Origin of the sequence: Leuconostoc kimchii IMSNU 11154 (assembly GCF_000092505.1) — a bacterium.
In the GTDB taxonomy this organism is placed as follows: domain Bacteria; phylum Bacillota; class Bacilli; order Lactobacillales; family Lactobacillaceae; genus Leuconostoc; species Leuconostoc kimchii.
Genome location: NC_014136.1, coordinates 1723871 through 1839213 on the forward strand (window position 1 = coordinate 1723871; position 115343 = coordinate 1839213).

General features: G+C 38.6%; 106 protein-coding genes, 1 tRNA gene and 3 riboswitches (1 of these 110 cut by a window edge). Of the genes, 87 read left to right on the plus strand and 20 right to left on the minus strand.

Annotation, left to right across the window (positions count from 1 at the left end; genetic code table 11):
* Positions 1–326, plus strand: partial view of an adenine phosphoribosyltransferase gene (locus tag LKI_RS09180; protein ID WP_013103871.1) — the 3' portion only. It extends 205 nt beyond the left edge of the window; 326 of the gene's 531 nt are visible here — the last part of the coding sequence; its start codon lies beyond the left edge, outside the window; its stop codon occupies positions 324–326.
* 41 nt (positions 327–367) lie between these two features.
* Here the strand turns inward: LKI_RS09180 and LKI_RS09185 are convergent, their stop codons facing one another.
* Genes LKI_RS09185 through LKI_RS09195 form a run of 3 tightly spaced genes read right to left on the minus strand, consistent with a single transcriptional unit; the run spans position 368 to position 2005 of the window.
* Entirely contained in the window at positions 368–1069 is a 702-nt protein-coding gene (locus LKI_RS09185) for a class I SAM-dependent methyltransferase (protein ID WP_013103872.1), read from the minus strand.
* Complete coding sequence (locus tag LKI_RS09190) at positions 1056–1373, minus strand: hypothetical protein (protein WP_013103873.1); 318 nt, start codon at positions 1371–1373, stop codon at positions 1056–1058. The genes LKI_RS09185 and LKI_RS09190 overlap by 14 nt, the downstream gene beginning before the upstream one ends.
* A gap of 35 nt (positions 1374–1408) precedes the next feature.
* The gene (locus tag LKI_RS09195) at positions 1409–2005 is read right to left on the minus strand and encodes a DsbA family protein (protein ID WP_013103874.1); all 597 of its coding nucleotides are present in this window, start codon (positions 2003–2005) and stop codon (positions 1409–1411) included.
* Positions 2006–2262: 257 nt separating this feature from the next.
* Between LKI_RS09195 and LKI_RS09200 the strand changes: the two genes are divergently transcribed.
* The 8 genes from LKI_RS09200 to argF all read left to right on the plus strand — a co-directional run bounded on the left by LKI_RS09200 (position 2263) and on the right by argF (position 10918).
* A complete protein-coding gene (locus tag LKI_RS09200; protein ID WP_013103875.1) occupies positions 2263–2841 on the plus strand; it encodes a GTP pyrophosphokinase in 579 nt (192 codons plus the stop codon).
* Positions 2838–3629: an NAD kinase gene (locus tag LKI_RS09205; protein ID WP_013103876.1), complete on the plus strand. Its 792-nt coding sequence runs from the start codon at positions 2838–2840 to the stop codon at positions 3627–3629. The genes LKI_RS09200 and LKI_RS09205 overlap by 4 nt, the downstream gene beginning before the upstream one ends.
* A gap of 75 nt (positions 3630–3704) precedes the next feature.
* Positions 3705–4607 carry an RluA family pseudouridine synthase gene (locus LKI_RS09210; protein WP_013103877.1) on the plus strand — a complete coding sequence of 301 codons (903 nt, stop codon included), beginning with the start codon at positions 3705–3707 and terminating at the stop codon, positions 4605–4607.
* 66 nt (positions 4608–4673) lie between these two features.
* Positions 4674–6038, plus strand: a complete 1365-nt coding sequence (gene mgtE / locus LKI_RS09215; protein WP_013103878.1) for a magnesium transporter — start codon at positions 4674–4676, stop codon at positions 6036–6038.
* 69 nt (positions 6039–6107) lie between these two features.
* Positions 6108–7097, plus strand: coding sequence for an LCP family protein (locus LKI_RS09220; RefSeq protein ID WP_013103879.1), 990 nt, complete (start codon positions 6108–6110; stop codon positions 7095–7097).
* Positions 7098–7253: 156 nt separating this feature from the next.
* A complete protein-coding gene (locus LKI_RS09225) occupies positions 7254–8480 on the plus strand; it encodes an argininosuccinate synthase (RefSeq protein WP_013103880.1) in 1227 nt (408 codons plus the stop codon).
* Positions 8481–8519: 39 nt separating this feature from the next.
* The gene (gene argH, locus LKI_RS09230) at positions 8520–9908 is read left to right on the plus strand and encodes an argininosuccinate lyase (protein ID WP_013103881.1); all 1389 of its coding nucleotides are present in this window, start codon (positions 8520–8522) and stop codon (positions 9906–9908) included.
* Positions 9905–10918, plus strand: coding sequence for an ornithine carbamoyltransferase (argF, locus tag LKI_RS09235; RefSeq protein ID WP_013103882.1), 1014 nt, complete (start codon positions 9905–9907; stop codon positions 10916–10918). The genes argH and argF overlap by 4 nt, the downstream gene beginning before the upstream one ends.
* Before the next feature lie 17 nt (positions 10919–10935).
* Here the strand turns inward: argF and LKI_RS09240 are convergent, their stop codons facing one another.
* Both LKI_RS09240 and LKI_RS09245 read right to left on the minus strand, forming a co-directional pair.
* Positions 10936–12282 (minus strand): DHA2 family efflux MFS transporter permease subunit, encoded by a 1347-nt coding sequence (locus tag LKI_RS09240; RefSeq protein WP_013103883.1) that lies wholly within the window; start codon positions 12280–12282, stop codon positions 10936–10938.
* Positions 12283–12450: 168 nt separating this feature from the next.
* Positions 12451–14817, minus strand: coding sequence for a phosphoketolase family protein (locus LKI_RS09245; protein ID WP_013103884.1), 2367 nt, complete (start codon positions 14815–14817; stop codon positions 12451–12453).
* A gap of 350 nt (positions 14818–15167) precedes the next feature.
* A riboswitch (TPP riboswitch) is annotated at positions 15168–15275 on the plus strand.
* Between the two features lie 110 nt (positions 15276–15385).
* Here LKI_RS09245 and LKI_RS09250 point away from each other — a divergent pair.
* Genes LKI_RS09250 through LKI_RS09260 form a run of 3 tightly spaced genes read left to right on the plus strand, consistent with a single transcriptional unit; the run spans position 15386 to position 17607 of the window.
* Entirely contained in the window at positions 15386–15829 is a 444-nt protein-coding gene (locus tag LKI_RS09250; protein ID WP_013103885.1) for a nucleoside 2-deoxyribosyltransferase, read from the plus strand.
* A gap of 34 nt (positions 15830–15863) precedes the next feature.
* A complete protein-coding gene (locus LKI_RS09255; protein WP_013103886.1) occupies positions 15864–16862 on the plus strand; it encodes a thymidylate synthase in 999 nt (332 codons plus the stop codon).
* The gene (locus LKI_RS09260; RefSeq protein WP_013103887.1) at positions 16855–17607 is read left to right on the plus strand and encodes a class I SAM-dependent methyltransferase; all 753 of its coding nucleotides are present in this window, start codon (positions 16855–16857) and stop codon (positions 17605–17607) included. The genes LKI_RS09255 and LKI_RS09260 overlap by 8 nt, the downstream gene beginning before the upstream one ends.
* 47 nt (positions 17608–17654) lie before the next feature.
* On the opposite strand, the gene LKI_RS09265 is transcribed toward LKI_RS09260, so the two are convergent.
* The 5 genes from LKI_RS09265 to LKI_RS09285 form a co-directional block, all read right to left on the minus strand.
* The gene (locus LKI_RS09265) at positions 17655–19352 is read right to left on the minus strand and encodes an NFACT RNA binding domain-containing protein (protein ID WP_013103888.1); all 1698 of its coding nucleotides are present in this window, start codon (positions 19350–19352) and stop codon (positions 17655–17657) included.
* A gap of 183 nt (positions 19353–19535) precedes the next feature.
* Positions 19536–20171 carry a copper homeostasis protein CutC gene (locus tag LKI_RS09270; RefSeq protein WP_013103889.1) on the minus strand — a complete coding sequence of 212 codons (636 nt, stop codon included), beginning with the start codon at positions 20169–20171 and terminating at the stop codon, positions 19536–19538.
* Between the two features lie 67 nt (positions 20172–20238).
* The gene (gene rpmF, locus LKI_RS09275; protein WP_013103890.1) at positions 20239–20412 is read right to left on the minus strand and encodes a 50S ribosomal protein L32; all 174 of its coding nucleotides are present in this window, start codon (positions 20410–20412) and stop codon (positions 20239–20241) included.
* Between the two features lie 98 nt (positions 20413–20510).
* Positions 20511–21326, minus strand: coding sequence for a nicotinamide riboside transporter PnuC (pnuC, locus tag LKI_RS09280; protein ID WP_013103891.1), 816 nt, complete (start codon positions 21324–21326; stop codon positions 20511–20513).
* A 97-nt stretch (positions 21327–21423) separates the two neighbouring features.
* Positions 21424–21960: a nucleoside 2-deoxyribosyltransferase gene (locus LKI_RS09285; RefSeq protein ID WP_013103892.1), complete on the minus strand. Its 537-nt coding sequence runs from the start codon at positions 21958–21960 to the stop codon at positions 21424–21426.
* Positions 21961–22195: 235 nt separating this feature from the next.
* Between LKI_RS09285 and LKI_RS09290 the strand changes: the two genes are divergently transcribed.
* From LKI_RS09290 to LKI_RS09480, 39 genes are all read left to right on the plus strand, one after another.
* The gene (locus tag LKI_RS09290; protein ID WP_013103893.1) at positions 22196–22867 is read left to right on the plus strand and encodes a VTT domain-containing protein; all 672 of its coding nucleotides are present in this window, start codon (positions 22196–22198) and stop codon (positions 22865–22867) included.
* Between the two features lie 42 nt (positions 22868–22909).
* Positions 22910–23458, plus strand: coding sequence for a helix-turn-helix domain-containing protein (locus tag LKI_RS09295; RefSeq protein WP_013103894.1), 549 nt, complete (start codon positions 22910–22912; stop codon positions 23456–23458).
* Positions 23455–24858 (plus strand): nicotinate phosphoribosyltransferase, encoded by a 1404-nt coding sequence (locus tag LKI_RS09300; protein WP_013103895.1) that lies wholly within the window; start codon positions 23455–23457, stop codon positions 24856–24858. Before LKI_RS09295 ends, LKI_RS09300 begins: the two co-directional genes overlap by 4 nt.
* The gene (locus tag LKI_RS09305; RefSeq protein WP_013103896.1) at positions 24842–25177 is read left to right on the plus strand and encodes a hypothetical protein; all 336 of its coding nucleotides are present in this window, start codon (positions 24842–24844) and stop codon (positions 25175–25177) included. Before LKI_RS09300 ends, LKI_RS09305 begins: the two co-directional genes overlap by 17 nt.
* Positions 25178–25227: 50 nt before the next feature.
* A riboswitch (Lysine riboswitch) is annotated at positions 25228–25405 on the plus strand.
* Positions 25406–25489: 84 nt separating this feature from the next.
* Positions 25490–26791, plus strand: a complete 1302-nt coding sequence (gene lysA / locus LKI_RS09310) for a diaminopimelate decarboxylase (RefSeq protein ID WP_013103897.1) — start codon at positions 25490–25492, stop codon at positions 26789–26791.
* Positions 26792–26865: 74 nt separating this feature from the next.
* Positions 26866–27573, plus strand: a complete 708-nt coding sequence (gene dapD, locus LKI_RS09315; RefSeq protein WP_013103898.1) for a 2,3,4,5-tetrahydropyridine-2,6-dicarboxylate N-acetyltransferase — start codon at positions 26866–26868, stop codon at positions 27571–27573.
* Positions 27573–28724: an N-acetyldiaminopimelate deacetylase gene (locus LKI_RS09320; protein ID WP_013103899.1), complete on the plus strand. Its 1152-nt coding sequence runs from the start codon at positions 27573–27575 to the stop codon at positions 28722–28724. The genes dapD and LKI_RS09320 overlap by 1 nt, the downstream gene beginning before the upstream one ends.
* Positions 28725–28757: 33 nt before the next feature.
* Positions 28758–29630, plus strand: a complete 873-nt coding sequence (dapA, locus tag LKI_RS09325; RefSeq protein ID WP_013103900.1) for a 4-hydroxy-tetrahydrodipicolinate synthase — start codon at positions 28758–28760, stop codon at positions 29628–29630.
* 3 nt (positions 29631–29633) lie between these two features.
* Positions 29634–30359, plus strand: a complete 726-nt coding sequence (gene dapB, locus LKI_RS09330) for a 4-hydroxy-tetrahydrodipicolinate reductase (RefSeq protein WP_013103901.1) — start codon at positions 29634–29636, stop codon at positions 30357–30359.
* Between the two features lie 255 nt (positions 30360–30614).
* Positions 30615–37274: a MucBP domain-containing protein gene (locus LKI_RS10910; protein ID WP_013103902.1), complete on the plus strand. Its 6660-nt coding sequence runs from the start codon at positions 30615–30617 to the stop codon at positions 37272–37274.
* A 249-nt stretch (positions 37275–37523) separates the two neighbouring features.
* Positions 37524–38321, plus strand: coding sequence for a recombination regulator RecX (gene recX / locus LKI_RS09340; protein ID WP_013103903.1), 798 nt, complete (start codon positions 37524–37526; stop codon positions 38319–38321).
* Positions 38322–38323: 2 nt separating this feature from the next.
* Entirely contained in the window at positions 38324–38596 is a 273-nt protein-coding gene (locus tag LKI_RS09345; protein WP_013103904.1) for a hypothetical protein, read from the plus strand.
* A 68-nt stretch (positions 38597–38664) separates the two neighbouring features.
* On the plus strand, positions 38665–39234 hold the full coding sequence (gene ntdP, locus LKI_RS09350) for a nucleoside tri-diphosphate phosphatase (protein WP_013103905.1): 570 nt from the start codon (positions 38665–38667) through the stop codon (positions 39232–39234).
* A 118-nt stretch (positions 39235–39352) separates the two neighbouring features.
* Complete coding sequence (locus LKI_RS09355) at positions 39353–42889, plus strand: PD-(D/E)XK nuclease family protein (RefSeq protein ID WP_013103906.1); 3537 nt, start codon at positions 39353–39355, stop codon at positions 42887–42889.
* Positions 42867–46592, plus strand: coding sequence for a helicase-exonuclease AddAB subunit AddA (gene addA / locus LKI_RS09360; protein ID WP_013103907.1), 3726 nt, complete (start codon positions 42867–42869; stop codon positions 46590–46592). The genes LKI_RS09355 and addA overlap by 23 nt, the downstream gene beginning before the upstream one ends.
* A 79-nt stretch (positions 46593–46671) precedes the next feature.
* Positions 46672–47361, plus strand: a complete 690-nt coding sequence (locus LKI_RS09365; protein WP_013103908.1) for a rhomboid family intramembrane serine protease — start codon at positions 46672–46674, stop codon at positions 47359–47361.
* Positions 47358–47564 carry a YqgQ family protein gene (locus LKI_RS09370; protein WP_013103909.1) on the plus strand — a complete coding sequence of 69 codons (207 nt, stop codon included), beginning with the start codon at positions 47358–47360 and terminating at the stop codon, positions 47562–47564. The genes LKI_RS09365 and LKI_RS09370 overlap by 4 nt, the downstream gene beginning before the upstream one ends.
* A gap of 134 nt (positions 47565–47698) precedes the next feature.
* Positions 47699–48658: an ROK family glucokinase gene (locus LKI_RS09375; RefSeq protein WP_041762754.1), complete on the plus strand. Its 960-nt coding sequence runs from the start codon at positions 47699–47701 to the stop codon at positions 48656–48658.
* A gap of 153 nt (positions 48659–48811) precedes the next feature.
* Positions 48812–49600: a type I methionyl aminopeptidase gene (map, locus tag LKI_RS09380; RefSeq protein WP_013103911.1), complete on the plus strand. Its 789-nt coding sequence runs from the start codon at positions 48812–48814 to the stop codon at positions 49598–49600.
* Positions 49601–49615: 15 nt separating this feature from the next.
* A complete protein-coding gene (locus LKI_RS09385) occupies positions 49616–50251 on the plus strand; it encodes a sugar transferase (RefSeq protein WP_013103912.1) in 636 nt (211 codons plus the stop codon).
* A gap of 15 nt (positions 50252–50266) precedes the next feature.
* Positions 50267–51040 (plus strand): DUF4422 domain-containing protein, encoded by a 774-nt coding sequence (locus tag LKI_RS09390; protein ID WP_013103913.1) that lies wholly within the window; start codon positions 50267–50269, stop codon positions 51038–51040.
* Positions 51041–51150: 110 nt separating this feature from the next.
* Complete coding sequence (glf, locus tag LKI_RS09395) at positions 51151–52344, plus strand: UDP-galactopyranose mutase (protein WP_013103914.1); 1194 nt, start codon at positions 51151–51153, stop codon at positions 52342–52344.
* A 36-nt stretch (positions 52345–52380) separates the two neighbouring features.
* Positions 52381–53340 carry a glycosyltransferase family 2 protein gene (locus LKI_RS09400; protein WP_013103915.1) on the plus strand — a complete coding sequence of 320 codons (960 nt, stop codon included), beginning with the start codon at positions 52381–52383 and terminating at the stop codon, positions 53338–53340.
* Positions 53341–53359: 19 nt separating this feature from the next.
* Entirely contained in the window at positions 53360–53791 is a 432-nt protein-coding gene (tagD, locus tag LKI_RS09405) for a glycerol-3-phosphate cytidylyltransferase (RefSeq protein ID WP_013103916.1), read from the plus strand.
* Between the two features lie 97 nt (positions 53792–53888).
* Entirely contained in the window at positions 53889–54800 is a 912-nt protein-coding gene (locus LKI_RS09410; protein WP_013103917.1) for a glycosyltransferase family 2 protein, read from the plus strand.
* 59 nt (positions 54801–54859) lie between these two features.
* Positions 54860–54954: riboswitch (purine riboswitch) on the plus strand.
* A gap of 54 nt (positions 54955–55008) precedes the next feature.
* The gene (locus LKI_RS09415; RefSeq protein WP_013103918.1) at positions 55009–56457 is read left to right on the plus strand and encodes an NCS2 family permease; all 1449 of its coding nucleotides are present in this window, start codon (positions 55009–55011) and stop codon (positions 56455–56457) included.
* Between the two features lie 75 nt (positions 56458–56532).
* Positions 56533–56757 carry a cold-shock protein gene (locus tag LKI_RS09420; protein WP_013103919.1) on the plus strand — a complete coding sequence of 75 codons (225 nt, stop codon included), beginning with the start codon at positions 56533–56535 and terminating at the stop codon, positions 56755–56757.
* The gene (locus LKI_RS09425; RefSeq protein ID WP_013103920.1) at positions 56757–57308 is read left to right on the plus strand and encodes an NUDIX hydrolase; all 552 of its coding nucleotides are present in this window, start codon (positions 56757–56759) and stop codon (positions 57306–57308) included. Before LKI_RS09420 ends, LKI_RS09425 begins: the two co-directional genes overlap by 1 nt.
* A gap of 1 nt (position 57309) precedes the next feature.
* Positions 57310–57606 carry a hypothetical protein gene (locus LKI_RS09430; RefSeq protein WP_013103921.1) on the plus strand — a complete coding sequence of 99 codons (297 nt, stop codon included), beginning with the start codon at positions 57310–57312 and terminating at the stop codon, positions 57604–57606.
* A 112-nt stretch (positions 57607–57718) separates the two neighbouring features.
* Entirely contained in the window at positions 57719–58393 is a 675-nt protein-coding gene (locus LKI_RS09435) for a 5'-methylthioadenosine/adenosylhomocysteine nucleosidase (RefSeq protein ID WP_013103922.1), read from the plus strand.
* A gap of 85 nt (positions 58394–58478) precedes the next feature.
* Positions 58479–59135, plus strand: a complete 657-nt coding sequence (gene ytpR, locus LKI_RS09440; RefSeq protein ID WP_013103923.1) for a YtpR family tRNA-binding protein — start codon at positions 58479–58481, stop codon at positions 59133–59135.
* 1 nt (position 59136) lies between these two features.
* The gene (locus LKI_RS09445) at positions 59137–59286 is read left to right on the plus strand and encodes a hypothetical protein (RefSeq protein WP_013103924.1); all 150 of its coding nucleotides are present in this window, start codon (positions 59137–59139) and stop codon (positions 59284–59286) included.
* The gene (gene murC / locus LKI_RS09450) at positions 59279–60613 is read left to right on the plus strand and encodes a UDP-N-acetylmuramate--L-alanine ligase (protein WP_013103925.1); all 1335 of its coding nucleotides are present in this window, start codon (positions 59279–59281) and stop codon (positions 60611–60613) included. The genes LKI_RS09445 and murC overlap by 8 nt, the downstream gene beginning before the upstream one ends.
* Positions 60614–60792: 179 nt before the next feature.
* Entirely contained in the window at positions 60793–61512 is a 720-nt protein-coding gene (locus LKI_RS09455) for a Bax inhibitor-1/YccA family protein (RefSeq protein ID WP_013103926.1), read from the plus strand.
* A 73-nt stretch (positions 61513–61585) separates the two neighbouring features.
* The gene (gene polA / locus LKI_RS09460; protein WP_013103927.1) at positions 61586–64273 is read left to right on the plus strand and encodes a DNA polymerase I; all 2688 of its coding nucleotides are present in this window, start codon (positions 61586–61588) and stop codon (positions 64271–64273) included.
* Positions 64274–64384: 111 nt separating this feature from the next.
* Positions 64385–64720, plus strand: a complete 336-nt coding sequence (locus LKI_RS09465; RefSeq protein ID WP_013103928.1) for a MerR family transcriptional regulator — start codon at positions 64385–64387, stop codon at positions 64718–64720.
* A gap of 49 nt (positions 64721–64769) precedes the next feature.
* A complete protein-coding gene (glnA, locus tag LKI_RS09470; protein WP_013103929.1) occupies positions 64770–66116 on the plus strand; it encodes a type I glutamate--ammonia ligase in 1347 nt (448 codons plus the stop codon).
* Between the two features lie 109 nt (positions 66117–66225).
* Positions 66226–67203: a YitT family protein gene (locus LKI_RS09475; RefSeq protein WP_013103930.1), complete on the plus strand. Its 978-nt coding sequence runs from the start codon at positions 66226–66228 to the stop codon at positions 67201–67203.
* 20 nt (positions 67204–67223) lie between these two features.
* Positions 67224–67409: a 2-hydroxymuconate tautomerase gene (locus tag LKI_RS09480; RefSeq protein WP_013103931.1), complete on the plus strand. Its 186-nt coding sequence runs from the start codon at positions 67224–67226 to the stop codon at positions 67407–67409.
* A 57-nt stretch (positions 67410–67466) separates the two neighbouring features.
* On the opposite strand, the gene LKI_RS09485 is transcribed toward LKI_RS09480, so the two are convergent.
* On the minus strand, positions 67467–68432 hold the full coding sequence (locus LKI_RS09485; protein ID WP_013103932.1) for a LacI family DNA-binding transcriptional regulator: 966 nt from the start codon (positions 68430–68432) through the stop codon (positions 67467–67469).
* A gap of 175 nt (positions 68433–68607) precedes the next feature.
* Between LKI_RS09485 and LKI_RS09490 the strand changes: the two genes are divergently transcribed.
* The 3 genes from LKI_RS09490 (at position 68608) to LKI_RS09500 (ending at position 72820) form a co-directional block, all read left to right on the plus strand.
* Complete coding sequence (locus tag LKI_RS09490) at positions 68608–70584, plus strand: sucrose-specific PTS transporter subunit IIBC (protein ID WP_013103933.1); 1977 nt, start codon at positions 68608–68610, stop codon at positions 70582–70584.
* Positions 70585–70595: 11 nt separating this feature from the next.
* Positions 70596–71861, plus strand: a complete 1266-nt coding sequence (locus tag LKI_RS09495; protein WP_013103934.1) for a glycoside hydrolase family 32 protein — start codon at positions 70596–70598, stop codon at positions 71859–71861.
* An 86-nt stretch (positions 71862–71947) separates the two neighbouring features.
* Positions 71948–72820, plus strand: a complete 873-nt coding sequence (locus LKI_RS09500; protein ID WP_013103935.1) for an ROK family protein — start codon at positions 71948–71950, stop codon at positions 72818–72820.
* Positions 72821–72861: 41 nt separating this feature from the next.
* On the opposite strand, the gene LKI_RS09505 is transcribed toward LKI_RS09500, so the two are convergent.
* A complete protein-coding gene (locus LKI_RS09505) occupies positions 72862–73251 on the minus strand; it encodes a ribonuclease HI family protein (protein WP_013103936.1) in 390 nt (129 codons plus the stop codon).
* Between the two features lie 186 nt (positions 73252–73437).
* Between LKI_RS09505 and LKI_RS09510 the strand changes: the two genes are divergently transcribed.
* The 6 genes from LKI_RS09510 (at position 73438) to LKI_RS09535 (ending at position 79238) form a co-directional block, all read left to right on the plus strand.
* Entirely contained in the window at positions 73438–73839 is a 402-nt protein-coding gene (locus tag LKI_RS09510) for an EbsA family protein (RefSeq protein ID WP_013103937.1), read from the plus strand.
* Entirely contained in the window at positions 73817–74743 is a 927-nt protein-coding gene (locus LKI_RS09515; protein ID WP_013103938.1) for an RluA family pseudouridine synthase, read from the plus strand. The genes LKI_RS09510 and LKI_RS09515 overlap by 23 nt, the downstream gene beginning before the upstream one ends.
* A gap of 45 nt (positions 74744–74788) precedes the next feature.
* Positions 74789–75316, plus strand: coding sequence for a bifunctional pyr operon transcriptional regulator/uracil phosphoribosyltransferase PyrR (gene pyrR / locus LKI_RS09520; RefSeq protein WP_013103939.1), 528 nt, complete (start codon positions 74789–74791; stop codon positions 75314–75316).
* Between the two features lie 62 nt (positions 75317–75378).
* Positions 75379–76458 carry a carbamoyl phosphate synthase small subunit gene (locus tag LKI_RS09525; protein WP_187286380.1) on the plus strand — a complete coding sequence of 360 codons (1080 nt, stop codon included), beginning with the start codon at positions 75379–75381 and terminating at the stop codon, positions 76456–76458.
* A complete protein-coding gene (locus LKI_RS09530) occupies positions 76439–78952 on the plus strand; it encodes a carbamoyl phosphate synthase preATP-grasp domain-containing protein (RefSeq protein ID WP_013103941.1) in 2514 nt (837 codons plus the stop codon). The genes LKI_RS09525 and LKI_RS09530 overlap by 20 nt, the downstream gene beginning before the upstream one ends.
* Positions 78945–79238, plus strand: a complete 294-nt coding sequence (locus tag LKI_RS09535; protein WP_013103942.1) for a DUF7671 family protein — start codon at positions 78945–78947, stop codon at positions 79236–79238. Before LKI_RS09530 ends, LKI_RS09535 begins: the two co-directional genes overlap by 8 nt.
* 112 nt (positions 79239–79350) lie before the next feature.
* Here the strand turns inward: LKI_RS09535 and LKI_RS09540 are convergent, their stop codons facing one another.
* Positions 79351–80583, minus strand: coding sequence for an MFS transporter (locus LKI_RS09540; protein WP_013103943.1), 1233 nt, complete (start codon positions 80581–80583; stop codon positions 79351–79353).
* 236 nt (positions 80584–80819) lie between these two features.
* On the opposite strand from LKI_RS09540, the gene LKI_RS09545 reads away from it, so the two are divergent.
* Entirely contained in the window at positions 80820–83057 is a 2238-nt protein-coding gene (locus tag LKI_RS09545; protein ID WP_041773611.1) for a RelA/SpoT family protein, read from the plus strand.
* 36 nt (positions 83058–83093) lie between these two features.
* Positions 83094–83540, plus strand: a complete 447-nt coding sequence (dtd, locus tag LKI_RS09550; protein ID WP_013103945.1) for a D-aminoacyl-tRNA deacylase — start codon at positions 83094–83096, stop codon at positions 83538–83540.
* 24 nt (positions 83541–83564) lie between these two features.
* On the opposite strand, the gene plsY is transcribed toward dtd, so the two are convergent.
* Positions 83565–84185, minus strand: coding sequence for a glycerol-3-phosphate 1-O-acyltransferase PlsY (gene plsY, locus LKI_RS09555; RefSeq protein WP_013103946.1), 621 nt, complete (start codon positions 84183–84185; stop codon positions 83565–83567).
* A gap of 203 nt (positions 84186–84388) precedes the next feature.
* On the opposite strand from plsY, the gene parE reads away from it, so the two are divergent.
* The 20 genes from parE (at position 84389) to LKI_RS09655 (ending at position 105132) form a co-directional block, all read left to right on the plus strand.
* A complete protein-coding gene (gene parE, locus LKI_RS09560; RefSeq protein WP_013103947.1) occupies positions 84389–86446 on the plus strand; it encodes a DNA topoisomerase IV subunit B in 2058 nt (685 codons plus the stop codon).
* A 126-nt stretch (positions 86447–86572) separates the two neighbouring features.
* Complete coding sequence (parC, locus tag LKI_RS09565; RefSeq protein ID WP_013103948.1) at positions 86573–89011, plus strand: DNA topoisomerase IV subunit A; 2439 nt, start codon at positions 86573–86575, stop codon at positions 89009–89011.
* A 48-nt stretch (positions 89012–89059) separates the two neighbouring features.
* The gene (locus tag LKI_RS09570) at positions 89060–89965 is read left to right on the plus strand and encodes a manganese-dependent inorganic pyrophosphatase (protein WP_013103949.1); all 906 of its coding nucleotides are present in this window, start codon (positions 89060–89062) and stop codon (positions 89963–89965) included.
* 168 nt (positions 89966–90133) lie between these two features.
* Positions 90134–90283, plus strand: a complete 150-nt coding sequence (rpmG, locus tag LKI_RS09575; protein ID WP_002815032.1) for a 50S ribosomal protein L33 — start codon at positions 90134–90136, stop codon at positions 90281–90283.
* A 1-nt stretch (position 90284) separates the two neighbouring features.
* Complete coding sequence (rpsN, locus tag LKI_RS09580) at positions 90285–90554, plus strand: 30S ribosomal protein S14 (RefSeq protein ID WP_013103950.1); 270 nt, start codon at positions 90285–90287, stop codon at positions 90552–90554.
* 327 nt (positions 90555–90881) lie between these two features.
* Entirely contained in the window at positions 90882–91358 is a 477-nt protein-coding gene (locus LKI_RS09585) for a ribosome maturation factor RimP (RefSeq protein WP_013103951.1), read from the plus strand.
* Positions 91359–91462: 104 nt separating this feature from the next.
* On the plus strand, positions 91463–92554 hold the full coding sequence (nusA, locus tag LKI_RS09590; RefSeq protein ID WP_013103952.1) for a transcription termination factor NusA: 1092 nt from the start codon (positions 91463–91465) through the stop codon (positions 92552–92554).
* Between the two features lie 66 nt (positions 92555–92620).
* On the plus strand, positions 92621–92917 hold the full coding sequence (gene rnpM, locus LKI_RS09595; protein ID WP_013975027.1) for an RNase P modulator RnpM: 297 nt from the start codon (positions 92621–92623) through the stop codon (positions 92915–92917).
* A complete protein-coding gene (locus LKI_RS09600; RefSeq protein ID WP_013103954.1) occupies positions 92907–93227 on the plus strand; it encodes a L7Ae/L30e/S12e/Gadd45 family ribosomal protein in 321 nt (106 codons plus the stop codon). Before rnpM ends, LKI_RS09600 begins: the two co-directional genes overlap by 11 nt.
* On the plus strand, positions 93228–95729 hold the full coding sequence (gene infB / locus LKI_RS09605) for a translation initiation factor IF-2 (RefSeq protein ID WP_013103955.1): 2502 nt from the start codon (positions 93228–93230) through the stop codon (positions 95727–95729). It abuts the gene before it with no gap.
* Between the two features lie 55 nt (positions 95730–95784).
* Complete coding sequence (rbfA, locus tag LKI_RS09610; RefSeq protein WP_013103956.1) at positions 95785–96138, plus strand: 30S ribosome-binding factor RbfA; 354 nt, start codon at positions 95785–95787, stop codon at positions 96136–96138.
* A gap of 96 nt (positions 96139–96234) precedes the next feature.
* On the plus strand, positions 96235–97416 hold the full coding sequence (locus tag LKI_RS09615) for an aminotransferase class I/II-fold pyridoxal phosphate-dependent enzyme (protein ID WP_013103957.1): 1182 nt from the start codon (positions 96235–96237) through the stop codon (positions 97414–97416).
* A gap of 13 nt (positions 97417–97429) precedes the next feature.
* Complete coding sequence (locus LKI_RS09620) at positions 97430–97948, plus strand: PTS sugar transporter subunit IIA (protein WP_013103958.1); 519 nt, start codon at positions 97430–97432, stop codon at positions 97946–97948.
* Entirely contained in the window at positions 97935–98852 is a 918-nt protein-coding gene (gene truB / locus LKI_RS09625; RefSeq protein ID WP_013103959.1) for a tRNA pseudouridine(55) synthase TruB, read from the plus strand. Before LKI_RS09620 ends, truB begins: the two co-directional genes overlap by 14 nt.
* Positions 98852–99796, plus strand: coding sequence for a riboflavin biosynthesis protein RibF (gene ribF, locus LKI_RS09630; protein WP_013103960.1), 945 nt, complete (start codon positions 98852–98854; stop codon positions 99794–99796). The genes truB and ribF overlap by 1 nt, the downstream gene beginning before the upstream one ends.
* 114 nt (positions 99797–99910) lie before the next feature.
* Positions 99911–100939 (plus strand): heat-inducible transcriptional repressor HrcA, encoded by a 1029-nt coding sequence (hrcA, locus tag LKI_RS09635; RefSeq protein WP_013103961.1) that lies wholly within the window; start codon positions 99911–99913, stop codon positions 100937–100939.
* Between the two features lie 17 nt (positions 100940–100956).
* On the plus strand, positions 100957–101535 hold the full coding sequence (gene grpE, locus LKI_RS09640; protein WP_013103962.1) for a nucleotide exchange factor GrpE: 579 nt from the start codon (positions 100957–100959) through the stop codon (positions 101533–101535).
* A gap of 96 nt (positions 101536–101631) precedes the next feature.
* On the plus strand, positions 101632–103476 hold the full coding sequence (gene dnaK / locus LKI_RS09645; RefSeq protein ID WP_013103963.1) for a molecular chaperone DnaK: 1845 nt from the start codon (positions 101632–101634) through the stop codon (positions 103474–103476).
* Between the two features lie 92 nt (positions 103477–103568).
* Entirely contained in the window at positions 103569–104486 is a 918-nt protein-coding gene (locus LKI_RS09650; RefSeq protein ID WP_013103964.1) for a DnaJ C-terminal domain-containing protein, read from the plus strand.
* Positions 104487–104571: 85 nt separating this feature from the next.
* The gene (locus LKI_RS09655; protein WP_013103965.1) at positions 104572–105132 is read left to right on the plus strand and encodes a GNAT family N-acetyltransferase; all 561 of its coding nucleotides are present in this window, start codon (positions 104572–104574) and stop codon (positions 105130–105132) included.
* 13 nt (positions 105133–105145) lie between these two features.
* On the opposite strand, the gene def is transcribed toward LKI_RS09655, so the two are convergent.
* Positions 105146–105724, minus strand: coding sequence for a peptide deformylase (def, locus tag LKI_RS09660; RefSeq protein WP_013103966.1), 579 nt, complete (start codon positions 105722–105724; stop codon positions 105146–105148).
* Positions 105725–105779: 55 nt separating this feature from the next.
* Between def and LKI_RS09665 the strand changes: the two genes are divergently transcribed.
* The 4 genes from LKI_RS09665 to LKI_RS09680 all read left to right on the plus strand — a co-directional run bounded on the left by LKI_RS09665 (position 105780) and on the right by LKI_RS09680 (position 108866).
* Positions 105780–106052, plus strand: a complete 273-nt coding sequence (locus LKI_RS09665; RefSeq protein ID WP_013103967.1) for a UPF0223 family protein — start codon at positions 105780–105782, stop codon at positions 106050–106052.
* Entirely contained in the window at positions 106049–106834 is a 786-nt protein-coding gene (locus tag LKI_RS09670; protein WP_013103968.1) for an inositol monophosphatase family protein, read from the plus strand. Before LKI_RS09665 ends, LKI_RS09670 begins: the two co-directional genes overlap by 4 nt.
* 64 nt (positions 106835–106898) lie before the next feature.
* Positions 106899–108740 carry a translational GTPase TypA gene (gene typA, locus LKI_RS09675; protein ID WP_013103969.1) on the plus strand — a complete coding sequence of 614 codons (1842 nt, stop codon included), beginning with the start codon at positions 106899–106901 and terminating at the stop codon, positions 108738–108740.
* Positions 108741–108777: 37 nt separating this feature from the next.
* A tRNA-Ser gene (locus tag LKI_RS09680) sits at positions 108778–108866 on the plus strand.
* A gap of 1585 nt (positions 108867–110451) precedes the next feature.
* Here the strand turns inward: LKI_RS09680 and LKI_RS09690 are convergent.
* From LKI_RS09690 to LKI_RS09705, 4 genes are all read right to left on the minus strand, one after another.
* Complete coding sequence (locus tag LKI_RS09690; RefSeq protein WP_013103971.1) at positions 110452–111042, minus strand: hypothetical protein; 591 nt, start codon at positions 111040–111042, stop codon at positions 110452–110454.
* 168 nt (positions 111043–111210) lie between these two features.
* On the minus strand, positions 111211–111498 hold the full coding sequence (locus LKI_RS09695; RefSeq protein ID WP_013103972.1) for a YciI family protein: 288 nt from the start codon (positions 111496–111498) through the stop codon (positions 111211–111213).
* Between the two features lie 98 nt (positions 111499–111596).
* The gene (locus LKI_RS09700; protein WP_013103973.1) at positions 111597–112211 is read right to left on the minus strand and encodes a Type 1 glutamine amidotransferase-like domain-containing protein; all 615 of its coding nucleotides are present in this window, start codon (positions 112209–112211) and stop codon (positions 111597–111599) included.
* A 72-nt stretch (positions 112212–112283) separates the two neighbouring features.
* Positions 112284–112883, minus strand: a complete 600-nt coding sequence (locus tag LKI_RS09705; protein WP_013103974.1) for a DNA/RNA non-specific endonuclease — start codon at positions 112881–112883, stop codon at positions 112284–112286.
* Positions 112884–113431: 548 nt separating this feature from the next.
* Between LKI_RS09705 and LKI_RS09710 the strand changes: the two genes are divergently transcribed.
* Positions 113432–114205 carry an SGNH/GDSL hydrolase family protein gene (locus LKI_RS09710; RefSeq protein WP_013103975.1) on the plus strand — a complete coding sequence of 258 codons (774 nt, stop codon included), beginning with the start codon at positions 113432–113434 and terminating at the stop codon, positions 114203–114205.
* 62 nt (positions 114206–114267) lie between these two features.
* Here LKI_RS09710 and LKI_RS09715 read toward each other — a convergent pair whose 3' ends face one another.
* Positions 114268–115299 (minus strand): lactonase family protein, encoded by a 1032-nt coding sequence (locus LKI_RS09715; protein WP_013103976.1) that lies wholly within the window; start codon positions 115297–115299, stop codon positions 114268–114270.
* Positions 115300–115343 lie beyond the last annotated feature (44 nt).

The window sequence follows — 115343 nt, forward strand, 5'->3', positions numbered from 1 at the left end:
CCTATGCACTTAATGTTGGCTTCGTTCCTGCGCGTAAGGGCGGAAAATTACCACGTGAGGCAGTTAGCGCCTCATATACATTGGAGTATGGTGGTGAGAATGTTCTTGAAATTCATAAAGATGCAATAAAACCAGGACAGCGTGTTTTAATTGTTGATGATTTACTAGCCACTGGCGGTACAATTAATGCTACACGTGAAATTATTGAAAAGCTCGGTGGCGTCGTTGCTGGTGTGGCTTTCATCATTGAATTAAAAGCATTGCATGGGCGTGAAAAGATTATGGAGGCTGGGGATGTACCAGCCATGGCTTTAATGACTTATTAATGTGTATAAGAAAAAATGAGACCAGAACTTGAGTTCTGGTCTCATTTTACGATGAATACTTGATCATGAATAAAATCAAATGGTTGGTGATGTTTGTTCAGTGATAAGGGGGCAGAAAGATCTGCCATTTGCCAAAACTGTGTTGAATTAGTCGCACGGTTTTTTTCGCCGATCACAATAAAATCACCAGTGAAGTGTTGCTGACGGAGGGCAGCGAGTATATCAACATCACTGATATTAGTATCGGGCGCCCAACTCATTATCACAACCTCAAATGAAAGTGTCTCAACAGCCTGTAATCCACTCATTTGTGTGACCTGTGTCCAAGGATCAGGCGTTTGAATATCTTGATTTTCCCAAGCAAAGGTATCAGTAGCGACTACGTCATCACCAAGATCACGTAAGCCAGAGGCTAATATACCATTACCAGCCATGACTTCTAAAACGCGACGGCCCGCAATAAATTGATGAAGATCATTGAGCCAAAGTTTATTGGGTAAATGCCAGATGCCAAAAGTAGTAATTAATTCTTGTCTAAAACCAGATAACAAGTCATCAACTGGCATGAGACGTGGGGTGTGTCGTATTTGTGATTCACTAAAGCTCAAGCGTGGTAAGGGTTTAACTGGCAATTCATGTCTTTTTAGTGCTTGTAAGGTATCACTTGCAATAATGAGTTTCTGTTGTATCCAAAGTTGCTCAGGAAATTGTTCAGCGTACGCGCGTAAATTATTGCGCATCATCTGTGACATCCCGACGATGATGTGTTTCGCCTGCTCGAGACATATAGATATTATAGTTTTTACCTTGATGAACAAATTCAGCATTGTGTCCTTTTTTAATACGGTGTTTTAATCGCCAAATGGCAACCAATGTGATGACACCACCAACGGCTAAGCAAACCAGTATCACTAAGAACAGGATAGCGATGATTGAAAATATCAGGGGAACGGCCACACCAATGATTGTTAAGAGTATAGGAATAAAAATGAATAAACCAATGAGTGCTGTGACAAGTACACCAATAAATTGAAACATCTTTTTCATATTAATAAGCCTCCAAAATAAGTTTTGAATCTCGTTTAATGCGCATACACACTGAGATTTTGTAGTAATATGTCAGGCGTTACACGTTGTGTCAAGTGTGGTGTAAAAGCAGAGACTAATTTGTTAGCTGAACAATCAGTTAACACGGTTGTTTGTGATGGCGTTGAAACATCAATTGCCACACCGGCTTGAATTTTTGGCATGAGCTGTTGTGCTAATTGTTGTTCTTTGATAACAGCACGAATCGTTTCCTTGGTTTGCCGATTACTGATAAAATCGGGCACATTGAGCTGTGTTGTCTTTGCGATAGCAATCACCAACTCATGACTATAAGACTGGTTATTTGTAACTAAGGCTTGTTGCAATGCCATCAAAAAAGAACGTGCTTTTTTGTTACCTTCAAGTTGTGCCGCTTTAAAATCAAGCGCAACGCGACAAACAGTTGGTAGTGTTTCCGGTCGGGAACCTGCTGGCGTAAATGATTCTAACTGTTGCCTAGCATCTGTAGTCATAATTGGAATAAAGTGAATGCTTGTTTTTTGTTTTAGGCTTTCTGCTACGGTTAACAGGCATTTTTCGGTGCGAAAGCAGTTTTCTGAAAGTGGTTTTAAAAACTGATAAATATCAATCATTGGTGTGATCTCCGTGAAGTGCATTTTATTTAATATCCAAAAATTTATTTTACCCGCAAAATAGTGACTTGTCGACTGTTTTGCTCAAAACGAGCAGTAAAATGTGTTAAAATGAAGAGTAACAGATTAAGGGATTGTGCGCATTTTCCCAAAGTGGGTGAGTTGATTAACAGTTGCTTTTGGGTGGTACGGACTTTTTTAATGCTGTAGTGTCGGTTTTTTCCGAACTACTATGACGTGTAGAAAGAGGTGTCGGCATGGATTGGGATCGGTTTTTCGTTCCGTACAAGCAGACGGTAACAGAGTTAAAAATTAAATTACGCGGTTTACGCGATCAATATGAAAAAGATGGTAAAAATTCACCTATCGAATTTGTAACAGGGCGTGTTAAAACACAAGCATCTATTGAAGAAAAAATACTGAGACGACATTTGGATGAAAAACGATTGTCTCTTGATTTACAAGATATTGCCGGTGTGCGTATCATGACAAAATATATAGAAGATGTCTATACGGTTGTCGAGTTATTACGTGACCGAACAGATTTTCAAATTTTAGAAGAACGTGATTACGTGATGAACGCTAAGCCTTCTGGTTATCGTTCATACCACATTGTGGTTGAGTACCCTGTACAAATGTACGGTGGCGAACGCAAAGTACTTGCCGAAATTCAAGTGCGAACGATTGCCATGAACGTGTGGGCAACGATTGAACATGATTTACGTTATAAGCACGGTGATGAGTTGCCTGCTGAGGTTGCAGATCAGCTGACAGTTTTAGCTGACAAAAACTTCGAATGGGATCAAAGGGTCAGTGAGATTCGGGCGACAGAATGAAGATAGCAATTTTTAATAACAATGTCACAAGCTCACAAAAGATTACGCAAGCGCTTATTTTAGGATTACGCAAGCGTCATGTGGTCATTGACAATGAGAACCCTGACATTGTGGTTTCAGTTGGTGGTGATGGGACACTTTTGGGTGCTTTTCAGCATTATGTTGATCAAATTGAACATATACGCTTTGTTGGTTTGCACACAGGACACTTGGGATTTTATACGGATTGGCTGACTAGTGGGCTTGATGAGCTGATTGATAGTTTAGCAAAAGATAATGGGCAAAAAGTCACTTATCCGCTCCTTGAAATGACTGTTGTATATGACAGTGGTGAGCATTACAAGTTTTTAGCATTAAATGAGGCAGCAATCAAGCAACCTATTGGCACATTAGTAGCTGATATCTATTTAGGAGATCAGTTGTTTGAACGTTTTCGTGGTGATGGCATTGCCGTAGCGACACCGACTGGATCAACGGCTTATAATAAAGCCAATGGCGGTGCCGTTTTACATCCAAATATTCCTGCCATTCAAATGTCTGAAATTGCATCGATTAATAATCGTGTTTTTCGAACTTTGGGATCGCCGTTAGTTGTTCCTGAAGGGCAGGAAATTATTATGAAACCAAAAAGCGACCATTTTTTGGTGATGTATGATCAGTCGGATATCAAGGTGAAAAATATTACTGAATTACGATTTCGTGTTGCTGATAAAAAAGTGCATTTTGCGGCCTATCGTCATGTCGATTTTTGGCAACGTGTTCATCGTGCGTTCATTAGTGATATTTAATAATCAATGCAAATAATTTAAATTAACGAAGGGAGCATTTAACCAACAGCTATTGGTTGAATGCGATACATAGCAATGCAATTTACATGGACATATTCTGGTACTGAACAACGAAAAGTGAGAACATTTTTACAGGCACATGGTGTTTCGCATCGTATGTTTAGTCAAATGAAACACAATGGCGGTGCTATTTTAAAAAATGATAAGCAGGTTTATACGTCAGATTATTTAGATGATGGCGATCAAGTCACCATCATTATGCCGACAGAAGCAAGTAATGATTTAGTTGTTCCAGACTATAAGCCATTGGATATTATTTTTGAAAATGAACATTGGCTCGTTGTTGATAAACCGTATGGTATTACGACAGTACCAGGACACGCAGATCGGTTACACACATTAGTTAATCAAGTCAAAGGTCATTTGGAAGAAACGCATGCCGAAGACTTGGTACCTCATGTTGTGACGCGTTTAGATCGTGATACATCAGGTATTGTTTTGCTTGCTAAACATCGTTTTGCGCATGCAGTGATGGATCAGCAATTACAAGAACATACGGTTGAAAAGTTTTATTTAGCCTATACGAGTGGTATTCTTCCCGATGATCATGGTGATATTCAAGCACCGATTGGTCGTGTAGATGGGGATTTCATCAAACGTGAGGTGCGCGATGATGGTAAACCTTCGCGTACTGAATATTGGGTTGAACGTCGCTATGATGAAAATGGTCAACAGCCAATGACACGTGTTAAGGTACAGTTGCATACTGGTCGGACGCATCAAATTCGTGTTCATTTTCAAAACATTGGGCATCCATTAGTTGGGGATGATTTATATGGTGGACCACTTTGGTATGGTTTAAAAAGACAAGCCTTGCATGCGTATCACATGCGTTTCTATGATCCTTTTATTGAGTCATACCGTGAATTTAATACGAAACTACCAGAAGATTTAAAAGGGTTAAGAGATTTGAAATAAAAGACCAATTCATTAATAATCAAACGATGACAACTGTCATTGTGGTGAGAAAGGCGTGAGGGAAGCATGGCTGATCAACTTGAACAATTGAACGAAACGATTGAACTTTTGTCTGATCTTCTGCATTCTGGACAAGACACTGAATTTATAGAAAGTTTTGAGTCGCTGCATGATTTTGAAATGGCACAGGTCTATGCAGAGTTACCCGCACAATTTCGATCAGTGGCTTGGCGTTTACTTTCGGATGATGTATTAGCTCGTGTTTTTGATAATTTAGATGTTGACGAAGTCGATATTGTGACGTTGTTGCAAGAAATGCCGCCACAACGTGGTGCACGCATATTACAAGAAATGTACGCGGATAACGCAGCAGATTTGTTACAGGAGATGCCTGCGAGGCTAGTCGCAACCTATCTAAGTTTGATACCAAAAGATGAAGCAAATGTGATTCGTAAATTAATTAATTATGATGATCAAACTGCCGGATCATTGATGTCAACCGAATACTTGGCAGTCGAAGAGGATTTGCATGTCGATGAAGTCATGCGTTTGGTCAAGAAACAAGCATTAGAGGCTGAATCGATTAGCTATGTCTATGTTTTAGATTCTCAAGATCAGCTGACAGGTGTGATTTCGTTACGTGACTTATTAACGCATTCGGACGATCTGGCTGTCTCAGAAATAACAAAAGATCGTATTGTGAGTGTTAAAGCTGGTGATGACCAAGAAGATGTTGCTCAGATTGTGGCTGATTATAACTTCCTATCCATCCCAGTTACTGATGATAACAACCGGTTATTAGGTGTTATTACAGTTGATGATATTGTCGATGTTATTGATGAAGAGGCCGTAGAGGATTATTCTGGTTTGGCTGCCGTTAACGTTAGCCAAATTAATGATACACCTTGGCATTCTGCCGTTAAACGTATCCCGTGGTTAATTGCACTTTTGTTACTTGGTATGACTACGGCAACGCTAATTAGTTCATATGATGATTTAGTACGGCGCGCATCAATATTGGCAGCATTTATCTCACTCATCACGGGAACTGCTGGAAATGCGGGGACACAGGCGCTAGCCCTAGCGGTTCGTCGCATTGCAGTTGGAAGTGAGCAAACTGGATGGAAAGACTTTCTAAGTGAGATTGTAGCTGGTATTATTGTTGGTATAGCTACTGGTGTGTCGGTTTTTACCATTGTTGCGGTGTGGAAACAAAATACCATGTTAGGTGTTGCCGTTGGTTTGGCGATGACGATGGCAATTATTGTTGCTAATTTAGCCGGATACTTGATTCCAGTGGTCATTGATAAAATTGGGTTTGATCCAGCTGTAGCTAGTGGCCCATTTATTACCACATTGTCAGATTTAACATCGGTGCTCATCTATTTTAGTGTCGCACAATTGTTTATCGCTCATTTTGTGGGAGGTTAAGTTCTCAATGAGAATTTAATACTTGTCGTGTTACAATGTATGATGAAAATACTGTAGGAGTAAAGAAATATGCCAACGCGTGAAGAAATTAGATTAGGTCAAAAAGGAAAGCCAAGAACACCTAAAAAAAAGCACCGCATTCGTAATACAATTTTAATCATTATTGGTTTAATTGTGTTAGCCGGTGTGGGTACTGGTGGTTATGCTTATTACAAAATGAATCGCACGATTACCAAGATTCAAAATCCGTCCAAGACAACCAAAAAGGCAGATCAAGTGACATCTGCTAAAAAGCCGGTTTCGTATTTATTATTGGGAACAGATACTGGTGAATTAGGACGTGATTATAAAGGTCGCACAGATACTATGATTGTGATGACTGTTAATCCAAAAACAAATGTGACCACTATGACTTCCATTGCACGTGATACATTGGTAGATGTTAATGGTCAACAAATGAAAATTAACGCGGCTTTTGCATATGGTACAGCGGATTCAGCGTTAGAAGCCGTAGAAAATTTATTAGATATTAAAATTAATGGCGGCTATATTTTGATTAACATGGGTGGCCTAGTTAAAATGGTCGATGCTGTTGGTGGTGTTGACGTGACTTCACCATTAACGTTTACAACAGAAGGGGATGATACACAAGCAGATTCTAAGAGTCAATACTCATTTACTGCTGGACAAAGTTATCATATGGATGGTAATGAAGCCCTAGCCTTCTCGCGTATGAGACATTCGGATCCAAATGGTGATTATGGTCGTCAAATGCGTCAGCAACTGATTATTCGTGCTGTTTTGAAAAATTCGGCAAATGTGGGTAGTTTGTTTAATGATTCACTGTTGACAACACTTTCGAATAATGTACAAACAGATGTCTCAACAACGTCTATGAAGAATTTGGCTATGAGCTATCGTTCAGCATTAGGAAATATTAAACAAGACCAAATGCGTGGGACAACACAAAGTATGGGTGCTCTGGGATCAGTGGAAGTCATGAGTCAAACAGAAATTGATCGTGTACACACGGCTATTACAGAACAAATGTCAGAGTAATAAAAAAACAAGTAGTGATACTTGTTTTTTTATTGCAAAAATATTCATAAAAAATCATAATATACAGTATTATGTTGTATATAGTCACGAAAATGTTGAATAAATAAACAAAAGGCGTTAATATTAATACATAGCATAAATACGGAGGAAATCAAAATGACAGAAAAATTAGTATTGGCCTATTCAGGTGGTTTAGATACATCAGTTGCAATTCCTTGGTTAAAGGATAAAGGGTATGACATTATTGCCGTTGTTTTAAATGTTGGACAACATGGTAAAGATATGGAAATGATTCAAGCAAAGGCACTTCAAGTTGGCGCAAGCCAGTCGATTGTGATTGATGCGCAAGCAGAGTTTGCTGATCAATATGTTGCACCTGTCATCAAGGCTAACATGCTGTATGAAGGTGAATATCCAATGGTTTCTGCCTTATCACGACCTTTGATTATTAAAAAATTAGTTGACATTGCCCATGAGAATGATGCTGTTGCGATTGCGCACGGCTCAACTGGTCATGGTAACGATCAAGTTCGTTTTGAAGCAGCTATTCATGCGTTAGACCCTGATATGAAAATTGAAGCACCAATTCGTGAATTTCAGTGGTCGCGTGAAGAAGAAATTGCCTATGCTGCTGAACATAATGTTCCCGTACCAGTTGGTTTGGAATCACCTTATTCAATTGATGAAAATCTTTGGGGTCGTGCTAACGAAGCTGGTATCTTGGAAAATCCTTGGAACCAAGCACCAGAAGGTGCCTATGCTCTGACAGCACCAATTGAAAAGACACCAGATACACCAGAATTTATCGATGTGACATTTGCTGCTGGTGTGCCAGTTGCGCTTGATGGTGTTGAAATGCCATTGGCTGATCTCATTATTAAATTAAATGAGCTTGCAGGTGCACATGGTATCGGTCGAATTGATCATATTGAAAACCGTTTGGTTGGTATTAAATCACGTGAAATTTATGAAGCACCTGCTGCAGCTGTATTGATGACAGCGCACAAAGATTTAGAAGATTTGACACTCGAACGTGATGTGGCACACTTTAAGCCAATGATCGAGCAACAATTAGCTAATTTGGTCTACGAAGCTAAGTGGGTATCACCATTATTTGATGGTTTGATGGCATTTATTGACGAGACACAAAAGAATGTTAACGGTGTTGTTAAAATGAAGATGTTCAAGGGAAATGCGATTGCGGTTGCACGTCAATCGGAGCATAATTCATTATATGATGAAGATTTGGCTACCTACACAAGTGCATCATCATTTGATCAAGAAGCAGCAGTTGGCTTTATTAAGTTGTGGACATTGAGTAACACAGTTTATGAACAAGTGAACCATGTGCATTCAGTAGATAAGAAAAATAAAATTAAGTAAGTTCATGGCGTTTTTCGCCGTACATAAGGGAGAATAATTATGGCAACAACGAAATTGTGGGGCGGTCGGTTTACTGCAAAAGCAGCAGAATGGGTAGATGAATTTGGGGCATCCATTCACTTTGATCAGCAAATGGCTGCAGAAGATCTAGAAGGCTCAATTGCACATGCAACAATGTTGGGTAAACAAGCGATTATCACACCGGAGGAGTCGGCACAAATTGTTGCCGGGTTGAAATCTTTACAGGAAGAATTAACCCTAGGAACGTTAACGTTTGATGTGAAGAATGAAGACATTCATATGAATATGGAGGCGTTGTTAACTGAAAAAATTGGTGCTGTCGCAGGCAAGTTGCATACAGCGCGTTCACGTAATGACCAAGTAGCGACTGATTTTCATTTGTGGGTGAAACATCGTTTGCCTCACGTGTCTGAAGCATTAACTGAACTACAAGAGACACTGCTAACCTTGGCAACTACGCATGCTGGCACAATTATGTCTGGCTATACACACTTGCAACACGCACAACCAATTACGTATGGCCATTATTTGCTTGCTTATTTTGAAATGTTTCAACGTGATTATGAACGTTTTGAATTTAATAACAAGCATACCGATATTTTACCCCTAGGTGCTGCAGCATTAGCAGGTACAACATTCCCAATCGATCGTGAATTCGTTGCGGAACAACTTGATTTTAGTGACATTTATCATAATTCATTAGATGCTGTATCTGATCGCGATTTCGCTTTAGAGTTTTTATCAAATGCTGCTATTTTGATGATGCATTTATCACGTATGGCAGAAGAATTAATTTTATGGTCAACTTACGAGTTTAACTATATTGAACTCTCAGATGATTTCTCAACAGGTTCATCAATCATGCCACAAAAAAAGAATGCTGATTTTGCTGAACTTGTACGTGGTAAGACAGGTCGGACATATGGCGCATTGATGGCACTGTTAACGACGATGAAGTCATTGCCTTTAGCGTATAACAAAGACATGCAAGAGGACAAAGAGCAGGTATTTGATGTGATGGACACAGTCATTGCGTCGATTAAAATATTTACTGGTATGCTTGGTGGTCTTAAAGTGCATGAAAAGAGGATGCTTGCTACCACGCAAGATGATTTTTCAAATGCAACGGAGTTGGCTGATTATTTGGCCACAAAAGGTGTGCCATTCCGTGAGGCACATGCCATCGTTGGTCAACTGGTCTTACAAGGATTACAAACACACACGCCATTACAAAAAATGTCATTAGAGACGTTACAAGCAGCAGCGCCACAAATTGAAGATGATATTTATCATGTATTGGCATCGCAAACGGCGGTTGACCGTCGGACATCATTGGGTGGTACAGCAGTAAGCAATGTGAAAAAAGAAATTATTAGAAATCAGAAGAAGCTGGAGGCACGTCAATGAACTCACATTTTCAAGGTAAATCATTTTTAAAAGAAATTGATTTTTCCAAAAAAGAATTAGAAACGCTTATTGATTTAGCAGCACATTTTAAGTATTTGAAGAAAAATAATATACCACATCCTTATCTTCAAGGGAAAAATATTGCATTATTATTTGAAAAAACGTCAACACGGACACGATCAAGTTTTACTGTTGCGGCGAATGATCTTGGCGCGCATGCTGAATTTCTGGGTCAACATGATATCCAATTTGGCAAGAAAGAGTCATTAGAAGATACGGCTAAAGTCTTTGGACGTATGTATGATGCCATTGAATACCGTGGCTTTTCACAAGATATTGTTGAAAAGTTGGCACAATATTCTGGTGTTCCTGTTTGGAATGGCTTGACTGATTCATGGCATCCAACGCAAATGTTGGCGGATTTTTTAACGATTAAAGAGCAATTTGGTCATATCGAAGGTGTGACGTTGGCTTATATGGGTGATGGCCGTAATAACGTCGCTAATTCGTTGTTGGTTACTGGTGCCATTTTAGGTGTCAATGTGCATATTGTTGCCCCTAAAAGTTTACAGCCAACACAGGAAATTCAAGCATTAGCTCAAAAGCAGGCAAATTTATCGGGTGCGGAATTGTTGGTTACTGATGATATTGCAATTGGTGTGGATGCTGCTGATGTTTTGTATACAGATGTCTGGGCATCAATGGGAGAAGAAGAAACATTTGAAGAACGAATTAAGTTGTTGACGCCTTATCAAATTAATGAAAAATTAGTAGCGCTGACACATAACGATCAGACAATTGTTTTACATGACTTACCAGCATTTCATGATTTAAAGACGACTATGTCACAAGAAATCTATGAGAAGTTTGGTATCACAGAGATGGAAATTACGGATGCTGTTTTCCATGCACCATATGCACATCAATTTGAACAAGCTGAAAATCGCTTACATACGATTAAATCTGTTATGGCAGCGACTTTGGGGAATTTATTTATACCAGAAGTTTAATTAAAAAAAGTTGGCAGTTAGCCAACTTTTTTATTGTAGAAATGAGCGCCTACAAACAACATGAGCGATAGCACAATGAGTAGTGTCAAGCCACCAATACCTTTTTGAGCCCCTACTATCATACCGGTTTCTGGTGATGCATGTACAGCCGTTGTGATAAGCTGTGCAACGATAGCTGTTGCTGAAGCCCCGACAAATTGTTGTGTTGTATTTAATATACCGTTACCATCGGCTGTTTGCGATGGTGGCAACGTTGCTAAAGTGACAGTCATTAAATTCGCATAAGAGAAGCCAATGCCGACCATTAAGAGCATGTGCATGAACATTAATGTCCAAAAATTAAGTTGTTGAAAATAACTGACCATGAGTATTAAGGCAATTGTAGAAATAATCAAACCAATTACCACTGGTCGAAACTGACCAAAATGATCCAGTAGAGAGCCTGAAATCGGCGCTAGAATGGCACCAATCAAAGCACCGGGGAACATAAAGAGACCGGCTGCGGAAGCATTAACGTGTAATTGTATTTGTAAATAATTGGGTAAAATGAAAGAAAGACCGAGCAAAATCGCTTGATAAACTAAGAAACTGTACATATATAGGTTAAAATTAAGATTTTTAAACAAAGTGAGATGTAATAAAGCTTGTTTTTTGTTGGCAATATAGAAAGCACTCAATGATACTATACCAAGAACTAACATGATGAGCGATAACTTTTCCACTGCAAGTAGCGATAAGCTCAATCCGATAGCTAAAAAGGCAAATGTGTTGATTGGAAATTTCTCATTGCGAGAAACTGTTTCATTTGGAATGCTCATCAGGCCAATAATTAATGATATTAAAACTAAGATAATTAAAAACCAAAAGATTGTGCGCCAACCTAATGTATTCAATAGTATGCCACCGTAAGTTGGCCCAATTGCGGGTGCCAGTGACGTGATCATACTACCAATACCCATCATCATGCCTCGACTTTTGATAGGTGACTGCGTTAAGATAATATGAAACATCAGCGGCAGCGCAATTCCTGTACCAATACCTTGAAGCACACGACCAAGTAATAGAATTGTTAATGAGGGGGAAAGGCTATTTAGAATAATACCAACAAGAAATAACATATTTGAAACGATGAATAATTGTCTTGTTGAAAAATTGCGAATTAAAAAAGAAGAGATGGGTACAATAATAGCGATGGCTAACAAGTAACCTGTTGTTACCCATTGAACACCATTTGCATTTGTATTAAACTCGGTCATTAATGTTGGAAATGTGACATTCATAGCGGTTTCGATTAGAACGCCACTAAAGCTTAAAATGCCAGAAGCGATGACGGCGGGAATAACTTTCCAATGATTTGTATGCATAATATTCTCCTAAACACAAAAAATAAAAAGAGGTATGACATTATCAAAAATGATAATGTCACGCCTCTTTTTTCGGCACGAATAAAATCGTGCTATCTGTACGAAACAACATAATTCAATTTAACAGATTGGGACCTGTTTTGTCAATAGGGCTGTTTATTATTTGGATTAGTTAAGGGGTTGCCACTGCCAATTTTCAACTTCTGGCAAGTCTGTTCCCTTTGAACGTGTGAATGACACATGCTTATCTAACTTATCGTTCATTAACTGTATCAGATCAGCATGCTTAACTGACGTTTCAGTTGGTAATAATTCAACTGCAGCCTTGACTAAGTTGAAACGATCAATTTTGTTCAAGACACGCATATCAAATGGTGTGGTGATATCACCAGCCTCACGATAACCATGAACAGCTAAATTATGATTATGGCGCTTGAAGAAGATAGATTCAACCATTGGTGCATAACCATGGAAGGCGAACAAAACAGGCACATCAGTTGTAAAGTAAGCATCAAACGCGTCTTGGCTCAAACCGTAACTTGCATCTGAACGTAGTTTAAACAAATCCAAAACGTTGATATAACGAATTTTTAATGTTGGTATTTGTTCGTGCAAAATTTGAATTGCAGCCAAACTTTCAGTTGTTGGTTCTGATCCAGCAGAAGCAATGATGATATCAGGTTTTTCACCATGATCCGTACTTGCCCAATCAACAACACGCAGCCCTTGAGTAACAAGTTGCTTGGCTTCAAGTGGTGTGAACCATTGTAAGCGAGGGTGCTTACTTGCGACAATATAATTAATTTGTTGCTTTGTTTGCACAGCATGTTCAAATGTTGCGACTAAACTATTGGCATCAGCTGGGAAAAATTCGCGGATGAAATCAGGTTGCTTTTCATAAAGCATGGTGGTAGCACCAGGATCTTGGTGTGAGTAACCATTATGGTCTTGTTGGAACACAGTTGAGTTAGCAATAATATTTAAGGCAGGGACATCTTTACGCCATGAAACATCATGTGAATGATTCAACCACTTAAAGTGTTGAACAATCATGTCGTCGACTTCACGTATGAAGACCTCATAACTTGCAAAGAAACCATGACGGCCTGTTAATGTGTAGGCTTCTAACATACCTTCGTCATAATGCTCTGACAACATTGAGTCGATAATACGACCTTCAGGTGCCATGAATTGATCATTTGGTTCTTTAATTGGTAGTAACCATTGACGATTAGTCGTTTCAAAGACATCTTGGAAACGATTCGAAGCTGTTTCATCTGGACCAAAGCCGCGGAAATTCGTTGGGTTTAGCTTGATGAGGTCTCTAATATAACCACCTAACAAAATAGCATCTTGCGCTAAATCATTACCAGGTACTTGACGATCAACGAGATAATCATTAATATCTGGGAGATTAAGTGGCTTAACGACACCAGCGTTTGTCACGCTGTTATTAGCCATACGTAATGACTTTTTAGGTAATACTTCTTGAATTTCTGGGGCTAAATGACCAGCTTCATCAAATAATTCCTCAGGTTGGTACGACTTTAGCCAATTAACCAAATCAGGGATATATTCAGGATGGTTTTGATCTGCAGGGATTGGAATTTGGTGAGCACGGAATGAATTTTCAATCGGTTGACCGTCCCAACTCTTAGGACCAGTCCAGCCCTTTGGTGAGCGCAATACAATCATAGGCCATGTTGGCCGTGTGACTTCTTCGCTACTTTGGCTTGCAGCAGTCGCACGAATAGCTTTAATTTCCTCAAAAACGGTATCCATTGTGTGGGCCATTTCTTCATGAACTTGCATAATAGGCTTATCAAATGAACTAACAAAATAGGGATGCCAACCGAGGCTAGTAAAGTATTGTGTTAGTGTTTCATCAGTTTCACGTGACAAGACAGTGGGGTTAGCAATCTTGAATCCGTTAAGGTTTAAAATTGGTAAGACTGTCCCATCGTTTTTAGGATTTAAAAACTTATTGACATGCCAAGAAGTAGCTAACGGTGCAGTTTCAGCTTCACCATCACCAATGACAACAGCAGCAACTAAGTCAGGGTTATCAAGAACCGCACCAGCACCGTGAAGGATAGAATAGCCTAAAGCACCACCTTCATGAATTGACCCAGGTACTTTTGGATCAGCGTGTGATGCAACACCGCCAGGGAATGAAAAACGTTTGAACATTTTTTGCATGCCAGCAGTATCTTGTGTGATTTCTGGAAAGGCCTCAGTATAGCTACCATCTAAATAAGCATTTGAAATCATGACTTGACCACCGTGACCAGGTCCTTCAACGTAAAACATGTTCAAGTTGAATTTATTGATTGCACGGTTAAGGTGTGCATAGATAAAGTTTTGGCTTGTAATTGTTCCCCAGTGACCAATCGGATGAATTTTAACCTGATCCGCTGTCAGTTCTTCTCTAAGTAGTGGGTTATCCAATAAATAAAGTTGACCGACTGATAAATAGTTAGTAGCTCGCCAGTAAGCGTCTAGATGATCAAGATAATTCTTTGAGTCAATACTCATGTTAGTTAAGTCCTCCAAATTAATATGATTAAAGTAAAATGCACAGGGCAATCGTTGTAAAAAATATCGCAAGAAACACAGAAAAAATTACTTTGCAAAGTATTTTGAAAAATTTATCATGCTATGATGCCGTCATTATTTTTACAAACCTATCGTATAGGTTATTTATATAAAAGTCAACACCAATATGTTAATTGGTTCGTACCAATTAACATATTGGACTTTATTTATATCGTGAAAAAGCGCACAGTGGAGAGGATTTTTACATATCAACGCTTGTTTTAACATTGATAATAAGTTGCATATTGTCAATGTGATGTGGTAGAATCAGTTTGTTATTAATCGATTAATTAACATACTAGGGGTGCTTCACAAGAAGCTGAGAGAGAAGTGATAGTCTTTGAACCCTTTGAACCTGATCTGTTGCAAACAGCGTAGGAAAGTGTGAAATATAAAGGGCCGCTAGGGTGCCATTATAGATAGACATACTATATCTAGAGCGTTTGCAGTATCAAAAATGATTGCAAACGCTCTTTTTCTATGTTCTAAATTTTAGGAGGAATATTTCTTGAGAAACCATGTATTCTTGGCAGCACCATTTAAACAACTATTAACCCATGACAAAGTCGTTGATTCACAAAGTATGAGTTTAATTAAACAGGTGATGCAACTACTTGAAGAAGCAGACTTTGTTGTCGATAACGCGCATCAACGTGAGGGATGGGGTCAACATATGATGACCCCAGATGAATGCACCATGGCAGATTTTGAAGCAATAAAAAAATGCCATCTGTTTATGGCATTTCCGGGGTATCCAGCATCGCCTGGTACACATATTGAAATAGGCTGGGCTTCGGCATTTGATAAACCAATTGTCTTGCTCTTACAAGAAAATACAACCTACGCTTATCTTGTGAGAGGTTTAGGAACTATCAGTCGCGTCAATTATTTATATTACAAAGATACTGCAGATTGTTTATTAAAAATTAAACAATTTTTGAATGACAAATAATGATTGTACGTCATCACAGAGGAGGAAACGAAAGATGTCAACGTATGAAAATTTTGATAGCGCCTATATGTCTGTACTTAATGACATTTACAACCACGCTGACTTTTTTAATCAACCTCGAGGGTTTCAAAGTCGCGAAAAAATCGCCTATCATTTTAGGATTAATCAACCAGTACAAAGAGGCATTTATAATCAAAAAAGAAAATGTAATATTATATTTAATTTTGCCGAAGTATTATGGTATTTAACAGGTAATAACCGCTTAGATTACATCAGCTACTATAATAAAAAAATGCCAGATTATTCAATGGATGGCCGTATTTTAACAGGTACTGCCTATGGATCGAAATTGTTTAATGATAAAGGTCAACAATCAAGTCAATGGCAAAATGTTAAAGATTTATTAATCAAAGATCCAGATTCTAAACGTGCAGTATTACAAATTTTTGATGGCAGTGAGTTGGCTATTCCAAACAATTTAGATGTGTCGTGCACTTTGGGTCTACAATTTTTTATTCGAGATAATCATCTAGATATGATTGCTTATATGCGAGCTAATGATGCTTTTCGCGGTATTGTGAGTGACGTTTTCTCATTTACCTTTATTCAAGAATTGATGGCGCGTGAGCTCCATATACCAGTAGGAAAGTATTATCACAGTGTAGGCACCATGCACATCTATGAACCTGATAATTTATGGGTAACGCATGTGTTAGAGACGCCAAACGAAGCACAATTTAAATTTCCAGAGATGCCACTCGAAAATAATTGGGATATGATTCAAGAATTGATGGCGTACGAAGAAAAACTGAGAAAAAACGACATTATGATGGATTGGCAGGCCATTTTAGCGACACATATGGCGCCTTATTGGCAGCAAATACTAGCGCTGTTTAGCATATATCAAATGATTCACTATAATAAAAAAATTGATCGAACAGTGTTTGATCATTTATTACCAATTTACCAGTATTTTGTGCGTAATAAATGGCCCAAGCATGTTGTAAATTTAGAGGTAGATAGCAATGAATAATCTTTTTGAAAGTGACAAAATAGCTAACCAATTTAATGCATACAATGATGTGTTAGAGCAAGTATTGGGTTATAGTCATATATTATCTTTTTTTTCAAAGCATCAAGCAGAAACGATATTGGATTACGGTTGCGGACCAGGTAAAGTCGCTTTAAGGCTGGCACAACAAACAGGATCCAAAATCATTGCTGTTGATGAATCTGATCGTATGATTGCTATTGCAAACCAACAACGCGCTCATAAACGTATTGATTATCAAGTGGTAAAAAATGACAGTTTGAGTTCTGTGCCTAGTGAATCACTTGATGGCGCGATTGCTTGTTATGTTTTTATTAATAATGGTTCAGAAGTGCGTATAAAGCGAATTATGTCAGAAATTTATCGTGTTTTGCGTCCTAAAAGTCACTTTATTGTGCTGGATACCAATCCAAACACAACTGGTGTGCCTTTTTCAACATTTCAAAATGGTTCGAAGGACAAAGTCTATGGTTATGGTGAACAGCGTGTTGAAAAGCTGCATGTGAATCAGCAAGAAGATTTGATTTTACATGATTTCAATTGGCCAAATCAAATGTATGAGAGCAATTTAAAAAATGCAGGATTTAACCATATCACGGTAAAGTACCCGACAATCAATGATTTCAATGCTGAGCAGATTGCGACTATTGAAGCACAATATGGCAATATTAACTGGGGAAACGAACGTACGCAGTCACCTTTTATTTTATATGAAGCGACTAAATAAAAATATCCGATAGACACGTTATAAGCGTCTATCGGATATTTTTTTGATTACTTTTTAATTTTTAACTGGGAAACTAACTGATGATCTGGTGTAACAAATAGTGTTTGCTGTCCTTCAAAGATAACAAAACCAGGTTTTGAACCGTTTGGCTTCCGAAGCTTTCCGGCTGGTAGGTAGTCAACAGGAACATTGGCTGAATCGCGTGCCTTACTAAAATAAGCAGCAAGTTTTGCGGCTTCGACCAATGTTTCGTCTGATGGGTTTGGTGAGTGAATAATAACATGTGAACCGGGTATGTTTTGAACGTGTAGCCAAATATCACGACGATCTGCTTGTTTTAACGACAGGCGTTCATTTTGTAAATTATTTTTACCGACTTCTATATGTGTACCATCTGTGCTTTGAAACTGATCCGGTTTTGACACTTTTGGCTTTTGCTTATTTTTCTTGTTGGCACGAATGTAGCCACCATTTGTTAATTCCAAGCGAATGTCTTCAACATCTTTAGGGGAAGCGACATCAAGTTGTGCAACAATGTTGTTGAAGTATGCAATTTCAGCATCAGTCAGCGCCATTTGTTCATTGACATAGGCAACAGCAGTGCGCAATTTACGATACTTTGTAAAATAGCGCTCGGCATTTTTTAAGCCATTAAGTTTGGGATCCAGCGGAATTTTAAGCAGTGCGTTGTTGTTGTAGTAATTTTCAATCTCAACGGATGTCATCCCTTTTTGGACGAGATGTGGGTAGGTGATTAATAAATCACCCATGACTTTTAAATCATCAGCATTTTCAGCATCATCTAATGTTGCTAATAACTTTTTTCGTTTCGACGTATTCTTCTTAAGTTCATTTTTAACAACACGAACCAATGAACCTGCTTGCTGGTTAACACGTTCGCGTTCGGCTCTGCCAATGTAGTAAGCGTCTAGCATATCCCCAAGTGTTTGGAAATGTTGTGCGTTCGTGTGGTCTTGTAACCAATCGAAGGCCGCATAGCTTAAAGCACCTTTATCAGAAGTGAATAAGGTAGGCTTGAGGTTGTTAAAACGTGCGAGCCAATTTTTGGCATGTGCAAGGTGATCCCCAGGTTGATTAATTGTACGCGCTAAACTGACGGCAGAATCACGACCAAATCCCTGATAAGTTGATTGAATCGTTTTTGCCCAGTCATCAAATGGTGTGTCTAAAATCATAGGAGCTAAAACATCTAACCCTTCGGTAAAGGGATTAGCTAGGTTTTGTGCGGGGGGGAGCACATACGTTGCACCAGGCATGAGAGAGCGAACACGATTTTGGTCTGCAGGGACATGTTTTATGAGTTCTAAAATGCGTGAATCTTCTTCTCTGACTAAGAACAAATTGGAATGACGCCCCATCATTTCAAGGGTCAACCGAATTTCTTGTACATCGCCTAGCTCATTACGCGCATTGACGTAAAAATTAATGATACGATCATTGTCAATTTGTACAATTTTTTGTAACTTAGCCCCTTCCAAGTAACGACGTAGAAACATCACAAAGTTTGGCGCGGTTTGAGGATTTTCGTAGGGAATACGGGTGATCTGTGCACGTGCGTATGTAGGATGTGCGCTGAGGAGCAGTGGGTAGTTCACGCTATTGTTACGCACAACTAAAACAATTTCATTTGGGTAGGGTTGATGAACTTTTGTAATGCGTCCACCAACGATTAATTCATTAAATTCATGCACTAAAGCATGTGTAAAAAGACCGTCTAAAGGCATTCTAATAGTTTCCTTTACTGTTTTGACAAGCTGGTTAACATTGTTAATGTTATGAAATTCATCAACGATTAGTTACTGTACATATTGTACAGCAACTAATCGTTCTTTTGTGGACAACAAAAAAATGAGTGACTAATCACTAGTTTAGAACTGGTAATTAGCCACTAAGTATCTTGTAAAGTACTAGACAATTTTTGAACCGTGAACTTCGCTAACACCTAATGCATCTGCAATACGTTGGGCGTTTTCAGTATTGATGCCACCACCAGGAAGAATGGTTACGTCAGCAGGGGCTGTATTAACAAGTACTTGTAGATTGGGTAATAGATCAAAGATGGGTGTTTCAAGTTGCCCACCATGCGTTAAAATGCGTTTGACACCATGTTCGGATAGCCAATACATTGTACTTTGTTGCTGATCCACATGAATATCATCAAAAGCCATATGCATAATTACTTCCAGGTTTAATTCACTAGCACGTGTAATCAATGCCAACATCGCCTTTTTATCCAATAAATGATCACGTACCACACCGAAAGTGACTAATTGACCACCCAGGTCAGCAATTTGTTGTAAGGTATCATGCATTTGTTGCAATTCAATGTCATCGTATGCAAAATCACCGCCACGAGGGCGAACCATAATGATTACTGGTATGTCGTCAATTGCTATCAGTGTATCAATGATTGTACGTGTATCAGGCGTGAGACCACCTAATGCTAACTGGCTATTTAATTCAATACGATTAGCGCCTTTGTCGCGCATTTGTCTGGCAGCTTCAACAGAATCAACGGCTGCTTCTTTAATTGTAATTGTCATGTCATCATTTTACCATAAAATTGCAAACAAAAAACCTGCGCCAAATGGTGCAGGTTATTATGTGAAATTACTTCTTTTCTGTAACTTGCTTACCATTGTAAACACCAGAAGGTGAGACACGGTGAGCTACGCGGTATTCACCAGTTGTTTGATCCAACACGATGTTAGGAACATTCAAACCGATATGTCCGCGGCGGTTACGCTTGTGAGACTTTGAGTTTTTGTTTGATGGGGTAGCCATAAATGGCACCTCCTTTCGTTTCAATTTATCAACTAGTCAAGTTTACCGAAATTTAACACTTTTGTCAATAGTTTTTTTAAAAACAGTGTCAAGGTTTTTTACTTGACATTGTTTCGTGAGAGCTGAGCGGTGATTTCTTTGTGATGGAACCATGAAGATTGTATGATTGCCAACACATCATTTGCAAAGTACATCAGGTAAGTGACCAAAATAACTAAGGCCGAAGCGCCAAGTACGCCACCTGCAGCAACAGTAAATCCCCATAAAGCAATTTGCATTAAGCCCTGTAATAACCAAGCAAACCAACTTTCAGAGAAACGGAAAGTGGTTAAAACAGCGCCAACTAGCCCAGTGCCGAGTACCAAAGAATCTGATATTGGTCGTGGTGTGTGTAGGACTTGTGTTTCAAATAAGTAAGCAGCCGCAAAGGCAACAATTGCAACCAAAGCAACAACAGTATACCAAAATGTTTTACCGTGCTTTTCACCACGTGTATCTGTTTCATGAATAAACCGGACATGTTTGTCAGTATCTTTGACCCATGAAGGCATAACTAAAACGGGGATGTCGAGTAAAATAACATACGTTAACTGCAACACGGCATCAGCTGGATTTTTATGTAACCACGCAACGTAAATATATATAGCTGCTGATAATAGCCCAAACAAACCATTCATTGGTTTAGCTTCTTTTAAACCAAGAACAGTGGTCCAACCAAACGCTGCTGCAAAAAATGTCGCAAATGTCATGCCATTAATGGGGGCACCCATACCAAAACTCGTGTAGGCGATGATGAGGAGACCAAGCGCTAATAGGGCATAAGATAGTCGTGTCCAACCTCTAAATTGTTCAGCATACCAAAATGGGTTGAAAACTTGCCAGTGTGAAATGTGTGGTGTTGATGTTTCTTGCATGATTTAAACTTTACCGAGATTAAGGCACTCTGGGTGGTTTCTGTCGCAAAGGCAGTGCTTTGAGAGAGCGGCTCGGCACCTTTCTGTTTTTTATTATTTAAATGAGTTTGCCAGTATATTTGTTCGGTGTAATATCAAAGAAATCATAATTCGCCAATTCAGCAGTTGATGTGACATGCGCATCTGTACCAAAAGATAACATCAAGTTAATTGGATGTTCATCAATATTACCAGCAAAAACCGAGACAACTGGTGTATTTGAAGCAACTGAATAGCCTAATTCCATTGCTGTACCTGTATCGGCATCTTCTGCTTCAAAGATAGCGACAGTGAGGTCTGAGTTATCAATGGCTTTAATATCGGCTTTATAAGTCATTGCACCCCATTCAAAATCAGGCTCGTTGTTTGACTCACCTAAGGCAACGCCACCATATTGATGCAACAATGGGACATGAATATGGGCAATTGTTGGATTGGCACTCAGTTGCGTAAAGGCATCCTTCAATAATATCTCTTGGTTATCAGAAAACCAACCAGCAGCTAAATAAATATTTTTAGCACCAGGTCGTTTTTGTGAATTGTCGACATGACGATTAATCGTTTCAAGATCAGCAATCAATTTTGTTTCATTCATGTTTTTTCTCCTTTTATTTTGACGCTAGTATAACTTTACAACAGAATATTTTGTTTGTCTGGACAAGGGACAAAATTTGTCCAAAATTTATTTTATTGGTAACAGAAGACCTTTAAAAATATTATGTTTGATATTGTATTTATGGTAAAATGAAGCTATCTGAAAAAATATAAACTAAGGGGAACCGTGTTTTTCTCGATTGTCATATGCTAATTGAGTTGAATACAATAATCACATGTTTTTAATCGACTTCATCCTCCATATTGATGCGCACATTGCCACGTTAGTGACACAATTTGGACCATGGACCTATGTTATTTTATTCGCTGTTATTTTCATTGAAACAGGCATTGTCATTATGCCATTTTTACCCGGAGATTCGTTACTTTTTGCTGCTGGTGCGGTTGCTGCGACACCAGCTGGTGTCAATGCCGGATTAAATCATTGGGTATTTATGATATTGTTCTTTTTAGCCGCTATTGCAGGTGATTCTTTGAATTTCTGGATCGGCCGTACAGGTGGTTATAAATTGATAAAACACCCTTTAATTGGGCGTTTTATCAAAGAAAATCATATTCGTGAAGCAGAAGGATTTTTTGAAAAGCGTGGGGCAATGGCGATTATCATTGGCCGGTACATGCCGATCGTACGCACATTTGTGCCATTTGTTGCAGGTATTAGTCAGTTCCCGTATGGTCATTTTTTAAGAAATAATGTGATTGCTGCTTTTTCTTGGAGTTTGATTGCTACGGGTGCGGGCTATATGTTTGGTAATATACCATTTGTTAAAATGCATTTTTCGGTTATTATTTTGGGGATTGCATTAGTGACACTGATGCCAACTATTATTGGTGTTGTTCGTTCCATCATGGTTAGCCAGCGTGCCAAAAAAATTGCGAAAAAATAAAATTAAGCTGCCTTCGGGCGGCTTTTTTAGTATAATATACCTATGAATAATTTAAATAAATTACAACAATTGACAGGCATTTCGAGTGAAGAAATTGCTGATGCGTTAGATGTTGATGTCGCAACCGTCACGTCTTGGCAACAAGAAGAAAGTATGCCCACTGTGGCTGAATTAGAGGCGCTAGTTGGCATATTTTCAAGCCAACTTGATGCAAAAGGCATCGCTGAGCAATCGCAAGATCATCCTATCCATATCCGCTTATCTTTAGACTATTTACTGAATCTTGGTATCACAATGTCTGATTGGATTACGTTAAAGTGGGCATTTGAAGGTTCGTGGTCAGACGATAAATTAGCGGTTGGTTTCTTTAATGGCAATAAATTGGTTCGGGTTGTCGAATCAAATACGGACTTTGTTGCAGCGTTTGCTGGTTATTTGATTTTGCAAAGCGAAGGTGAATTTGAACCGTATATTGACGAATTTGATGATGATAAAACCTACGATTGGCGTTTGTTGCGCATTCAGGGTGACAAATTTCAAGACGTCACGCAAAAATTGATAGCAGGTGATTTGCCGGAGATTAACTTATGACCGAAAATTTGATTTTGGCAACGGACGCCTATAAACTAACGCATCATTTACAATATCCAAGTAATATTACAAAGCTTTATTCATATGGTGAAGCGCGAGTTGGTGGGCAGTTTAATACAGTCAGCTGGTTTGGCATGGGCATGATTTTACATGACTATTTTCATGAACCTATCACGAATGACATGATTGACGAGGCCGAAAAAGTTTCTGAGTTGACTTTTGGTACAAAAGCTTATTTCAATCGCTCGGTCTGGGAAAAGGTGCGTGATCTTGGCTACTTTCCAGTTAAAATTAAAGCATTACCTGAGGGCCTTGAGGTGCCAACTGGCAATGCCTTGTTTACCATTGAATCGACAGCACCCTGGTTTGCCACGAGCTTAAATGCGTTGGAAGTGTTGTTGATGCACGTTTGGTATCCAACAACAATCGCCACAAATTCCATGTATATCAAGAAGCGTTTGGCGCCTTTGTTAAAAAAATCTGGCTCACAGTCAGGATTATTTCTGGCAGTGAATGATTTTGGATTGCGAGGTGCGACCTCACTTGAGTCGGGTAAACGCGGTGGCGCTGCGCATTTATTACATTTTCAAGGATCAGATAATATGGCTGCGTCACAGTACTTTGAGGCAGTTTATGGGGTATCGGGACGTGCATTATCTGTGTGGGCAACAGAGCATTCAGTTGCAACAGCTTATGGCGCAGGTCAAGGTGAATTCGACTATGTTAATGCACAGTTTGATCGTGCACCAGATGATGCGATTTTGTCCATTGTCATTGATTCTTATGATGCGTTAAATTTTGTCAAAACAGTGATTGGTTCACCGGCCATTAAAGCACGTATAATTAATCGCGCGGGTCGGGTCGTTTTGCGACCAGATTCTGGTGACCCGCAGACAATTGATTTAGAAGTGCTGGCGTTATTAGCCAACATATTTGGTACAAAGACTAATGCACAGGGTTATAAGGTGCTACAGAATAATGTTGGTATTATCCAAGGCGACGGTATGAAAGCTGATACGATTATTGCTTTATATGAGGCGTTGATGTCTGCTGGTTGGTCAGCTGATAATTTAGTCGTTGGCTCTGGTGGTGGCTTGTTGCAAGAAGGCTTTACACGCGATACAGAAAGATTTGCGATTAAAGCAGCATATGCGGAAAATGCTAGCGGACAAAAAATTAATATTCAAAAGAATCCAAAAACTGACGCTAGTAAGGCATCTAAGGCCGGCTTGCTGAAAGTCATTATGCGTGATGGCAAAATCATAACCGTTTCCAATGATGAACTCGGCCAGGATTTATTAGAAACAGTTTACGATAATGGTACAATACCATTAATTAATGGCGAGGCCATTATTAACCGAGCACTTCTTTGGGGTAATAACAGTGAACTATCATTTTAAAACAGAAAAAGATATCACCAGTGATGTTGAAGTTTCTAAACTAGATGTCAAACTAGCCGCACAAGCTTATCGTGATCGTCAAAAACGAGAGAAAAGACCAGAGAGTGAACCGGATAATCGTATGGTTGGGCATGGTATACAGGCACTTGGTACAGAAGCAGCCATTGGTAAAGACGAACGTAAAATGCAAGTCGCTGCTTTATTCAAAGGTGGCATGACAAGTTATATTGATCTCGCCTTTGAAATGAATTTGGCAGAGTCAACTATTAGACAATATGGTAAAGAACTTGGGTTAACCTTTATTGATACAGAATATTAAGTTGACATTAATTCATTAGTAAGTTATGATGATATCAATATAAAAATTAAATTTCACATAGAGGTTGCGATTGACATGAGTCGCTTATCTGAACTGTTGTAACAGTTATGATGATAAGTAAAAGGGGAAATTGCCGAAGCAAAATGATCGGTGCAAGATTACTTTGTTGGGCTAATGGTTAATAACCATTAGACTGTCGTTAGTTGATAACGGTGAGCTATGGAAACAGTCAAAACTGCTAAATAAAAGCCTTTTGTCCGTGACCTAGTCTCGAACAAAGGGCTTTTTTATGTGAAAAATTGGGAGAATGATATGAGTTATCCAACAAATGAGTTGCAGCATTTGACGATTGATGGTGTGGATGCTGTCACGTTAGCCAAGACATATGGCACACCATTATATGTCTACGATGTGACTAAAATTCGCCAGACGATGCGTGCATTTAAAACTATTTTTGAAAAAGAAGGTGTACCTTACGTTGTTAGCTATGCTTCAAAGGCATTTGCAACTCAGGCAATTTATCAAGTTGCCCAACAAGAAGGGATTCACGCTGACATTGTATCTGGTGGTGAGCTATTTACGGCTTTGCAAGCTGGTTTTGATCCTAAGCATTTAAGTTTTAATGGTAACAATAAAAGTTGGGATGAATTGACAATGGCCATTGAAGCGGGTGTTGGGATGATTATTGTCGATAATTTCTTAGAACTGCAATTGTTGTCAGAGATTGCCGCAAAACATAACATGACACAAGATATTCTGTTGCGCATTTCACCAGGTATTTCTGCCCACACGCATGAATTTATTAGTACAGGGCAACAAGATTCTAAGTTTGGATTCGATTTGCTAACTGGGCAAGGTAAGCAAGCTTATGATATTGCAAAAGATGATCAAAATTTGAATTTGCTTGGGCTACATGCACATATTGGCTCTCAAATTTTTGATGTGACAGGTTTTGAAAAAAATGCTGCATTGTTAGCTGATACAGCACAAAGTTGGGGCTGGCAACCTGCGATTATTAACGTTGGCGGTGGTTTTGGTATTCGTTACACGGATGAAGATACACCTTTACCAGAAAGTGATTATGCTGATGCGATTATTCGTACTTTGAAAAGTAAGGCAGCGCAATATGATTGGAAAATGCCAGAAATTTGGATAGAGCCAGGTCGTTCTGTCGTTGGTCCTGCAGGTCAAACATTGTATACGGTTGGCTCTCGAAAAGACATTCCTGATTTACGACAGTACTTGGCAGTTGATGGCGGAATGGGCGACAATATTCGTCCAGCACTTTACCAAGCAAATTATGATGCCGTATTGGCTAATCAACCGAACGCACCAACCGAAGAAGTTGTGCGTGTTGCTGGCAAGTATTGCGAATCAGGGGATGTCTTAGTATGGCAGCAGGCATTACCACGAACGCAACCAGGTGACATTTTATCCGTATTGGCAACGGGTGCCTATGGTTATGCAATGGCTTCAAATTATAATCGTAACCCAAGACCAGGTGTTGTATTTGTCGAAAATGGGCAACACCAATTAGTTGTTGCGCGAGAAACTTATGCTAATTTAACAGCATTAGATAAAAAATATACTTTGGGCAAGGCTAATGTACAATAAGTCAAAATGACGATCATCTCATCTTAAAGCATACAGTAAAACTAAAATAGATAATTAAAGGAAACTAAATTCTCATGACAGAAACAAAAAATGATGCACAACGATTAATTAATTTTATTGCTAATGCAAAAAAAGTGACACCAGTGAAGGTCACATACAAGGGGACGTTATCTGGTGAAATTCCAGATACTGTACAACAGTTTGGGGGTGTATCTTTCGGTCAATTGATTGGTGATTGGTCAGAAATCCAACCATTGATTGCTAGTTTACCTCAGGAAAGTATTTACATTGAAAATGATGCACGCCATTCAGCAGTGCCATTGATTGACAAAAAGGCAATTAATGCGCGTATTGAACCCGGTGCTATTATTCGCGAACAAGTACAAATAGGTGATAATGCTGTTATTATGCTTGGCGCTGTTATTAATATTGGCGCCGAAATTGGTGCTGGGACGATGATTGATATGGGCGCTATATTAGGAGGTCGTGCGATTGTTGGCGAAAATTCCCACATTGGTGCAGGCGCTGTGTTAGCTGGCGTGATTGAACCAGCATCGGCACAGCCTGTGCGCATCGGTAATCATGTGTTAGTAGGTGCTAATGCCGTTGTCATAGAAGGTGTCCAAGTAGGGGATGGTGCAGTTGTTGCTGCCGGTGCTATTGTGACCAAAGATGTGCCTGCTAATACAGTTGTTGCCGGTGTACCGGCTAAAGTGATTAAAAAAATTGACTCACAAACACAACAAAAGACTGCCTTAATTGACGCCTTACGAGGCTTATAATGACAGTTGTTAACTTTGAAGCATTACAACAGTATCGCAGAGATCTGCATTTAATTCCTGAACTGGCATTAGAAGAACATCAGACTCATGCGTATTTATTAGAAAAAATAAAAAGTTGGCAGAATGATACGATGCGTATTCGCACTGTACCCGAATTACCAACGGCTATTTTGGTGCGTTTTCAAGGCACTGATCCTAAGCGAACGATTGGTTATCGGACTGATATCGATGCGTTACCAATTGCTGAACAAACTGGGTTACCTTTTGAATCAACTCATCCTGGCATGATGCATGCATGTGGACATGATGTTCACATGAGTTTAGCTTTAGGCCTTGTCCATTATTTTAGTCAAAATCAGCCAAAAGATAATCTCGTTGTCTTTTTCCAACCGGCTGAAGAGGCTAAAAGTGGTGGTAAATTGGCTTATGATCTTGGTTTGTTTACTGATGAATGGCGTCCAGATGAGTTTTATGGTATTCACGACCAACCAGATTTACCGGCTGGGACACTGAGTACCTTAGATGGTACTTTGTTTGCTGGAACTGCTGAACTTAAAGTCGCTGTTCACGGGCAAGGCGGTCATGCCGCTTATCCGCATTTAGTGAAAGATCCAATTGTTGCTGCATCAGAATTGATTATGCAATTCCAAACAGTGGTGTCACGATCAGTGGATCCTATAAAGGGTGGTGTGGTAAGCATTGGTGTTATTAACGGTGGCCAAGCAAATAATGTTATTCCAGATGACGTTTATTTTGAAGGTACAGTACGTAGTATGACACGCGTTGGATTAGATTTGATGATGAAGAGAATCCGCCAAATTGCTGCTGGTGTTGCTTTAGCAAATGATATCACCATTGATGTCTCGCTAGAGAGTGGTAGCTATTTACCCGTAGAAAATAATTCAGCACTAGCACAACTAGTGATAACATTTATGCAATCTCGTGATGATATTGATTTTGAAGTGGCTCAACCGGCAATGACTGGTGAGGACTTTGGTTATTTATTACAACAGATTCCAGGAGTTATGCTGTGGTTAGGTGTCAATGATACCCATTCATTGCATAGTCCAAAGTTAAATATTGACGAATCAGCACTACTGCCAGGATTTGAGGCATTAAAAAGTTTGATTGAATGGCGAATGGCGCATTAAAAAGCGATGGCAAGTACAGTAGAGGGAAAAGCAATGTATGAAAATATTAATTTAATTACGGCAATTATTACACCTTTTAATGCAGCAAATGATATTGACTACCCAGCCTTAAAAAATGTGATTGATGATTTGCTCAATCATGGCACGCAAGGTTTTGTGATAGCTGGTACAACTGGAGAATCACCAACATTAACGCATCAAGAAAAGCTAACGCTGACACAATATATCGCTGATTACGTCGGGGACAAAGCATTGCTAATTGCTAATGCTGGGACAAATAATACGGCGGAGTCTGTTATTAATGCACGCGAACTGAGTGAGATAGCTCGTGTCGATGCGATTTTAGCAGTGACACCTTATTATAATAAACCCAGTCAATCCGGTATGATTGCCCACTTTACTGCGATTGCTGATGCTGCGTCAAAACCTGTGATGTTATATAATATTCCAGGCCGGTCGGCAGTTGGACTGACAGTAGCAAGCGTCGTTGCATTGGCCCAACATGATAATATTAATGCGATTAAGGAAACAACTTCGGCAGAATTCATTGGTGCCGAAATTGAGCAAACACAGGCTGTTGACTTTGCTGTTTACACGGGTGAAGATGCCCAAACATTGGCGGCGTATGCACAAGGTGGCGCGGGGACCATTTCAGTTGCCTCACATTTATATGGTGATGAAATGACTGCGTTATTTGCAGCAATGAATGCTAATGATTGGCGTGAGGCCGGTCGTCTGCAGCGTTATTTAACACCACGAATGAACGCGTTGTTTGCATTTCCGTCGCCAGCACCAGTTAAAGCAAAATTGAGTGAAGTTGGCATGGTTAAAAATATTGTGCGGTTACCAATTGCACCTTTGACAAATGACGAACAACAAAAGCTGAATCAATTATTGGGGGAATGATTTATGTCAAAAATAATTTTGGCGGGTGGTTTTGGAAAATTAGGATTAGCGATTCAAGCTGGTCTGGCAGAAACAAATTATGACATTGTAGGTGTTTTAAGTGGCCATAGTCATGAAAGTCAGTATCCAGTATGGACGTCGCTAGATCAAATCAACGTATCGGCAGATATTTTTTTAGATGTTAGTACGCCTCAAACTGTCTTCAATAATGCACTGTGGGCAATTGAACATCATATGGCGGTTATTATTGGCGCAACAGGGTTAACTGATGATCAAATTGATACGTTGCGCGAAAAATCAGAACGTGGCGTGTTGATTGTGCCTAATTTCAGTCTTTCAGCAGTTTTATTGATGCAATTTTCACAATTAGCGGCTCAATACTTTCCTGATGTTGAAATTGTTGAGACACATAACCCCAAAAAGGTTGATGCACCTTCAGGTACCGCCGTACAAACTGCTAAACTAATAGCAAAAGCACGCATCGAAGAACCAGTTAAGTCAAGTGAAGGCGCGGCGCGTGGGCAGCGTGTAGCAGATGTTGCTGTGCATGCGATGCGTTTACCAGGTTATATTGCACAACAAAGTGTTTATTTTGGTGGCATCGATGAACAGTTGACGTTAACCCAAAGTACGACTAGTAGGGCAGCTTTCGTGCCAGGGGTTTTACGTGCGCTGGCAGGTGTTGAAAAAATAACAGACTTAAAGATTGGGCTTGATAGTGTTTTGTAATATACAGATAAACATATATGTATTTTGACCATCATCATTTATAGCGGAGAAATCCGCTTTTTTTGTGCATGAAATGATAGTTTTGGATTTGTGTTTAAGTTAAAATAAATCAACGTTAGAGTAGTTCTTCTATACTTTTAATGATACAAAATTCATAATAATACTAGGATTTTGTTTAACTTATGTGATACAATATTTTGGAAGATTGATTAACGGTAATCAATTAAAATTGAAGTATGAGGGGGCATAATTTTAATGCAGAATCAAAAGAAGATTATTAAATTGTATAAATCTGGTAAGTTGTGGGTAACAGCAGCAATCGTTGTTGGGGGTATGATTGTTAGTACAACAGTTTCCGCAGATACCAATGGTGAGGCAGTTAATGTCAATATGTCAACTCATCAGGATACAACTGCGCAAAAGTCGTTAGTAAGTGAACAAACGCCATCGACCGATGAGGCAGCAAAGTCGTCAGTAAGTGAACAAACGCAACCGACTGATGAAGCAGCAAAATCGTCAGTAAATAATCAAACGCAGTCGATTGATGAGACAGCAAAGTCGTCAGTAAGTGAACAACCACAATCACCTGATGAGACAGCTAAGACGTCAGTAGATAATCAACCACAATCACCTGATGAGACAACGAATACGTCAGTAGATAATCAAACAGTAGATACAGCTGAGTCAACAACAAAATCCTCAGCGGATGCTGTAGCACCTAGCAATGATATTGCTGTTAAGACATCGAAAAGTAGTCAGGCATTAGATCAAACAGCTAGTGACACGCAAACAACTTGGGAACGAGATAAATCTGCGCAAACCAATAATTCTGATAATAATCCTGTTAGCAATGAAGCAGGTGAATATTGGCCGGATACAAAGGGTCAATCTATTAAAGATTACGATAAAACAGAAACTAGGGACCTATTACAGACAACAACATTTACTGACGGGTACAATCCAACGCCGGTATTAAAGCAGTCTAGTGATTTATCTTTGTACGTGAGTGGGCAAAAAGTTGATATTGGTACGTTGAAAGATGATGATAGTTTAGGGACAGCAAAAGCGCCTAATTCAGAGTATCCAGGACATAGTTCTTCAGGACATTCACGGTTACTCAAAACATCTGATTTAGGACAAGATACTTACTTCTATGCAAAAGATGTTATGCGTATCAAAAATCAAGACACGAACAAGTATGAATCGTATGACATGAGGTGGACGTTGCAATCTGTTAATTATGGTAATGAACAATCAATGATTGCATTGGGTATTAAAGGAACTATTGACGGCGGTGGGACAACATTATTAAATGTGGGATCTGGTTGGCAGATGGCGCAATTGGGGAACTTTTTCAATACGCACATTCAATTTTTTAAAAATATTAATTACGCTGATCAAAATGAACAACTGACACCTGATGAAGCAATTTCAAAGGGATTAGTTGAAGCGGCTGCTGTGTTAATTCATTTTGGCGTGTCAGATATTGATGCAAGCGAAGCGATTGAAATCACAGATTCTGTGATTAAAAAAGTATACGTGGACAATGAGTCACAGTTGGCCTATCAAAAAACTGATGATGGTTATTTAGCTGTGACCAGAAAATACGATGATCCATCTGATGTATCGGATGTTAAGGGAGCAACATCACCAGTTAATGAAAAAAAAGTCACTGTGTTATTTGAAATGGATGTTCCTAAAGAAGGATTTGATTATTCTATCGCCACAATTGGCACCAAAAAAAATAATGATGGTGAAATACAATTAGGTCAAGGTAGTAAAGTAGATCCTTCATTATTGTCAACAATGAAGTATGAAGAACCATTAAGTGTTAACTTTCAAGATCAACAAGGTAATCAATTAATACCTTCAAAGGCAGATATTGGGATAATAGGAAATAAATATAACACTGATATAACACAACCTGTTCAAATTCCAGGATATCATTTGGTAAAAACGTTAGGAAAGGCAGATGGCGTCTATGTTGATGGCAATAACGAAATCACTCATGTTTATGCCAAAGATCAGGGTAACTTGGTTGTCAACTATGTGGATAAGTCTGGCAATGTGTTGGCAACAGCAGACAAGACAACAGCTGATACAAACCAAGATTACACAACAGAACCAAAGGCAATTGACGGTTACGATCTCGTACCGGAAAAGACAACTGGTGACGTGACAGGTCAATATCCAGCAGACGGCGAAACCAAAGAAGTGACCTACGTTTATGGTCAACAAGGCCAACATACTACTAATTACGTTGATGAAGATGGTAAGACACTTGTACCGACAGACACGACTAAGGGACCGAAAGATACTGATTATACAACGACACCAGCCGAAATTCCTGGTTATCACTTAGTACCAGACAAGACAACGGGTGACGAAACTGGTAAATATGATACGGGCAAGAAAACAGAAACAACATACGTCTATGCCAAAGATCAGGGTAACTTGGTTGTTAACTATGTCGATGAAAACGGCAATGTGTTATCACCAGCAGACAAGACAACAGCTGATACAAACCAAGTTTACACAACAGAACCAAAGTCAATTGACGGTTACGACCTTGTACCAACCAAGACAGCCGGTGACGTTACTGGCCAATATCCAGAAAATGGCGAAACCAAAGAAGTGACCTACGTTTATGGCAAACAAGGTCAACATACCACCAATTACGTTGACGAAGATGGTCATGTTCTCGTGCCAGCAGAACAGACTCAAGGACCAAAAGATACCGATTATACAACCATACCCGCCGAAATTCCTGGCTATCATGTCGTACCGGAAAAGACAATAGGCGACGAAACTGGTAAGTATGATACAGGCAAGACGACGGAAACAACTTACGTCTATGCCAAGGATCAAGGTAGCTTAGTTGTCAATTATGTCGGTGAAGCAGGCAATGTGTTATCACCATCCGATTCATCAACTCAGGACAGCGGTGAAGCTTATATCACCACACCAAAGTCAATTGACGGTTATGATTTCGTACCGGAAAAGACAACGGGTGACGTGACAGGTCAATATCCAGCAAATGGTCAAACTAAAGAAGTAACCTATGTTTACGGGCAACAAGGCCAACACACTACGAACTACGTTGATGAAAATGGGAATGTCTTAGTGCCTGCAGAGCAAACTCAAGGATCGAAGGATACAGATTATACAACAACACCAGCAGAAATTCCTGGTTATCACTTAGTACCAGAAAAGACAACAGGTGACAACACTGGTAAGTACGACACAGGTAAGACAACAGATACCACCTATGTTTATGCCAAAGATCAAGGAAGTTTAGTAGTCAATTATGTCGATGAAAGTGATGCAGTGTTATCCCCAGCAGAGAAGACAACAGCTGATACTAACCAAGATTACACAACGACACCAAAGTCAATTGACGGTTACGATCTCGTACCGGAAAAGACAACAGGCGACGTGACAGGTCAATATCCAGCAAATGGTCAAACTAAAGAAGTAACCTATGTTTACGGGCAACAAGGTCAACACACTACGAACTACGTTGATGAAAATGGGAATGTCTTAGTGCCTGCAGAGCAAACTCAAGGACCGAAGGATACAGATTATACAACGAGCCCAACTGAAATTCCTGGTTATCACTTAGTACCAGAAAAGACAACAGGCGACGAAATTGGTAAGTATGATACAGGCAAGACAACGGAAACAACGTATGTCTACGCCAAGGATCAAGGTAGCTTAGTTGTCAATTATGTCGATGAAAACGGATCAGTGTTGTTATCAGCCGATTTATCAACAAAGGATAGTGGCGAAGCCTACACAACAACACCAAAGTCAATTGACGGTTACGATCTTGTTCCATCAAAGACAACAGGTGACGTGACGGGTCAATATCCAGCAGACGGCGAAACCAAAGTAGTAACGTATGTCTACGGCAAACAAGGTCAACATACGACTAATTATGTGGATGAAGATGGTAAGACACTTGTACCAACGGACACGACTAAGGGACCAAAGGATACCGATTATCAGACAACACCAGCAGAGATTCCTGGCTACCATGTCGTACCAAACAAGACAACGGGTGACGAAACTGGTAAGTACGATACAGGTAAGACAACAGAAACAACCTATGTCTATGCTAAGGATCAGGGTAACTTGGTTGTGAACTATGTCGATGAAAATAGCGTGGTGTTATCACCAGCCGATTCATCAACTCAGGACAGCGGTGAAACTTATACCACCACACCAAAGGTAATTGATGGTTACGACCTCGTACCAACCAAGACAGCCGGTGACGTTACTGGCCAATATCCAGAAAATGGCGAAACCAAAGAAGTGACCTACGTTTATGGCAAACAAGGTCAACATACCACAAATTACGTTGACGAAGATGGTAAGACGCTTGTGCCTGCAGAGCAGACTCAAGGACCGAAAGATACAGATTATACAGCTACACCAGCTGAAATCCCTGGTTATCACTTAGTACCGGAAAAGACAACGGGTGATGAAACTGGTAAGTATGATACGGGTAAGACAACGGATACAACGTATGTTTATGCTAAGGATCAGGGTAACTTGGTTGTCAACTATGTCGATGAAAGTGGTGCAGTGTTATCACCAGCCGATTCATCAACTCAGGACAGCGGTGAAGAGTATACAACGACACCAAAGAATATTGACGGTTACGATCTTGTTCCATCAAAGACAACAGGTGACGTGACAGGTCAATATCCAAACGATGGCGAAACCAAAGAAGTAACCTATGTCTATGGTAAACAAGGTCAACATACGACCAATTATGTGGATGAAAATGGTAATGTCTTAGTGCCAGCTGAACACACTCAAGGACCAAAAGATACCAATTATACAACGACACCAGCTGAAATACCTGGTTATCATGTCGTACCAGAAAAGACAACCGGCGACGAAACCGTTAAGTATGATACAGGCAAGACAACAGATACCACGTATGTTTATGCCAAAGATCAAGGAAATCTAATAGTCAACTACGTTGATGAAAGTGGTCAAGCAATTGCTGGGAAAGAGTCATCAACTAAGAATAGTGGTGAAGATTACACAACGACGCCAAAGAATATTGACGGTTACGATCTTGTTCCATCAAAAACAACCGGCAACATAAATGGTCAATATCCAACAAATGGGCAAACAGCTGAAGTAACCTATGTTTACGGCAAACAAGGTCAACATACCACAAATTACGTTGACGAAGATGGTAAGACACTTGTACCAACAGACACTACCAATGGACCGAAGGATACGAATTATACAACGACACCAACAAAAATACCTGGTTATCACTTAGTACCGGAAAAGACAACGGGTGACAACACTGGTAAGTATGATACAGGTAAGACAACAGATACCACGTATGTTTATGCCAAAGATCAAGGAAATTTGGTTGTCAACTATGTGGATGAGTCTGGTAACGTGTTATCATCAGCCGATTCATCAACTAAGAACAGTGGTGAAGATTATACAACGACACCAAAGAATATTGACGGTTACGATCTCGTACCGGAAAAGACAACGGGTGACGTTACAGGTCAATATCCAAACGATGGCGAGACTAAAGAAGTAACGTATGTTTACGGTAAACAAGGTCAACACAAGACCAATTATGTTGACGAAGATGGTAAGACGCTTGTGCCTGCAGAGCAGACTCAAGGACCGAAAGATACAGATTATACAGCTATACCAGCTGAAATCCCTGGTTATCACTTAGTACCGGAAAAGACAACGGGTGATGAAACTGGTAAGTATGATACGGGTAAGACAACGGATACAACGTATGTTTATGCTAAGGATCAGGGTAACTTGGTTGTGAATTATGTCGATGAAAACGGCAATGTGTTATCCCCAGCCGATTCATCAACTCAGGACAGCGGTGAAACTTATACCACCACACCAAAGGTAATTGATGGTTACGACCTCGTACCAACCAAGACAACGGGTGACATCACAGGTCAATATCCAGCAGATGGTGAAACTAAAGACGTAACGTATGTTTATGGTCAACAAGGGCAACATACAACCAACTACGTTGATGAAGCTGGTCATGTTTTGGTTCCAACTGAACACACTCAAGGACCAAAGGATACCGATTACCAGACAACACCAGCAGAGATTTCAGGCTATCATGTCGTACCCGACAAGACAACGGGTGACGAAACTGGTAAGTACGACACAGGTAAGACAACAGATACCACCTATGTCTATGCCAAGGATCAAGGAAATCTAATAGTCAACTATGTCGATGAATCTGGTCAAGTGATTGCTGGAAAAGAGTCATCAACTCAGAACAGTGGTGAAGATTACACAACGACACCAAAGAATATTGACGGTTACGATCTTGTACCAAATAAGACAACGGGTGACGTGACAGGTCAGTATCCAGCAAATGGTGAAACCAACGAAGTGACCTATGTGTACGGTAAACAAGGCCAACACACCACGAACTATGTGGATGAAGATGGTAAGACACTTGTACCAACAGACACGACTAAGGGACCAAAGGATACCGGTTATACAACCACACCAGCCGAAATTCCTGGTTATCACTTAGTACCGGAAAAGACAACAGGCGACGAAACTGGCAAGTATGATACTGGCAAGACAACAGATACCACGTATGTTTATGCCAAGGATCAAGGTACAAAACCTGAAGAGAATGTTGTTGAAAAAAATTCAAATCAAAAACAGGATGATCATGAGTTTGTTTTGAATAATAACCAGGTGATGCAAGATAAGGCACAAAGCGACAACTTAATCAAAAAAGAAGTCCCTGAAAAGTCTGTAAAACAGTTACCTAAAACTGGTGAAGAGACACAACCTCATAATACAATCACTATGATTCTTGGATTGGCATTGTCAACACTAGGATTAACGATGTTTGACAAAAAGCGTAAAAATAAATAACGGTCAATACATTATTTAAACATACTTGATAGGTTAATAATGATAACTTTTCAGCAACTAATCATTCGATAATTTTATTTAGCTAGATGATGATGAAATTAATTGTCAGCAGTCATGAAGCTGATTTAGTTGTGAGTAATACGACTCATCTTAAAACTTAGAATGAATTAGTCAAGTAAACAGTTATTATTGACATGATAATGACCAAAAAAGAAAGCACTTCGGTGCTTTTTTTCGTACAATAGAGTTATGAAAACAATTACGAAGATTGCAACACAAAAAAAAGCAGGGCGATATAGCGTTGATTTGGACAAACAATTTGCGTTTGGTGTGTCTGAAAGTGTGTTAATTAAATACGGTTTAGCAAAGGGTCGTGAGCTTGATGATGCTTTAATTGAACAAATTAAACATGATGATGAGGTTGCCAAAGCCTTTAATATAGCAATTAATTACTTAGGCCACGCCTTACGAACAATTAAACAAGTCAAACAAAAGTTAACTGAAAAGGCGGTTTCTGAAGCCATACAGGATCAGGCGATTGCACAGTTAAAAAATCTAGGATATCTTGATGATGCTAATTATGCAAGGCATTATGTTGCAACAAAGAAATTAATCAGTCCCAAAGGGCCAAATGCTATAAAAATGGATTTGAAACAAGCAGGTATCTTGGACGACGACATTGAGATGGCCCTCGAAACCTATACTTACGAAGAGCAAATTGAAATTGCTCAAAAAATGGCGACGAAATTTGCTAATACCTACAAACGTGAATCTACACGTGCTAAGCAACAAAAAATTATTCAAGCGTTAGCGAATAAAGGGTTTTCCTTTGATATTGGGCAATCTGTTATTTCAGAACTCAATTTTGAAAATGATGATGTGACTGAGTTAGACAACATAAAAAGGCAGGCCGATAAACTCTGGCATCGTTATCGCAATGTGCCACTGAGCCAGCGGCAGTATAAGACGAAAAGTTATCTTTATACTAAGGGGTATCATCGTGAAACTATTGATGTTATCATGTCAGCATTTGAAAGTGAGTCTTAATCATGCAATTTTATGATCCAAAAGTGATACAAACAAAATTATCAGCAGCAGAGCAACAAGCGAATACAATGCTAAAAGAATTAAAGCTTTTAAAAGCAGTAGATCATATTGATAATTATAGGCAACAACAAATCAAGGCATTAGAAAATCAATTACCCCATTTAAAATTAATTATCGTACAGTTACAAAAGCAGCTGATTTCTTCTAAAAAAGCTAACCAAAAAACGAATACGCAACATTTTGTTCGTGGTAATAGTCATCGCAATGACTTGTAGTCTATCATTTAATCGTGAAATTTGGTACAATTAAATAGAAATTCGGTGTTAGAAGAGTAGGTACGATCATGAGCTTTGATAAGTCGAATCGCGGACCACGCGAAGGAGATTTCATTACGATCAAAAGTTACAAACATGATGGCTCGTTGCATCGAACTTGGCGTGATACCATGGTGCTAAAAACTAGTGAAAATGCGATTATTGGATTAAATGATCATACTTTAGTAACTGAAGATGACGGTCGTCGCTGGGTGACCAGGGAGCCTGCTATTGTTTATTTTCATAAAAAGTATTGGTTTAATATTATTGCAATGATACGTGATAATGGGGTTTCGTACTATTGTAATTTAGCATCACCTTATGTCTTAGACAAAGAGGCGTTAAAATATATAGATTACGATTTAGATGTCAAAGTTTTTCCGGATGGCGAAAAGCATTTACTTGATGCAGATGAGTATGCTGTTCATAGTAAAAAATGGCATTACCCACCAGAAATCGACCAAATTTTAAAAGCACATGTTAAAATTTTGGTTGATTGGATTAATGACGAAACGGGCCCCTTTTCACAAGGTTATATTGATATTTGGTTTGCTAGATATCAGCATTTGATGCAACAACGCCTCAAAGATCGGCGTTAATGAAGAAAAAGCGCGCAAAGATTTGCGCGCTTTTTTGTGTGATAAAATAGAATAATAGGTGACATAAGAGAAAATACACTAATAGTTATTTAAGGGTCATTAACGAGAGGGGCATGCTATGGGACTTAAAATTTTTATGAATAATGCACGTACTGACCTACGTGCCAGTTTACTAGAAGATGTGCAAAAAAATCTACAACAAACCCCTAATTTGACAGTTTATTATATCGTTCCAAATCACGTTAAATTTGATAGTGAAGTTGATGTTTTAAAACAATTTGCTATTTTGAATGGGAAAACGTCGAAAAATAAGTTCTATGCACAAAGCCGATTACAAGTCTATTCATTAACGCGTTTAGCGTGGGCATTATTAAAAGATATGCCCGATGCGCAACCGAATATCATTCAAAATACAGGCTTATTTATTATGGTTTCTGATATTCTACGTGAGTATGCTGCACAATTACCTGTTTTTGCGCGAATGCAGTCTAAAAGTGGCTTCATTTCAGCATTAGTTAAGCAACTGGTTGAACTACGTGCAAGTCATATTTCACCCCAAGATTTATTACAAATTTTAAATGATGAGAGTCACGATGATACTTTTTTACGTCAAACACTTGCTAGTAAGTTACGTGATTTAGCCATCGTATCCGATGCTTTAACACGTAAAATAGGCACTGAACGTATCACACAGCAAGAGGTGCTACCTTTTTTTGCGACACAATTAGCGGCTACTCAGTTAGAAAATGTTGCTTTTTATTTTGATAATTTTAATGGTTTTACGAGTGCTGAAATGCAAGTTGTGAGCCAAATTTTGACACATTATCCAACGACAATAGCCTTATTGGGTGACGTCAAAAAATTAGGATATCAGCAGGCAGGTGATGTCTTTAATAAACCAATGCAAACAGCACAACAGCTCGTTTATTTAACAAAACAAGCTAACCAATCAGTAGAACTCATAGCTGCAACAAAACCAAGGCAGCTTAGTCACACTGTAAATCAAGTATTGTCGGCGTGGGAAAATCTAGGAGAGTACCGCGCCTTTAGTGGAGAAGTAGACAAGGTTGAATTACAGGCATTTGCAGCAGAAAATACTGTTGTTGAAATGCAAGAGATTGCACGTCGTGTCCGACGCCTTTTGGTTGAGCAACCGACACTACGATTGCGTGATATTTTAATTTTAGCGCGTGATTTAACACCTTACACGGCACATATTCCCGAAGTGATGTCACAATTTGATTTACCTTACTTTTTAGACACAGATCAAAAAATGGTGAACCATCCTTTGGTTGAATTAATTTTAAACTTACTGGTACCAGCTAAAGACAGATTTCAATATCAAAATGTTATGACGGTTTTAAAAACTAGTTTACTACGACCCTATAATCAGACCAGTTTAGTTCCTGAAGATGAGTTTTTCGATGTCGTCAGTTATTTTGATAATTATCTGTATGCAAATCGCCCCTATGAGAAAACTTGGCGTAATTTAGAAAAGCCCTTTGAATTATTCACCGTTGTTGGTCAAATTGATGACGATGATGCAACGATTGTTTCTGACGATGCTATCACAAATCGTCGAATTGAAACACTACGCCGATTTGTATTGACAGCGTTTGATGCGCTACAAGTTGCGTTGGATCAAGCAAAAACGACACAATTAGCGGCTACTAATTTGGTTACTTGGTTACAAAATTTTCATGTTGTTGATGCGATTACAGAGCAACGTGATGCCTTAATTTTAGCTGGTGAACTCACACGATCACGCCAAGGCGAAGAAGTTTGGCAGTTATTGACACAAACTTTAGATGAGATTGTTGAAATTAGTGGGAATGAACCGTTTGATTTAAGCGCATTCAAAGATGTTTTATCTACAGGATTCTCAGGTGCTAAATTTTCAGGTATTCCCAATAACTTAGATCAACTCACAATTTCTGAGGCAGGTATTGTTCAAAATAATCACTATAAACAACTCTTTTTTATTGGTGGGACACGTTCTAATTTACCAGCACAGGCCAAAACAACTGCTTTAATTAATGACGCTGAAAGACTCATTGTACAACCGGCATTAAAAGAAGCTGGTGTCTCAAAATATTTGCAAAATACGGCGCAACAACAAATGACGGAAGAAAACTTGTTATTTTATGGTGCACTGGCGGCAACCACAGATAATTTAACTTTGTCATATCCCATGTTGGAAGCCAGCGGTAAAATTTCAGAAATGTCACCTTTTTTCAAAAGACTAATTGCCACCTTTAATGTTAGTGTGGAAAAGGTAGCAAGTAAGCCACATAACGGTGCGGATCTGTTGAAAAGGTATATTGGCACTGCACGGGCAACGCTTTCTGAACTCGTTAAAATTTTACCAACGCAACGAACAACAGCAGCTTTTAAAGCCATACAAAACACCATTGCAGACACTCAAAGTGACCGATTAACACGTGTTTTGTCAGCGCCAAACTATAAAAATACGTCACAAGTTTTAAAACCAGAATTTGTGCATGCTTTGTTTGGTGATCAGTTGAATGTTTCTATCTCACAATTAGAAAGTTATTATCGTAATCCATTGGGATACTTTATTCAGTATGGTTTGAAGTTAAAAGAGCGTGCCACCAATGAATTAGATGTGGCACAAACGGGTACATTATATCATGCAGTTTTGGAAGGTGTTTTGAAAGCGCTCATTAAAGAAAATATGAGTTTGCGTGATATAACCACACCTGATTTATTGATATTAGTACAACAAAAGATGACTGAAATAATACAATCTCCTGAATATCAGTTATTGCAGGAGAATGGTAAGATGCGTGCAACGCGTGATTATTTACAACGTGTGAGTGCGACGCTTTTGATGAATTTACAACGCTCCGCACGTGTTAATTCAGCTAAACCGAGTCACGTCGAACAACTATTTGGTTTTCCGAGTCAAGCGTCCTTACCACCGTTAAAGTTTTCGCGTGGGAAGGTTAACGTTCAGGTTCGTGGTAAAATTGACCGTTTTGATATACAGGATCAAGCACATGTGTTTGGTACGATTATTGATTATAAATCTAGTGGGAAACAATTTGATTGGGGGCAAGCATTTGACGGTTTGCAGATGCAACTGCTAACTTATTGGCAAGCGGCACAAATGAATGCTCAACTACTGGGTGTCGAAGCAATTGGTGGGGCGTTTTTTGCACAAATTGCGCCTGAAAAACAGCTCATTGCAAATTTCAAGGGTGATATAGATGATTTGTTAGCTGGGAACGTCAAACCAGATATATTTAAATATCGCGGATTATTTGTGTCAGAAGAAGATTATATCGACAGCTTAGATCATTCGGACGACAGTAGGGCTTCACAATTTTATCAATTAAAAAGAAAAAATGATGGCGCGCTTTATGCAAATAGTGACTTTGTAGATCCGGAGGACTTCGAATTATTACTGAGTCGTAATCGTGATAATATCAACCGTGCAGGAGAGCACATTTTAGCGGGCTTATTTCCTTTAGAACCGACGATAGCGAGTTTGCGTTACACGTCCTTTGCCGATATTTTACGGTTTGATCGTTCCTTGGGAGATACCTATCGGCCAGAAGCGCCCAAAGGGAAAGCAAATATATTAAAAATTTTGAGGGAGCGTGACGATCATGGCGACACAATTTACGATTAACCAACAGCGTGCGGTTCAGGAGACAGGGCATAACATTTTAGTTGCCGCCTCTGCTGGTTCAGGGAAAACAACTGTATTGATTGAACGTTTAATTCAAAAAATATTGGCAGGAACTAGTGTTGAAAATTTTCTAATCGTTACTTTTACACATGCGGCTGCCAATGAAATGAGAGAGCGACTTGAAATAGCTATTGAAAAACGATTACAGACTGCTGATGAGCATTTAAAACGTTTCTTGCAAGAACAATTATTGCTATTACCAGCGGCCAATATTTCAACAATTGATGCTTACGCGCTACGTCTGATTGAAAATTACTATCATGTGATTGGCTTGGATCCACAGTTTCGCTTGCTATCAGATACCGCGGAACGCGATATGCTTCGTCAGGATGTGCTAAACAATGTATTCTCAGATTTTTATGAAGAAACACACGTGCAACATGCCAATTTTTTAGCCTTGGTGACTAATTTTGGTGATCCAACTCATGATGATCAATTACAAAACATTGTTTTAAAGTTAGCTGATTTTGCTGAAGCACGTCCAGATGGTTCAGCTTGGCTGCAAAGTTTACGTGAAGACGATTTGACGCATGCTAGTGATTTGACGCAGTCAGATATGTACCGTCATGAGATACGGCCTATTGTTGAAAGTACGATTAATCAGTTGATGGCCGCTGCCAAAGACATCCAAATATTGACTGATGGCATACCCGAGTTTAAGAAAACGCAAGCCGGATTTTTGGACATGACAACTTATCTAAGTGGCATTCAAAGTTGTTTAGTTGATGGCAAATGGGATGTTATCCGTGACCAAATCATGCAATCACCTAAGATCAGTATAGAAACAAAAGCAAGTAAAGGGGTGAAAGAAGAGCCAGAAATGTTGGCGATTTTATCCCAGGCAACCACGGTTAAAAATAAAATTATTGGTTCCAAATCAGACATTAAAAAATTGGCAGATACCTTTTTTCGATTCAATGAAAAAAATTGGCTATCAATACAATACGATTCTAATCAACTCACGCAAACACTTATTCTATTAACACAAACATTTCGGGAAGCATTTACCGAAGCAAAAAGAACAGCCAAATTAGTAGATTTTCCTGATTTAGGGGCATTGGCACTTCAAATTTTAGCAGACGAAGCGACACAAAAGACAGTGAGCGGGCAATTTTCAGAAATATTGGTTGACGAGTATCAAGATATTAATCAATTACAAGAAACGTTACTATCTCAAGTATCTAATGGTCAAAACATGTATATGGTTGGTGATGTTAAGCAGAGTATTTATGGCTTTAGGCAAGCAGAACCATCATTATTTACACAAAAGTATAAGCGTTTTGCACAAGGAAACAATGACGATACGCGCATCGAGTTAGCTGATAACTTCCGTTCCCAAAATAATGTCACGCAGGTCACTAATTTAATATTTACGCAGTTAATGGATGAAAAACTAGGTGATATTGCTTACTTAGGAGAAGCTAAATTAGTGCCAAAAGCGGCTTATCCAGTGGATGTTCCTGCGGTATTTGATGTTGATGTGATCACGACAACGTCTTCAGAAAGTCATCAGGATGAGACGGCACAAATGGCTGACGAGCCAACGTTCGAAAAAAGACAGGCACAGTACGCACGACTGGCTGATAAAATTTTAAAGTTACGTCAAACAACAATCTTTGATCGAAAAAATGATCCAGCAGGCATGCGGCCTGTTGAGTATGCGGATATTGCTATTTTAACAAGATCAAAGGCTGGGTACATTGATCTTGTTGCTGCCTTGCGACAAGCAGGTATTCCAGTACAAGTTGATTCTGTTGGTAATTACTTTCAAACGATGGAAATTTATTTAATGTTAGATGTATTACGCGTTGTTGATAACCCGCATCAAGACGTTCCGCTTGTTGCTGTACTGCGGTCTCCCATGTTTAATTTAACGGAAAATGATTTAGCAGCCATTCGCTTGACAGACCAAAAGCATGATTTTTGGACAGCGCTAAAAGAATTTTCAAAAAGTGATGCTCAGGGTAAAGTGATACTGGATTTATTTCAAAAATGGCATCTACTTGCAATTCAAAATGATCTAGTCACGCTTATTTGGACAATATTTGATGATACAGCTTGGTTAGACTATGTTGCGGGTATGCCCGGTGGGGCACAAAGGCAGGCTAATTTACATGCCTTGTATGATTATGCACGAACATACCAAACTAATAATAATGCTGGTCTATTTAGATTCGTTCGGTACATTGAACAGTTACAAGATAATGATGGTCAACTTGGAGAAGCACCACAAGAGGCTGATGTGCAGGCCGTACGTATCATGACAATTCACGCATCTAAAGGCTTGGAATTCCCGATTGTTTTCCTGCCTGAGTTTGATAAAGACTTTAATACGAAAGATTTAACTGGTAACGTTTTAATTCAAAAAGATGCGGGTATTGGCATGGACTACATGCAACCAGATGCCTTAGTTTCAATGTCTACTTTACAAAAGTTAACTGTGCAGCAAGCATTGAAACGGCAAAGTTGGTCAGAAGAGATGCGATTGCTGTATGTTGCTTTAACACGAGCAGAGCAGCAGTTGCATATCATTGGCTCTGTCAAAGTTGATGATGACGGCAAAAGTACGCGACTAACGGAACTATGGCAACTAGCAAAAAAAACTAGTGGTCAGTTCTTAGCAGAAGACCTACGCTTATCAGCTAAATCTTATTTAGATTGGTTGGTAATTAGCCTTGCCCGTACAAAAAATGAGATACTAGAAGGTTGGTTAGGCGATGGTGAGCTACCAAGATTGGTTGGACCAGAAACATTATTAGATGGACAAATAACGATTAATTTGATAGATGATACGACAATTGAACCAATATTGGATGATATCAGCATTGCTGAAACTGCTCAACCTGAGAATACAGCTTACAGTGTAGATGATTTTACGCAAGCAAAAAAGATTATAAATTATGAATATAGCAATCAAAGTGCGAGCCATACTGCAGCTTATCAGTCGGTAAGCGAGATGAAACGCTTGTTTGAAGACCCAGATCGTCCTGAGTTACAAACAGTTGATGTGCTCGAAAATGGTGATTTTAGACCAGCTAACGTATTAGTTAACCAGTCACTTGCATTACCTGAATTCATGACAGATGGGTCAAAAAAGCCTTCAAGCGCGGCTGTAGGTGTTGCAACACATCTGATGCTGCAAATGCTTGATTTTAAAGTTATTCAAACGCGTCAAACACTTGAAAAATTACGTGATGATTTAGTGATTAGTCACCGAATTTTACCACAAGTAGCAGCCTTAGTTAATATTGATAATTTAATGGCTTTTTTGGAAACAACGTTTGCCCAACAAATCATAAAACATGTTGATACACTACGTCGAGAGGCAACATTTGCGATGATTATACCTGCTAATCAAATTTATAAAAACGTGATTGATGATGAACCAGTGCTAGTTCATGGTATTATTGATGGGTACTTTATTGATGAAACGACTAAAATGATTACCATTTTTGATTATAAAACAGATTTTATTCGTCATGATCGCATTGATGAAGATTTGAAAAAATTGGCAGCACGATATAAGGGGCAATTACGTTTGTATCAGCGGGCTTTGCAGCAAGAATACCCTGAGTATATATGCCACACACCGCAGCTCATCTCATTAAGCATTGGCCGTGTTGTCGATATAGCATTAGCTTAATCTGATATGTCATGTAATAGATGACATATGTTTGTTATTATAAGCAACATCTATGCATAGAATAGTGTAAAATAGAGCCATGATAATATCTTTTAAACAACAATTCAAACAAGCGCCGATAACGGTTAGCATTTTAACATTAACTGTGCTTATTTTCATTCTAGAACTTGTTATCGGGGGCGGACAAACCGATGATGGTCAATTACTCGTGGTACTAGGTGCTAAATGGGGGCCATATATTAAGTTGCATCATGACTATTGGCGGCTAGTCACACCATTGTTTTTACATGCTGGTTTTATGCATGTTTTTACTAATATGTTGACATTATGGTTTATTGGGCCACTTGTAGAATCATCATTTGGTAGTCGTAAATTTCTTATTTTATATTTGTTTAGTGGTGTAATTGGTAATATTTTCTCGTATCTATTTGCGCCATTGACGGTTTCTGTGGGTGCATCTTCTGCACTCTTTGGACTGTTTGGTGGTATGATTTTGTATGCCATACAATTTAAAGATGATCCACGCATTCGATCTCAAGGAACTGTGATGATCATGTTTGTTGCTTTAAATTTAGTGACAGGTTTTGCGACTACAGGTATCGATATGTGGGGACATATCGGTGGTTTAGTAGGTGGTATGATTTTTACGATTATCGTTGGGTTTTATGGTCGTTCGGGTAAATATCCATTGATGATGCGTATAACAATGATTTTTGTAACTATCATTATTTTAATACTAATGGTTATTTCGAAAGGTGGTGTGGCATGAAAAACTTCTATGATATATTAACTTTTTTAAAGTCTTTTGGTGTCTATATTCATGTTGGTAAGCGCTTATGGGATATTGAAATGGCGGCTTTAGAAGTTGATAACTTACATCATGCTGATGTGATTAATGATAAAGAGTATGCAACGATGAAGCTGATATTGGCGCATGAACATCACTTAGAGGAAGCGCAACCAAGCGATTAAATTTAAGGAATTGAATCGGTTACTGAAAAGCATGAAAACGCTTGCAAATTGCAAGCGTTTTCTGTTAGAATGAGTGGGTAATCAATTTTGAGGAGGAATGATGTTTGGTTCGAATTGACCAAGCATTAACTAACATGGCTAAAGATAAATTAATTGGTGTTGACCTTGGCGGTACGACGATCAAATTCGCTATTTTAACTGAAGATGGTGAAATTCAGCAGAAGTGGTCGATTAAAACAAATATATTTGATCAAGGGGCACATATTGTGCCAGATATTATTGATTCAATTAATCATCATCTTGATTTGTACCAACTTGATGCAGAACGTATTATTGGTATTGGCATGGGGACACCGGGAACTGTAAACCGTCAAACTGGTACGGTAACAGGTGCATTCAATTTAAATTGGAAAACAGAACAAGCGGTTAAAGCAGATATTGAAGCAGGCACAGGATTTACGCTGACAATTGATAATGATGCCAATGCAGCTGCATTGGGAGAAGCATGGCGCGGTGCAGGTAACAACGATGGTGAAGTCTCATTCATCACGCTTGGTACTGGCGTTGGTGGTGGCTTAGTTGCCAATGGTGAGCTAATTCACGGTACAGCTGGTGCAGGTGGTGAAGTTGGGCATGTTATTGTCGAACCAAACGGTTATTTGTGCACATGTGGTAATCGCGGTTGTTTAGAACAATATACTTCAGCCACAGGCGTTGTTCATTTGGCACAAGATTTTGCTGAAGAATATGTTGGCTCATCTAAACTTAAAGAATTAATTTCTAATGGTGAAGAAGTGACTTCAAAAATCGTATTTGATTTGGCAAAAAATGGTGATTTTCTAGCCAATGAGGTGGTGAATAAAGTTGCTTATTATTTGGGCTACGCAACGGCGGCCATGGCTAATATTCTCAACCCTTCAGCTATTGTTATTGGTGGTGGTGTTGCGGCAGCTGGTGAATTTTTGCGCGCGCGTGTCGAAAAAAATTGGCAGATGTTCGCTTTTCCAACAGTGCGTCAAAGTACACGTGTAAAATTAGCTGAGTTAGGCAATGATGCGGGTGTCATTGGTGCTGCTTCATTGGCTCGTGTCTAAATTTAGAATGTATAATTTTGCGACCAACTGGTTGCTTTTTTTATACACTTTTTAATAAATAGCACGTTAGCGTCTAAAAAAAGGTATAATGGAAGGTAATTGTTATTTAAATTTTAAACTAAAATCAATATTTTTATAGAAAGAAGAAACAATATGATTACTTTAAAGTCACCACGAGAAATTGAAGCCATGCGACAATCAGGTGCAATTATTGCAGGTATGCACCATATGCTACGTGATTTAATTAAGCCGGGTATTGACACTTGGGAAATTGAAACAAAGTCACGTGAATATATTGAAAGTCATGGTGGTGTGGCCTTACAAGTTGGTTTTGAAGGCTTTAAATATGCGACAACTATTAGCGTGAATAATGAAGTTGCGCATGGTTTGCCTCGTAAAGGCCTACACTTAAAATCAGGTGATTTAGTTAAAGTTGACACAGTTGTTGGTCTCAATGGTGCTGTGTCAGACTCTGCTTGGTCGTACGCTGTCGGGCAGGTATCACCAGAAATAGAGAAGTTAATGGCTGTTACAAAAAAGTCGATGTACTTAGGCATTGATCAGGCTGTTATTGGTAATCGTATCGGCGATATTGGTCATGCAATTCAACAATACACGGAAGTTGAACATCATTATGGTGATGTCCGTCAGTACATTGGGCATGGTGTTGGGCCAACTATGCATGAAGAACCACAAGTGCCACATTATGGCAAACCAGGACATGGTATTCGCTTACGTGAGGGCATGGTTATTACGATTGAACCAATGATTAATATTGGTGGTTGGGAAGTAGATACTGATCAAACCGAGGAAGATGGTTGGACAGTAACAACAACTGATGGTTCATGGTCAGCACAGTACGAACATACATTAGCAATCACAAAAGACGGTCCCAAAATTTTAACGAGTCAAGATCCAGAATTTGATGCACAATATTTGTAAAAGCGAGTAAGAAATTTGAAAATCAAGCCAAAACATAAATCATATTTGATAGCCAAACGTATTATTGATGTGGTTTTTGCGTTACTTGGATTAATTATACTGTCACCAATATTTTTGATTGTTTTTATACTGTTAAAAATAGATAGTCCAAAATCGCCAGCACTGTTTGAACAACGACGGATTGGTCGATACGGCAAACCATTTAATATTTATAAATTTCGATCTATGGTGCCAAATGCTGAAGAAATTTTGAAGGCTGATACTGTTTTGTATCAAAAGTACGTTGCAAGTGGTTATAAATTACCAACAAAGGAAGATCCGCGCATTACAAAGTTAGGATCTTTTTTACGCCGCTCAACAATTGATGAATTACCACAATTTTGGAATATGTTAGTTGGCGATATGAGCCTGGTTGGCCCTCGGCCTATTGTAGCTGAAGAGTTAAAAGAATACGGTGACAACATTGACCTTTTCCTTTCAGTTCGTCCAGGCGCACTAGGTCTATGGCAGGCAAGTGGACGTTCATTAATTGAGTATCCAGAGCGTACACAAATAGAGTTAGAGTATGTTGCAAATGCTGGTTTCTTTTATGATATTAGCATTGTATTTAGAAATGTTATTGCAATATTCAAATCAGAAGGTGCTTATTAAATTGGTACAATAATTATGGTAGAAAAAATTCAAATTTTGGTCGCGGCTCATAAACAAGTGCCCATGCCAACACAAAGCATATATGTACCAACACAAGTTGGTGCAGCATTGTCAGCTGAACATTTTGACGGCTTTGTTCAAGATAATACAGGACGCAATATTTCTAGTAAAAATCCATATTTTAACGAACTTACAGCGTTATACTGGGCGCGTTATAATAGTGACGCCGAGGTTATTGGTTTGGTCCATTACCGGCGTTTTTTCTCGTTTTCAAGGCAAAAAAATAGTGCTAAAATTTTAGATGAGTCAACAATACGTGCCTTATTATCACAAAAAAGTGTCATTGTGCCTAAAAAAAGACGTTATTGGATTGAGAGTAGTGAATCACACTATCGTCATGCACATCATGGTGTCGCACTAGACGTTTTACGTGAGGTTATTGCTACTAAGCAACCAGACTACTTAACAGCTTATGATTACAATATGGCACAAACTTGGGCACATATGTTTAATATGTTTATTATGCCTCGTGCTGAGTATAATGATTATATTGACTGGTTGTTTGATATTTTGTTTGCAGTCGAGCAGAAAATACAGTCGGATGTTGTCGATTGGGATGCTTATGAAAAACGTGTTTATGGTTTTTTAAGTGAACGATTACTTGATGTTTGGTTAGAAAAGAATCATATCAGTTATATTGAAGTACCTGTTGTTTTTATGGAGAAGCAAAATTGGCTATTAAAGGGTGGTAAGTTTTTAGCCAGAAAAATTGGATTTGGACGTGTTTAATAGCGTAAATGTAGATGCATTGTAGTGATAAACTAATCGCTACACGCAGTGAGTAGTAGAGTTAAACTTAATCTATAAAAATTCCCTAAGTCAGGTATAATGGAGATATGATGACAAATAAATTTAATACAAAAAATTATGATTATCTAATCGTAGGTGCTGGGCCATTTGGCATGATTTTTGCTTATGAAGCAGCCAAACGTGGTAAAAAATCTTTGATCGTTGAAAAGCGTCCCTATATTGCAGGAAATATGCATACACATACTGAACATGGTATTACAGTTCATGATTTCGGGGCCCATATTTTCCATACTGATAACAAAGAAGTATGGGATTATATTCGTCAATTCGCTGAATTCAACGGGTATCAAAACCAAGTTGTAGCAAATTATAAGGGCACATTATATAATCTGCCTTTCAACATGAATACGTTTTATCAAATGTGGGGTACAAAGACACCTGATGAAGCACAAGCTAAAATTGCCGAACAAAAGGCTTCGGCTTTAAAAGACTTGGGTAATCACGAACCACGTAACTTAGAAGAACAAGCAATTTCCCTCATTGGCACGGATATTTATGAAAAACTAATTAAGGGCTATACTGAAAAGCAATGGGGACGTCAAGCAACAGAATTACCTGCCTTTATTATCAAGCGTCTTCCCGTTCGTTTTATTTATGACAATAATTACTTTAACCATCGTTATCAAGGTATTCCGGTAGGTGGTTACACGCAAATATTTGAGCGTATGTTGGCACAGTCAGAAGGATTAGTAGATGTCATGACAGATACAGATTTTTTTGATCACAAAGAGACGTTATTGTCAGAGTTTCCACGTGTGTTGTATACAGGGATGATCGATCAGTTTTTCGATTATAAATTTGGCGAATTAGAGTACCGGTCATTGCGATTCGAACACGAAGTCATCGATTCTGATAATTATCAGGGAAATGCGGTGATTAACTATACGGATGCACAAACACCATATACACGAGTAATGGAGTGGCGACATTTTGATGGTTTGGCAAATGCTGGTAAAACGATCATTACGAAAGAGTATCCACAAGAGTGGCATCGTGAAAAAGAAGCATACTATCCAGTCAATGACGATAAGAACACGAAAATATATAAACAATATGCGCAAGAAGCACGACAAAATCACCCAGAAATTATATTTGGAGGTCGGTTAGGAAAATATCGTTATTTTGATATGGATCAAGTGCTAAACGATGTTTTGAATACTGTACGCCAAGAGTTTAATATCAGTGCTGATTTTAATTTTGCACATGATAACGTTGAATTATAAGCCCGAGGTGGGTGTACATAAGAAATAGGATCAAAAATGACAGAAAATAACCGCAACTACCCAATTGAAAAGTCAGATGTATTATCACTTGTGGTTCCGGTGCATAATGAAGAAGCAACGATTCAAACTTTTTATGAAACGGTATCTGCTTTAAAAAACAAGTTAACAGCTACAATACATTATCATTTTATTGATGATGGTTCGACAGATAGTACACTTAGTATTTTACGTGAATTAGCTCATCAAGATGAAAATGTTCATTATATTAGTTTTTCTCGTAATTTTGGTAAGGAAGCTGGGCTTTATGCTGGTTTGCAACAAACTACTGGGCAGTATGTTGCTGTGATGGATGTTGACTTACAAGATCCACCAGAATTATTACCACAGATGTTACATGAAGTTCAAAATGGGGATTACGATGCCGTAGGGACAAGGCGTGCTGACCGTGCAGGTGAAGCCAAAATACGATCATGGTTTTCAGCACAGTTTTATGTCTGGATGAATAAAATCAGTGAAACACAGTTAGTTGATGGTGCGCGTGATTATCGCGTGATGACACGTCAAATGGTTAATGCCATTTTATCAATGAGTGAGAATCAGCGGTTTAGTAAGGGCATATTTAGTTGGGTAGGTTTTAAAACAAAATACATTTCATTTGAGAATAGAGAACGTACTGCTGGTAGTACATCGTGGTCATTTTGGTCATTGTCAAAATATGCTATTGAAGGTATTGTCTCATTTTCAACGTTCCCACTAACTATCATAACTGGTCTAGGTTTTGTATCTTTTATTATTTCGCTAATGAGTGCAGCATTTATTGTGATACGTGCTTTAGTATATAATAACAGCGTTGATGGTTGGCCTTCGATGGTGACCATTATCTTATTTATTGGTGGGATACAGTTATTGAGTCTAGGGGTCATTGGTCGATATATTGCAGCAATATTTTTAGAATCAAAACATCGACCAATTTATATTACGCGAGAAGAAAAATAATTTAAAAGGATTATCAAAAATGAGAAGAGTCATTACATATGGTACTTTTGATATGTTACATTATGGGCATATCAACTTGTTGAAACGTGCTAAGGAAATGGGCGACTATTTAATTGTTGCGTTATCGACTGATGAATTTAATTGGCATGCTAAACAGAAAAAAACTTATTTTTCATATGAAAAACGTAAACAATTATTAGAAGCCATTCGTTATGTTGACTTGGTCATTCCTGAAGAATCATGGGATCAAAAAACATCTGATGTTAAGCTGTATCAAGTTGACACTTTTGTTATGGGCGACGATTGGGCAGGACAATTTGATTTTATTCAAGAAAAAACTGATGCAAAGGTTGTTTATTTAGCACGAACGCCAGAAATTTCAACGACACAAATTAAAAAAGACTTGAATACGAAAGACTTGGCAACAGATCATGAATCTAAAATCAATTAATGTATGTTGATAAGTCTAAAAAAGGCAGTTACTGTCTTTTTTATTATGATATATGATTCAGAATTTTAAAATCTGGTACCATAAAAAAGGAAGCAACATGAGTGATGTAACAGTTTCAGCTGTCATTGTGACATATAATCGCCTGTCACTATTAAAAAAGGCGATACCAAAGGTTTTAAATCAGCGCACTCACGCCTTGAAACATCTGATTATTATTAATGGTGCGAGTAATGATGGTACAAGAGAGTACCTTGATTCGCTCGTGGACAAACGTTTAATTATCATTAATTTGTCTGAAAATATTGGTGGTGCTGGCGGTTTCAATCAAGGTATACGTCAATTTTATGAAAGAACATCAGATGACTTCGTTTGGGTCATGGATGATGACTCGATGCCATCAGAAGACGCTCTGGAAAAACTATTAGCTATGTTTGAAGCTAATTCGCTGGCTGGTTGGGGCGCTAGCAAAGTAATTTGGGTTGATGGTAGTTTTTCAAGAATGAATTTTCCAGGTACCGTGACAGGTCAACGGTATCATATTTATTCAGGAGCAGAAAACTGGGTACAAATTAAAAATGCGACATTTGTGTCGACAATTTTTAAACGTGCATTGGTTCAACAAATTGGTTTACCACAAAAAGAATATTTCATTTGGGGTGACGATATGGAGTTTACACAACGTGCAGCACAACAAATGATTGGCTATTATGTGCGAGACTCAGTTGTTGTGCACGAAAGTCAATTTAATGCTAAACCTGGAGATATTGTGGGTGAAAAATTAAACGAGCGTTTACCAAGATATCTATATGAGTATCGTAATCGTATTTTGACGTCACGTCGTCGGCATAAACGATCAAAAATGTTGAAAACGCTGGCACACAGTGCACTAGATTTTTTAAGAACATTGCTATTACCAGGCGTTTCGTATCGTGGCAGAAAATTGTTAATTATTATCAAAGGGACATACCGTGGCCTGAAATTCAACCCGAAAATAGAGTATTTATCTTAAAGCAGGATGTTCCCGAAATAAAATAACTGCTTGTTTAGTTAAGTATTGCGGTGATAAACTATAATATATTAGAAGTATATGATATAGTGTCGGATAATGGCCGACTGTTTCTAGCCAACACCAATGTTGGACTATCATAAATGTTAGATCTGTCTATCGTTTATGATAGGCGGATTTTTTGTATTTTATATATAGGAGAGAAAATAAAATGTCGCATTTTTTTAAATTAGCTGAAAATAAAACGACCATTCGTCGTGAGATTATAGCTGGTATGACAACCTTTGTATCCATGGCTTATATCTTTTTTTTAAATCCACAAATTTTGGGTCAAGCTGGTATACCACAGCAAGCAGTTTTTTTGGCAGCGATTTTAGTCGCCGTGTTTGGCACGTTATTTATGGGACTATTCGCTAACGTGCCCTTTGCTCTTGCACCGGGTATTGGTATGCAAGCTTATTTTACTTACACAATTGTGTTTGGCTTTGGCTTTACTTGGCAACAAGCGCTTGCTATTGTCTTTTTGGTCGGTGTGGTCGATATCGTGATTACACTAACACATGGTCGTCGTGCCATTGTTAAGGGAATACCCACTGAATTAAAAGCTGCCATCGGTGGTGGTATTGGTATGTTTGTGACATACATCGGTCTGAAAAACGCAGGCTTTATTAATTTTATTGTGGATCCTGATAATATTAAAACACTGAATAACAAACCATTTACTGGAAAAGAAACAGATAGTATACATGCAATTTTAGCAAACGGTGGTGTCACACCAGAGTTAGCAAAATTTAATGATCCTGCTGTTTTATTAGCCTTAATTGGTTTTATTATTTTGGTTGTTTTAGTGATGCGAAAAGTACCTGGTGCGTTCTTAATCACTTTAATAGCGACAACACTTATTGGTATCCCAATGGGTGTGACTAACCCGCATATTCAACCGGGTACGTCAATTGGTTCTGCTTTTGGTTCTTTGGGACATGTATTTGGTCAAGCACTAGGAGCGAATGGGATTGGTGCGTTGTTTACTGATTGGCATCATGCCTCTTTGGCAATTATTACGATTTTTGCTATGGGTTTGACTGGCTTATTTGATGCCATTGGCACATTGATCGGCATTGGTAATCAAACTGGCATTTTTTCACAAAAAGATACACAGGCGTTTGAGTCTGATAATGGTATTAATTCAAAAATGGATCGGGCGCTTGTTGTAGATACGTTCACCACTGCATTTGCAGGTATTGCTGGAACGTCTAACACAACAACATTTATTGAGTCTGCTACAGGTGTCGCAGCAGGTGCACGCACGGGCTTAGCTAATATTGTGACAGCGATTGGTTTTGCGTCGATGATTATTTTTGCACCATTTGTTGGTGTGATACCAACAGCTGCCACGTCACCATTATTAATCTTAGTTGGTATCATGATGATGGGAGAGTTTAAAAAAGTGTCATGGCAAAACTTAGAGGTAGCCATACCTGCTTTCTTCACTTCTGTTTTCATGGCATTTTCGTATTCAATTTCGTATGGTATCGCTGCAGGATTTTTGCTTTTTATTATTGTTAAAGTAGCGTTAGGCAAGTACAAAGATATTTCACCAGTTTTGTTGATTGTATCGATATTTTTCTTAATCAATTTTATTGTACTGGCATTTATGTAATGTCCTTTTAAATTTTTTTTGCTAGCATGACAAACAAAACCGCCTAACTGGCGGTTTTTTTGATACAATAAGTATATGAAAACAGGAACAGTAAAAATTTGGCAAAAAGAACGTGGCTATGGCTACATTACTCCCGATGAAGGTGGCGAAGACGTCTTTGTACACTTTAATGGTATAGATATGGACGGCTTCAAATCGCTCAATCAAGGTGAAAAAGTGACTTATCAACTAGTACAAGGTTACAAGAACTATCAAGCGGCTCAAGTGCAGCCAGTTATGAAAAAAGCGTCAGAAATATAATGGCAGAACGCGAGCAAGTGACGAATTCAAACATTGTATATGAAGGACCAATATTTAGTGTTGAAAAACAAGAGGTTAAGCTGTACAATGGCCGTCAATCACAACGTGATATTGTTCGACATGTACCAGCTATCGCAGTTTTGCCGTTTGTTGATGCCGATCATATGATGATTGAAAAACAATATCGGGCTACTATTGGTGATTTTATATTAGAGATACCAGCTGGTAAATTGGATGAACGCGATTTGGCTGTACCAGAACACGCTGTTGAACGTGAGCTTAATGAGGAATTGCGTATGACAGCGGGTACGATTGAACGTGTGATGGGCTTTTTTGAGACGGTTGGTTTTTCAGATGCTTACATGCATGTTTATGTGGCACGTGATCTCAAACCTATTCCGCTGAGCAAACAATTACCAAGAGATTTGGGAGAATCCTTGGATCTGATTACAATCTCTTTTGATGAGATGAAAACATTATTTGAATCCGGAAAGATAAATGATCAAAAGACAGTACTCGCATTTTTGTATTGGTCTTATTTAAGAGGTTAGTATGTCAGAGGAACTATCACGTAGAGACGAAAAAAAAGCGCAAAAAAGGCGAGAAAAAGAACGTGCCCAGGTCGAGCGAGCATACGCCAAGGCACACCCTACAGAGATTACTGTTGTTCAACCTGAAACGCGTGAAGAAATGCGTTTAACAAGAAAAGGTCGCTACGAGTTGGGATCCGACGGTAAATTAACGGCCCAAGGGAAATCCAGTCGTCTGACTCATCGATATAACATGGCAATTATTGTATTACTATTATTGATAGTTACCACGTATGCCTATTTCTTTTTAGTGCATTAATCACTTGAATCGATTAACTATGAAAATTTGAAAGGAAATCAAGCTGATAGTATATAATAGCCAATAAGCGACGTCTTGGTTATTATGACAATGAGTTTTTGATATTTAAAACATGAAAATTGGAATTATCACGCCAATGGCGGAAGAAAAAATTGCTTTAATTGCGGCGCTAGAGAACATAACGACTAAACAGCATGGTGGCACAGAAATTACGCACGGCCAGTACAATGGACATGAAGTCATTCTGACAGAATCTGGTATTGGAAAGGTTGCAGCAGCTTCAGCGACAACAGTAATGATTGATAACTTTCAACCTGATTTAATTGTTAATACTGGCTCAGCAGGTGCATTAGATCCACAACTAAAAATTGGGGATGAAGTCATTGGTACGCGGATTGCATATTCGGATGTTGATGTCACGGTGTTTGGTTATGAATTTGGTCAACTGCCTAACAAACCACTGTACTTTGAAGCAGATACACAGGTTGTGAAAGCCTTTGAAAAACTGACTGCTGTCAAAGAAGGTTTAATTGTTTCAGGTGATCAATTTGTTCAAATGGACGCTAAGCAGCGCATTTTGTCTCATTTTCCTGAAGCATTGGTTGCTGAGATGGAAGCTGCTGCTGTTGCTCAAGTGGCTTATCAATTCAATACACCATTCATTGTATTGCGTGGTGTTTCAGATTTGGCTGATGGTGATTCAGGAATTGTGTTTGATGACTATGTGATAGCCGCTGGGAAAGCATCAGCCAAACTATTGCTAGCCTATCTTGACAGTCAAAGCTAATATCATTAGACCGTGTGAGCGGTCTTTTGTATTTTAAAAGTGCTTATGATACCATAATAATACGACTGATTTAAGGATTAAGAAAATGATAACAACTTATAATTTAAAAGCGAGTGGGGATATTCTAGTGATTATTCTCGAACCAAATGCTGCCACACAAAGTGTCACGACTAAAGGGGCAGTGACTTGCATTAAAAATATTGAAACTGGCGAGACTACAGGATTTAACATTGCAGGAATTGGCGACAAATTGGGCTTAACTAAACAGTCTGGACCAGTTAATTTAAGCGATGAACAGATCAATATCATTAACGACGAGATTGAAAAAGCAGGGTTTAAAGCAGAGCTGACAACATCTGAATCAAAACTAGTTGTCGGTCGTGTTCAGCGTATGACGCCTCATCCTGATTCAGATCATTTGCATGTTACCATAACCGAAGTTGGAAAAGGCAAGACGTTGCAAATTGTTTCCGGATCACCTAACATGCAGGTTGGTATTAAAGTGGCTGTTGCGCAACCTGGTACCATGATGCCATCAGGCGCTTTAATTTGGTCAGGCGAATTACGCGGTGTTGCTTCCAGTGGCATGATTGTTTCTGGACGTGAGTTACAATTACCTGGCGCACCTGAAAAACCAGGCGCGCTAGTATTACCAGAAAATTTTGGTGAGGTGGGAGAGCCTTTTGATTTTAAGCAGGCACAATCACTCTACACTTCCGGATTAGTGGATACAAATTATTAAAATGCGTACACAAGATAAATTACAAAATGCACCACGTGTTTATCGCACATTTAATGGTGAGTTTGCGCAATATCGAAAGCTTGTATTTGAATTGCGTAAAGGTGAGTTGCAATATTTTATTTTTGAATCAGATAGGGGAAGTCATGTCTAAAACGTATTATTTTATTGGGATTAAAGGGACTGGTATGGGCCCTTTAGCACAAATTTTGCATGATCAGGGGCATACTGTTTTAGGCTCTGATATTGATGCTTATACATATACACAGGCGCCGTTAGAAGCAGCGGGTATTAAAATACTATCGTTCAATAAAAATAATATTGCTAATTATCGTGAAGCGGTTTTTGTTCGTGGCAATGCTTTTTCTGATGATCATGTTGAGGTTGCTCAAGCATTAGCACTGGGTGTCCATATGATTTCATATCCTGAAGCTGTGCAAGAGCAGATTGAACAAACAACTGCGATAGCTGTGGCAGGGGCGCATGGTAAAACTTCAACGACTGGCTTGTTAGCGCACGTATTAAAAAACATTGCACCCACTTCTTATCTTATTGGGGATGGCACAGGTCGCGGCGTTCCCAGTTCACAATTCTTTGTTGTTGAAGCAGATGAGTATCGCAGACATTTCAAAGACTATGTACCTGACTATGCTATTTTAACCAATATTGATTTTGATCATCCAGATTATTACCAGGATATTCAAGATGTAACGCACGCATTTTCTGATTTTGCTAGTCATGTTAAAAAAGCAATTTTTGCTTGGGGAGATGATGAGCACTTGAGAGCATTGCATCCTAAAGCAGATGTTTATTATTACGGTACAAACAGTGATAAGGATGATTTCGTGGCAACAAATATTCATAAATCAACCGAAGGATCCCATTTTACTGTTGTTTTTCGTGGTGAGACGTTAGGTGAGTTCTCGGTACCGTTATTCGGACAACATAGTATTTTAAATGCGCTAGCAGTCATTGCTGTTGCATATATGGAAAAAGTTAATCTCACGTTAATTCGTCAATACCTAATGACATATCAAGGGGTTAAACGTCGTTTTAGTGAGAAACAAATCGCTGATATTACTGTGATTGATGACTATGCACATCATCCGACAGAAATTGATGCAACCTTAGACGCTGCTCGTCAAAAATACCCTAATAAACAAATTATTGCTATTTTTCAGCCACATACATACTCACGTGTCATTGCCTACAAGGATGAGTTTGCTAAGAGTTTAGAAGCAGCAGACAAAGTTTACTTAGCCAACATTTTTGGTTCGGCACGAGAAAAGGCAGGCGCAGTAACATCAGCAGAAATTGGTGCAGAAATTAGTAAGTTTGGTGGCATTATTGAAGAAGATAATATGAGTTTACTCATGCCTTATGAAAATGCTGTCATGGTGTTTATGGGTGCTGGCGATATTGAAAAATACGAATTTGCATATGAAAAACTACTCGGACAGTTAAGAACTGATTTGCAATAACTTTTTTTGAATTTTGGTAGTTACTTCTAAGAGGACCAGAAGTATGTCGTGAGGTGTTTTAATATATGTTTAATCGATACTCTGGTATAATATACCTAACCAGAAATGGCAACTGTTGTAGTAATTTGATACTACTTGAAGAAACAACTGGGGAATATATGTAATGTGAGGAGACTCAAATGGATAATTTTAATATTAATACGCGTCGTGATGTGACAGGCGTAGATGAAGGTATGCGGGCGTTTTTTAAACAAACCTACACTTTCATGGGAATAGCTGTTTTGGTTACAGCTATTACTGGATTTATCGTACAAAAATTCTTTTTGGAACAAGCCATTGCGTTACTTGCGGGTAATTTTATCGGCGCACTAGCCCTTATTGGTATTCAGATGTTAATCATAACGATGATTGGACGCTCTACTTTTAAAAATCCAGCACGTGCTTTCGGGTTGCTTATGGCATTTGCGGTTGTTGAAGGCTTGACGTTTGGCTTATTGTTAGCCATTTACACGGGTGCTTCTGTTGTTATGGCATTTGTGTCTGCATCAGCAGTGTTTGGTGGTATGGCATTGTATGGTGTATTTACGAAACGTGATTTGACTGGTATGCGATCGATTCTTTTCGGCGCTTTAATCGGGATCATTGTTGCTTCAGTTGTGAATATGATCTTTTATAGCGGTATTGTATCATTGTTGTTATCGATTGTAAGTGTGGTCGTCTTTGCACTCTATACGGCTTATGATAATCAAAATCTGAAAATCATGTATAGCCAATTTGCTGGTCAAGCGGATACAACTGGACTAGCCGTTAATGGTGCATTAAGATTATATCTTGATTTTGTCAACCTATTCTTTGCTTTAATTCGAATATTTGGTGTTGCTGGCGGATCACGAGATTAAATAGATCCAGTATTAAATTTAACAGCCTTAGGGCTGTTTTTTTGTTAAACTAGAGATAGCAAAGGAATATAAAATGACAAAAAAATTACTTTTAATTGATGGCAATTCATTAGCATTTCGTGCGTTCTATGCTATGTATAATCAACTGGATCGCATGATTTCACATAAGGGGTTGCACACAAATGCGCTTGTAGCTTTTAATAATTTCCTAGATCAAATTGTGGATCCAATGCAACCAGATTTGGCGGTTGTTGCTTGGGATGCGGCATCTGGTAAGGAAACTTTTCGTGGCGAATTATTTCCAGAATACAAGGATGGCCGTTCAAAAACACCATCGGAATTTCAAGAACAATTCCCATACTTACGTGAAATGGTAGCTTTGCACGGATTACGTAACTATGAGCAACCTGGTTTAGAAGCAGATGATATCATTGGCACTTTTTCAAGAATGGGAGAAAAAGCAGGGTATTCGGTCACAATTATCACAGGTGATCAGGACTTAACTCAATTAGCAACTGAAAAGGTGACCGTTAATGTTACTAAAAAAGGTGTAACAGAAATTGAGCAATATACACCAAGCTATATTATGGATAAGTTTGGACTAAAGCCATTACAAATTATTGAGAAAAAAGCGTTGACTGGTGATACATCAGATAATTATCCAGGTGTGACCAAGGTTGGTGAAAAAACAGCTTTGAAATTACTGACTGAGTATCACGATATTGATAATTTATACGCGCATATTGATGATATGAAGCAATCTAAATTGAAAGAAAATCTTATCAAGGATCGTGAAGCAGCCTTCTGCGCACGTCAGTTGGCAACGATTTTAACCGATGCTACCTTAGAATTGCCTTTAGAAGAAATTGAATATCGGCATATTGATTATGATAAGTTGGTCACGTTTTACGAGGATTTAGACTTTAAGCAACAATTAGCAAAAATAAAAGCGCTTCAAAAATCTGGCCAAATTATAGGTAGTCAAACGCAAACATCTGTTGAGAAAGCGATTAATGTTGTTACATTACAGGAAGATAATTTACAAGCAGTTGCGATGCTAGGTAATAAAATAGCATTACATATAGAAATGGCTGGGTCGAATTATCATATTGATGACATGATTGGCTTTGTAATAGGCAGTCCGGCGACAGGTTACTATGGCAGTCGCGATGTATCGTTACTACAAAGACCAGAACTTAGATCAGTGATTGAAAATGCAGCCATTATCAAAAATGTGTTCAACGTCAAAGCGCAATTTGTATTGTTTAAACGTCTTGGCATGACATTAAGAGGCGTTGAATTTGATTTCTTATTAGCTGCGTATTTACTTGATACAACTGATAATGATAACGAGTTATCGACGTTGGCACAGCGATTTGATTTTTACGTCACACCTGATGAAGATATCTATGGGAAAGGTGCCAAATATGCTGTACCCGAAGAGACATCACGAGTGCTCGTACATTTAGCGCACAAAGCAGATGTTTTGATGCAACTCGAACAGCCTGCTTTTGCTGCGTTGCAAGATCATGAACAAACACATCTATATACCGAAATAGAATTACCGCTTGCGCATGTATTGGCTGATATGGAATATCGTGGGATTAAAATTGACCAGACACGATTACGTGAGATTGGAACTGATCTTGAGGAACGCATTGATACCATAAAAGAAGCGATATTCATTGAAGCAGGTGAAGTTTTTAATATTAATTCTCCAAAACAGCTTGGTATTCTCCTGTTTGAGAAAATGGGCTTGCCAGTAATTAAGAAAACAAAAACTGGCTATTCAACCGCTGTAGATGTATTAGAAAAACTGGCGCCACAGGCACCCATTGTTGATCACATCTTACAGTATCGGCAACTAGCTAAATTGAAATCTACTTATGTTGATGGCTTATTATCAGTTGTACATGAAAAAGACAGTAAAATTCATACACGATTTTTGCAAACATTAACACAAACTGGGCGGCTGTCATCAATTGACCCTAATTTGCAAAATATTCCGATGCGAACAGAGGCAGGTCGAAAAATTAGAACAGCATTTGTTCCTAGTCAACCAGACTGGCAAATTTTTGGCGCAGATTATTCACAAATCGAATTGCGTGTTTTAGCACATATGACTGGCGATAAAAATATGCAGCAGGCCTTTTTAAATGGTGAAGATATCCACGCAGAAACAGCTCGTGCAGTGTTCGGTCTAGATGATAACGTGCCAGTAGACCCATTGATGCGGCGGACGGCAAAAGCAGTTAATTTTGGTATTGTTTATGGCATATCTGATTTTGGGTTAGCTAACAATTTAGGTATTTCACGTGCTGAAGCGAAACGTTTTATCGAGACTTATTTTCAGGAGTTCCCTAAAATTCACGAGTGGATGACTCAAATTAAAGCAAAGGCCCATGAACAAGGGTTCATAGAAACAATTGCTAAACGTCGACGATATTTACCAGAAATTGGTTCAAAAAATTTCAATTTGCGAAGTTTTGCAGAACGTACGGCTATGAATTCACCCATACAAGGATCTGCAGCAGATATTATTAAAATTGCAATGATTAAAGTGGCTGATGCACTACAAGAAAATGGCATGCAAGCACGTATGCTATTACAGGTGCACGATGAACTTATTTTTGAAGCACCTAGCGATGAGATAGCGGAATTATCTGAATTGGTTACGCGTGTGATGGATTCTGCCGTGGTGTTGGATGTACCCATGCTCGTCGAAAGTCATTCTGGCAACACATGGTATGAAGCAAAATAGAAATGCACTAATCTGTTTTTTATTTTAGTATTCATGTCATAAAACCTGACATATATATGCACAACTTTTAAATATCTATTAGAATAAAAGTATGTTAACGGAGGTTGTTAAATGAGCGAACGTGAGCTGAGAAGAAATTTAGCGATTTTACCCATTGGCACGGTACGTGATCTCACATTGTTAACCGATAGACAAATTCGTTATTATGAGCAAAATGAGCTGATTGATCCAAGCCGTGGTAAAGGTGGACAGCGTCGATTTTCTTTAAATGATGTGGATCGGTTACTTGAGATTAGAGATTTTTTAGATGCCGGTGACTCGATAAAGGACATTCAGGAAATTTTTGCAAAACAGCGCCGGAAGGCAGTTGAAAAACAAGATTCGGAATCAGCATTACGGCGGTCGTTGCAAAAAGAATTTGCTCAAATTGGCCGTTTTAATCGCTAATTTTAATTGTAGTTGTTGTCTCACAAGGCTTTATGAAGAAAGGGAAATCATGGCACGAAAGTTATTCACTAAAGAAGAAATCAAGCAACTAGTTATAGACGAAAATGTGGAATTTATTCGTGTAACATTTACAGATGTTCTTGGTGCAATTAAGAATGTTGAAGTTCCTACATCTCAATTGGACAAATTATTAAACAATAATTTAATGTTTGATGGTTCATCTATTGAGGGATTTGTTCGTATCAATGAATCTGATATGTATTTATATCCTGATTTATCAACATTCATGATTTTCCCTTGGGCAACAGATGGCCATGGTGGTAACGTTGCTCGCCTAATTGCAGATGTTTATACGTCAGACCGCGAACCGTTTGCTGGTGATCCACGTCATGCATTGCGGCATGTCTTGGAAGAAGCTAAAAATGCAGGATTCTCTGCCTTCAATGTAGGTACGGAGCCAGAATTTTTCTTATTTAAGTTAGATGCCAACGGTAATCCAACGACTGAACTTAATGATAAGGGTGGTTATTTTGATTTAGCACCGCATGATAAAGGTGAAAATGTTCGTCGTGAGATTGTGTTAACATTAGAAAAAATGGGCTTTGAAATTGAAGCTGCCCATCATGAAGTTGCCGAAGGCCAACATGAAGTTGACTTCAAGTATGCTTCTGCTTTAGAAGCAGCAGATAATATTCAAACGTTTAAGTTAGTCGTTAAGACGATTGCCCGTAAAAATGGTTATTACGCAACATTTATGCCAAAGCCAGTATCTGGTATCAATGGCTCAGGTATGCATACAAATATGTCACTTTTCCGTGATACTGATAATGTTTTTGAAGATAAGTCAGATGAAATGGGATTGTCAAAGACGGCTTACAATTTCTTAGGTGGCATATTAGCTCATGCAACAGCATTTACAGCACTAGCAAATCCAACTGTTAATTCTTATAAACGACTCACACCAGGATTTGAAGCACCAGTTTATGTTGCATGGTCTGCTTCTAACCGTTCACCAATGGTACGTGTTCCTGCCTCACGTGGTAAGTCAACACGTTTAGAATTACGTTCAGTTGATCCGACAGCTAATCCTTACACAACTTTGGCAGCAGTGTTAGCAGCTGGGTTGGATGGCATTAAAAATGAGCTAGAGCCGTTAGCTTCTGTTGATAAAAATATCTATTTAATGGATGAAGACGAACGCACAAAAGCTGGTATTACTGATTTGCCAGATACATTACTCGCTGCTGTTCGCGAACTTGCGGTAGATGATATGATTGTTTCAGCGATTGGTAATCATATTGCAGATAAGTTCATCGAAGCTAAAAAAATTGAGTACACTTCTTATCGTCAAGTTGTATCGCAGTGGGAAACTGACGCCTATTTTGAAAACTATTAAAACTTGTCTCCTAAATATATAACGCACCAAACGAAAGCCACGACATTTCGTAGCTTTTTTGTTATGATAGGGGAAGTGTTTTAGTAAGTTTGAGGAGTGTGATGTTGATATGAAGAAAATAACGATTAATTGGCGAAAGGTGCTACTGACAGCCGCCGTTTTTATTGCTAGTACTTGTGTTCAAGTTTTAGCTTTGAATGCATTTCTCATACCTAATAATGTTTTTTCGGGTGGATTTAATGGTGTCGCACAATTGCTATCGTTGCTGTTTGAATATGTTTTCCACATGAAATTACAGACTGGAACATTTATCATGATTTTCAACATTCCAATTGGTATTATTGGTTGGAAATTGATTGGTGGTCGATTTACGATTTTAAGTTTCATCAATTCTATAACTGTTTCAGTCATACAAATTTTGGCACCTACGGAAGCATTGACAACAGATCCATTATTAGCTTCGTTATTCGGTGGCTTGCTTATAGGTATCTCAATTGGTTTAGCTATGCGTTATGGCTTTTCGACAGGTGGCATGGATATTATTGCTATGGTTGTTCAAAAACGTACAGGTAAATCAATTGGTGCATTGATGAATGGTATTAATTTTGTCGTTGTTATTGTTGCGGGTGCGTTTATAGGATGGCAAAACGCACTGTTCACATTAATTGGTATATATGCTACCGGACGCGCGGTTGATGCGTTATATACAGGGTATCAAAAGCTAACAGCATTGATTGTGACTTCTAAAGGTGATGAGGTTGTCGAGGCATTGCATCGCGATCTTATTCGTGGCATTACAATCTTACCTTCTAAAGGGGCCTATACTAAAAGAGAGTCAGCCACTTTGATGATGGTACTGTCCCGATATGAGTTAGTAGAAATGCAAGAAATTGTCCACAAATCAGATCCTAAAGCATTTATTAACTTATTGAGTACCGTCAGCGTTTCAGGTGAATTCTTTGATGCGGACCGACAACTGCAAATGCGGCAAGCTGTGTCTGTTCCCAAACTTGAAACAATTACCGCACAAATAGAAGCAGAGCAACAACTAGAGTCGCAACTGGATAAAATTGAAGATGACAAATAGTCAAAGGAAAAGAGAAAAATATGCCCATTGTACAAGTTGAATTATTAGAAGGCCGAACACACGAACAATTAGCTAAAATGGTAAAAGATATTACTGATGTCATTGTTGAAGACGCCGGTGCCAGCCGAGAAGCTGTCCATGTGATCCTTCGTGAAATGCCAAAGGACCATTATGCTGTTGGTGGTGTGTTGAAAAGCGATGCGTAAATAAGTAAATAAAGAGCCGCTAACATTAATTGTTAGCGGCTCTTTATTTACTTCCTATCATAAAATTGTTGAATCGCGAATTACTAAATGACCATCGATGACAATCCGTTGTGCTTTTGCCGGTGTATTGTCTCGAACTTTAAGAAATAAGCGATAAAGTGCTTTTCCAGTTTCAAAATAGCTAAATTCAAAACTTGTTAGATTAGGAGATACGGTTTCACTGAAAAAAGACTGGCCAAATCCGATGTAACGTGGCTGTTGTTTGAGAGAAAAAGCCGCTTGCATGGCACCAACAACAATACGGTCAGTTGCCCCAATAACAAGATCAAATGTTTCATTTGCCATTGCTAATTTTGCAGCCTCCTTGGCATCTGTCATGTTAAAGTCAGTGATGATTTCCTTATGAGGAATGTCTGATAACGCTGATTTTATGCCGACAAAACGGTCATGACCAACCGCACGATCTAAACGATCATCGACATTTAAGAGTAAGACATTTCGTGGTGCTAAAGTTTTGAGGTAGTCACCGACAACATTACCAGCATTGATGTCATTCATGATAATCCGATTGAAGCCTGGTTCATCTTGACCTTGAATAACAGTTGGCAATTCTGAAGCTTCCAAAATTGATCGGATGTCGTCTGTTAGGTTGGCTGTCAATATGATAAGACCGCTGACATTTTGAGAGTGCAATTTTTCAATGGCAGCCAATTCCCGTGCGCTATCTTGGTAGACATTGATAATCAAAAAAGTGTCATCTTTATTGAGTTCGTCAAGCCCTCTCAACATATCGGATTGTGCAATAGAATCAAGTCGTGGCACAATAACACCAATTGTATGATTTGTTTGTTGTTTTAAACTTTGTGCAAAAGTGTTAGGTGTGTAGTTATATTTTGCCACAATATCATCAATTTTCGCGCGTGTGTGAACACTAACAGAACCACCATTTAAATAACGCGAAACAGTGCTTTTTGCAACATTGGCTAACGTTGCAATATCATTAATTGTAATCTTTTTATTCATACTCTTAATCATATCAGAAAATTAAATTAAACGTTGTCACATAATTGTAATAAATAAAGTACTTGCAAATAGTTATGTAAGCGGTTACAATAAAAGTGTAATAAAGAACCGGTTCCGTAAAACTCAATGCTGAAACGGAATATATCTCACTTTTTAGAAGAGTAGGGGAAAGACAATGAAGTATAATGAAGTAGCGAAGCGCATTGCAAAGACGGTAGATAAGGATAATATTGTTGCTGCAGCTCACTGTGCCACCAGATTACGTTTGGTTGTTAAGGATGTCAACAAAATTGATCAAGTTGCATTAGATAATGATCCAGATGTTAAAGGCACATTTAACGCTAATGGTCAATATCAAATTATCATTGGTCCTGGTGATGTTGATGGTGTGTATGATGAATTTGTTAAAATAACGGGTGTTAAACAAGCCACGCCTGATGATTTGAAACAAATTGCCGCAAAGTCGGGTAAGAAAAATCCTTTAATGGATTTAATCAAAGTCCTATCTGATATATTTGTGCCTTTGATTCCTGCATTGGTTGCCGGTGGTTTGTTGATGGCATTGAATAACATTTTGACAGGTGCCGGAATGTTTGGACCAAAGTCACTTGTTCAAATGTTCCCACAGATCACTGGTTTATCAGAAATGGTTAATTTGATGGCATCTGCACCATTTGCCTTTTTGCCTATTTTAATTGGTATCACAGCTACACGTCGATTTGGCGGTAGTGAGATTCTAGGTGCTGCTGCAGGCATGATGTTAGTTATGCCAAGTTTAATCAATGGTTACGGTGTAGCTGAAGCTGTTGCTAGTGGTAAAATGCCAACATGGGACTTATTCGGGCTATCAGTTGCTCAGGCTGGTTATCAAGGTCAAGTTTTGCCTGTGATTGGTGTCGCATTTATACTAGCAACATTGGAAAAGTTCTTCCATAAGCATTTAAAAGGTGCCATTGATTTCACATTTACGCCTATGCTTGCGATGTTGATCACTGGGTTTGTGACATTCATTGTTGTAGGACCAGTGTTGCGTATTGTGTCAAACGGTATTACAGATGGCTTAACATGGTTGGTAACAACATTTGGGTTTATTGGTTATGGTGTGTTTGGTTCATTTTATTCAGCAATTGTGATTACTGGCTTGCATCAAAGTTTTCCGGCAATCGAAACGCAACTGTTGGCTAATATTTCTAAAACAGGTGGTGACTTTATTTTCCCAATCGCCACGGCTGCTAACGTTGCGCAAGGTGCTGCGACATTTGCTGTCTACTTCTTGGCAAAGGGCAATACAAAGTTACGCGCTTTGTCTTCATCAGCCGGTGCTTCGGCTATGTTAGGAATTACAGAACCAGCGTTGTTTGGTGTTAATTTGAAGTATCGCTTCCCTTTCTTCATCGCATTGGGGGCATCAGGTATTGCTAGTCTTGTGATGGGACTATTCAAAGTGATGTCATCGTCACTTGGACCAGCCGGCTTGATTGGTTTTATCGCTATTCCTGCAAACCAGTGGGTTGGTTTCTTCATCGCAGTTATCGTTAGTTTCTCATTATCATTTGTCGCAACTTATGTCTATGGCCGCTCACATATGCCAGCTACTGATGAAACCGTTGCGCAAGAAGCAGAGACAACAGAGCCTATTACACATGCCGAGGGTTTTGGAATAGCTGCGCCAGTAGTAGGACAACTTGTTGATATCAAAACTGTTGGTGATGCTGTCTTTTCGAGTGGTATGATGGGTAAAGGTGTTGCCATTGAACCGACCGATAATAAAATATTCGCACCTGCAGATGGTGAAATTACAGTTGCATATGAATCAAAACATGCTTATGGCATCAAGACCACGGATGGTGTTGAAGTGTTAATCCATGTTGGTATTGATACAGTGAATTTGGCAGGGCAAGGTTTTACTAGTGAAATAACACAAGGACAGCAGGTTAAAAAGGGTCAGTTACTTGGCGCTTTTGACAAACAAATTATTGCAGATGCTGGTTACCCAGTAACAACAATGGTTATTGTTACAAATACTAATGATTTTAAAAACGTGGCACTGGATGCGACATTTGGAGACACAGTTCAAACTACTGACACTGTGATGACGGCTGTGCCAGAGGTTGAATCCGGTTCTGAAACTATCGCATCCGCAAATGCTTAAAGGGGAGTTTAATGCTAGTAACAAACGATCAAGTCGCTTTTGAAAAATATCATTTATATCCGTCTGTAGGGTTATTAAATGACCCGAATGGTTTGGTGTATTTTAAGGGGCAATACCATGTGTTTTATCAATGGAACCCACACGCCTGTGACCATACTTATAAGGTATGGGGACACTTTGTTTCCGATGATTTAAAAACGTGGCGACGTGTTGAAACATCCTTGGAACCCTCACTTGAAAATTTAGATAGTGCAGGTATTTACTCAGGAGCAGCCTTTGTTCACAATGACCGGTTATATGTCTTCTATACAGGTAATGTGCGGGATAGTGCTGGTCATAGTGTGAAGTCTTCTCAAATGTGGGCAGTCAGCGACGATGGCATTCATTTTGAAAAATTGGGTGAATTATTACCACATCCAGAGGGATTTACAAAAAACGTACGAGATCCTATGGTTTGGCAAGGTAAAAATGGGCATTATTTTCTAATATTAGGTGCACAACATGATGATAATGTTGGTGATATCATTGTTTATGAATCTACCGATTTTAATCATTGGCACTACCGTGGATCAATACTAGGTGACCAGTTACTAGATGTTCGTGGTTATATGTTAGAGTGTCCGGGCTTTATTGAAGTTGATGGCAAACAAATTTTAATGTTCTCACCACAAGGATTGGCGCCAGACGCTAAAAATCATCGTTATGAAAATATTCATAATACAGGTTATGTTATTGGTGAATTTAATGAAACAACGGCACAATTTGATGTATCAACTGAATTCTTGGAAGTAGATAAGGGATTAGAGTTTTATGCGCCACAAACTCTAATTGCGCCAGATGGTCGGCGTATTATGTGGGGATGGGCTGGCATGATGACGCCCGAACGGGAAGAATTGGTACCAACTATTGCAAAACAGCAGTGGGTACACGTTTTAAGTTTACCGCGCGAATTGCATGTTGATGTGGATAACAGGTTAGTTCAAAAACCCATTACAGAAATTTTGAATCCTAAAGTATTAAAAGACTTTACTCATGTTGATACTGGTCAATATATAATAGAAACAGTCGATGATTGGCGTATACAATTTGGTGAGCACACGACATTAGAGCGACAGGGTGACACCGTTATTGTGACACGCCGTCAGTGGGAATCTGATGAAATTGAGCAACGTCAAATCACTGGTCATGTGAATAATTTAATATTGATTGTAGACATTGATGTGATTGAAGTTTATACTGATGATGGACTCAGTGTAATGACATTTCGTTGGTTTTAGGTTTGTCACTAGCCGAGGTAAACATGGCGCACAGATCGTTTTTATTGAAACGGTTGTAGGTTGTATATAGACAAAGGGGTAAAATTATGGGTTTATTAGGTGCAATTGAAGCAGGTGGCACAAAGTTTGTTGTAGCTGTTGCTGATGAAAATTATAATGTCATTGAACGTTCAGCTTTTCCGACATTGGATGGTGAAAAAACACTAGATCAGGTCATTGCGTTCTTTGATCAATTTGATAACATTGATGCGATTGGCATTGCAGCATTTGGTCCAATTGATATTGTCACTAACTCTAAAACATATGGTTATGTCTTAGATACACCAAAACGTGGCTGGTCAGGCTATGACTTTTTGGGACGTATGAAAGCATGGCGTGATATCCCTTATTTCTGGACAACAGATGTTAACGGTGCTGGTTGGGCAGAATTTGAAACTGGTGCTGCAAAAGATGTTAATAACATGGTTTATTTGACAGTTGGTACCGGTGTTGGTGCCGGAATCGTTTCTGGTGGCCACCTCGTGAGTGGTTACGGTCATCCTGAGGCGGGACATATTTTCTTACAAAAGCACCCAGAAGACACGTATGAAGGCCATTGTCCATTCCATGGCGACAATTGTTTAGAAGGGTTAGCTGCTGGACCAGCGATTGAAGCACGTTGGCAAATGAGTGCAAAAGAAATACCTGATGATCATTTAGCTTGGAAGATTGAAGCTTATTATTTAGCACAAGCTGCATTAGATTATACGATGATCTTACGTCCTGAAAAAATTATATTTGGTGGCGGTGTACCACATCGTGATATTTTGTTCCCACTCATTCGCGAAAGCTTTGCTGAACAAATGAGTGATTACTTAGAAGTGCCGGATTTAGATGATTACATTGTACCCGTAGCAAATGGTGACAATGCTGGTATCTTAGGTTGCTTCTACCTTGCTAAGACATTATTAACAGCTTAAAATTAACAAAAATAGCCATACCCTAGATAGACTAAAAAAGTTTATCTGGCGTGGCTATTTTTTAGTGCTTGTAATGCAAGATTATGAGCGCCAAGGTTAGATTTTTCAGGAATCCACTGGCTTAACACAATCGTATGTGAGGCTAATAAGGACATAATAATATCGACAAGCGGTTGGTAATGTTTAGCGTAGTTTTTATGAAGTGCATCAATTACAATTTGTGAGTCGCTGTATATTTGTAGCATATCAGTCGTATTTGGTAATTGCTGTAGTGCCCAAATTAAGCCATAAAATTCAGCTTCGTGATTATCTTTTGTCATCCGAATACGTGTTTTAAGTTGTTTTTGCTGTTTATTAATAATCATAACTGCACCAGCAGCGCTCAAACCAGACGTGACATGACGAGCTGCATCAAAATAAAGGGTTATCAAGACATTAGTTCTCCCATTCGACTAGTATGTTAAATTTGAAAAAATGTTTCTAGATTAAATTATACCGTGTTTTCTAAGGAAAGTTATCCAAATTCAATTAAAATACATGGTAAAATAAAGAGTAGCAACTCATGATGATAGACCAGACAACAAATTTAAAATAGCTAAGCAAAGTAGAGGCAAAATATGGTACCTAAACGCGGTTTTTTTCAACCATTAGATATAGCAGGACAAATTGGCTGGTTATGGTGGCTAATCTTTCTGATGGCTGGCATAATTGTATGGGGTGAAATGGCATTTAAAATTGAAATCATTTCAATGGCGTATATTTTAGCGGTATTAGCCTTAGGCGTCGCACTAATTTTACGTCGACGTATTTATGTTGCCGGCTCACAATTATTTTTAGGACGCGTCTTTGTGTCAGATTACGAAAAAATCTCTTTGACAGCCATAGAAAATTGGCAATTAAAGGGGCGTGTCTTGTCATTTACACGTGCTGGGCGTGTACGTAAATATTTGTTGAGTCAAAATATTGCGAATCAGATTAAGGAATATATGAATATCTATGATGGAAAAAACAATAATTAATATTACAACGCAAGTTGGCCGTATTGATGCTATTTTGGCAAAAGAGGACTTACAATACTCAAGGACAACATTAGCGGAATGGTTACAAAATGGGCATATTTTGGTTAACAATAATAAAGTAAAACGCTCTTATAAAGTCAGCGTGGGAGACACAATTAGCATTTTTCCGCCTGAAGTGGCTTCAACTGAGATTATTGCTGAAGATATACCACTTGATATTGTTTACGAAGATAACGATATTTTAGTGGTTAACAAGCCACAGGGGATGGTAGTTCACCCAGCTGCCGGACATTCTTCAGGAACGCTTGTCAATGCTTTACTACATCACGCACCGTTGTCGACAATTAATGGCACGTTTCGGCCGGGAATCGTCCACCGTATTGATCGCGATACAAGTGGCTTATTGATGGTTGCTAAAAACGATGTTGCACACAAAGCCTTGTCTGCACAATTAAAAGCGCATAAAAATGATCGTATTTATTATGCGCTAGTGCGTGGTGAATTTTCTGAAGATTCAGGTACAATCAACGCACCAATTGGACGTCATCCAGTTGATCGTAAGAGGCAAGCTGTTCAAGTAGGTGGGCGTGAGGCAATAACACATTTTGAAGTTGTTCATCGCTATGTTGGTTTCACGTTATTAAAGGTGCGTTTAGAAACTGGACGTACACATCAGATTCGCGTGCATTTAACCTATATTGGACATCCTATAGTAGGAGATCCGGTTTACGGAAATGCGCAAAAATTAGCTGACGTATCTCTAATGGGACAGTTGTTGCATGCTAAAACATTGTCATTAACGCAACCAACAACTGGTGAAGAATTGAGATTTGATAGTTCACTACCAACCTATTTTCAGGAAGCTTTGGCAACACTCACACCGATTAATCAAACCGATATTTAATTTGGAAGGAGAATATGTGACAAATAGTCATGTATTAAAATTACTATGGCAAATAAAGAAGTGCTTGATAATGCATCTCTCCAGCGTGCATTAACGCGTATTACTTATGAAATTATTGAACGTAACAAGGGGGGCCAAGATTTGGTTCTTGTAGGGATTAAAACTCGTGGTGAGTTTTTAGCTCATCGTATCGCAAGTAGATTGGAACAACTCGAAGAAGTGAAAATTCCTGTTATGGCAATTGATATTACAAATTTCCGCGATGATGTTTTAAATCATGATGATAGCCTAGGATTAAATGATGAAGAGAGAACGAATATTGCTGATAAAAACATCGTACTAATTGATGATGTTTTATTTACTGGCCGTACGATTCGTGCAGCGTTGGATGCCTTGATTCATATTGGCCGTCCAAAAACAATTTCTTTAGCGGTTTTGGTTGATCGTGGGCATCGAGAACTGCCAATCCGTGCAGATTTTGTTGGTAAAAATATTCCAACAGCTCAAAACGAAAAAATTAAAGTTTTCGTTCAAGAAATTGATGGCCGTGATGCGGTTGAAATTGTACACTGATAGGAGACTGTGCGTCTTATTTAGTTGATTTAGATAAAGAGTCGTACATATTAAAAAACATGATGAAACGTCACTTAATCCTTGAAGATGGTACGATATTTCAAGGCCTTGGTTTTGGTTCGCCAGCAACTACATTTGGAGAAATTATTTTTCATACAGCCATGACTGGCTATCAAGAAATCATTACTGATCCTATTTATGATGGGCAGATGATTGTTTTTGCGATGCCGGTTATTGGTGCTGCCGGCATTCATGCGGAGGCATATGAATCAGTAAAACCAACGATTAGCGGCATGATTGTTCATGACTTAGCTGAAGTCTCTGTCAATCGTCAACGTCGTATGAATTTGGATCGATTTTTAAAACAGCATAATATTCCAGGCCTATACCAAGTAGATACTCGGCAACTCATTCGTCATTTACGTGAAACAGGGCCACAAAAGGCAACAATCGTTGACTATGCAGATGAGCACGCTGTAGACCAATTAGTGGCAACTGTTTTAACTAATAAGCAGGTTCAAAATACAGCGACCCCAAAAGCATATGCTAACCCTGGTAGAGGTCGTCATATTGTTGTCATTGATTTTGGACTAAAACACGGTATTTTACGCATGTTAGGTGATTATGATGCCAATGTATCGGTATTGCCTTACACGACTAGTGTAGAAGAAGTTTTAACTTTAGACCCTGACGGTATTATTTTATCTACGGGACCAGGCGATCCTAGAACATTACCAGAAAGCGTTTTGACGTTGATAAGAGTGTTACAGTCAAAAGTACCAATGTTAGGAATTGGTTTAGGTCATGAGTTATTTGCTTTGGCAAATGGCGCAGAACTTAAACCATTACCGTCAGAACATCATGGTATGAACCATCCGATTCAAGAAATCATTTCTCGTCAAATATTTTATGCCATGCAAGGTCAGGGCTATGCTGTAGATGAGGGGACCATTAACCGAAAGAAGCTATTTGTGACCTATCGTGATTTGGTGGATGGTGCTGTTCAAGGGTTGCGGCATCGTGAATTTCCAGCGTTTAGTGTCCAATTTTTTCCAGATGCGGCACCGGGCCCACTTGAAGCAACGGCTGTATTTGCTGATTTTTTTGAAACGGTAGAAGATTATGTCGAACAGTACAATTAACAAAGAAATTAAAAAAGTTTTATTTATAGGTGCAGGGTCTAATGACTTTGGACGTGAAGCTGAGCATGATGCTGCTATTTATCAGGTCATGCCTGAATTACGTGGTCATGGTGTCGAGGTTTTTGTGATTGATGAAAATCCCTATGCTTTATCTCTTGAAAGCCTAGCGGCGACAACGTTTTGGCAGCAACTGACCGTTGAAAATATCAAGAACATTATTCGAGAACATCAAATTGATACGGTTGCGCCACTATTTGGTGGACAATCATCATTGAGATTATGGGCAGAAGTGGTACAGAGCTGGACGCATGGTGATGGTACAGTGCCACACACATTGGGATTAACCATTGATATGCTGCTCAAAGTGAACAATTTACCTGCAATGACAGCATTTATGTCAGATCATGGGCTGCCTGTTATTAATAATTATGTAGTAAAAGCTCAAGATGAGGCTAATGAATTATTACGAGAACTACAATTACCATTGATGGTTCGTGCTTTACATCCGAAGCAAACAAATACGCGTCATGTGGTAGAGCGTTTGGATGATTTTGAAGAGGCAATTAATCTGGCAAAAGTTCAGTCTGTGACACAAGAAGTTATTATTTCACGAGCAATTAACGGTCTAAAAGAAGTTAGTTTAGAGGTGTTACGTGATTTTCGTGGCAATAAAATGCAAATTGGGGCTAGTGAAGATATGGACCCTATTGGTATTCATACGTCAGATTCGTTGAGCGTATCGCCGATTTTAACAATTCAAGATCAACTTATTGGTAAAATGCGCGATTATGCCTTTAGAGTAGCAGATATGATACGGCTACAAGGTATTATGCATGTGCAATTTGCAGTTGACGATGAGACGCGTAGAATTTATATCATTAAGGTGTCGCCTTACATTGATCAAATGGCCACACGAATGGCACTTGCGACAGGTTATCCAACAATGCTTGTGGCGGTTAATTTAGCCATGGGCATTGCATTAGAAGATATTGTATTACCGCATAATTTTGGTATTAACGCTGCGATGATGGAACCGATGATGGATCATGTTGTTGTGAAATTGCCAGTATTCCCGTTTGGTGAATTAGCAGAAGCAGGTGTGTCAGTTAAAAGGCAACTTAATAGTGTTCAGAAATCTATTGGTACCACACTTGGCTTTGGTCGGACGTTTATTGAATCATTAGAAAAAGCTATCAGATCAGCGCACTTCAATAATGCTAGTTTTTCACCGACGAATATGGCTAATATTAATGATGATGAACTCATACAACAACTTATTCATCCACAAGATAATCGTGTTTTGTTACTCATTGAAGCAATTAGACGTGGTTATGAGATAGATGAGCTTGCTGAATTGACCGCTATTGACGAATTTTATTTTTATCAATTAAAACATTTGCATACACTTGAAGTTGAAATTGAAGCGGATACAGATAATATTCAGTCTTTGAGGCGTGGTAAGCGATATGGTTTATCAGATGGTTTATTGGCTCGATTTTGGCATACGGATTTTAATATCATTCGTACATTAGCAAAAGAAAATAATATTAGCGTTTCTTACAAGGCAGTGGAACCCTCGGCTGGTGAATTTCCAGAAAATGCGCGTCAATACTATGCAACATATGAAACAGAAAATGAGTCCGTCCAAATTCATGAAAATGCCGTATTAGTCATTGGATCAGGTGCTTTTCGTATGGGGGATGCAGCATCGGGCGGTTATGCGACAACGATAACTTTGTCTGAATTACGGCGTCTACAGTATCCAACTATTATTATGAATAATAATCCAAGTGATGCAACCTTGTTACCACACTTGGCAGATAAACAATATCTTGAGCCACTTGAAATTTCAGATGTTATGCGCGTGGTGGAACTCGAAAAACCACAGTTTATTGTTATTCCAGGTAATCGACGAAAGTTGATAAAAGCTTTGCGTAACTTGGGGCAGCGTGTGGTTATCCTACCAAAAGAACGGCATACCCCCAATGGGCCCAATGAAAATCAGTCAGAGTTTGCTTTGAATTTTTTTTATGATGGGCATGATAGTTATCCAATAAATGTGACCCAACATATGGCAGGTGAGATGCGTATCATTCCTCAAATCGCCAAAATGCCAGATGATCACTTGGCAACACATATTGATAATCCAGGTGTATATCAAGTGATTTGGCATCAGAATACGATACATTGGAAAGAACATGTTGATATATCAAATATTGGACATGATACGTGGTTGCGGCCAATGCCGTTTGGTCAGGTAGCGTATTTAACAAAAGCCATGCAGATTCAATGGATTCGTCTCACTATCAGAGCAGCGATTGAGGAGATGACTGAGGAGGACCACGTGATATTATCCACAGTTAATGCGCGTTTAATGACGGATCAATTAGGCATGATAGCTTCTGATGTCAATTATCGTTTGCATCTACAGCCGAATAAAGTGATAGATGGGACAAGATTTGAAATAGGTGTGAGTGTGCAACGCTATGGGTGATAGTAAAAAATATACTGTACATGTTTTTACTGGTGTTACCCTGAATCAAGATGCTTCTGGACAATACGTTCCTCGTGCTGAATCGATGCCTCATATTTGGCGAACCGGAAAACATACAAAAGGCCAATTCAAAAAGATTGGTCAAATATTTATAACAGAAACAGGTCAAGCAGTTGCCGTGATAGGGGTTGAAAAGTTGAAATTTAGCCAACGGCATGATTTTGTTCCCTTGCAACGTTGGACAAATTTGTATGTTGAGCAGACAAAATTGCAACTATGGTTATAGACTGGACAAATTATGTTATGATTTTTTCTTGAATAAATGAATAAAAGGCCAAGTATCTGTGCATACTTGGTCTTTTATTTATTTAAAGTCACTAGGTAGGCAAGTTTACCAGTTAATGAGTTGTTAGTTGGCTATTTCGTGTTGTGATGTTAAATAAAACAGCATTGATAACAATGAGACCAGCACTAAAAATAAAAATGCCACGATAATCAAATTTACTAGCAATCAGAGCCCCAAACATTGGGCCCATGACAGACCCTAAAGATTGAAAGCTTTGATTATAACTAAAAATACGCCCAGTCATTTCTTTTGGCGATTTTTTTGATAATAATGTTTGAACAGCCGGTAGCATTGTAGCATCGCTAATACCCACTAGAAAACGAAAAAACATGAGCATGCCAATACTTGTCACAAATGCAGTTGGTATGAAGGCGACGATAGCTACTGCAAAGCCTATTTTAATCATGCGTGCTGTGCCGACATGATCGCCAACGCGACCAAAAGTTGGGGCCGCGATAACAGTCGCAATGCCTGGCATGGCTGCAACTACGCCGGCGATGAAGGTTGTGTTAGATGCATGATTCATTAATTCACGTACAAACAAACTAATAATAGGATTGATGGATGTATTAACAGTTTGTATCAACATCGTGGTGATAAATAAGCCAACAATGAGTCGTTTATCAGGTACATGTTGCCATATATTCGGTATTTCCGGAGTATTTTTATCTTTTGACATGATCTGTGGTGTTTCTTTAACAAGAAATAGGGTTACTAGAAATACTAAGAATAAAATAACACCGGTGATATGAAATGACATACGATAGCTAAAAAAGGTCGCCAAGAGGCCACCAAACAGGGGACCGATTAAATTGCCAGCAGTCATGCCAGTAACTAAAATACCAAGCGCTTTGCCAGCGTGCTTTTTAGGTGTTTGTGTGGCAACTAAAGCATTAGCATTTGATATAAAACCACCCATCGCACCTTGCAAGGCGCGTAATATGAAAAGTTGCCAGACGTTAGTCACATTTCCCATCAAAAACATCACAAGAGACATGCCAATTGCAGCGCGTAATAACATGAGTTTTCGACCCTTACGATCAGCTAATTTACCCCAAAAAGGAGACACAATAGCGGTAACAAGGAATGAAATTGCAAAAACGGCACCAGAGTAAAAGCTAAGTTGGTTTTTATTAAAATGGCCTAATGTGTCAATGTAGAGTGCTAAAAATGGCATCACTTCGCTTAGTGCAATACCGGTCATAAACACACCAAACCAAAGAACAAAAACGTTACGTTGCCAAAGAAATTCGGCATCTGACGTTTTTTTGGTACTTTTAGACATATAGTGATTCCTCTTTTTAAAAATGATATTACTAGTTTATGCCTATTTGTTAAAATATGCACGTTATAAGACTAGTCTTGTGAAAACATTAAATTTTTATTATAATTAAAATACGTATAAAAAACGTCAAAAGGCATACTGCGGTTTTTAAAATAGTGATGTGTCTTCCGGAATATATGAGGGGAAAAAATATCAATTCAATGGCAATATATGATTGATTTGGTATGTTTAAAATTATGGCTAAAACAAAAAAGTATACAGGTGAAGAGGTACTGACGTTAGTATCACGATACATGTCAGAATCTGATACTGCAAAAGTAAAAGAGGCTTATGAGTGGGCGTCTGATTTGCACAAAAAACAATTACGTCAATCTGGTGAGCCTTATATTGTTCATCCTATCCAAGTTGCAGGCATTTTAGCTGAAATCAAAATGGATACTGCAACTGTCATTTCTGGTTATTTGCATGACGTTGTTGAAGATACAACAGCAACACTAGCAGATGTTGAAGCTAAATTTGGTCGTACAATTGCCCAGATTATTGATGGCGTCACTAAAATTAGTAAAATTCGATATAAAAATTCGCAAGAACAATTGGCAGAAAATCACCGTAAGTTGCTTTTGGCGATGTCAAAAGATATTCGTGTCATCATTGTGAAACTAGCTGACCGATTGCATAATATGCGGACATTAGGTGCCTTACGTGAAGATAAACAACGCCGTATTGCCAACGAAACCTTAGATATTTATGCACCGTTAGCTGATCGCTTAGGAATTAGTACAATTAAGTGGGAACTCGAGGATCTGTCTTTAAGTTATTTAGATCCAGAAAAGTATCATAGTATTGCTTCACAAATGAATATGAAACGTGATGAACGTATTCGTTATGTGCAAGAAGCTGTTTCCGAAATTCAAAAAGCGATTCAAGATTTAGAACTGCACAATGTGAGTGTTTATGGTCGACCAAAGCATATTTACTCTATTTATCGTAAAATGACTGATAAACACAAAGCATTTGAGGAAATTTATGATTTATCAGCTGTGCGTGTTTTGACCGATACGATTCCAGATACATATGCTGTACTGGGCGCCATTCACTCTAAGTGGATGCCTTTGCCGGGTCGTTTTAAAGATTATATTGCCTTACCAAAAGCCAATGGTTATCAAAGTCTACATACGACTGTTATCGGGCCAGGTGGCCGACCTTTAGAAGTGCAAATTCGAACACATAGCATGCATGAAGTAGCTGAATTTGGTGTTGCAGCACATTGGGCATATAAAAAGAACAAAGGTTCTAACAAGGAAGCTAGGGTTAGCGACCATAGCCAACAAGCCTTGAATGTGATTCAAGGTATCTTAGAATTACAAGAGGATGCTAAAAGCGCCGAGGATTTCATGGCTGGCGTACAAGGTGATTTATTTAGTGATCGTGTCTATGCTTTTACACCACGTGGCGATGTGTTTGAATTGGCTAAGGGTGCTGGGCCGCTAGATATGGCTTTTTCGATACATACTAATGTGGGAATCACAACAACTGGCGCAAAGGTAAATGGTCGCATCGTGCCGTTGGATTATAAAATTAAAACAGGCGATATTATTGAAATTATTACAAGTTCTACGGCTAAGCCGAGTCGTGATTGGTTAGACTTAGTCTCAACACGGCGTGCGCGTAATAAGATTAAACAATATTTTAAACAATTAGACCGTGATGACAATATCGAAGCAGGTCGGGAGTTATTGACACGTCATTTACGAGAAACTGGTTTTAACGTGTCTGATTTGTTAACCACGAGTCATCTAATTAAAGCAGCTGAGGCGCTACATTATCATTCATATGATGATATGTTTGCTGCCATGGGTTATGGTGATGTGGCAGTACCAGGTGTATCAAATAAACTCACAGAGGGCATTCGCGAAGCACAACAAGAAGTAGAGACGGCCGAATTACAACGGGAACTTTTGGAGGAAGGGCATGAAATCAAGCGTGATGAGACTGCGCTGACGCAACGACAAAAGGGTACCTCAGATAATATTATTATTGCAGGTGTTGATAATTTATTAGTTCGGTTAGGGCGTTGTTGTACACCGGTTCCAGGTGATCAAATAAAAGGATATATCACCAAGGGACGTGGCATATCTGTTCATCGCGTTGGCTGCCCAAATATTCGTGCTGCTCAAACTGAGGGGCAACGGTTAGTTGATGTTGAGTGGGAAGATAAAAAGGGTCTAAAACCGAATTATGATGCTGACTTAACTGTGCATGGCGAAAATCGTAATGGCTTATTGAATGACGTTTTGCGTACAGTTAACAATCGAACAAAATTTGTTAACTCTGTTAATGGTCATGTGACTAAAAATAGTATGGCACAAGTGTCATTATCACTGGGTGTCAAGAATAGTGAGCAATTAAATATAATTATGGATTCACTCAATAGTTTACCAGCTGTTTATGATGTGGAACGTACCTTCCATTAACCACGAAAATCATGGACAATCTAGGAGTTTTAAATTATGAAAATTGTATTACAGCGTGTTAAAGAAGCAAGTGTCTCTGTTAACAATCAACAACTTGGTGACATAGGACAAGGTTATGTACTACTGGTTGGTGTATCAGATGATGATACACAGGCAGATATTGATTATTTAGTGCACAAAATTAAACGATTACGTATTTTTGAAGATAGCGATGGTCGGATGAATTTAAGTATTCATGATGTTCAAGGACAAATATTGTCTATTTCACAATTTACATTGTTTGCTAACACAAAAAAAGGTAACAGACCAAGTTTTACAGATGCGGGAGCACCTGATTTGGCAGCAAATTTATATGATCAGTTTAATGCTTCATTACGACGTAATGGGTTGCTGGTTAAGACGGGTGAATTCGGTGCTGATATGCAAGTTTCTTTAGTTAATGATGGGCCCGTAACCATTCTTTTTGATACACAACACCAATAAAAAATGACTTTGCTCCAAGCAAAGTCATTTTTTATTATTTTTTTTACGAATCATAGCATAGATACCAAATGGCACGGTACTTTCTGTACCATTTTTTATACGTTTAATATTTGAACGATGTCGATAAAAAACGAAAATTGTTAAAATTGCAGCAACAAATGTTAAAGTGAAATCATGATAGAATAGCGAGGTGATGACAGCAAAACTGAAACTAATCATTGCGCTAAGAGAAACCATAGAGGTTAAAATCAATATTAGAATAAAAATTAGAATTACTAGCATGAAAAATTGAGGGTTATAAGCCAGTAACACGCCAGCTGAGGTAGCAACGGCCTTACCGCCTTTGAATTTAAGCCAAATTGAGAAAGTGTGGCCAATAATTGCAGCAATACCAACTAACATCGGATTAATATGACTATGGAACAAAAGAGGCAGTAAACCAGCTGCAGTGCCTTTTAATAAATCTAATGTTAATGTGACAACACCGGCAACAGGTCCAAGCACTCTAAAAGAATTAGTTGTGCCAATATTACCGGATCCTTCATCACGAATATCCTTATGATAAAAGACTTGACCAATCCAAAGACCAGGCATGAGAGAACCTAGAAGATAAGATAGAATAAACATTAATATGATTAAAAACATAATTTGAACTCCTTATAGTTGTGCGTCAACACAGAGTTAATTCTATCATAAAAACAGATAGTAGAGGGGGTAACTTAATTAAAATAAAATATTTGTACTTGTCAGAATGTGATTTTTACTCTATGATAATATAGATTGATGCATGAAAATGAACAACTGTTCGATCATGACAATGTTTTAAATTAAGAAAGATATGAGTATTCATGGCAGAAAAAAACCATTATGATTCAGATTCAATAAAAATTTTAGAAGGCCTTGAGGCTGTGCGTAAACGTCCTGGGATGTATATCGGATCGACAGACGGTCGTGGTTTGCATCATTTAGTTTATGAAATTGTTGATAACGCGGTGGATGAAGCACTGGGTGGTTTTGGTAATGACATACGTGTTACCATTCATTCAAATAATTCAATTACTGTTCAAGATTTTGGACGTGGTATGCCCGTTGGTCTTCATGAGTCGGGTAAACCAACGCCAGAAGTTATTTTAACTGTTCTTCATGCTGGTGGTAAATTTGGTCAAGGTGGTTATGCTACTTCTGGAGGCCTTCATGGCGTTGGTTCATCCGTTGTTAACGCCTTATCAGAAAGTTTACAGGTTACCATTGTTCGCGATGGCCATAAATGGCAGGAAGATTTTACTAATGGGGGGCAACCAGTTGGCACGTTGCGGGATTTAGGTGTGACTAAAGAGAAGTCTGGCACTACCGTGACGTTTAAGCCAGATCCAACAATATTTAGTGCCGTTGTCTATAAGTATGATACTTTGTCTGAAAGGCTCCGTGAATCAGCCTTCTTAATGTCAGGTGTTAAATTTTCACTGACTGATGAGCGGGTAAAACCTGCTCGAGTGGAGACTTATCATTATGAAAAGGGATTAGAAGCTTTCGTTGGCTTTTTGAACGAAGATAAGGGCACCATTGGTCCTGTGATGACTTTTGAAGGCGAACAATCAGGCATTGTGGTTGATGTTGCCGCACAATACAATGATGGTTATTCTGAAACACTATTATCATTTGTCAATAATGTTAGAACGCAAGATGGTGGGACACATGAAGTTGGTTTTCGAACGGCTTGGACTAAGGCTTTCAATGAATATGCACGAAAGGTTAATCTTTTAAAAGAAAAAGATAAAAATCTTGAAGGAACAGATGTTAGAGAGGGGCTAGCAGCTGTTATTTCATTGCGAGTACCGGAACAATTCTTACAATTCGAAGGTCAGACAAAAGATAAATTAGGAACACCTGAAGCTCGTGGTATTGTGGACTCAGTTGTCAACGAAACACTTGGGCGTTTTTTGATGGAGAATGGTGATTTTGGTCAGAACTTAATTCGAAAGGCAATTCGTGCACGTGAGGCGCGCGAGGCCGCTCGTAAGGCGCGTGATGAAAGTCGAACAGGCAAGGCAAAGGGTCAAAAAGAACGTTTACTATCAGGTAAATTGGCGCCAGCGCAATCAAAGAACGCAGAACGTAATGAACTTTTTCTTGTCGAAGGTGATTCGGCCGGTGGTTCTGCTAAACAAGGGCGTGACCGTAAATTTCAAGCTATCTTGCCACTACGTGGTAAAGTTTTGAACACAGAGAAGGCTAAGTTAGTTGATATTTTGAAGAACGAAGAAATATCAACATTAATCTATGCAATTGGTGGTGGTGTTGGTAATGATTTCAAGGTAGCAGACACAGCATTTAATAAAATAATCATTATGACTGATGCCGATGATGATGGTGCTCATATTCAAACCTTGCTGTTAACCTTCTTTTATAAATATATGCGCCCCTTGATTGAAGCGGGACGTGTTTATATTGCGTTGCCACCACTGTATCGTGTGAAGTATGCGTCAAAGAAGTTTGACGATAAATTTGCGTGGACAAACGATGAGTTAGAAACGATTACAAGCCAAAATGAAGCGCGTTATGAGTTAACTCGGTTTAAAGGTCTTGGCGAAATGAATGCACCACTTCTTTGGGAAACCACAATGAACCCAGAAACACGAACTTTAATACGCGTTAAAATTGATGACGCAGTATTAGCTGAGAAGCGTGTCACAACGTTGATGGGTGATAAAGTTGAGCCTCGTCGAGAGTGGATTGAAGCCAATGTTCATTTTACTTTGGACGAAGCGGGGTCTATTCTGGATACAGTTGATGGCGATGATACTAAGTCAAGTGATGTTTTTGAAAAAGCCCGTCAGCATGAAAAAAATAATAAGGATAAATCATCAGTGACAAGTGATCCGGTGATAAAAAATTGGCAAAATTAATTGATTTTTATTGTGTACTTTATGATATATCAATTAACCGTGTACAATTGTGCATGGTCTTTACATAACTCATTTATTTGAAAGGAAATAGGCCTACTTAATTGAGATAAGCAGGCATTCGCATATATGGCAGATCGTATAACTGAACTTTCACTGGAAGCAGTGATGGGTGAGCGTTTTGGACGCTACTCAAAATATATTATTCAAGAACGTGCATTGCCAGATATTCGTGATGGGCTGAAGCCAGTGCAACGACGTATTCTTTTTGCGATGGATCAAGATGGTAATACATATGATCATCCTTATCGAAAGTCAGCAAAGTCTGTTGGTAACGTCATGGGTAATTTTCACCCGCACGGTGATTCCTCTATTTATGAGGCAATGGTACGCTTATCGCAAGACTGGAAAGTTCGTGAACCTTTAATCGATATGAATGGTAATAACGGTTCAATTGATAATGACCCTGCAGCGGCAATGCGTTATACCGAGGCGCGTTTGTCAAAAATAGCTGGTGAAATGATGGCAGACTTGGGACAAGAGACTGTTGACATGGTTTTGAATTTTGATGATACAACATATGAGCCAACAGTGTTGCCTTCTCGTATTCCGAGTTTGTTTATTAATGGTGCAACTGGTATATCAGCAGGATATGCCACAGAAATTCCACCACATAATTTAAAAGAAATTAATGCTGCGTTAACGTACCTATTGGATCATCCTGAGGCACCTTTGTCAACCTTAATGCGATACGTCAAGGGCCCTGATTTTCCAACTGGAGGAATAATCCAAGGCCTTGATGGTATTAAAAAAGCTTATAAAACCGGACGAGGTAAAATTGTTGTACGTGCTAAAACCGCAATATCAGAACTAAAAGGTGGCAAAAAAAAAATTGAAGTCACTGAACTACCATATGAAGTAGTTAAATCTAATTTAGTTTCCAAAATTGATGGCATTCGGTTAAATAAAGAGGTTGCTGGCATTTCAGAAGTGCGTGATGAATCAGACCGCGAAGGGATGTCTATTGTCATTGAACTGACTAAAGATGCTAATGCTGAAGGTATTTTAACTTATTTGTTTAAGAAGACAGATCTACAGATTGCTTATAATTTTAATATGGTGGCCATTCATGATCAACGACCAGTTCATGTTGGTCTTAAGCAAGGATTGCAAGCCTTTCTTGGTTTCCGTAAAGAGGTGGTGTTGAAACGCTCAGCTTATGAATTAGCTAAAGCGCAAGCAAGGCAACATATTGTTGAGGGATTGATACGCATGTTGTCAATCTTAGATCAGGTTGTAGCTACAATTCGTGCTTCAAAAAATCGTAGAGACGCTACGCAAAACTTAATAACACAATTTCAATTCACGCAACCACAAGCCGAAGCCATAGTCACGTTACAGTTGTATCGTTTGACTAATACGGATGTGACACAATTGGAAGAAGAGTTTGCAACATTAGCAGCCAAAATTGACCGATTAACTCTAATTATTAACGAAGCATCAGCATTAAATGATGTCATTCGCGATGAAATTACGGCAATTACAACAAGCTACCGTTCTCAAAGACGATCAGAAATTGAAGCGGAAGTTGAAGACTTGGTGATTGATACGGCAGTAACGATTGCAGAAGAAGACGTGCAAGTCCTTGTTTCTCGTAATGGTTATTATAAACGGTCATCAATACGCTCTTACAAGGCCTCAGACTCTGATAATGGGTTAGCTGATGATGATATGGTTGTTTTTGAAGGGCAATTAAATACAACACAACATTTATTTATGTTTACTAATAAAGGGAATCTGATTTATCGACCAGTTCATGAATTACCAGATTCGAAATGGAAAGATACTGGTGAACATTTTTCGCAACAACTATCGAATTGGCATGCAGATGAGTTTGTGATTCAGGCCGCTGTTGTGGATACATTGGATCAGGGTGGTGCATTTACCATTGTTTCAAATGATGGCTTTATTAAACAAACCACCTTAAATGACATGTTGCCAAAGGCCTATAAGAAAAAAACCGCCATGGCAATTAAATTAAAGACCGATGCGAGTTATGTTGTTAACGTGTCATACTTTAAGGCAACGGCTACCCCTGAGGTGTTGTTATTGTCACATCATGGTATTGGACTACGCTTCAAATTAACTGACGTACCAGAAATTGGACCGCGGACAGCTGGTGTTAAAGCAATGGACTTGCGAGGCGATGATCTTATCATGGCTGCATTATTTATCACTGATAAGACTCAGCAGGTTGCTATCGTTGCTAGGAACGGTGCATTTAAATATATGCCAATTTCAGAAATTAATATGTCAAAGCGTGCTAATAAAGGACTCCTGATTTTCACGCAAAAAAAGACAGTTGCTTATCATGTGGCAACGGCTACTATTTTTGGTAATAACGAAACAGCGTTAGAAATTTTAACAACGCGTTGGCAAACTCAAAATTTGCAATTAAGTGATTATCGCCCATCACAACGTGTGGGCAATGGCCAATATGTTGTTGATGTTAAAAAGAATGGGGAACCATGGTATATTAAACCACTAACGATTAAAGCGACAAACTAAGCATTTTCTGATAAAATAAACGTATAAACTTTTAGGAGATATGAACGAATGGCTAAGACTTTAGTTTTCGGGCACAAAAACCCTGACACAGATACAATTGCATCTGCAATTGCTGCGAGTTACTTATTAAATGAAATGGGTGAAGATACTGAAGCAGTTGCGCAAGGTACACCAAATGCCGAAACACAATTCGCGTTGGACTACTTTTCGGTAACTGCACCACGTGTTATTGCAAATGCTGATACAGAGACAGTTGTATTAGTTGATCACAACGAAGCTGCACAATCAGTTGATAATTTGGCTGATGTTGTTGTTGAGGGGATTTATGATCATCATAAATTTGCCTTTACAAATACGACACCTTTATATATTACAGCTAAGCCTTGGGGTTCAGTAGCAACAATTTTGTATTATGAATTCAAGCAAGCCAATGTGACGATTCCTTCAAAAATTGCTGGTTTGATGGCTTCAGCTATTATCTCAGATACACTGCTGTTAAAAAGTCCAACGACAACATCTTATGATCAACCTGCTTTAGAAGCACTGGCTCAAATTGCTGGTGTAACTGATTATGAAACATATGGTTTGGCACTTTTAAAGGCTGGAACAGATTTATCTTCACGTACAGATAAAGAATTAATTGATGGGGATGCCAAGTCATTTGAAATGGGTGGTCATCAATTCCGCATAGGACAAGTCAATACAGTTGATATTGATGAGGTTCTGTCACGGCAATCAGGTATTGAAGCGGCAATGGTTGAAGAAGGATACGAAGATTTCTTATTTGTCATTACTGATATTTTAAATTCTAATTCAAAAGCTGTGTATCTCGGTGATGCAGCGGCAGCGATTGAGGGTGCATTTGATAAAAAAATACAGAACAATGTCATTGATTTGCCTGGTGTTGTTTCGCGTAAGAAGCAAGTTGTTCCACCTTTAGAAAAACAATTTTAATCGGCACTTTTTGATAAATAGTTAGCCTGATGGCAGTTTAATTGAATTTCCGAACAGATTTTCGTAGGAATTTAGAAAATACCTTTACACTGCTGTCATGTTCATGTATAATAATTATTTGTATTGACAAGCAAATAATTTTAACAAACCACACTAAGGAGTAAGAATATGCGTATTCACGTTGTTCTAGGAAATGACGAAACTGGTGAACGTATTTACTTGACGTCAAAAAATCGTCGTAATACACCCGATCGTCTTGAGTTGAAGAAGTACTCACCAAAACTTCGTAAAGTTGTAACATTTAAGGAGATTAAGTAAAATGGCAAAAAAGTCAAAAATTGCTAAAGCGCAAAAGCGTGAAGCTTTGGTTGCAAAGTATGCTACAAAGCGTGCTGAATTAAAGGCTGCAGGTGACTTCATCGGTTTGGCTGCTTTGCCAAAGGATTCATCTCCTGTACGTGTGCACAACCGCGACTGGATTGATGGTCGTCCTCATGCTTACATGCGTGAGTTTGGTATGTCACGTTTGAACTTCCGCCAATTGGCACACAAGGGTCAAATTCCTGGTGTTCGTAAAGCTTCTTGGTAAATGTTTTTGCGCGAACAGCGTAACTTACACCATGAGCATTACGTGGGCACGTTAAAAGTCAATTATTAGCATCAGCTAAATACAGTGACTGCCTCAATGAGCAAAGCGAATGGGGTCATAAAGGTTCACAAACTAGCAGAAATCGCAGAAATGTGATTTTTTTTGTTGTATATTTGCATTTTTATGTATATCACGTTATAATAATAAGTGTTAATTTACATAAGTTTTGTAAATGAGCGGGTCGCATCTTATGCGGCCGGCTCATTTTTTATGGGATTGGCACTTGCTTGCAATACATTACAAAATTCATCAAGGGAGGGTAAGTAAATGGCGAATAAAGTAGAACAAAAGATAACGGTACTCATTACACCGATTGTTGAAAAAAGAGACAAGCTCTTGTGGGATTTATCATACACCAGAGAAGGTGGACAAAAGGTTTTGAGAATTTTACTAGACAAGCCCAATCATGAATCTATTACAATGACGGATCTAACTGATTTTACACAAGAGGTTAATGAACTATTAGATACGACTGACCCTGACCCAATTCCAGAACCATATCTGCTAGATATTTCGTCTCCTGGTGCCGATCGACCATTGATCAAACCGTGGCACTTCAAATGGGCTCAAGAGAGTGAAGAGGAAGTCTTGATTTCTCTCTTTGTTGCTAAAAATGGTCAAAAGAAGTGGCAAGGAAATATTTCATCGTTAACTGATGACGGTTTGGTTTTAGCTACGGAAGCAGATGAACTAGTACTTAATTTTGATGAGATTGCAAAAGCAGTGCTGAACATTCAGTTTTAACATAAACGTGTTTGTGAGAATAGTTAGGTGGGTTTGAATAGAGACTACGGCCCCCTAATAAAATGACTAAATGTACACGCTACTAATTAGATGAGGATAGGCGAATGAGTAAAGAACTAGTCGATGCGCTCGATGCCCTTGAAGCCGAACGCGGGATAGAACGAACGGTTGTTATTGAAGCATTGGAAGATGCTTTGAGAGCAGCTTATAAAAAGCAATATAATGCTGAACAAAATGTGGAGGCAGTGTTTGACACCAAAAAGGGAAACGTTGCCATTAAACAGGTTAAGAGTGTTGTCTTGGATGAAGATTTTGAAAACGAAGATACGGAAATTGCTTTACAAGATGCGTTAGCAATTAATCGAGCTTATGAACCTGGTGATGAAATTCGTTTTGATGTGACACCAAAAGATTTTGGACGTATGGCTGCACAAGCTGCAAAGCAAGTTATTGTGCAAAAAATGCGTGAAGCGGGTCGAGAAGCAATTTATAATAAGTTTGCGGACTATCAAGATGAAATTATTACTGGTGAAGTTGACCGGCAAGATGCAAGATTCTTATACTTGACATTACCGGGTAATCAAGAGGCCGCTATGGCGCCAAACGATCAAATGCCAAATGAGCATTACCGGATGGGTGACCGTATTAAAGTGTTAGTTAATAAAGTCGAAAATAATGCTAAGGGCCCACAAATATTTGTATCACGTACGGCTCCTGATTTGGTTAAGCGTTTATTTGAACAAGAAGTACCGGAAGTATATGATGGTACTGTTGAGATTATGAATATTTCTCGTGAAGCAGGTGATCGTTCAAAAATTGCCGTTTATACGCATGACACAGATTTAGATCCAGTTGGCGCTATGGTTGGCCAAAGAGGTGGACGTGTTCAAGCCGTTGTTAACGAACTGGGCGGTGAAAACATGGATATCGTTGAATGGGTTGAAGATGAGGCGCAATATATTGCCAATGCTCTAAATCCATCCGAAGTGGCTGATGTTATATTTGATCCTGAAAATGAACGCGCAGTGACAGTTATTGTACCAGATAACCAGCTATCATTAGCCATTGGTAAAAAAGGTCAAAATGCTCGTTTAGCTGCACGTCTAACAGGTTTTAAAATTGATATTAAATCTGAAAGTGAAGCAGCAAGTGCGCTGACAAATGATGTCCCTACAACGGACAAGACTAACGAATAAATTTTAGAAAGGAAATGTGTTGTGAACATTGCCATTTGATAGAATGTTTACAGCACGCGAGTAGCCATGAAACCTAGAAAAATACCAATGCGAAAAGATATCGTGACAGGTGAAATGTTTCCTAAAAAAGAACTTGTTCGAGTTGTGCGGGATAAAGAAGGAAATGTTACTTTAGACCCAACATCTAAGGCTAATGGCCGTGGTGCATATATTGGGCTAGATCGTGATATTGCAACAGAAGCGAAGAAAAAACGTATTTTTGATAAAACATTTGAGGTTAAAGTATCTGATGAATTCTATGATGAGCTCATTGCATATGTTGACCATCAGCAGGCGCGTCGGGAGTTGTTTGGTGATAACTAAAGATGATCAGATTTTAAACCTGCTTGGATTGGCAATGCGTGCTGGGAAGCTCGTATTGGGTTCGGACTCAACGTTGAGTGCCATTCGTGGCAATAAAGTGCAAATAGCGTTTTTCCCAAGCGATGGGGGCCAAAGCCAAAGCAAAAAATTTGCTGATAAATCAAATTTTTATCATGTAACACTAATCCAAGACTATACCAAGACACAATTAACTGATGCTATTGGTGTCAATCGCAGTATATTTGCAATTGCTGATCGTGGCTTTAGTCGGAAAATTAAACAATTAATTTTAGAAAAGGAGCGGAACTAAATGACAGAAGAAAAGAAATTCTCAGGGTCAAACCGTCCTGCAAGAAAACAAGCAGTTCCAGAACGTAAAGAATTACCAGCATCACAACGTCGTCACGCAGCAAAATTGACTGATGGTGGAACGACAAGTAATGGTGGTGGTTCAACGCCTCGTCCTAACAAACCGGTGGCAACGCGTTCAGGAAGTGCTCAGGGACAACAAAACCGTAATGCAACAAATCAGAGTCGACCAAATGGTACTGGCACTCGTTCAAATACTAGTGGTCAAAATCGTAATCGACGTCCAGGTTCACGTGTTCAAGCAGCAGAGGGGCGCCCAGCCGTTCGTGAAAAAAAGAATTGGTCAACAAAGCCTCGTGAAGGTCAAGTGGATTATTCAAAGAAAACTGACAACAGTTTGAAACAATATGTTAGTGAAAATGAAAAACGTAAGCAAGCTGTCGCGGCTGCAAAAGAGCCAAAGAAATCCGCACCAGCAGTAAAACCTGCTGAGGTTAAAAAGCCTGAAAACAAAGCGGCAACACAACCTGCAACTGCTACAACAGCAGGAGCAGGTAAATTTGGTGGGGCATTGGCATCTGGCAATAATTCAGCTCGTAATAATTCACGTAAACGTAATACAGCAGGGACTGGTCAACAAACACCTCGCCGTAATGACAAACCTCGTGGTTCAAAAAAATCTCGACGTATTGCGGCTAAAAAAGGTCCTGTCGTACCTGTAACAGAGCGAAAAAAGCAACCATTACCAGAAGTTTTGGAATATCGCATTGGTATGAACGTTCAGGATTTGTCGAAGTTATTACACCGAGATACAGCAGAAATTATTAAAAAATTGTTTTTACTTGGTATTATGACTAACCAAAACCAATCATTGGATACTGACACGATTGAAATTTTGGCAGCAGATTATGGTATTGATGCACAAGTTAAAGAAGAGGAAGATGTTGCAGATATCGACCGATTCTTTGATAATGATAACATTGATGAAGGTAATCTAGTGCCGCGTCCACCAGTTGTTACAATTATGGGTCACGTTGATCATGGTAAAACAACTTTGTTGGATTATCTACGTAATTCTCATGTAACAGATGGTGAAGCTGGTGGCATAACACAGCACATAGGTGCTTATCAAGCACAGTTAAATGGTAAGACAATTACATTTTTGGACACACCTGGGCACGCAGCGTTTACAGAAATGCGTGCGCGTGGCGCAAACGTTACCGACTTGACCATTTTGGTTGTTGCAGCAGATGATGGCGTAATGCCACAAACAATTGAGGCAATTAATCACGCAAAAGCTGCTGGAACACCTATTATTGTGGCAGTCAACAAGATTGATAAGCCAGGTGCTAATCCAGATGATGTGATGAATCAGTTGATGGCTTACGACTTAGTACCTGAGGAATATGGTGGTGACACAATATTTGTTAAAATTTCCGCTAAATTTGGCCAAAATGTTGATGAACTGCTCGAAATGATTTTACTTCAAGCTGAAGTGCTTGAACTAAAAGCTAATCCTGATATGCCAGCCCGTGGATCTGTGGTTGAAGCGCGTTTAGATAGAGGTAGGGGTCCAGTTGCAACTGTCTTAGTACAACAAGGCACAATGCGCGTTGGTGATCCAATTGTTGTTGGTAACACATATGGTCGTGTTCGAACGATGACTAACGAACGCGGCGTAGATCTTGAAGAAGCATTGCCTGCTACGCCTGTTCAAATAACTGGCTTAAATGATGTTCCGCAAGCAGGAGATCGTTTCATTGTCATGGCTGATGAAAAGACTGCACGTGCAGCCGGAGAAGAACGTGCAAAACGTGCACAAGAAGCTATTCGTAATTCTGGTTCTGTTGTAACTTTGGATACGTTATTTAGTACAATGTCTGAAAAAGCTATGAAAACTGTTCCAGTTATTGTTAAAGCTGATGTACAAGGTTCTGTTGAAGCGCTTTCTGGCTCTTTGAAGAAGATTGAAGTAGATGGCGTTCGTGTTGACATTATTCACACGGCTGCCGGAGCGATTAATGAATCGGATGTGACATTAGCATCGGCCTCAGGTGCCATTATTATTGGCTTCAATGTTCGTCCGACACCATTGGCAAAATCTCAAGCTGATTCTGATAAAGTTGATATTCGTTTCTACAATGTCATTTATAATGCTATAGATGATGTTGAAGCAGCTATGAAGGGTCAACTAGAACCAGTTTATGAAGAAAAGATAATTGGAACGATTGCTGTCAAGGAATTATTCAAGTTTTCTAAAGTTGGTATCATTGCCGGTGCTATGGTTGAAGAAGGTAAAATCACTAAAGAATCTAAAGTCCGTGTTATTCGTGACGGTGTGGTTGTTTATGATGGTGAAGTTGCGTCATTACAACGTGGTAAAGATTCAGTGAATGAAGTTAAGATGGGTTATGAATTTGGCTTTACTGTTGCTAAGTATAATGATGTGCAGGTTGGTGATACTGTAGAGGCCTATGTCATGGCAGAAGTTAAAGTTAAATAATATAATTGATATTTTGAACAGATGTGTTTTCTAAAAAAGAAAGGGGCACAAATTCATGGCTAATCCACAACGTGCGGGTCGCCTTGCACAAGAAGTTCAACGCGATGTAACCGATTTGCTGCTCAAGCGAATTAATGATCCACGTGTGCAAGACATTACGATAACTAGCGTTGAGTTGTCTGGTGATTTACAAATTGCAACTATTTACTATAGTACTTTGTCAGACTTGGCAAGTGTTGGTCAAAAAGCACAAGCAGGCTTGGATGCTGCTAGTGGATTGATTCGTAAAGAATTAGGTTCACGATTGACAGTATATAAAACACCAGAATTGAAGTTTGTGCGCGATCAATCAATTCAGTATGGTAATCATATTGAAGATTTGATTCGTAAGCTTCATACTGATAATTAATAAGTTATAAACAAATTAATGCTATCCGTATAGGATAGCGTTTTTTGTGTTAAAATGGAATTACCATAATTTGATTAAAAATAAGGAATTCTAAAAATGACCAATTTTATTCAACCTTTAAATTCAATAATTTTTGAAATGGCACCAGATAAATTATTAGGATTTCAAAAAGCTATTCGAGATATTCCTGGTATTTTAAAATTAACATTAGGCGAACCAGGTTTTGCAGTAGATGGGCGGATCAAACAAGCAGCCATAAACGCAATCAATATTGACCGCTCACATTATGCTGAGAGCCAAGGCGAAAAAGAATTACGTTTGGAAGCAGTAAAATATTTTAATAAAACCTATCATTTGAATTATGCTGGTGAAGACAATGTGATTGTCACACTTGGTGTTAGCGAGGCAATCAATGTCGTATTAAATACTTTACTAGGTATTGGCGAAGGCTTGTTGGTACCCGAACCAACATATGGTCCATATTTTACATCGTTAGATTTAGCACACGGACAGAAAATCACAATTGATACATCTTCAAATCGTTTTAAGTTAACACCTGAAATGATTGATGAGGCAGTAACTAGTGCTACTGTTCCTGTCAGAGCAATCTTAATGAATTATCCAACTAATCCCACAGGTGTCACTTATTCACGTGATGAAATTATGGCTTTAGCAGAAACATTTAAAAAACATAAAATATGGGTAATTTCTGATGAGATATACTCAGTGCTAACATATGATCAAGAGCACGTGTCATTTGCAGAAATTATTCCTGAACAGACTGTGTATATTAATGGTTTATCAAAATCACATGCCATGACAGGATATCGTGTTGGCTTCATTCTTGGCGCAGCGGATGTCATTGCGGAGATGCAAAAAGTTCATGGTGCGTTGACGTTTGCAATACCAACATTTATTCAGGATGCCGCAGTTGTTGCGTTGCGTGATGTAACTGATACGCCATTTGTTATGCGCGATCAATACAAAGCACGTCGTGATCGTATACTACCTCAGTTGCAAAATTTGGGCTTCGATGTCGTGTCACCAGAAGGGGCCTTCTATTTGTTCGCTAAGTTACCAATTGACTTAGGGGATGATGGTGATGCATTTGCTTTAAAATTGGCACATGAGGGTAAAGTAGCAGTCATTCCTGGATCAGGTTTTGGTGAATCTGCAAAAGCTTATATTCGAATTTCATATGCGGCATCTGATGCCGATTTAGATGAGGGCATGCGCCGATTGACAGCTTATATTAATGAACTACGTGAGAATGAATAAAAGGTGGCTTACGATGCGATGGTGGCATAAATTATTTAACCAAAAAAATAAACACCAAAAAATTAAATCAATGGGTCAACTCAATGCCATACATGTCGCGCGCAAATCCGAATTACCTGTTATTGTTGCACCAGTAACAGGTCAGTTACAAAAAATTGATAGTGACGGAGAACCAGTTCATAGTAAAAATGGTTTTATGATGTTACCAGATGGTAACAATATTATGTCGCCAGTTGCTGGAATTGTGGCGGCTTCTGATGAACAGTTTTTGACAATTCAAAATGCACATTATCATGATGTTGTTGTGCAATTGAAAACCGAAGAAACGAAACTGTCGCGTTTAGCAACGTATGCTAAAGGACAACAATTGCATGCAGGTGATTTAATCGGTGTAGCTCATGCAACATCACATAATGTACGTGTTTATGTCCTATTTGAAGACAGTGTCACACCTCAGTTGAAGTATGGTGCGGCATATGCTGGCCAAAATGTCTGGCAATATCAAGAGGATGCTACGCATGGTGAAAAATAGCATAATTGATGGTATTATCGTTGTGAATAAACCACGAGGTTTAACATCATTTGATGTTGTTTCCAGAATTAGACGTGTTGTAGGGCAAAAACGTGTGGGGCATGCGGGCACGCTGGACCCTAATGTTGATGGTGTGCTGGTTATTGCGCTTGGCAAGGCAACCAAGCTAATTGATGAGTTACAGGCGCGACCTAAGCGTTATATTGGGAGTATTACACTTGGTTTTGCAACTGAAACAGAAGATTTGGATGGGGAAATAATTGCACAGCAGGCGATTGAGAAACCTTATACAGACGAGGCTATAGACAATGCGATTGTGCAATTAAATGGGGACATAAAGCAGATAGCACCAATGTTTTCTGCTGTTAAAGTTAATGGGAAGCGCCTTTATGAATATGCACGAGCTGGTGAGGTAATCGAACGTCCCGTTCGAGATGCGTTTATCTATGACTACCATCGAACGTCACCAATTACTTATCAAAACGCACAACAACAATTTGATTTTGTGGCTAAGGTGTCAAAAGGTACCTACATCAGGACATTAGCTGTTGATACTGGGCGACAACTTGGTGTGCCAGCAACAATGACAAGTTTAACTAGAATTATGGGCAGTGGCATGTCGATTGATCAAGCTACTGATCTACAGGATATCCTTGTGCTTGAACGTGAATCATTATTAAAACTAATCATACCAATAAAGGACATACTCACGTGGCCAACAAAAGAACTTTCGGATGATGAGTGGTTTGCTGTCAAAAATGGTCAAAAAATATCAGAATGGGCAATTATTGACGATAGCGCATATCTTCAATTAACCTATCATGGTGATCTTAAGGCAGTATACGCTTATAACAATGAGAAAAGCCTATGGCAATCGCGTTACGTGTTTACAAATGAATCATAATGGCTGAAATAATTAGACTACATTACCCAATTTTAAAAAATAAAAAACCAGTGCGACAAGTTGTTGCAATGGGTTTTTTTGATGGTGTACATCGAGGACATCAAGCAGTGATTGAACGTGCTAAATCTGAGGCAGATAAGTTGGGTGTACCGTTGGCGGTACTAACATATGACCCATATCCTGCGGTTGTATTTAGAGCGTTAGAGAAACCATTACGTTATCTAACCCCCTTGGCGCAAAAAAAAATACTATTAACCAAACTTGGCGTGGATAAAATTTATGTCATGCAATTTACGTCAGAACTGGCTAAAGTAGAGCCACAGCAATTTGTCGATGATGTGCTTATGTGTTTGAATCCTATTCTGGTAGTTGGTGGTTTTGATCATTTATACGGTGGTAATTCATCAACAGCAGATATGATGCACTTACCATTTTATGCACAGCAACGCTTTGATGTTATTGTTGTGCCTGAATTCGATGATAATCATAAAAAAATAGGGTCATCCGCAATCCGTCGGGCATTAGATATTGGCGATATGAATCAGGTTAATCAGCAACTTGGACGTATATACCAAACAACTGGATTAGTCGTTCATGGTGAAGCACGTGGCCGTAAATTGGGATTTCCAACAATTAATATCAAAACACCTGAATTGGAATGGTTACCAGGAATTGGTATTTATGCCGTTAAGGTGAAGGTCGGAGACGACTGGTATGAGGGTATGGCCAGTATTGGTCGTAATATTACTTTCGGAGATGAACGACCTGTCACAGTTGAAATTAATATATTAGATTTTCAGAGAGAAATCTATGGCGAGAATGTGACAGTCACTTGGTATACCTATCTTCGGGGCGAAGTCAAGTTTAGCACTGTTTCCGATTTGATCGTACAATTAAATAGCGATGAATATCAGACACGCCAATATTTTGATACGGTGAATTGATTTTTTAGCACTCTTAAAAAAGAGTGCTAAAACCCTTGCGCTCTTTTTTAAAATAGTGTATCATAATAGATGTTAGCAGTTGAATGATAGGAGTGCTAAATCGGAGGTGCTGGTTTGCTAACCGAACGACAGAAATTAATCTTAGGTGCCATTATTTATGAATACACGCAAACTGCTCATGCAGTGGGCTCCAAAAGTTTGCAAGAGCAACTAGATATCAAAGTGAGTTCTGCGACGATTCGTAATGAGATGGCGACCTTAGAAGCGGAAGCATTAATAAAAAAATTGCATACGTCTGCTGGGCGGGTGCCATCGCGCGCTGGATATCGTTATTATCTTGATAATCTTATGAACGCAAGGTCAGCAACGCAACAAGACATTGCTTTGGTTATGAATTCTTTTCATGGTAATTTTCATGAAATAGATGATTTGTTAGATGAATCAGCACGTACCTTATCTGAGTTAACTGCTGCAACAGTTTTGATTTTAAAACCTAAGCGCTTAAATATTACGGTGTCAGGGTTCCGATTAGTACCATTAGAAAATCAGCAACTCATTGCAGTGCTGGTCACTAATGATGGTAAAGTGACTAGTCAAACGTTCAAATTACCACGAGAGCTGGCAGAGTCATCGTTGGAAAGTATGACCAATTATATTAATGACCAAATGACTGGTCGCCCTGTGTTGGAAGTTCTAAAAATGATGCAATCAGATGAATTACCAACTCAAATGAGTCGTGTCATTCAAACACCTGCTGCGTTTTTACAATTGTTTGGTGATGTTCTCGCCCGATCAATTGGTGATAAAGTGCATATAGGTGGTCGCTTGAATGTGTTAGATTTTGGTGAAGATAGCCTGTCGACTAAGGAAGTTAAGAGACTATTAGAATTTTTGACTTCTGCAACGGATATTCGTCGCGTCGCAACTACTTCACAGCAGCGCGTGACCATTAAAATTGCCAAGGAAATCAACGAGCCATTGTTGAAGCCATTCAGTTTAATTACAAGGGCATTTACCGTACCAAATCAAGGAGAAGGCGTGATAGCTCTTCTAGGGCCAATTCGTATGACGTATGCACGTAATGTACTGTTAATGGACGCATTTGGTGAAGCGTTAAGCCAAAAAATGATTGAGTATACATAAATTAGGAGGTCACCCACGTGGCAGATGAAGCAAAAAAAGAAGCACCAAATGAAGAAGTAATCAATGAAGAACCACTTGTTGAAGAAATGTCAAATGAAGAAGTGATCAATGACGGTGATACTTCACAGGTAGTTGAAGAACCAGAGCAAACTGAACTTGATCAGGCACGTGAAAAGATTGCTGATTTAGAAGATCAACTTCTGCGTTCGAAAGCTGAAATACAGAATATACAGCAACGTCAGGCGCGTGAATTGCAAAGTGTTCGTAAGTATGATGGCCAGAAATTAGCAGCTGCAGTATTACCAGCGGTGGATAATTTGGAACGTGCTTTAGAAGTTGAAGCTGATGATGCCGTGGCAAAACAAATTAAAGCAGGTGTTGAAATGACACTTAAAACGTTAGTTCAGGCTTTGACTGATAATGGTATCTCTGCAACTGGTGAAGTGGGTGAAACTTTTGATCCAACTAAACATCAGGCAATTCAAAGTGTTGAATCAACAACTGTGGATTCAGATCAAATTGCTTCTGTTTTGCAAAAAGGCTATATTTTACAGGATCGTGTCTTACGTCCAGCAATGGTCGCAGTTGCGAAGTAATCGAATTGACTATTTAATGAACATGGTGATTCAGCTTAGTGCACTACACCTTAAAAAGATAAATTGTTAACTAAAAAGTAAAGGAAGAAAAAATTCATGTCAAAAATTATCGGTATTGATTTAGGAACAACGAACTCAGCAGTGGCCGTACTTGAGGGTGGCGAACCAAAGATTATTACAAACCCAGATGGTGGTCGTACAACACCTTCAGTTGTTTCTTTTAAAAATGGCGAAAGCCAAGTTGGTGATGTAGCTAAGCGTCAAGCTATTACGAACCCTGATACAATTATTTCAATTAAGTCACATATGGGCGAAGCTGGTTATAAAGTTAGTGCTGATGGTAAGGATTATACACCACAAGAAATTTCAGCAATGATTCTACAATATATTAAGGGTTATGCTGAAGACTATTTGGGCGAAAAAGTTGAAAAGGCAGTTATTACAGTGCCTGCATATTTCAACGATGCACAACGTCAAGCAACAAAGGATGCTGGTAAGATTGCTGGTTTGGAAGTTGAGCGTATCATTAATGAACCAACAGCAGCAGCTTTGGCTTATGGTCTTGATAAATTAGATAAGAACGAAAAGATTTTAGTTTATGATTTGGGTGGTGGTACTTTTGATGTTTCTATCCTTGAATTAGGTGATGGCGTGTTTGAAGTTTTGTCAACAAATGGGGACACACACCTTGGTGGTGATAATTTTGATAATGTTGTTATTGATTATTTAGCGGCACAATTCAAAGATGAAAATGGCGTTGATTTAAGGGATGACAAGTTGGCCTTGCAACGTTTGAAGGATGCTGCTGAATCAGCAAAAAAGACATTGTCTTCAGCTAACGAAGCGCAAATTGACTTACCATTTATTGCTTCTGGTGATCAAGGTCCTTTACATTTGCAAACATCATTGTCACGTGCTAAATTCAACGAAATTACAGCTGATTTGGTTAAAAAGGCTGAACAACCAGTATTAAACGCATTGAAAGATGCAGGTCTGTCATTCTCAGATATTGATGAAGTTATTTTGAATGGTGGGTCAACACGTATTCCAGCAGTTCAAGAATCTGTTAAGAAGTTGACTGGTAAGGAACCTAACCATTCAATCAACCCTGATGAAGCGGTTGCTTTAGGTGCCGCTGTACAAGGTGGTGTGATTACTGGTGATGTTAAGGATGTTGTTTTGCTTGATGTGACACCATTGTCATTAGGTATTGAAACAATGGGTGGGGTGTTCACTAAGTTGATTGATCGTAACACAACGATTCCTACCTCGAAGTCACAAGTATTCTCAACAGCCGCTGATAACCAACCAGCCGTGGACATTCACGTTCTACAAGGTGAACGTTCAATGGCTGCTGATAACAAGACATTAGGTCGCTTCCAATTGTCAGATATTCCTGCTGCACAACGTGGTGTGCCACAAATTGAAGTCACGTTCGATATTGACCGTAATGGTATTGTATCTGTATCTGCTAAGGATTTGGGTACGCAAAAGGAACAGAAGATTACCATTCAAGCGGCTGGCGGTTTATCAGATGATGAAATCGAGCAAATGATGAATGATGCTAAAGCAAACGAAGAAGCTGATGCAAAGAAGAAAGAAGCTGTTGACACACGTAATGAAGCTGACCAATTAATTTTCTCAACAGAAAAGACATTGGAAGAAGTTGGCGATAAGTTGGGTGATGAAGACAAAAAAGCGACTCAAGAAGCGTTAGAAGCTTTGAAGAAGGCTAAAGAAGAAGCTGCAGCAGATGATGCTGATTTGACAGATTTGAAGTCTAAGTCCGAAGCTTTAGGTAAAGCAGCACAAGAATTGGCTATGAAACTATATCAGCAAGCAGCGCCTCAGGAAGGTGCTGAAGATCAAGAAAAGTCAGCAGATGGCGATACAGTTGATGGTGATTTTGAAGAAGTTGATCCTGATTCAAAGAAAGACTAATAAATTTTAGTAGTCAATTGACGAATGAGTAAAAAACGAACCGCATTCTGTTGAGTGCGGTTCGTGTACATAATATGATAAGGAGTAGGTAAGTGAATAATACTGAATACTATGATCGTCTTGGTATAGAAAAAAATGCTAGCCAAGATGAAATTAAAAAAGCATACCGTAAATTAGCAAAAAAATACCATCCAGATTTAAATCATGATGCTGGTGCTGAAGAAAAATATAAAGAAGTGCAAGAGGCTTTTGAAACGCTAGGCGATGAGCAGAAACGTGCGCAGTATGACCAATTTGGACCGGCTGGTGCCAACGGCGGTTTTGGCGGACAAGGTGGCTTTGGAGGCTATCAACAGCAAGGTGGATTTGGTGATTTTTCTGACCTTGGTGATATTTTTAGTCAAATGTTTGGTGGCGGTTTTGACCCTAATCGTCCACGAAAAGGACAAGATTTACAATACCGTATGCGCTTGAGTTTTGAAGAAGCTATCTTTGGTAAAGAAGAAACAATCAAATTTAACCGTGGTGATGGTGCGCATGAAATTAAAGTAACCGTGCCAGCAGGTGTTGAAACAGGACAACAAATGCGTTTGGCTGAACAAGGTGAAGAAGGTGCCAACGGGGGTCCTCGTGGCGATTTGTTTGTTGTATTCCAAGTATCACCGTCTAAAGATGGTTTCGAACGTGATGGTGCTGATGTTTATCTTGAACAAAAAATTAGTTTCACAAGTGCAGCACTTGGTGATGAAATTCAAGTTAAAACAGTACATGGTGATGTTAAGTTAAAAATCCCAGCTGGTACGCAAACAGGTAAACAATTTCGTTTACGTGGCAAAGGTGCGCCACGTTTGCGCGGTAATGGGAATGGTGATCAATACGTGAACATCTTTGTTGAGGTGCCAGCAACGTTGACAAAAGATCAAAAAAAGGCACTTGAAGTCTTCCAAGAAGCGATGACAGGTAAAAAGAAAAAGAGCTTCTTTGATAAATTACAAGAAGAATTAGATTAAAAAAATGCACATTGATAAGATGTGCATTTTTATGCGAGCTATGGTATGATTATTCTTAATTTATCGTTGAAGTGGAGAAGTGTACATGTCTTTAAAATCGCAATTGGCTGGTTTTACAACAATTGAAACGGATCGCTTATTGTTACGACCAGTGGTACAATCTGATACGTCAGATATTTTCGAGTATTTGCACGATGTCGAGACAGTGCAGTTTATTACAGTTAGTCAGGCAAAATCAATTGATGATGTGATTAAAAATTCAATTCAAGGTTTCTTCATGGTAGATCCTATTGGCAAATGGGCCATTGTATTTGAAGGCAAAATGATTGGCACCATTGACATGCGACTGAATGAGTCTGATTATAGTGCAGAAATTGGGTACGTTTTAAATAAACACTATTGGGGACGTGGCATGATGCCAGAAGCTGCTAAGGCAGTATTAAAAATTGCTTTTGAAGAATTACATTTAGTACGTGTGATGGCCGTTCATGATGTACGAAACCCTAAATCTGGGCAAGTCATGTTGAAAATTGGTATGATAAAAGAAGGGGTTGCTTTAAAATTTAAAATTATTAAAAATGAAGCAATTGATATGGCTATTTATGCGATAACAGATGACATGTATGAAAAAAATACGGCATATTAATATGCCGTATTTTTTAATCAATATATTTCGTATTATCATCAACTTCCCAAGGGGCCTTGACATCAATATGGTCGTAGTACAAGTGTCCATGTAAATGATCAATTTCATGTTGGAAAACAATAGCTGGATAGTCACGAAGTTTTATAATTTTCGTATCGCCAATTTCGTCCTGATAGCGTACTGTAACACGATTAGCACGTGGGACAAAACCAGGAACATCTTCATCAACTGATAAGCAACCTTCACCGACATCTAGTGCGCCACGTTTGACTGACTCAGAGATAATTGTAGGATTAAATATTGTGCCTTTGAAATAGGGTGTGTCGTCAGACTCATGGGGATCCAATGACGGTACTAAAACGGCGGCCATTTGCAAAGAATAACCGACTTGTGGTGCTGCTAAGCCAACACCGGGACGAAGACCATAAGTTTCATTTTGTGTTGCATCTTGCGAAATAACAAGATATGTCATCATATCTTTTGCTAATTGTGCATGTTCCTCACTTAAAGGAAAAGGCACTGGTTGTGCAATTTGACGTAAAACTGGATCGCCGTCGCGCGTAATTTTATCCATTGTAAACCTAATTGTCATGTTTTTTTACCTCTCTACTAGTATATCAAACTGTACAACATGTTAAAATAGATGTATGAGTGAAAATTATACATTACCAATTGAGAGTAATTGGACAGTTGAAGATATTGTTACGGTATCAAATTTAATTGATGGTGTTTTGGCCGTCTATGAGACTGGCATATCAAAGCGTATTTTATTAGAGCGTTTTGACCAGTTTCGTGAAGTTATGCCAGCTAAAAGTGAACAGAAACAATTTGATAGAGATTTTGAACAACAAACGGGTTACAGTATTTATAAAACGATGCAGTTAGCTCAGAAAACGATAAGAGACAAGGTACGAGCATGACGTTAAGTCAGTTTGAGATTCAAGACATTGATCAAACAGTCTTGTTATGGTTAGATCATTTAAGAATAAAAACTTTGATTGCGATGCAGCAGCAACTCGAAGTCGACACGAAACATGATGTCAGAGATTTAGTGACGAATGTAGATAAAGATAATGAACGCATGATTAATGCTAAGATTAGAGCTTTTGATTCCGAAGCCAGTATTGTCAGTGAAGAAGGATTTGGGGATCAGCAGCGGGACATGAATGGCAATGTCTGGTTTGTAGATCCAATTGATGGCACAATGAACTTTGTTAAAGAACGCGCCAATTTTGCTATCATGATTGCACTTTACGTTGATAATAAACCAGTGCTAGGCTGGATTTTGGATGTTGTTAATAATGTTGTCTATCATGGCGGGCCGCAACTTGGCGTCTTTGCTAATCATTTGAGATTAGACAATCCAGTTAATGATACTTTAAGTGACGGGATTGTACTCTTGAGTGGCGCCCGATTATTATATGGCATGTTTGGTTATGACAAAATTGCAAAATCTGCTTTGGGGTATCGGGTTATTGGTGCAGCAGGACCATCGTTTATACGGGTCATCTTGGGGCAAGCAGTTGGTTATTCTTCAAAAATGATGCCTTGGGATTTTGCAGCAGGACAAGTTTTAGCAAAAACGTTAGGTTTATCTGTTTCAGATATTGACGGGCAGCCACTAAATATGTTATCATCTAACATAGTATTAGTGGCTACAAATCGCGCGCATCGGGATATTTTAACGTTGCATCAAAGCTAGGGCACAACAGACCCTAGCTTTTACTATGAGATAAGTAGCATTAAATTAAAGGAGCACTAGGAAATTGGCAAATCGCGAAGATATTCGTAACATCGCTATCATCGCCCACGTCGATCATGGAAAGACGACGTTGGTTAATGAACTATTGAAGCAATCAGATACATTGGACTCACGCAAGGAATTGGGTGATCGTGCAATGGATACAAATGATATTGAAAAAGAACGTGGAATCACTATCCTGTCAAAGAACACAGCCGTTAAGGTTGGGGACAAGCAGATTAACATTCTTGATACACCTGGTCACGCGGATTTTGGTGGTGAAGTTGAGCGTATCATGGGAATGGTTGATGGTGTATTGTTGGTTGTTGATGCCTTTGAAGGTACAATGCCACAAACGCGTTTTGTGTTGAAAAAAGCATTTGAACAACACTTGACACCAATTGTGATTGTTAACAAAGTTGACCGTCCGGGCGCACGCCCTGAGGAAGTTGTTGATGAAGTTTTGGATTTGTTCATTGAACTAGGTGCTGACGATGAGGGATTAGATTTCCCAGTTATTTTTGCTTCAGCAATGAATGGTACGTCATCATTGTCTCCAGTTGTTGAAGATCAAGAGCATACAATGAAGCCAATTTTTGATGCTGTCTTTAATACAATTCCATCACCAATTGACAATTCAGACGAACCGCTACAATTCCAAGTTGCAATGTTGGACTATAATGATTTCGTAGGTCGTATTGGAATTGGTCGTGTTAAGCGTGGAACCATTAAGATTGGCGATAACGTTGAAGTGTTGAAGCTTGATGGTACAACACAGAATTTCCGTGTCACTAAGTTAGCTGGATTTATTGGTTTGGATCAAGTTGATATTCAAGAAGCTAAAGCTGGTGATTTGATTGCCGTTTCTGGAATGGAAGATATTTCAGTTGGTGAAACAGTTGCTGATCCAGCACACCCAGATCCATTGCCAATTTTGCGTATTGATGAGCCAACGTTGCAAATGACTTTCCGTCAAAATGATAGTCCCTTTGCAGGTAAAGAAGGTAAGTTTGTTACTGCCCGCCAAATTGAAGATCGTTTACGTCGTGAATTACATACTGATGTGTCATTACGTGTCGAAGATACAGGCCAAGCTGGTGCATGGTTAGTGTCAGGTCGTGGTGAATTGCATTTGTCAATTTTGATTGAAACAATGCGTCGCGAAGGCTTTGAATTACAAGCATCACGTCCGCAAGTTATCTATCGTGAGATTGATGGCGTACAATCAGAACCGTACGAATCAGTTCAAATTGATACACCTGATGAATATTCATCAACTGTTATTGATTCTTTGAACCAACGTAAGGGTGAAATGGTTAACATGGAAGCTGTTGGTAATGGTCAAACACGTTTGACTTATATGGCACCTTCTCGTGGATTAATTGGTTATTCAACAGAATTTATGTCAGCAACTCGTGGTTATGGTATCTTTAATCACACGTATGCTGAATACCGTCCAGTAGTTCGCAATTGGGAACCAGGACGTCGTAATGGTGCACTTGTTTCGATTAACCAAGGAACAACAACTAACTATGCTATCATGGGAGTTGAAGATCGTGGACAAATGTTTGTCGGCGCTGGTGTTGAAGTTTATGAAGGTATGATTGTTGGTATGAACGCACGTGACAATGACATTTCAGTCAATGTTACAAAGTTAAAGCCACAATCAAACGTTCGTTCTTCGAACAAGGATCAAACATCATCTATTAAGACACCACGTCTTATGAATTTGGAAGCTTCTTTGGAATTTTTGAATGATGATGAGTATGTTGAAGTAACTCCTGAAAATGTTCGTATCCGTAAAGCAATTTTGAATACGGCAGAACGTGAAAAGGCAGCAAAGCGCCGTAAAGCATCAACAAATTAATTAAGTATGTAGAAAACCCAGTACGGTTTTCTATTATGGAGCTATGGCACAATCTGGTACTGCAACGGACTCGAAATCCGTCGAGCCGCTTTTGGCGGTGTGCGGGTTCAAATCCCGCTAGCTCCTTTATCATGTTTCATGGCGTTGCATAAGGTTTCAAAAACCTTGATATAACAACGTTTCTAACTTTTAACGTTTCGTTAGATTGCATGGTATTTCAAGTAAATAACACAAAAATATAAACGATGATTGAGCGACAGAACAGCCTTTGAGCTGTTTTTTCTTTGCTCAAATAACACACAAATAAAAATGTGGTACATAATCAGTTTTTCGCCATATGTGGCGAATTCTCCCCATAAGTGGGGGAAAATATATTCGCAACAAACTGCGAACAAGTGTACTTTCGGGTACGCCTGTTAAGTTTTGGACAAATATGACTAAAACTATTTATACTCATTTTTGAGTAAAACTAATATTCAGGGCGTACCTGTAAGTACACCCAGCGTATACCTTTTGGCCAGTTCTATAATGTTGTGGCACCGACTAATCAGATCATGGCGCTTACAAATGAACTGAATAGCATTGTTGCTAAGATTGAACGACCTAATAGAGATTGATGGGGTTCAAAACATTATCCCATTGAACAGACGTGCTTACAAACACGGAGAGGCTATGTGCTTGTAAATAAACATCTGATACTCTAAAACACACCATCTCAACGACAAAACAGCGTTAGGTATTACTAATATTCAAATATAAAAAAAGTAGATTGTAAATAATATGAATGCATGGTATAATAAGAGATGTTAATAGAAACAGAGAGTTCTTTAACAAGTCTAGCAGTATACTTGTTTAATTAAAGTTTAATCGTATGTGATATATTTTGGCTGGTACAGAGAGACCGACAATCATTTTAAATATTATAGTAATTCCTTTAAATAAAAAATTTAGTTGTAAGATGTATATAAATTCTATCAAGAGCCTGTTAGGCTTTTTTTGTTGCCATTTTATATTTCAAATAAGAATAAAAAAGCTCCCGATTTAAGCGTCAGAGTTTTTATTATTTTGAGCTTGCTCATTTGGCTGTAATTTTTTGAACGATAACATCAAATCAAGTTTAACACCTTCGTTAAGTTGATTAAATTCTTGCATCATAATAAAGTTACGTTTGCAGTATTCAATACCATCTAAGTATTTCTGTGGTTTTGAAATAGTGTGAACCACTGTGCAGTAAATTACGTCTTATAGATTGGCAAGTGCCGTTAATTAAATTTATAATCCTCGTTGTCTATATTGTATTCGTTTTCGCCTTTTGCAGACTTTCACCAATGTGTATTCACTAGTCATGGCGTTTATTGACGCGCGCTCGGCGTAATGAATTCATATAGTTGCCGTTTTCAGAATCTAATAATATCAAAACCACAATTATTACGATTAAATAGATCAACTCGTTTGTGCCAAATAAACGTTACGCCATTGAACTGTTGTGGATGCAAACACGGAGGGATCAATGTACTTTCAGGTACGGAAGTGCTATGGTCTGTAAACACACACAAGGGGCGTATCTGAAAGTACGTCCCTTGAAAGGAGTAAAGCGCAGACGCCCTAAAACAGGGAGTGTGGGTATAGGGTGTAAGTAGGTTACGGTCTATGGTTGTTAATTGCACAATAAGAGCCCCTGACTTAATTGTCGGAGGCCTTTTTAATTGACTTAGTTGTACTCAACAATATCTTGCGGTTCTAATAGTTTCAGTCCAGTAAGTGGTATTTCGAATCTGTATGAAGATCCATCTTCTGAAAATTGGATATTTTCTGCGTTGACAGAAAAAGCGTTCAGAACACTTTCCTGTATTTGCTCGCTGGTAATCATCTTAACCGGTGTAATGCTAACTGTAACGCCTGTTGTTGTAAATTTAGTTGAGAGTATATCGTTAGCGAATAATTCCAATAATTTGAACTTGACTATTAATCTGGACATGTTATTGGTATAAGAAAATCTGTTCCAATTCTTTATTTTTCCGTAGTCAAATGTTCCATTATTCATAGATGTATATATATCGTTCTGAATTTTGTTCACATAATTTACACGAGCAATTACTATGATAACAAATACTACCAATTCCACTAAGTATACAAGCAAATTTGTAAAGTTTTCGTTACCAAAAAGAAAATGCAATGCAGTATTGATTACTAGCAAAAGGGAAATAAATAATGCTGCAGCTGCAACTAGCGTGCCAATATTTTGAGTAGGAGTGGTGTTATCATCAATGTATTTTTGTAGTTTAGGTGAAAAAAATTTCATGTTAGTTTATTCTTTCTTTTGTTATTCTGTCTCTGGCTTATTGTCAGAGGATTTTTTATTATTCTGATAGAATTGTTTTGTCAATTCTATTGGGAGAGAGCATTACTAAATGGTGTCCTGGAATCTTACGAATGCAGAAATAAAAACTTTTTAAATATACAGGCAATACTATGACAAGCAGTCATTCAATTTTTCTGCCCATTTTGAAGGGACAAAATTAATGACATTAAATGAGGCAATGTTGTTTATAAAAAAAGGGTCAGTGTGATAGATTTTTGTTAATTCATCTAAAGACTCGGCTTGAGCTATAATCATGCCACCAGTTCGTGGTTCTTTTCTGCCAGACATCATAAAGTGCCCTGATTTATAGTGCTTATCTAAGTATTCAACATGGGCTGGTAAATAATGTTCAACATCAGAAATCGGTTTGATATAAGTTAATTCAATTATAAACATGTTTTTTTCTCCGAGTAATATTTATTAATTCCATACTACTAAAGCGTTTTTTTCTTGTCAATCACATGCACCAATAAAATCTATTCATCAATCCTCTCCTAAGGTTTGATGAATTCATCGTTTAAAATAGTGGCTGTTTCTTCGTTATTTATTGGGATAAGATCAATTGTGTCATGGTAACTTTTGAAGATATCATTAGTCTCATTTTCAAATGGGGTATCAAGATAGTGTGGTAGGGTACTAAACTGAGTGACTCCTAAACCAGTGTATGTTTCCAGATTGGGGGCTAATTTAGGGTCATCCATTGTCTTGACGTATGTGATATCTGGAGATAATATGATGGCACCAGCTGATTCACCAATATAGGGTGTTCCGGTGTTGATTTTATCAATCAGTAGTTGATCTAAATTTTTAGATTTTATATTTTCTAAGAGATAAAAGGTATTACCACCTGCAATAAAAATAATCTCTGCATGTTGTATTTGATGTCGTGAAGTTTCATCATCTGAACTTGCAATGTCTAATGTGTCAACATGATAATCTAAATTAAATAATGTTTCATATGCTTCGTCAATATATCCTGTGTAATCTTCCACTTTACTGGCAGTATCGATGAACAAAATATTTTTAGCTGAGACGTTTTGATTAGCCATAAATTGTTGAAATTGTTTAGCAGTACCGGCAAAGTAGGAGGTTAGTAAAATATTTTTCATCTGTCAACACCAATCATGCTTTTAACGTGGTTCAGAGCACGTATATGTACGCCCGAAAGGGCATTAATTATTTTATTGAACTTGCCAATGGAAACCAGCAGGTAAGGAACCACCTAGCGCAATGCGCGTTGAATGGCCTTTTCTTGTTTGCCAATTAAATCCGTCCTGAATAGCCCATTTATAGCCATCTGTACTATTCACAGTCCCATCTACGGTAACTAGTGTAGCATCTGGCACCACAACAGTCTGATCTTGCTCTTGTTGCTGTTGTGCAGCTGCACGTGTAGATGATTCACGAGCAACGCTTTCAGCTGAGGATTTGACTGCTGCCTCCGAACTTGCTTTATCGGCTGCTTCCTTATCTTCTTTTAATGTTTTTGTTTTATTTAATGTGTTTCTAGCTGTACCGTTTGAATAATCAATAATTGCATTAGGACTATCGTTATTGATATAAACAACATAAGCTAAGCGAATTTGTCTAGGCAACAGTTCATTATTACGATACATTGGTGTTACTTGGTAGTCAAGCCGATAATCTTTATTTTGTTTCAGCCAGTGTGCAAGCTGGGTTTCATAATAAAGCATACTCTTTTTATTTGAAGAATTTGTATTTTTGAGTGCACCAGCATTTAAATAAGCCGTTTCAGGGACTAAGTTCTTGGCTTCACTCAATAATTCGAGTAACGTATTTAATTTATCAGTACGTTTTAGCAGATAATCTATGAAGTTTGGTAATTTGTTTTGTATGCGATAGTAGTGTCATAATATATTTTCTTTTTTTGAAAAGAACAGTCTAATAAGTATGCAAACAACAAAGGATATTATGATCATTGTTGTCGGTGGGATAAGAATGATTGATACGTTGTTAGAAAATTTTATTATTGTAATTATAGTCTAACTAATCACACTTGTATAGTAGAGCTGACAACATCTTCTAAAGTGCATAACATGAGGCAGTATTTTTTTAAGACAAGTTACAAATAATACACCGTAAGCTATACAGCCATAGTAATTAAATGCTATACTATATTAGTCGACTTTGTGATTTTATAATCACCATATTTCTTTTATCTAAATTGAAATATATTCCAGAGGTCGACGTACATAGTAGTTCATAAATTTACCGCTAGTTAGTTGAGCCTAACTGCGGTTTTTTATTTCGCGTGATGTTTATGATATAATAATGCGACTATAAATATATGATATGAAAGAAATGCGATATGTTAGATTTTCAGTTAAAAACTAAAAAATTGTTAAAACGAATAATATTATATTTAAAAAGCTCAAAATTAAGAAATAATACTAACAGTTATTACCGTGAGGCAGTTGTCGATAACCATTTAAAACGGTATTTTAAACATGCAAAATTAAAGCAAGTTGGCATTATTGGTGACAGCGTTTCCTTTGGTTTGAAGTCTAAAATTAATTATGGCCAGTACATTCAAAAAGTGACAGGTGCGCGTGTACAAAATCTTGCAGTTTCTGGGGCGCATTTAACCGATAATGGCGTTAAAAGTATTTTTCAACAAGCGACACGTTTAAATAAATGTGATTTATATATTTTTCAAAGCACGGATGATGATTGGCTTGCCAATATCGTCATTGGCAACAAGCACGATACCGCTAAACAGTCCTATTTAGGTGCTTTTTACCAGACTATATTACAATTACGACAGTTAAATAGTCAAGCTCAGATTATTGTTTTAACAACGACTTATCAAACACCGGTGTGGGGGAGCGTTGTCAGGAGAACTGATCTTACAAACAATACATTAGGATATAGTTTGCACGATTACATGGCAGCAGTGAAAAAAGCCTGCGTGGATTTGAATGTCCCTTATGTCGATTTAATGCGTAGCAGCCTATTTACACCCAGTAGCTCAGCGTTTCGAGCAAAATATATGCCAGATGGGTTACATCCAAACGCAGAAGGGCATCATATTATTGCCCTTGAAATCGGTAAAATTTATAAAAAAATTAATGTAAATGATTAAAAAATACGTCTATATTGACTTGTCAACAAGTCAATATAGACGCAAAATATGATGTTTGGTCATTAATTTTCGAAAATAACACGTACGCCTTCAGGAATCGTAAAGTCTTTTTGTAAGAGTGATAACTCACCTGATTGATTATCACGAGCGTACAATGACACGTTATCTGTATCTTGATTGGCAACGACTAAAAAGTTTTGCTTATCGTTCCAATTCATATCACGAGGGAAGGCACCTTCTGTACTAATTAATTGAATACGCTCGATCTCTGCACCTTCATTAACAATTTTAAAGACCGCAATTGAGTTGTGACCACGATTCGAAGCGTAGATAAATTTACCATCGTGACTTAGTCGTAATGCAGCTGAACCGTTATGTTCTGTCCAATCACTTGGGATCGTAGAGGCAGTCATTACATGCTCAAATGAACCATCTTCGTCGTTATATTTCAAAACACTCAGTAAGCTAGATAGTTCGCCAAGAACATAAGCGTATTGACCGTCTGGTGAAAAACGAATATGGCGTGGACCAAAGCCTTCTTCTGTATGAAAGCGTGTTGCTTCTGTTAAGTTACCTGTATCAGTAACATCGAATGTGATAATTTCATCTGTACCAAGGTCAACTGCAACCAAGCGTTTATCTGGTGTTAAGTTAGCAAAGTGAATATGTGATGAGCTTTGTTCAGGTCGAGGACCAGAACCATTGTTTTGCCATGTATCAACTAACGTTAAGTTACCATCATCGCGAATTTTGTAAGATTCAACGGTACCACGATGGTAGTAACCAGCGAAAACCAATTGTCGTTCTTCATCAATGCCAATATAGGCTGGTGCTGATCCTTCACTTAATTGCGAATCGATTTCAGCCAAAGGGCGTACTGAATTATCAAGTGTGACAAGCCCACCATGACCGTCTCTATTTTCAACAGCGTAGATTTTGTTTGCTTGAGACAAAGCTAAGTAAGTAGGATTTGTCAATTCGCCAATAAATGTTGGGTTTTGAAGTTGCTGTGACTCAGTATCTAGCTCAGCTTCGTACAGTCCTTGTGAAATACGTTTAGTATACGTACCAAATAAAATTTTATATTGTACCATTTTACTCTCCTTAAATAAGCTACTTATATGATAGCATAAATGTA

Coding starts and splice junctions, on each gene's coding strand:
- LKI_RS09515 (WP_013103938.1), top strand. CDS start 73,817: ATGATGGAAAAAACAATAATTAATATTACAACGCAAGTTGGCCGTATT.
- LKI_RS09220 (WP_013103879.1), top strand. CDS start 6,108: ATGCCAACGCGTGAAGAAATTAGATTAGGTCAAAAAGGAAAGCCAAGA.
- LKI_RS09400 (WP_013103915.1), top strand. CDS start 52,381: ATGACAGAAAATAACCGCAACTACCCAATTGAAAAGTCAGATGTATTA.
- lysA (WP_013103897.1), top strand. CDS start 25,490: ATGAGTTATCCAACAAATGAGTTGCAGCATTTGACGATTGATGGTGTG.
- LKI_RS09200 (WP_013103875.1), top strand. CDS start 2,263: ATGGATTGGGATCGGTTTTTCGTTCCGTACAAGCAGACGGTAACAGAG.
- LKI_RS09345 (WP_013103904.1), top strand. CDS start 38,324: ATGCAATTTTATGATCCAAAAGTGATACAAACAAAATTATCAGCAGCA.
- LKI_RS09285 (WP_013103892.1), bottom strand. CDS start 21,960: ATGAATGAAACAAAATTGATTGCTGATCTTGAAACGATTAATCGTCAT.
- rnpM (WP_013975027.1), top strand. CDS start 92,621: ATGAAACCTAGAAAAATACCAATGCGAAAAGATATCGTGACAGGTGAA.
- LKI_RS09700 (WP_013103973.1), bottom strand. CDS start 112,211: ATGAAAAATATTTTACTAACCTCCTACTTTGCCGGTACTGCTAAACAA.
- LKI_RS09715 (WP_013103976.1), bottom strand. CDS start 115,299: ATGGTACAATATAAAATTTTATTTGGTACGTATACTAAACGTATTTCA.
- LKI_RS09545 (WP_041773611.1), top strand. CDS start 80,820: ATGGCTAAAACAAAAAAGTATACAGGTGAAGAGGTACTGACGTTAGTA.
- LKI_RS09500 (WP_013103935.1), top strand. CDS start 71,948: ATGGGTTTATTAGGTGCAATTGAAGCAGGTGGCACAAAGTTTGTTGTA.
- LKI_RS09265 (WP_013103888.1), bottom strand. CDS start 19,352: ATGCCTTTAGACGGTCTTTTTACACATGCTTTAGTGCATGAATTTAAT.
- LKI_RS09415 (WP_013103918.1), top strand. CDS start 55,009: ATGTCGCATTTTTTTAAATTAGCTGAAAATAAAACGACCATTCGTCGT.
- LKI_RS09510 (WP_013103937.1), top strand. CDS start 73,438: ATGGTACCTAAACGCGGTTTTTTTCAACCATTAGATATAGCAGGACAA.
- LKI_RS09410 (WP_013103917.1), top strand. CDS start 53,889: ATGAGTGATGTAACAGTTTCAGCTGTCATTGTGACATATAATCGCCTG.
- dtd (WP_013103945.1), top strand. CDS start 83,094: ATGAAAATTGTATTACAGCGTGTTAAAGAAGCAAGTGTCTCTGTTAAC.
- LKI_RS09225 (WP_013103880.1), top strand. CDS start 7,254: ATGACAGAAAAATTAGTATTGGCCTATTCAGGTGGTTTAGATACATCA.
- LKI_RS09465 (WP_013103928.1), top strand. CDS start 64,385: ATGAGCGAACGTGAGCTGAGAAGAAATTTAGCGATTTTACCCATTGGC.
- argF (WP_013103882.1), top strand. CDS start 9,905: ATGAACTCACATTTTCAAGGTAAATCATTTTTAAAAGAAATTGATTTT.
- ntdP (WP_013103905.1), top strand. CDS start 38,665: ATGAGCTTTGATAAGTCGAATCGCGGACCACGCGAAGGAGATTTCATT.
- LKI_RS09430 (WP_013103921.1), top strand. CDS start 57,310: ATGTCAGAGGAACTATCACGTAGAGACGAAAAAAAAGCGCAAAAAAGG.
- LKI_RS09365 (WP_013103908.1), top strand. CDS start 46,672: ATGATAATATCTTTTAAACAACAATTCAAACAAGCGCCGATAACGGTT.
- LKI_RS09535 (WP_013103942.1), top strand. CDS start 78,945: ATGGGTGATAGTAAAAAATATACTGTACATGTTTTTACTGGTGTTACC.
- LKI_RS09260 (WP_013103887.1), top strand. CDS start 16,855: ATGAATAATCTTTTTGAAAGTGACAAAATAGCTAACCAATTTAATGCA.
- parE (WP_013103947.1), top strand. CDS start 84,389: ATGGCAGAAAAAAACCATTATGATTCAGATTCAATAAAAATTTTAGAA.
- addA (WP_013103907.1), top strand. CDS start 42,867: ATGGCGACACAATTTACGATTAACCAACAGCGTGCGGTTCAGGAGACA.
- LKI_RS09420 (WP_013103919.1), top strand. CDS start 56,533: ATGAAAACAGGAACAGTAAAAATTTGGCAAAAAGAACGTGGCTATGGC.
- LKI_RS09540 (WP_013103943.1), bottom strand. CDS start 80,583: ATGTCTAAAAGTACCAAAAAAACGTCAGATGCCGAATTTCTTTGGCAA.
- parC (WP_013103948.1), top strand. CDS start 86,573: ATGGCAGATCGTATAACTGAACTTTCACTGGAAGCAGTGATGGGTGAG.
- plsY (WP_013103946.1), bottom strand. CDS start 84,185: ATGTTTTTAATCATATTAATGTTTATTCTATCTTATCTTCTAGGTTCT.
- LKI_RS09390 (WP_013103913.1), top strand. CDS start 50,267: ATGGTAGAAAAAATTCAAATTTTGGTCGCGGCTCATAAACAAGTGCCC.
- rpmF (WP_013103890.1), bottom strand. CDS start 20,412: ATGGCTACCCCATCAAACAAAAACTCAAAGTCTCACAAGCGTAACCGC.
- dapD (WP_013103898.1), top strand. CDS start 26,866: ATGACAGAAACAAAAAATGATGCACAACGATTAATTAATTTTATTGCT.
- LKI_RS09445 (WP_013103924.1), top strand. CDS start 59,137: ATGCGTACACAAGATAAATTACAAAATGCACCACGTGTTTATCGCACA.
- LKI_RS09490 (WP_013103933.1), top strand. CDS start 68,608: ATGAAGTATAATGAAGTAGCGAAGCGCATTGCAAAGACGGTAGATAAG.
- LKI_RS09615 (WP_013103957.1), top strand. CDS start 96,235: ATGACCAATTTTATTCAACCTTTAAATTCAATAATTTTTGAAATGGCA.
- rpmG (WP_002815032.1), top strand. CDS start 90,134: ATGCGTATTCACGTTGTTCTAGGAAATGACGAAACTGGTGAACGTATT.
- LKI_RS09190 (WP_013103873.1), bottom strand. CDS start 1,373: ATGAAAAAGATGTTTCAATTTATTGGTGTACTTGTCACAGCACTCATT.
- LKI_RS09245 (WP_013103884.1), bottom strand. CDS start 14,817: ATGAGTATTGACTCAAAGAATTATCTTGATCATCTAGACGCTTACTGG.
- LKI_RS09320 (WP_013103899.1), top strand. CDS start 27,573: ATGACAGTTGTTAACTTTGAAGCATTACAACAGTATCGCAGAGATCTG.
- LKI_RS10910 (WP_013103902.1), top strand. CDS start 30,615: ATGCAGAATCAAAAGAAGATTATTAAATTGTATAAATCTGGTAAGTTG.
- LKI_RS09710 (WP_013103975.1), top strand. CDS start 113,432: ATGTTAGATTTTCAGTTAAAAACTAAAAAATTGTTAAAACGAATAATA.
- LKI_RS09255 (WP_013103886.1), top strand. CDS start 15,864: ATGTCAACGTATGAAAATTTTGATAGCGCCTATATGTCTGTACTTAAT.
- LKI_RS09295 (WP_013103894.1), top strand. CDS start 22,910: ATGAATAATTTAAATAAATTACAACAATTGACAGGCATTTCGAGTGAA.
- nusA (WP_013103952.1), top strand. CDS start 91,463: ATGAGTAAAGAACTAGTCGATGCGCTCGATGCCCTTGAAGCCGAACGC.
- LKI_RS09375 (WP_041762754.1), top strand. CDS start 47,699: ATGGCTAAAGATAAATTAATTGGTGTTGACCTTGGCGGTACGACGATC.
- LKI_RS09480 (WP_013103931.1), top strand. CDS start 67,224: ATGCCCATTGTACAAGTTGAATTATTAGAAGGCCGAACACACGAACAA.
- rbfA (WP_013103956.1), top strand. CDS start 95,785: ATGGCTAATCCACAACGTGCGGGTCGCCTTGCACAAGAAGTTCAACGC.
- glnA (WP_013103929.1), top strand. CDS start 64,770: ATGGCACGAAAGTTATTCACTAAAGAAGAAATCAAGCAACTAGTTATA.
- LKI_RS09425 (WP_013103920.1), top strand. CDS start 56,757: ATGGCAGAACGCGAGCAAGTGACGAATTCAAACATTGTATATGAAGGA.
- polA (WP_013103927.1), top strand. CDS start 61,586: ATGACAAAAAAATTACTTTTAATTGATGGCAATTCATTAGCATTTCGT.
- LKI_RS09695 (WP_013103972.1), bottom strand. CDS start 111,498: ATGTTTATAATTGAATTAACTTATATCAAACCGATTTCTGATGTTGAA.
- LKI_RS09570 (WP_013103949.1), top strand. CDS start 89,060: ATGGCTAAGACTTTAGTTTTCGGGCACAAAAACCCTGACACAGATACA.
- dnaK (WP_013103963.1), top strand. CDS start 101,632: ATGTCAAAAATTATCGGTATTGATTTAGGAACAACGAACTCAGCAGTG.
- LKI_RS09370 (WP_013103909.1), top strand. CDS start 47,358: ATGAAAAACTTCTATGATATATTAACTTTTTTAAAGTCTTTTGGTGTC.
- dapB (WP_013103901.1), top strand. CDS start 29,634: ATGTCAAAAATAATTTTGGCGGGTGGTTTTGGAAAATTAGGATTAGCG.
- LKI_RS09475 (WP_013103930.1), top strand. CDS start 66,226: ATGAAGAAAATAACGATTAATTGGCGAAAGGTGCTACTGACAGCCGCC.
- LKI_RS09300 (WP_013103895.1), top strand. CDS start 23,455: ATGACCGAAAATTTGATTTTGGCAACGGACGCCTATAAACTAACGCAT.
- LKI_RS09435 (WP_013103922.1), top strand. CDS start 57,719: ATGAAAATTGGAATTATCACGCCAATGGCGGAAGAAAAAATTGCTTTA.
- pnuC (WP_013103891.1), bottom strand. CDS start 21,326: ATGCAAGAAACATCAACACCACACATTTCACACTGGCAAGTTTTCAAC.
- LKI_RS09195 (WP_013103874.1), bottom strand. CDS start 2,005: ATGATTGATATTTATCAGTTTTTAAAACCACTTTCAGAAAACTGCTTT.
- mgtE (WP_013103878.1), top strand. CDS start 4,674: ATGGCTGATCAACTTGAACAATTGAACGAAACGATTGAACTTTTGTCT.
- ribF (WP_013103960.1), top strand. CDS start 98,852: ATGGCTGAAATAATTAGACTACATTACCCAATTTTAAAAAATAAAAAA.
- LKI_RS09495 (WP_013103934.1), top strand. CDS start 70,596: ATGCTAGTAACAAACGATCAAGTCGCTTTTGAAAAATATCATTTATAT.
- argH (WP_013103881.1), top strand. CDS start 8,520: ATGGCAACAACGAAATTGTGGGGCGGTCGGTTTACTGCAAAAGCAGCA.
- LKI_RS09670 (WP_013103968.1), top strand. CDS start 106,049: ATGACGTTAAGTCAGTTTGAGATTCAAGACATTGATCAAACAGTCTTG.
- LKI_RS09525 (WP_187286380.1), top strand. CDS start 75,379: ATGAAACGTCACTTAATCCTTGAAGATGGTACGATATTTCAAGGCCTT.
- ytpR (WP_013103923.1), top strand. CDS start 58,479: ATGATAACAACTTATAATTTAAAAGCGAGTGGGGATATTCTAGTGATT.
- LKI_RS09690 (WP_013103971.1), bottom strand. CDS start 111,042: ATGAAATTTTTTTCACCTAAACTACAAAAATACATTGATGATAACACC.
- rpsN (WP_013103950.1), top strand. CDS start 90,285: ATGGCAAAAAAGTCAAAAATTGCTAAAGCGCAAAAGCGTGAAGCTTTG.
- pyrR (WP_013103939.1), top strand. CDS start 74,789: ATGGCAAATAAAGAAGTGCTTGATAATGCATCTCTCCAGCGTGCATTA.
- LKI_RS09620 (WP_013103958.1), top strand. CDS start 97,430: ATGCGATGGTGGCATAAATTATTTAACCAAAAAAATAAACACCAAAAA.
- recX (WP_013103903.1), top strand. CDS start 37,524: ATGAAAACAATTACGAAGATTGCAACACAAAAAAAAGCAGGGCGATAT.
- LKI_RS09530 (WP_013103941.1), top strand. CDS start 76,439: ATGTCGAACAGTACAATTAACAAAGAAATTAAAAAAGTTTTATTTATA.
- LKI_RS09240 (WP_013103883.1), bottom strand. CDS start 12,282: ATGCATACAAATCATTGGAAAGTTATTCCCGCCGTCATCGCTTCTGGC.
- LKI_RS09665 (WP_013103967.1), top strand. CDS start 105,780: ATGAGTGAAAATTATACATTACCAATTGAGAGTAATTGGACAGTTGAA.
- LKI_RS09210 (WP_013103877.1), top strand. CDS start 3,705: ATGCAATTTACATGGACATATTCTGGTACTGAACAACGAAAAGTGAGA.
- LKI_RS09270 (WP_013103889.1), bottom strand. CDS start 20,171: ATGACAATTACAATTAAAGAAGCAGCCGTTGATTCTGTTGAAGCTGCC.
- LKI_RS09585 (WP_013103951.1), top strand. CDS start 90,882: ATGGCGAATAAAGTAGAACAAAAGATAACGGTACTCATTACACCGATT.
- LKI_RS09185 (WP_013103872.1), bottom strand. CDS start 1,069: ATGATGCGCAATAATTTACGCGCGTACGCTGAACAATTTCCTGAGCAA.
- truB (WP_013103959.1), top strand. CDS start 97,935: ATGGTGAAAAATAGCATAATTGATGGTATTATCGTTGTGAATAAACCA.
- LKI_RS09205 (WP_013103876.1), top strand. CDS start 2,838: ATGAAGATAGCAATTTTTAATAACAATGTCACAAGCTCACAAAAGATT.
- dapA (WP_013103900.1), top strand. CDS start 28,758: ATGTATGAAAATATTAATTTAATTACGGCAATTATTACACCTTTTAAT.
- LKI_RS09290 (WP_013103893.1), top strand. CDS start 22,196: ATGTTTTTAATCGACTTCATCCTCCATATTGATGCGCACATTGCCACG.
- tagD (WP_013103916.1), top strand. CDS start 53,360: ATGAGAAGAGTCATTACATATGGTACTTTTGATATGTTACATTATGGG.
- map (WP_013103911.1), top strand. CDS start 48,812: ATGATTACTTTAAAGTCACCACGAGAAATTGAAGCCATGCGACAATCA.
- murC (WP_013103925.1), top strand. CDS start 59,279: ATGTCTAAAACGTATTATTTTATTGGGATTAAAGGGACTGGTATGGGC.
- glf (WP_013103914.1), top strand. CDS start 51,151: ATGACAAATAAATTTAATACAAAAAATTATGATTATCTAATCGTAGGT.
- LKI_RS09485 (WP_013103932.1), bottom strand. CDS start 68,432: ATGAATAAAAAGATTACAATTAATGATATTGCAACGTTAGCCAATGTT.
- LKI_RS09655 (WP_013103965.1), top strand. CDS start 104,572: ATGTCTTTAAAATCGCAATTGGCTGGTTTTACAACAATTGAAACGGAT.
- def (WP_013103966.1), bottom strand. CDS start 105,724: ATGACAATTAGGTTTACAATGGATAAAATTACGCGCGACGGCGATCCA.
- infB (WP_013103955.1), top strand. CDS start 93,228: ATGACAGAAGAAAAGAAATTCTCAGGGTCAAACCGTCCTGCAAGAAAA.
- LKI_RS09455 (WP_013103926.1), top strand. CDS start 60,793: ATGGATAATTTTAATATTAATACGCGTCGTGATGTGACAGGCGTAGAT.
- LKI_RS09355 (WP_013103906.1), top strand. CDS start 39,353: ATGGGACTTAAAATTTTTATGAATAATGCACGTACTGACCTACGTGCC.